87 protein-coding genes, 4 tRNA genes and 1 pseudogene are annotated in these 115,343 nt (G+C 71.5%); 32 read left to right on the forward strand and 60 right to left on the reverse strand.

Going from position 1 to position 115,343, the window contains the following annotated elements:
* A partial coding sequence (locus BLT82_RS12110; protein ID WP_143041492.1) for a helix-turn-helix domain-containing protein occupies positions 1-160 on the reverse strand: 160 nt, incomplete at its 3' end.
* 200 nt (positions 161-360) lie between these two features.
* Here BLT82_RS12110 and BLT82_RS12115 point away from each other — a divergent pair.
* Positions 361-816 carry a pyridoxamine 5'-phosphate oxidase family protein gene (locus tag BLT82_RS12115; RefSeq protein WP_093653938.1) on the forward strand — a complete coding sequence of 152 codons (456 nt, stop codon included), beginning with the start codon at positions 361-363 and terminating at the stop codon, positions 814-816.
* A gap of 248 nt (positions 817-1,064) precedes the next feature.
* On the opposite strand, the gene BLT82_RS12120 is transcribed toward BLT82_RS12115, so the two are convergent.
* The 5 genes from BLT82_RS12120 to leuS form a co-directional block, all read right to left on the reverse strand.
* Complete coding sequence (locus BLT82_RS12120; RefSeq protein WP_093653939.1) at positions 1,065-3,575, reverse strand: ComEC/Rec2 family competence protein; 2,511 nt, start codon at positions 3,573-3,575, stop codon at positions 1,065-1,067.
* Positions 3,572-4,228, reverse strand: a complete 657-nt coding sequence (locus BLT82_RS38675; protein WP_093653940.1) for a helix-hairpin-helix domain-containing protein — start codon at positions 4,226-4,228, stop codon at positions 3,572-3,574. The genes BLT82_RS12120 and BLT82_RS38675 overlap by 4 nt, the downstream gene beginning before the upstream one ends.
* 667 nt (positions 4,229-4,895) lie before the next feature.
* Positions 4,896-5,741 carry a DegV family protein gene (locus tag BLT82_RS12135; RefSeq protein WP_093653942.1) on the reverse strand — a complete coding sequence of 282 codons (846 nt, stop codon included), beginning with the start codon at positions 5,739-5,741 and terminating at the stop codon, positions 4,896-4,898.
* A 232-nt stretch (positions 5,742-5,973) separates the two neighbouring features.
* Complete coding sequence (locus tag BLT82_RS12140; protein ID WP_093653943.1) at positions 5,974-6,756, reverse strand: hypothetical protein; 783 nt, start codon at positions 6,754-6,756, stop codon at positions 5,974-5,976.
* 159 nt (positions 6,757-6,915) lie between these two features.
* Entirely contained in the window at positions 6,916-9,807 is a 2,892-nt protein-coding gene (gene leuS, locus BLT82_RS12145) for a leucine--tRNA ligase (protein WP_093653944.1), read from the reverse strand.
* A gap of 598 nt (positions 9,808-10,405) precedes the next feature.
* Here leuS and BLT82_RS12150 point away from each other — a divergent pair.
* Positions 10,406-11,893 (forward strand): ferric reductase-like transmembrane domain-containing protein, encoded by a 1,488-nt coding sequence (locus tag BLT82_RS12150; protein WP_093653945.1) that lies wholly within the window; start codon positions 10,406-10,408, stop codon positions 11,891-11,893.
* On the forward strand, positions 11,890-13,476 hold the full coding sequence (locus BLT82_RS12155) for an NADH-quinone oxidoreductase subunit NuoF family protein (protein ID WP_093653946.1): 1,587 nt from the start codon (positions 11,890-11,892) through the stop codon (positions 13,474-13,476). The genes BLT82_RS12150 and BLT82_RS12155 overlap by 4 nt, the downstream gene beginning before the upstream one ends.
* A 59-nt stretch (positions 13,477-13,535) precedes the next feature.
* On the opposite strand, the gene BLT82_RS12160 is transcribed toward BLT82_RS12155, so the two are convergent.
* From BLT82_RS12160 to BLT82_RS37125, 8 genes are all read right to left on the reverse strand, one after another.
* Positions 13,536-13,608 (reverse strand) — tRNA-Ala (locus tag BLT82_RS12160).
* Positions 13,609-14,175: 567 nt separating this feature from the next.
* Positions 14,176-14,409, reverse strand: a complete 234-nt coding sequence (locus tag BLT82_RS12165) for a hypothetical protein (protein WP_026277450.1) — start codon at positions 14,407-14,409, stop codon at positions 14,176-14,178.
* A 367-nt stretch (positions 14,410-14,776) separates the two neighbouring features.
* Positions 14,777-14,849: transfer RNA gene (locus BLT82_RS12170), tRNA-Ala, on the reverse strand.
* 286 nt (positions 14,850-15,135) lie between these two features.
* A complete protein-coding gene (locus tag BLT82_RS12175) occupies positions 15,136-15,795 on the reverse strand; it encodes a histidine phosphatase family protein (protein ID WP_093653947.1) in 660 nt (219 codons plus the stop codon).
* Entirely contained in the window at positions 15,792-16,232 is a 441-nt protein-coding gene (rsfS, locus tag BLT82_RS12180; RefSeq protein WP_093653948.1) for a ribosome silencing factor, read from the reverse strand. Before rsfS ends, BLT82_RS12175 begins: the two co-directional genes overlap by 4 nt.
* A gap of 179 nt (positions 16,233-16,411) precedes the next feature.
* Positions 16,412-18,157 (reverse strand): LCP family protein, encoded by a 1,746-nt coding sequence (locus BLT82_RS12185; RefSeq protein ID WP_093653949.1) that lies wholly within the window; start codon positions 18,155-18,157, stop codon positions 16,412-16,414.
* Positions 18,158-18,176: 19 nt separating this feature from the next.
* A complete protein-coding gene (gene nadD / locus BLT82_RS12190) occupies positions 18,177-18,797 on the reverse strand; it encodes a nicotinate-nucleotide adenylyltransferase (RefSeq protein WP_093653950.1) in 621 nt (206 codons plus the stop codon).
* Between the two features lie 38 nt (positions 18,798-18,835).
* A complete protein-coding gene (locus BLT82_RS37125; RefSeq protein ID WP_093653951.1) occupies positions 18,836-18,997 on the reverse strand; it encodes a hypothetical protein in 162 nt (53 codons plus the stop codon).
* Between the two features lie 287 nt (positions 18,998-19,284).
* Here BLT82_RS37125 and BLT82_RS12200 point away from each other — a divergent pair, with 287 nt between their 5' ends.
* The gene (locus BLT82_RS12200; RefSeq protein WP_093653952.1) at positions 19,285-20,388 is read left to right on the forward strand and encodes a M48 family metallopeptidase; all 1,104 of its coding nucleotides are present in this window, start codon (positions 19,285-19,287) and stop codon (positions 20,386-20,388) included.
* On the opposite strand, the gene BLT82_RS12205 is transcribed toward BLT82_RS12200, so the two are convergent.
* The 11 genes from BLT82_RS12205 to rplU all read right to left on the reverse strand — a co-directional run bounded on the left by BLT82_RS12205 (position 20,373) and on the right by rplU (position 34,347).
* Positions 20,373-21,470, reverse strand: coding sequence for an SCO2583 family membrane protein (locus BLT82_RS12205; RefSeq protein WP_093653953.1), 1,098 nt, complete (start codon positions 21,468-21,470; stop codon positions 20,373-20,375). The two genes, BLT82_RS12200 and BLT82_RS12205, sit on opposite strands and share 16 nt — an antisense overlap.
* A 77-nt stretch (positions 21,471-21,547) precedes the next feature.
* Entirely contained in the window at positions 21,548-22,153 is a 606-nt protein-coding gene (locus BLT82_RS12210) for an SCO2584 family spore wall biosynthesis protein (RefSeq protein ID WP_093653954.1), read from the reverse strand.
* A gap of 66 nt (positions 22,154-22,219) precedes the next feature.
* Complete coding sequence (locus tag BLT82_RS12215; RefSeq protein ID WP_093653955.1) at positions 22,220-23,503, reverse strand: glutamate-5-semialdehyde dehydrogenase; 1,284 nt, start codon at positions 23,501-23,503, stop codon at positions 22,220-22,222.
* A 193-nt stretch (positions 23,504-23,696) separates the two neighbouring features.
* Positions 23,697-24,263 carry a hypothetical protein gene (locus BLT82_RS12220; RefSeq protein ID WP_208867862.1) on the reverse strand — a complete coding sequence of 189 codons (567 nt, stop codon included), beginning with the start codon at positions 24,261-24,263 and terminating at the stop codon, positions 23,697-23,699.
* Between the two features lie 143 nt (positions 24,264-24,406).
* Positions 24,407-25,513, reverse strand: a complete 1,107-nt coding sequence (gene proB, locus BLT82_RS12225; RefSeq protein WP_093653957.1) for a glutamate 5-kinase — start codon at positions 25,511-25,513, stop codon at positions 24,407-24,409.
* A gap of 206 nt (positions 25,514-25,719) precedes the next feature.
* Positions 25,720-27,777, reverse strand: a complete 2,058-nt coding sequence (locus tag BLT82_RS12230) for a hypothetical protein (protein WP_404203919.1) — start codon at positions 27,775-27,777, stop codon at positions 25,720-25,722.
* A 221-nt stretch (positions 27,778-27,998) separates the two neighbouring features.
* Positions 27,999-29,498: a bifunctional cytidylyltransferase/SDR family oxidoreductase gene (locus BLT82_RS12235; protein ID WP_093653959.1), complete on the reverse strand. Its 1,500-nt coding sequence runs from the start codon at positions 29,496-29,498 to the stop codon at positions 27,999-28,001.
* A 193-nt stretch (positions 29,499-29,691) separates the two neighbouring features.
* The gene (locus BLT82_RS12240; RefSeq protein WP_093653960.1) at positions 29,692-31,770 is read right to left on the reverse strand and encodes a glycosyltransferase family 4 protein; all 2,079 of its coding nucleotides are present in this window, start codon (positions 31,768-31,770) and stop codon (positions 29,692-29,694) included.
* 416 nt (positions 31,771-32,186) lie between these two features.
* Positions 32,187-33,623, reverse strand: coding sequence for a GTPase ObgE (gene obgE, locus BLT82_RS12245; protein WP_093653961.1), 1,437 nt, complete (start codon positions 33,621-33,623; stop codon positions 32,187-32,189).
* 134 nt (positions 33,624-33,757) lie between these two features.
* Positions 33,758-34,012: a 50S ribosomal protein L27 gene (gene rpmA / locus BLT82_RS12250; protein WP_093653962.1), complete on the reverse strand. Its 255-nt coding sequence runs from the start codon at positions 34,010-34,012 to the stop codon at positions 33,758-33,760.
* A 14-nt stretch (positions 34,013-34,026) separates the two neighbouring features.
* Positions 34,027-34,347, reverse strand: coding sequence for a 50S ribosomal protein L21 (rplU, locus tag BLT82_RS12255; RefSeq protein ID WP_017944922.1), 321 nt, complete (start codon positions 34,345-34,347; stop codon positions 34,027-34,029).
* A gap of 405 nt (positions 34,348-34,752) precedes the next feature.
* On the opposite strand from rplU, the gene BLT82_RS12260 reads away from it, so the two are divergent.
* From BLT82_RS12260 to BLT82_RS12285, 6 genes are all read left to right on the forward strand, one after another.
* Positions 34,753-36,648, forward strand: a complete 1,896-nt coding sequence (locus BLT82_RS12260; protein ID WP_167745998.1) for a hypothetical protein — start codon at positions 34,753-34,755, stop codon at positions 36,646-36,648.
* 106 nt (positions 36,649-36,754) lie between these two features.
* Positions 36,755-37,351 carry an acyltransferase gene (locus BLT82_RS12265; RefSeq protein WP_093653963.1) on the forward strand — a complete coding sequence of 199 codons (597 nt, stop codon included), beginning with the start codon at positions 36,755-36,757 and terminating at the stop codon, positions 37,349-37,351.
* Between the two features lie 210 nt (positions 37,352-37,561).
* Positions 37,562-39,304, forward strand: coding sequence for a D-glucuronyl C5-epimerase family protein (locus BLT82_RS12270; protein ID WP_093653964.1), 1,743 nt, complete (start codon positions 37,562-37,564; stop codon positions 39,302-39,304).
* A 271-nt stretch (positions 39,305-39,575) separates the two neighbouring features.
* A complete protein-coding gene (wecB, locus tag BLT82_RS12275) occupies positions 39,576-40,679 on the forward strand; it encodes a non-hydrolyzing UDP-N-acetylglucosamine 2-epimerase (RefSeq protein WP_093653965.1) in 1,104 nt (367 codons plus the stop codon).
* Between the two features lie 145 nt (positions 40,680-40,824).
* Positions 40,825-42,243 (forward strand): glycosyltransferase, encoded by a 1,419-nt coding sequence (locus tag BLT82_RS12280; RefSeq protein WP_093653966.1) that lies wholly within the window; start codon positions 40,825-40,827, stop codon positions 42,241-42,243.
* The gene (locus BLT82_RS12285; RefSeq protein ID WP_093653967.1) at positions 42,240-44,375 is read left to right on the forward strand and encodes a glycosyltransferase family protein; all 2,136 of its coding nucleotides are present in this window, start codon (positions 42,240-42,242) and stop codon (positions 44,373-44,375) included. The genes BLT82_RS12280 and BLT82_RS12285 overlap by 4 nt, the downstream gene beginning before the upstream one ends.
* 108 nt (positions 44,376-44,483) lie before the next feature.
* Here the strand turns inward: BLT82_RS12285 and galE are convergent, their stop codons facing one another.
* From galE to BLT82_RS12385, 20 genes are all read right to left on the reverse strand, one after another.
* Positions 44,484-45,452, reverse strand: coding sequence for a UDP-glucose 4-epimerase GalE (gene galE / locus BLT82_RS12290; protein WP_093653968.1), 969 nt, complete (start codon positions 45,450-45,452; stop codon positions 44,484-44,486).
* Between the two features lie 81 nt (positions 45,453-45,533).
* Complete coding sequence (locus tag BLT82_RS12295) at positions 45,534-46,817, reverse strand: nucleotide sugar dehydrogenase (RefSeq protein ID WP_093653969.1); 1,284 nt, start codon at positions 46,815-46,817, stop codon at positions 45,534-45,536.
* Positions 46,814-48,445 carry a glycosyltransferase family 2 protein gene (locus BLT82_RS12300; protein ID WP_093653970.1) on the reverse strand — a complete coding sequence of 544 codons (1,632 nt, stop codon included), beginning with the start codon at positions 48,443-48,445 and terminating at the stop codon, positions 46,814-46,816. The genes BLT82_RS12295 and BLT82_RS12300 overlap by 4 nt, the downstream gene beginning before the upstream one ends.
* Entirely contained in the window at positions 48,442-49,455 is a 1,014-nt protein-coding gene (locus BLT82_RS12305; RefSeq protein WP_093653971.1) for a Gfo/Idh/MocA family protein, read from the reverse strand. The genes BLT82_RS12300 and BLT82_RS12305 overlap by 4 nt, the downstream gene beginning before the upstream one ends.
* Entirely contained in the window at positions 49,452-50,570 is a 1,119-nt protein-coding gene (locus tag BLT82_RS12310; protein WP_093653972.1) for a DegT/DnrJ/EryC1/StrS family aminotransferase, read from the reverse strand. Before BLT82_RS12310 ends, BLT82_RS12305 begins: the two co-directional genes overlap by 4 nt.
* Before the next feature lie 333 nt (positions 50,571-50,903).
* Positions 50,904-54,974, reverse strand: a complete 4,071-nt coding sequence (locus BLT82_RS12315) for an Rne/Rng family ribonuclease (RefSeq protein WP_093653973.1) — start codon at positions 54,972-54,974, stop codon at positions 50,904-50,906.
* 234 nt (positions 54,975-55,208) lie between these two features.
* On the reverse strand, positions 55,209-55,997 hold the full coding sequence (locus tag BLT82_RS12320) for a TIGR03936 family radical SAM-associated protein (RefSeq protein WP_093653974.1): 789 nt from the start codon (positions 55,995-55,997) through the stop codon (positions 55,209-55,211).
* Positions 55,998-56,124: 127 nt separating this feature from the next.
* Positions 56,125-57,216: a hypothetical protein gene (locus BLT82_RS12325; protein WP_093653975.1), complete on the reverse strand. Its 1,092-nt coding sequence runs from the start codon at positions 57,214-57,216 to the stop codon at positions 56,125-56,127.
* Positions 57,217-57,348: 132 nt separating this feature from the next.
* Positions 57,349-59,277, reverse strand: coding sequence for a TIGR03960 family B12-binding radical SAM protein (locus BLT82_RS12330; protein WP_093653976.1), 1,929 nt, complete (start codon positions 59,275-59,277; stop codon positions 57,349-57,351).
* 81 nt (positions 59,278-59,358) lie between these two features.
* Positions 59,359-61,059 carry a CYTH and CHAD domain-containing protein gene (locus tag BLT82_RS12335; RefSeq protein WP_093653977.1) on the reverse strand — a complete coding sequence of 567 codons (1,701 nt, stop codon included), beginning with the start codon at positions 61,057-61,059 and terminating at the stop codon, positions 59,359-59,361.
* Positions 61,060-61,178: 119 nt separating this feature from the next.
* The gene (rodA, locus tag BLT82_RS12340) at positions 61,179-62,378 is read right to left on the reverse strand and encodes a rod shape-determining protein RodA (protein WP_093653978.1); all 1,200 of its coding nucleotides are present in this window, start codon (positions 62,376-62,378) and stop codon (positions 61,179-61,181) included.
* A 3-nt stretch (positions 62,379-62,381) separates the two neighbouring features.
* On the reverse strand, positions 62,382-64,556 hold the full coding sequence (gene mrdA, locus BLT82_RS12345) for a penicillin-binding protein 2 (RefSeq protein WP_093653979.1): 2,175 nt from the start codon (positions 64,554-64,556) through the stop codon (positions 62,382-62,384).
* A gap of 19 nt (positions 64,557-64,575) precedes the next feature.
* Entirely contained in the window at positions 64,576-65,241 is a 666-nt protein-coding gene (gene mreD / locus BLT82_RS12350) for a rod shape-determining protein MreD (protein WP_093653980.1), read from the reverse strand.
* Between the two features lie 18 nt (positions 65,242-65,259).
* On the reverse strand, positions 65,260-66,288 hold the full coding sequence (gene mreC, locus BLT82_RS12355; RefSeq protein ID WP_093653981.1) for a rod shape-determining protein MreC: 1,029 nt from the start codon (positions 66,286-66,288) through the stop codon (positions 65,260-65,262).
* A gap of 141 nt (positions 66,289-66,429) precedes the next feature.
* A complete protein-coding gene (locus BLT82_RS12360; RefSeq protein WP_093653982.1) occupies positions 66,430-67,449 on the reverse strand; it encodes a rod shape-determining protein in 1,020 nt (339 codons plus the stop codon).
* Between the two features lie 315 nt (positions 67,450-67,764).
* Positions 67,765-68,175 (reverse strand): nucleoside-diphosphate kinase, encoded by a 411-nt coding sequence (gene ndk, locus BLT82_RS12365; RefSeq protein WP_093653983.1) that lies wholly within the window; start codon positions 68,173-68,175, stop codon positions 67,765-67,767.
* A gap of 107 nt (positions 68,176-68,282) precedes the next feature.
* Entirely contained in the window at positions 68,283-68,648 is a 366-nt protein-coding gene (locus tag BLT82_RS12370; RefSeq protein WP_093653984.1) for a DUF4233 domain-containing protein, read from the reverse strand.
* Between the two features lie 4 nt (positions 68,649-68,652).
* Positions 68,653-70,167, reverse strand: coding sequence for a bifunctional tetrahydrofolate synthase/dihydrofolate synthase (gene folC / locus BLT82_RS12375; protein ID WP_093653985.1), 1,515 nt, complete (start codon positions 70,165-70,167; stop codon positions 68,653-68,655).
* Between the two features lie 85 nt (positions 70,168-70,252).
* Positions 70,253-71,410, reverse strand: a complete 1,158-nt coding sequence (locus tag BLT82_RS12380; RefSeq protein WP_093654244.1) for a sensor histidine kinase — start codon at positions 71,408-71,410, stop codon at positions 70,253-70,255.
* Positions 71,411-71,513: 103 nt separating this feature from the next.
* A complete protein-coding gene (locus tag BLT82_RS12385) occupies positions 71,514-74,135 on the reverse strand; it encodes a valine--tRNA ligase (RefSeq protein ID WP_093653986.1) in 2,622 nt (873 codons plus the stop codon).
* Positions 74,136-74,272: 137 nt separating this feature from the next.
* On the opposite strand from BLT82_RS12385, the gene BLT82_RS12390 reads away from it, so the two are divergent.
* Positions 74,273-75,208 carry a flagellar basal body-associated FliL family protein gene (locus BLT82_RS12390; protein WP_093653987.1) on the forward strand — a complete coding sequence of 312 codons (936 nt, stop codon included), beginning with the start codon at positions 74,273-74,275 and terminating at the stop codon, positions 75,206-75,208.
* 79 nt (positions 75,209-75,287) lie between these two features.
* On the opposite strand, the gene clpX is transcribed toward BLT82_RS12390, so the two are convergent.
* The 5 genes from clpX to BLT82_RS12415 form a co-directional block, all read right to left on the reverse strand.
* Positions 75,288-76,565 carry an ATP-dependent Clp protease ATP-binding subunit ClpX gene (gene clpX / locus BLT82_RS12395; RefSeq protein WP_017944896.1) on the reverse strand — a complete coding sequence of 426 codons (1,278 nt, stop codon included), beginning with the start codon at positions 76,563-76,565 and terminating at the stop codon, positions 75,288-75,290.
* A gap of 143 nt (positions 76,566-76,708) precedes the next feature.
* A complete protein-coding gene (locus BLT82_RS12400) occupies positions 76,709-77,392 on the reverse strand; it encodes an ATP-dependent Clp protease proteolytic subunit (RefSeq protein WP_093653988.1) in 684 nt (227 codons plus the stop codon).
* Positions 77,393-77,478: 86 nt separating this feature from the next.
* Positions 77,479-78,084, reverse strand: a complete 606-nt coding sequence (locus tag BLT82_RS12405) for an ATP-dependent Clp protease proteolytic subunit (protein ID WP_093654246.1) — start codon at positions 78,082-78,084, stop codon at positions 77,479-77,481.
* A gap of 437 nt (positions 78,085-78,521) precedes the next feature.
* The gene (gene tig / locus BLT82_RS12410) at positions 78,522-79,904 is read right to left on the reverse strand and encodes a trigger factor (protein WP_093653989.1); all 1,383 of its coding nucleotides are present in this window, start codon (positions 79,902-79,904) and stop codon (positions 78,522-78,524) included.
* Between the two features lie 192 nt (positions 79,905-80,096).
* Positions 80,097-80,173: transfer RNA gene (locus BLT82_RS12415), tRNA-Pro, on the reverse strand.
* A gap of 189 nt (positions 80,174-80,362) precedes the next feature.
* Here BLT82_RS12415 and BLT82_RS12420 point away from each other — a divergent pair.
* Positions 80,363-80,433 (forward strand) — tRNA-Gly (locus BLT82_RS12420).
* A 218-nt stretch (positions 80,434-80,651) separates the two neighbouring features.
* Here the strand turns inward: BLT82_RS12420 and BLT82_RS12425 are convergent.
* The gene (locus BLT82_RS12425; protein ID WP_093653990.1) at positions 80,652-80,846 is read right to left on the reverse strand and encodes a hypothetical protein; all 195 of its coding nucleotides are present in this window, start codon (positions 80,844-80,846) and stop codon (positions 80,652-80,654) included.
* Between the two features lie 401 nt (positions 80,847-81,247).
* On the opposite strand from BLT82_RS12425, the gene BLT82_RS12430 reads away from it, so the two are divergent.
* A complete protein-coding gene (locus BLT82_RS12430; RefSeq protein WP_208867864.1) occupies positions 81,248-82,447 on the forward strand; it encodes an acyltransferase family protein in 1,200 nt (399 codons plus the stop codon).
* Here the strand turns inward: BLT82_RS12430 and BLT82_RS12435 are convergent.
* Positions 82,395-82,844, reverse strand: a complete 450-nt coding sequence (locus tag BLT82_RS12435) for an HD domain-containing protein (RefSeq protein ID WP_093653992.1) — start codon at positions 82,842-82,844, stop codon at positions 82,395-82,397. The genes BLT82_RS12430 and BLT82_RS12435 overlap by 53 nt on opposite strands.
* Before the next feature lie 35 nt (positions 82,845-82,879).
* Entirely contained in the window at positions 82,880-84,022 is a 1,143-nt protein-coding gene (locus BLT82_RS12440; protein ID WP_093653993.1) for a PP2C family protein-serine/threonine phosphatase, read from the reverse strand.
* Positions 84,023-84,128: 106 nt separating this feature from the next.
* Here BLT82_RS12440 and BLT82_RS12445 point away from each other — a divergent pair, with 106 nt between their 5' ends.
* The gene (locus BLT82_RS12445) at positions 84,129-85,358 is read left to right on the forward strand and encodes a GNAT family N-acetyltransferase (protein WP_093653994.1); all 1,230 of its coding nucleotides are present in this window, start codon (positions 84,129-84,131) and stop codon (positions 85,356-85,358) included.
* A 110-nt stretch (positions 85,359-85,468) separates the two neighbouring features.
* Here BLT82_RS12445 and BLT82_RS12450 read toward each other — a convergent pair whose 3' ends face one another.
* Both BLT82_RS12450 and BLT82_RS12455 read right to left on the reverse strand, forming a co-directional pair.
* Positions 85,469-86,287, reverse strand: a complete 819-nt coding sequence (locus BLT82_RS12450) for an Fpg/Nei family DNA glycosylase (protein WP_093653995.1) — start codon at positions 86,285-86,287, stop codon at positions 85,469-85,471.
* The gene (locus BLT82_RS12455) at positions 86,287-86,781 is read right to left on the reverse strand and encodes a ribose-5-phosphate isomerase (RefSeq protein WP_093653996.1); all 495 of its coding nucleotides are present in this window, start codon (positions 86,779-86,781) and stop codon (positions 86,287-86,289) included. The genes BLT82_RS12450 and BLT82_RS12455 overlap by 1 nt, the downstream gene beginning before the upstream one ends.
* A 204-nt stretch (positions 86,782-86,985) precedes the next feature.
* On the opposite strand from BLT82_RS12455, the gene BLT82_RS12460 reads away from it, so the two are divergent.
* A complete protein-coding gene (locus BLT82_RS12460; protein ID WP_093653997.1) occupies positions 86,986-88,485 on the forward strand; it encodes an amino acid permease in 1,500 nt (499 codons plus the stop codon).
* A gap of 395 nt (positions 88,486-88,880) precedes the next feature.
* Here the strand turns inward: BLT82_RS12460 and BLT82_RS12465 are convergent, their stop codons facing one another.
* Positions 88,881-89,477 carry a biotin transporter BioY gene (locus tag BLT82_RS12465; RefSeq protein ID WP_093653998.1) on the reverse strand — a complete coding sequence of 199 codons (597 nt, stop codon included), beginning with the start codon at positions 89,475-89,477 and terminating at the stop codon, positions 88,881-88,883.
* Between the two features lie 269 nt (positions 89,478-89,746).
* On the opposite strand from BLT82_RS12465, the gene BLT82_RS12470 reads away from it, so the two are divergent.
* The 3 genes from BLT82_RS12470 (at position 89,747) to BLT82_RS12480 (ending at position 93,723) form a co-directional block, all read left to right on the forward strand.
* A complete protein-coding gene (locus tag BLT82_RS12470; protein WP_093653999.1) occupies positions 89,747-91,141 on the forward strand; it encodes an amino acid permease in 1,395 nt (464 codons plus the stop codon).
* Between the two features lie 168 nt (positions 91,142-91,309).
* The gene (locus BLT82_RS12475) at positions 91,310-92,776 is read left to right on the forward strand and encodes an amino acid permease (RefSeq protein ID WP_093654000.1); all 1,467 of its coding nucleotides are present in this window, start codon (positions 91,310-91,312) and stop codon (positions 92,774-92,776) included.
* Positions 92,777-93,078: 302 nt separating this feature from the next.
* Positions 93,079-93,723 (forward strand): superoxide dismutase, encoded by a 645-nt coding sequence (locus BLT82_RS12480; RefSeq protein WP_093654001.1) that lies wholly within the window; start codon positions 93,079-93,081, stop codon positions 93,721-93,723.
* 149 nt (positions 93,724-93,872) lie between these two features.
* On the opposite strand, the gene BLT82_RS12485 is transcribed toward BLT82_RS12480, so the two are convergent.
* A complete protein-coding gene (locus tag BLT82_RS12485; protein ID WP_093654002.1) occupies positions 93,873-94,505 on the reverse strand; it encodes a mycothiol-dependent nitroreductase Rv2466c family protein in 633 nt (210 codons plus the stop codon).
* A gap of 137 nt (positions 94,506-94,642) precedes the next feature.
* On the opposite strand from BLT82_RS12485, the gene pepN (BLT82_RS12490) reads away from it, so the two are divergent.
* Together pepN (BLT82_RS12490) and BLT82_RS12495 are read left to right on the forward strand one after the other, a co-directional pair.
* Positions 94,643-97,234 (forward strand): aminopeptidase N, encoded by a 2,592-nt coding sequence (gene pepN, locus BLT82_RS12490; protein WP_208867866.1) that lies wholly within the window; start codon positions 94,643-94,645, stop codon positions 97,232-97,234.
* Positions 97,235-97,430: 196 nt separating this feature from the next.
* On the forward strand, positions 97,431-98,438 hold the full coding sequence (locus tag BLT82_RS12495) for a hypothetical protein (RefSeq protein WP_093654004.1): 1,008 nt from the start codon (positions 97,431-97,433) through the stop codon (positions 98,436-98,438).
* On the opposite strand, the gene BLT82_RS12500 is transcribed toward BLT82_RS12495, so the two are convergent.
* The gene (locus BLT82_RS12500; protein WP_093654005.1) at positions 98,435-99,700 is read right to left on the reverse strand and encodes a serine hydrolase domain-containing protein; all 1,266 of its coding nucleotides are present in this window, start codon (positions 99,698-99,700) and stop codon (positions 98,435-98,437) included. The two genes, BLT82_RS12495 and BLT82_RS12500, sit on opposite strands and share 4 nt — an antisense overlap.
* 97 nt (positions 99,701-99,797) lie before the next feature.
* Positions 99,798-100,265, reverse strand: a complete 468-nt coding sequence (locus BLT82_RS12505; protein WP_093654006.1) for an NUDIX hydrolase — start codon at positions 100,263-100,265, stop codon at positions 99,798-99,800.
* Positions 100,266-100,490: 225 nt separating this feature from the next.
* On the opposite strand from BLT82_RS12505, the gene BLT82_RS12510 reads away from it, so the two are divergent.
* The 12 genes and pseudogenes from BLT82_RS12510 (at position 100,491) to BLT82_RS12570 (ending at position 114,307) form a co-directional block, all read left to right on the forward strand.
* A complete protein-coding gene (locus BLT82_RS12510) occupies positions 100,491-101,033 on the forward strand; it encodes a CGNR zinc finger domain-containing protein (RefSeq protein WP_093654007.1) in 543 nt (180 codons plus the stop codon).
* Between the two features lie 283 nt (positions 101,034-101,316).
* Positions 101,317-104,646 carry a S8 family serine peptidase gene (locus BLT82_RS12515; RefSeq protein WP_208867867.1) on the forward strand — a complete coding sequence of 1,110 codons (3,330 nt, stop codon included), beginning with the start codon at positions 101,317-101,319 and terminating at the stop codon, positions 104,644-104,646.
* A 194-nt stretch (positions 104,647-104,840) separates the two neighbouring features.
* Positions 104,841-105,869, forward strand: a complete 1,029-nt coding sequence (locus BLT82_RS12520; RefSeq protein WP_093654009.1) for an aspartate-semialdehyde dehydrogenase — start codon at positions 104,841-104,843, stop codon at positions 105,867-105,869.
* 188 nt (positions 105,870-106,057) lie between these two features.
* Entirely contained in the window at positions 106,058-108,628 is a 2,571-nt protein-coding gene (pepN, locus tag BLT82_RS12525; protein ID WP_093654010.1) for an aminopeptidase N, read from the forward strand.
* Positions 108,629-108,830: 202 nt separating this feature from the next.
* A complete protein-coding gene (locus tag BLT82_RS12530; RefSeq protein WP_208867874.1) occupies positions 108,831-110,327 on the forward strand; it encodes an ATP-binding protein in 1,497 nt (498 codons plus the stop codon).
* Positions 110,324-110,731: a roadblock/LC7 domain-containing protein gene (locus tag BLT82_RS12535; RefSeq protein WP_093654012.1), complete on the forward strand. Its 408-nt coding sequence runs from the start codon at positions 110,324-110,326 to the stop codon at positions 110,729-110,731. The genes BLT82_RS12530 and BLT82_RS12535 overlap by 4 nt, the downstream gene beginning before the upstream one ends.
* Positions 110,728-111,090, forward strand: a complete 363-nt coding sequence (locus tag BLT82_RS12540) for a DUF742 domain-containing protein (RefSeq protein WP_093654013.1) — start codon at positions 110,728-110,730, stop codon at positions 111,088-111,090. The genes BLT82_RS12535 and BLT82_RS12540 overlap by 4 nt, the downstream gene beginning before the upstream one ends.
* Positions 111,071-111,700, forward strand: a complete 630-nt coding sequence (locus BLT82_RS12545) for a GTP-binding protein (RefSeq protein WP_093654014.1) — start codon at positions 111,071-111,073, stop codon at positions 111,698-111,700. Before BLT82_RS12540 ends, BLT82_RS12545 begins: the two co-directional genes overlap by 20 nt.
* Positions 111,701-112,041: 341 nt before the next feature.
* The gene (locus tag BLT82_RS12550; protein WP_093654015.1) at positions 112,042-112,857 is read left to right on the forward strand and encodes an alpha/beta fold hydrolase; all 816 of its coding nucleotides are present in this window, start codon (positions 112,042-112,044) and stop codon (positions 112,855-112,857) included.
* 157 nt (positions 112,858-113,014) lie between these two features.
* Positions 113,015-113,479 (forward strand): annotated as a pseudogene (locus tag BLT82_RS12555) (transposase); the annotation flags it as partial.
* 221 nt (positions 113,480-113,700) lie between these two features.
* Positions 113,701-113,946 (forward strand): DUF2283 domain-containing protein, encoded by a 246-nt coding sequence (locus BLT82_RS12565; RefSeq protein ID WP_093654248.1) that lies wholly within the window; start codon positions 113,701-113,703, stop codon positions 113,944-113,946.
* The gene (locus BLT82_RS12570; RefSeq protein WP_280142469.1) at positions 113,939-114,307 is read left to right on the forward strand and encodes a transposase; all 369 of its coding nucleotides are present in this window, start codon (positions 113,939-113,941) and stop codon (positions 114,305-114,307) included. Before BLT82_RS12565 ends, BLT82_RS12570 begins: the two co-directional genes overlap by 8 nt.
* 264 nt (positions 114,308-114,571) lie before the next feature.
* On the opposite strand, the gene BLT82_RS12575 is transcribed toward BLT82_RS12570, so the two are convergent.
* Entirely contained in the window at positions 114,572-115,246 is a 675-nt protein-coding gene (locus BLT82_RS12575) for a hypothetical protein (protein ID WP_244291938.1), read from the reverse strand.
* Between the last annotated feature and the right edge of the window lie 97 nt (positions 115,247-115,343).

Raw genomic sequence — 115,343 nt, forward strand, 5'->3', positions numbered from 1 at the left:
CCTTGCCGAACCTGCGGTAGCGGTCCGCCCACCGCTGGGCCGTGGTCGGCGAGACCTGGAAACGCTCGGCCGCCCGGCGCAGCGGCCAGCCGTCCTCGACCACGCAGCGGGCCAGACGCAGCCGTCCGGTCTCGGTCAGGGGTGCATTACGGTGGGGCACGAGGGCCTTTCTGGTCGCCGGTGCAGATGTCGCAATCCACACCAGGCCAGAAGGCCCTCACCCATTTCAAGATCCCTCAGCCGAGACCTGCATCACCCGTCCACAACCTCCCGGGACAGAACACCTAGGACGCCGGTCGGAGGCATATCGGTCCGCTGCCCGACGCGCGGCGACTCCCGCTCCGCATACCGTTCCGGGCCATGACGAACTTCGCGCCGGCCCGGAGCCGTACTCAGCGCAGGCAGGACGCCCTCGACCGGCTGGCCGGGGACCGCGACGCCTGGGTGGCCACGGCATCGGCGCACGGCGTTCCCACTCTCGTGCCCCTGTGGTTCCTGTGGGACCGGGGCACGCTGCTGATGTGCACCCGGCGCGACGCCGCGACCGCGCGCAATCTGACCCCGCGCGGCGAAGCCGTCGTCACCGTCGGCCATGCCACGGACGTGGTGCACATCGCCGGCTCGGCCGAGACGGTGGAAAGCGATGCGGTGGCACCCGCCTCCGCGGACGCGTTCTCCGCGAAGCTCGGCTGGGACCCACGCGGCAGCGCCCAGTGGGTCTTCCTCCGGATCACCCCGCGCACGGTCAAGGCATGGCGGGAGGAGAACGAGCAGCGTGACCGCCTGCTGATGCGGGACGGCCGCTGGCTGGACTGATCGGAAGCCACCGCCCGACCGGCGACCCCGGACGGACCGACCCCAGACCGAACCGACCGCAGATCGCAGCGAACCCGGCCCGGACCGACCGCAGACCGAACCGACCGCAGATCGCAGCGACCGCAGCCGGAACCGGGCGGAGGCCGGGCCGGGGCTTCCGGAAGGCTGACCGACCGACCCTGCGGTCGGGTTCCCGCCGCGCGATCGAAGCACCGGGCCCGCGGATCTCCCTGGCCGCGGCAAGGTGCTCACGGGGCCCTCGGCGTCCTGGTGCCCCGAGCCACGGCACGCAGGCTCGCGCCGGATCCCGTGACGGCGATCGCACCGTCCGTGTCGGTGCGCATCACCAGCGCGCCCTGGGATCGCAGGGCGGCGACCGTCCGGGGCGACGGATGCCCGTAGGGGTTGCCCCGGCCGCAGGAGATCAGCGCCAGCCTCGGCCGGGCCGCGGCGAGCAGAGCGGGGTGCTGGAAGGCCGACCCGTGGTGGGCCACCTTGAGGACGTCCACGCGCGGGAGGGAAGGGTGCGCCCGTATGAGCCCTCGCTGCGCCGGCGGTTCGAGATCCCCGAGAAGCAGCAGTGATACACCGGTGTCCGTGCGCACGAGCAGGGTGACACTCGCGTCGTTCGGCTCCCCCGGCTTCGCACCGAGTCCCGGAACGGGACCGGGAGCAGGCCACAGCACCTGCCAGCCGAGCCCTCCCGTGCGCCGTCGCTCCCCCTGCCCGGGTCGGATCAGCGGCACTCCCGCGGTCTTGGCGGTCCGGCGCACGAACTCGGCCTGGTCACGCGGTTCTTCGAGGGCCGTCGTCTGGATCGCGCCGACGGTTCTGCCCCGCAGGACGCCGGCCAGCCCCGCCACGTGGTCGGCGTGGAAGTGGGTCAGCAGGAGCAGCGGTACCCTCCTGACGCCCAGTTCGCGCAGGCACCGGTCGGTGAGTGCAGGCTCCGGCCCGGCGTCCACGACCACGGCCGCCCCCTCGCCCGCGGCCAGTACGGTGGCATCGCCCTGGCCCACGTCGCACACGGCGAACGACCAGCCCGGCGGCGGCCATCCGGTGATGATCCTGGTCAGCGGGGGCGGTCGCAGGACGACGAGTACGAGTAGCAGTGCGCATCCCACGGCGGGCCAGGGGCGCCGGCCCAGCCTGCGCACCATCAGCATCCCCACGGCTGTGACGGCGGTCAGCAGCAGGGCGCCCCGCACGCCGCCGGGCCACTCGGCCTGTGCCCCGGGCAGACCGGCCCCGGTGCGGGCGACTCGGGCGATCCACTCCACCGGCCAGCCGGCGCACCGCGCCAGCAGCTCGGCGGCCGGTATCGACACGGAGGCTGTGGCGAGCACCGCAAACCCGAGCACCGTGGCCGGCGCAACGGCCGGCTCGGCGAGGAGATTGCAGGGAATCGCCACGAGGCTGACCCGCTCGGCGAACACGACCACGACAGGCGCGCACACCGTCTGCGCCGCCGCGGCCGCGGCGAGGGCCTCCGCCAGACGTCCCGGCATCCCGCGCTGCCGCAGCGCCGCGCTCCAGCGCGGGGCGAGGGTGAGGAGCGCGCCCGTGGCCAGGACGGAGAGCAGGAAGCCGTAGGTGCGTGCCGACCAGGGATCCCAGAGCACCAGCAGCAGCACGGCCGCCGCCAGCGCCGGAAGCAGTGATCGGCGCCGGCCGGTGCCGATGGCGACCAGGGTGATCGCCCCGCACGCCGCGGCGCGCAGCACACTTGGTTCCGGCCGGCACACGACGACGAACGCCAGGGTGAGGGCACCGCCGAACAGCGCGGTCGCGCGCAGCGAGATGCCCAACCGTGGGGCCAGACCGCCTCGTTCCGCCCTGATTGCGCTGCCCGGAGGGCCGATGAGCAGGAACAGGACGATGCCGAGATTGCTTCCGCTCACCGCCAGCAGGTGCGTCAGATCGGTCGCCTTGAACGCCTCGTGCAGCTCGGTCCCGACCCGGGAGGTGTCGCCGACGACGAGTCCGGGAAGCAGCGCACGCGCGTCCGCCGGCAGTTCCTCGGTCGCCTGCCGCAGCCCCGCACGCAGGTCCCCCGCCACACGCTGCGCCGTGGACGGCGGCCCGGTGATCCGGGGCGGCCCCGTGCCTTGCGCCCTCAGCACGGCCGCGAACCTGCCCTCTCCCTCCGCCGGTGGCTCCGCCCGGGCCGCGAGCACGAGCCGGGTCGACGGCAGCAGCCTCAGCCACGCTCCGGCCGCCGCCTCGGGCCGGACGATCACCAGGACCGGGGCCCTGGTGTCCGTGGACTCCCCGTGCGGCGTGGTGACCCGGACGACCTGTGCCTCCAGCAGGACGGCGGTCGGTGCCGCCCGATCACCCCACATCCGCGGCCGTGTCGTGCGCGGATCGGCGGCGACGGTCAACTCGGCCGTGATCGGGCCGTACTGGCGCGCCGCCTCGGGAACCGGCCCCCGGTACAGGTCCGCGCCGCGCAGCGCGCCCGCGGCCGTACCGGCGGCGGTGCAGAGCAGCACCGCTGCGGCAGCGACCCTGTTGCCGGCGCCCCGCCAGGACCGCCGGCGGGCCACCCGGACGGTCAGGGACAACAGGAGCGCACCCGCCGTGGCGAGGCAGACCAGCACCGTCACGCCCGGCCAGGGCGGCCGTACCGTCAGGCCGAGGGCTGCGGCGCCCCAGGCGGCCAGCGCGGGCAGCACCAGACGCAGATCGGCCGGGCGCTCCTCTGGGGGTTCGGCCGCCTCCGGCCCTGCCTCAGGTGGATCCGCCGCCCGGGTCATGGCCGCACCAGCGGTTGCAGGTCCTCGAAACGGCGGTCGCCGATCCCCGTCACCTCGCGGAGTTCGTCGACCGAGCGGAAGCCGCCGTGCTCGGTGCGGTAGTCCACGATGTGCTGGGCGAGCACCGGGCCCACACCCGGCAGTGTGTCGAGTTGCTCCGCCGTGGCGGTGTTGAGGCTCAGTGGCCCAGCGCCCGGTGCGCCGCCGCCCGTGAGCCCCGGCGCGCCCGGCGCCGCCCCGCCCGGAGGCTGCGGGACTCCCACGGTCACCTGCTCGCCGTCCATGAGCACCCGCGCCCGGTTGAGGCCGGTGAGGTCGGTGCCTGCCTTCACCCCGCCCGCCGCCCGCAGTGCGTCGGCGACCCGGGACCCCGCCGGGAGCCGCAGGACGCCCGGCCGCCGGACCTTGCCGCTCACATCCACGACGATGCGCCCGGCTGGCTCCTGGGCGGGCGCAGGGCCCGGCGAGGGCGCGGGCCGGGTCACCTCCGGTGCCGGAGGGACCTCCCCGACGAGTTGCGGGGCACGTACCGGCTCCGGTCGCCCGGCCCGGAAGTGCTGCACGGCGAAGCCCACGCCCAGGACCAGGACCAGCGCGAGAGCAGCCAGCGTCTTGGGCTCCAGCCCGCAGCGCAGCCGCACCCACGCCGGCATCCGCTCCCCCAGGGCCAGCCGTGTCCGCTCACGCAGCGACAGCCCGTCACCGCTCGCCCGCCCCGGCCGTGAGGGGTGACGCGAACCGGGCGGCGGCACGGACCCGCGACGCCCCTGCCCGGCCGGAGCGGTGGACTCCTCCCCGTCGGGTCCGGTCTCCGGACGGCCCGGCGCCGCTGTCGGCCCGGAGGCCGGCTCCGGGCGCCCGGGCGGACCGGTCGCCTCCTGGGGCGCCTCCGACGTCCGGAAGAGGGCGTGGGCGCGCAACCGAGCGGCCGACGAGGGCGCTCCGACCGGCGCCGACGGCGTGGACGAGGCCGGCACCGGGCGGCTCCCTGTGCGCAGCCGCTGCCTGCGGTGGCGTACGCGGCTGTCCGAGGCAGGCGCACGGCCCGGGCCGCTGGTCGCAGAGCGTGATCGGTGAGTCATGCCACCCGACGGTAGGCATCTGAGCGCGTCCGTGCCGAGCGGCCCCAATTCCGGTGGACAACCGGATCGTTGTGGAAAACTCCGTCACTCGCCGGAGTGATCGGAGGGGCTCACCGAGCCCGGCCGGACGAGCGGCAGGACCGAGCGGCACCGGCGCCCGACAGGCCCCGGCTTCGAGTCAGGACCGGGCCGAACACACGGCGGTCCACGTGCGCCGCGACGCCCCGGCCCCGCGTCCTCACCTCGGTGAGATCACGGCCCCCAGCAGTCCGGGCCCCGTGTGCGCGCCGATCACCGCGCCCACCTCGCTGACATGCAGCTCTCCGAGGTTCGGTACCCGCTCCCGCAGCCGCTCCGCCAGTACGGACGCCCGCTCCGGTGCCGCGAGATGGTGCACCGCGATGTCCACCCGGCCCGTGCCGGCGCGCTCCGCTGCGATCTCCTCCAGCCGGGCGATCGCCTTGGAAGCCGTGCGCACCTTCTCCTTGAGCTCGATCCGGCCGCCCTCCAGCTGCAGCAGCGGCTTCACCGCGAGCGCGGACCCGAACAGGGCCTGGGCGGCGCCGATACGGCCGCCGCGGCGCAGATAGTCGAGGGTGTCGACGTAGAAGAACGCGGACGTGCCCGCGGCCCGCTTCTCCGCCGCCGCCACGGCCTCGTCGAGGGAGCCGCCGGCGTCCACCGCCTCGGCGGCGGCGAGGGCGCAGAACCCCAGCGCCATCGCGACCATTCCGGTGTCGACCACACGGACCGGGACGGGTGCTTCCCGGGCCGCCAGGACCGCCGCGTCGTAGGTGCCGGAGAACTCGGAGGAGAGATGCAGCGAAACGATTCCGGTCGCTCCGGCTTCCGCGGTGGCCCTGTAGGTGGCCGCGAAGGTCTCCGGGCTCGGCCGGGACGTGGTCACGGCTCGGCGCTTCTGCAGCGCCTGTGCGAGGGAGCGGGCGGAGATCTCGGTGCCCTCCTCGAGGGCCTGGTTGCCCAGCACGACGGTCAGTGGCACCGCGGTGATGCCATGCAACTCCATCGTCTGCGGCGGCAGGTAGGCCGTGGAATCGGTGACGATCGCGACATGGCGGGACATGAGCGGGAGGTTACCCGCAGGGGCCGCCGCTCGGCAGCCCGACCCCGCCCGACCACACGCTTCCGTTCCGCGGACAGCCTCCGTCCGGGGCAGGTCCGCTGTCCAGCGCCGAGCGTGTGACACCCGTCGAACCGCGTCCGCAGGGCGGCCGGTCCGCCCCGGCTGCCCGCGATGCCGCCCCAGGCCCCACCCCCGCGGGCGGCCGGAGCTACTTCCGCAACACGCCCTGGCCCTAGTTCGTGGTCTCCGGGCGGGCGGACTTCTCCCACGAGTACCTCATGCCGAGGCGCGGGTCCCGCGCCGGGATCGCCCGGGGCTCCTGGGAGCCCGTCTCCGGCTCCGGTTCACCCGGTGCCTGCTCCGGTCCCGCCGCGGTCGCCGACGGCTGCGGTGCCTGTGCCGAGGACGTCTGCGGCCCCTGTGCCGGTGCCTGCGAGGGCTCCGCGGCCGGATCGGGCCACACCGGCTCGCTGCGCGACCAGTCGCGCAGCGCTCCCGCCTCGACGTCGATCTGGGTGGTCAACGACTCCAGGTCGTCCTCGGCGAACGAGCGCGCCCGGTCCCGGGCCGCCCAGCGCAGGGACTCGGCGGAGTGGGTGATCCGCTCGACCCGCTCGCGCAACTGCGGCAGCAGTTCCGTGGTCCTGGCGCGATCCGGCTCGCGCTCCAGGCGCCGCAGTTCGTCGTCCAGCTCCCGCCCGTGCACGCTGAGGCGCTCGAAGAGGCCGATCGACTCCCGCAGCGACGCGTCCTCGGCCACGCCCGCCTGCAGGGCGTCCTGCGTGGCCCGCATCGACGTGCGCAGCCGGAGCCTCAGCTGGGCCAGCTCGCCGGCCACGCCGACCTGCCCGAAGCTCTTCGCCCGCAGCGTCGTGTCCTCCACGCTGCGCCGCGCCTGGCTGATCGTGCGGTCCACGCCTCGCTTGGCCGCACCGATCGCCTTGACGCTCACATACACCCCGAGCGCCACGAAGGCGACGAAGAGCAGCGCCAGGATCAGGATGACGGCTTCCATGGGCGCCCCTCCGAGTCGTATGCGGTGTGTCCTCCCACGGTAAACGGAACGGGCAGGCCGAGGGTTCCAGCGGAACCCCCAACCTGCCCGTAGGGGAAAGATCAGGGCCGGGGCCGGGGCCGGGGCCGGCCGCCGGCCCCGGCACTCGGACCGGGCCGGCTACGCCGGGACGATGTTCACCAGCTTCGGCGCCCGCACGATCACCTTGCGGATGCCCGCACCGCCCAGGGCCGCCACGACCGCCGGGTCGCCCACGGCCAGCGCCTCCAGTTCGGCGTCCGCGATTGCCGGCGAGACCTCCAGGCGGGCCTTGACCTTGCCCTTGATCTGCACGACGCACGTCACGGTCTCGTCCACGACGTAGGCGGGGTCCGCCACCGGGAAGTCCTGGTGCACGACCGAGCCGGAGTGGCCCAGCCGGCGCCACAGCTCCTCGCCGATGTGCGGGGCGAGCGGCGCGATCAGCAGCACCAGGCGCTCCGCCACCGAGCGGGCGACCGGGCCGCCCGTCTTGGTCAGGTGGTTGTTCAGCTCGGTGATCTTGGCGATGGCGGTGTTGAAGCGCATCGCCTCCATGTCCTGGCCCACGCCGTCGATGGCCTTGTGCAGGGCGCGCAGGGTCGCCTCGTCCGGCTCCCCGTCCACGACCGTGACCTCGCCGGTCGTCTCGTCGACGACGTTGCGCCACAGTCGCTGCAGCAGTCTGTACTGGCCGACGACGGCACGCGTGTCCCAGGGGCGGGAGACGTCCAGCGGGCCCATCGCCATCTCGTACAGGCGCAGGGTGTCGGCGCCGTACTCGGCGGCGATCTCGTCCGGGGTGACCGCGTTCTTCAGGGACTTGCCCATCTTGCCCAGCTCGCGCCTGACGGGCTCGTCGCCGTGGAAGAACCTGCCGTCGCGCTCCTCGGCCTCGGTGGCCGGCACCGGGAAGCCGCGGGCGTCGCGGTAGACGTACGCCTGGATCATGCCCTGGTTGAACAGCTTGTGGAACGGCTCGGCGGACGAGACGTGTCCCAGGTCGTACAGCACCTTGGACCAGAAGCGGGCGTACAGCAGGTGCAGCACGGCGTGCTCGGCGCCGCCCACGTACAGGTCCACACCGCCGTGCGGCTGTCCCTCGCGGGGGCCCATCCAGTACCGCTCGACCTCCGGGTCGACCAGCTTGTCGGCGTTGTGCGGGTCCAGGTAGCGCAGCTCGTACCAGCACGAACCGGCCCAGTTCGGCATGGTGTTGGTCTCACGGCGGTACCGCTTGACTCCGTCGCCCAGGTCCAGCTCGACGTCGACCCACTCCGCGTTGCGCGACAGCGGGGTCTCGGGCTGGGTGTCGGCGTCGTCCGGGTCGAAGGTGCGCGGCGAGTAGTCGTCGACCTCCGGCAGCTCCAGCGGCAGCATCGACTCGGGCAGCGCGTGGGCCACGCCGTCCTCGTCGTAGACGATCGGGAAGGGCTCGCCCCAGTAGCGCTGCCGGCTGAACAGCCAGTCACGCAGCCGGAAGTTGATGGTCGCCTCGCCGATACCCTTGGCCACCAGCCACTCGGTGATCTTCGACTTGGCCTCGGCCACTTCCAGGCCGTCCAGGGAGATCTCGTCGTTCGCGGAGTTGATCGCCGGGCCCTGTCCGGTGAACGCCTCGCCCTCCCAGCCCTCCGGGGGGCGCACGGTGCGGACGATCGGCAGGCCGAACGCCTCGGCGAACTCCCAGTCGCGCTCGTCCTGACCGGGGACGGCCATGATGGCGCCGGTGCCGTAGCCCATCAGCACGTAGTCGGCCACGAAGACCGGGATGCGCGTCCCGGTGACCGGGTTCACGGCGTACGCGCCGGTGAAGACACCGGTCTTGTCCTTGTGCTCGGTCTGGCGCTCGACGTCGCTCTTGGTCTGGGCCTGCTTGCGGTATTCGGCGACGGCCTCGGCGGGCGTGGCCGCGCCGCCGGTCCAGGCGTCCTTGCCCCGGGCCTCCTCCGGCCATTCGGCGGGCAGGACCGAGTCGATCAGGTCGTGCTCGGGCGCCAGCACCATGTAGGTGGCGCCGAACAGGGTGTCGGGACGGGTGGTGAAGACCGTGATGCGGGCGTCGTCGTCGCCGTCGACGGTGAAGTCGATGCGGGCGCCTTCGCTGCGGCCGATCCAGTTGCGCTGCTGCAGCTTGATGGCCTCGGGCCAGTCCAGCGCGTCCAGGTCGTCCAGCAGCCGGTCCGCGTAGGCGGTGATGCGCATGTTCCACTGGCGCAGGTTGGCCTTGAAGACCGGGAAGTTGCCGCGCTCGGAGCGGCCGTCGGCGGTGACTTCCTCGTTGGCCAGCACGGTGCCCAGCCCGGGACACCAGTTGACCGGCGCGTCCGAGGCGTACGCCAGGCGGTGGCCGCCCAGGACGTCGGCGCGCTCGACGGCGCTCAGCTCACTCCAGGGGCGCCCGGTCGGCGTGGCACGCTCCCCGCTCTCGAACTGGGCGACCAGGTCCTCGATCGGGCGGGCCTTCCCCGCGCTCTCGTCGTACCAGGAGTTGAAGATCTGCAGGAAGATCCACTGGGTCCACTTGTAGTAGTCGGGGTCGATCGTCGCGAACGACCGCCGCTTGTCGTGCCCCAGGCCCAGCCGGCGCAGCTGGATCTTCATGTTCTCGATGTTCGCCTCGGTGGACACGCGCGGGTGCGTGCCCGTCTGGACGGCGTACTGCTCGGCGGGCAGGCCGAACGCGTCGAAGCCCAGGGTGTGCAGCACGTTGTGGCCGGTCATCCGCTGGTACCGGGCGTAGACGTCCGTGGCGATGTAGCCCAGCGGGTGGCCGACGTGCAGTCCCGCACCCGACGGGTACGGGAACATGTCCATGATGAACTTCTTGGGCCGTGCCACGACGTCCGCGTCCCCGGCCAGATCACCGCTCGGGTTGGGTGCCTCGTACGTGCCGTCGGCGTCCCAGAAGTCCTGCCAGCGTGCCTCGATGTCGGCGGCCATGGCCGCCGTGTAGCGGTGGGGTGCGGCCGCCTCGGCGGAGGGGGCCCCACCCGTGCCGGAGGCCACAGGGGAGGAATTCGTCTCGCTCATGATCCTTAAAGCTCCATCGATCGTCTCTGCCCGCGATTGCCTGAAACGAAAAATCCCCTCGCACAGGAGGGGACGCCGCGCCGATTCCGACCGAGTGATCACCGGTCGGGACTGATCAGCGCGGCTCGCTAAGCAGAAGGCGTACGGCACGCATGGCGCCAGGGTACAGCAGGCCATCTTCCCGCCGCACAGAGTGTCCGTCCGGCGGGGACGGGCGGAAGCCCCGAGGACCGGCGGGAACGCCGCTCAGGGACCCGGTCCGGAACCGGACGCGAGGGCCCCGGATGTGTGGCCTGCCAGGCTTCCGCCGTCCCGCCGGAGCGCTTCCCGGAGGGCGGCGGAGTCCCGCGCGGTGAGTGAAGAGCATCGCCCACCGGAGTGAAGAACCGTTTCGGACGACCCGAGTTACTCGGCGTATCACCCCTATCCGGGGCAACCCCAGAGTCAGTTGTCGGTCAGGCTGACCACTAAACCTCGAAAACTCGTACCCACTGGTATGACGCCACTTAGAGTGCGACGACGGGACCGCTTTCCCGCACCATTCGGAGCCCCCATGAACCCTCGTCGCAAGATCCGTTCGTCGCCCGGTGAACCGGGCATGAGCCGGCAGGCACAGGGCGGACTGATTGTCGCCGCTCTCGTGCTCATACCCCTGCTCGCCATCGGTGGCAGTGATGCCTTCCGCGCAGCGCTGGACTTCACCACCGGCGTGCTGTCCCTGGTCTCCCTGACCGCATCCGTCGCCTGGGGACTCATCGCCACCGACCGCGTGTTCCTCTCCACGCGCCACCGTCTGCTCGCGCAGGCCATCCACAGAAGCACCGCCGTCGCCTCGCTCGGTTTCCTGCTGCTGCACATCACGGTCAAGGTGTCGCTCGGCCACGTCGAACTGCTCGGCGCCCTGGTGCCGTTCGGGCTCGGCATCACCGGCACGTCCGGCCTGATCGGCTTCGGCTCGCTCGCCGGTCTGCTGATGGTGGTCGCCGCCTCCACCGGCGCCGCGCGCAGCGCACTCGCCGGCAACGGCCGCTTCGCGGGCCGCTGGCGGGCGCTGCACATGCTGGCCTACCCGGCCTGGTGCTCCGCCCTCGTGCACGGCCTCTTCGCCGGCCGCCCCGCCGCCGGCTGGGTGATCGTCATGTACAGCCTGGCGCTGACCGGAGTCGCCGCCGCCGTGTCGCTGCGGCTGCTGCCGCGCCCGGTGAAGCGGCAGCTCGTCGAGCGCATCATGAACCTGGTCGGCGCCTCCGGCGATGTCCCGGGAGCCGCCGAGCAGAGCGTGCGCGACCTGGCCTCGGCGCCCCTCCCGGGCACGTCCGGCATTCCCTCGCAGCCCCAGGCGCGCTTCGAGCGCGAGTTCCCGCGCGGGGCAGGCGACCTCGGCGACCCGCTGGGCCGGCCGCTGGACTCGCCGCTCGGCTCCCCGCTGGGGCAGCCGCTCGGCGCCTCCCGCGGCGAGCCGCGCCGGCTCGCCGCGCCCTCGCCGCAGCTGTACGAGGCCACCCAGCAGCTCTACGACTCGGCACCGGCCCCCTCGTCCGAGCCGGCCGCGGCCACGGGATCGTTCCCCGGCGCCGGCCCGGCGACCGGCGGGCCGCTGTCCGGCGACGGCCCCGGAACGGGGATCTCCGCCGCCTACCGCGCCGTCTCCCGGGCGGGTGACGCCTCCCCGCGCACCGGCGTGCCCTCGGCGCCGCAGGGGCGCCCCGCGGACGTGCCGTTCGCCGAACGCATCCCCATGACCGAGGAGCTGCCCGTCGTCCAGGACGACCTTTCGCCGCGCTCCGCGAGCTGGCCGACGCCCTCCCCGCCGCCGCCGGCCCAGGCCCTCCCCCAACCGCCCGTGTCCTCCCCGTACGACACCGGCACGACCTCCCCGTACAGCGAGCCCTACGCGGCATCGCCGGGCGCCGGGTACGACCCCGTCTCCCCGTACGGCACCGCCGGCACCCCCGGCGGCTATGACGGCTCCCCGACCGCCGAGCCCTTCCAGGGCTCGTTCGACGAGGCCCAGCCGCCCCCCGGCCCGCTGTATCCGCCCACGGCCGGGGAACCTTGGAACGCACCTGCAGGAGAACGACCGTGAACGCCCCCCTCCCCGATGTCCCCGAAGTCCGCGTCGTCGGCCTGCCGCAGCTCACCCAGGGATTCGACCTGGTAGAGCGTCTCGACCTGTCGATGCACCTGAAGGTGCACGGCCCGCTCGAACCCATGAGCGGCGAGCGTCTGGCCCAGCTGGCCGAGAACATCTCGCTGCGCGGCCGCGGCGGCGCGGGCTTCCCGTTCGCCCAGAAGCTGCGGGCCGTGGCCAAGGCGGCCATCCGGCGGGGTGTGCGGCCCGTCGTGGTGATCAACGCCAGCGAGGACGAACCGGCGTGCCGCAAGGACACGGTGATGGTCAACCGGGCGCCCCACCTCATCCTGGACGGGGCACTGCTCGCCGCCGAGGCGCTGGGCGCACGCACCCTGATCGTCGCGGTGACCCGCAACTCAACGGAGATATCCATACGGGCGGCGCTGGCCGAGCGCGGCCTGTCCGACCGGCGGGGACAGCAGCTGCGCGCGCGGGTGCAGCGCAACCCCGAGCGCATGGTCTCCGGCGAGGCCTCGGCGATCATCCGGGCGATCAACGGCGGCCCCGCGCTGCCTCCCGGCCGCCGGGAGCGCGCCGCGGAGTCCGGTGTGGCGGGCGCGCCGACGCTGCTGTCCAACGCGGAGACGTTCGCCCAGCTCGCCGTGGCCGCCCGGATCGGGGCCCGACGGTACGGCCACACGGGCCTGGAGAACGAGCCGGGCACGGTGATGCTGACGGTCTCCGGCGCGGTCGCCCGCCCCATGGTGATCGAGGTGCCGACGGGTGTGCCGATGCGGTACGTGCTGCAGCTCGCGGGCGCCCCGCCGGTCCCCCAGGGCGTGCTGACCGGTGGCTACCACGGCAACTGGATCGACGCCGCCGCGACCCACGAGGCCGTGATCTCGCGGGAGTCGCTGGCCAATGTGGGCGGCGCGCTCGGCGCCGGCGCGATCCTCCCGATCGGCCAGGAGACCTGCCCGCTCGGTGAGGCGCAGCGCGTCGCGAACTGGCTCGCGGCCGAGACGGCCGGCCAGTGCGGTCCGTGCAAGCTCGGTCTGCCCGCGGCGGCCGGCGGCCTGTCGGACGTGATCAACGGCGGCGGGCCGGCCGCCCTGGAGGCGCTGCGGGAGGTCACCCAGGCGGTCAAGGGCCGGGGGGCGTGCAAGCACCCCGACGGCTCCGCGAGGTTCTTCTCATCGACCCTGTCTGCGTTCACGGACGACCTGGCCGCGCACGTCCTGCACGGCGGCTGCGGCCGGGAGACCGTCGGCGTGCTGCCGCTGCCCGGTCCCGGCGGCCAGGAGGCGGAGGAGTCCATTCCGAGCGGTGAGAAGCTCGCAGTGGACTGGACGCTGTGCCAGGGCCACGGCATCTGCGCGGAGATCGTGCCCGAGCTGATCCGGATGGGGGCCGACGGCTACCCCTCCGTGGCGGAGGCGGCGGTTCCGATGCATCTGCGGGGTCGCGCACAGCGCGGCGTGCGCCGCTGCCCGGCACTGGCGCTGCGCATCGAGCAGGCCCCCGCACCGCGGGGCAGCAAACCTGCCCTGCCGCCGGGCGGCGACCGCAAGGCGCTTGGCAGCGGCCAGGGTTGACATACGAAAGAGGGCCATCCGATCGGATGGCCCTCTTTGCGTGCTCTGACGAGCTGCTGTGGAGCTAAGGAGAATTGAACTCCTGACCTCTTGCATGCCATGCAAGCGCTCTACCAACTGAGCTATAGCCCCTTGCTGTCAGCCGCTTCACTTCCTCGGGTCTCCCCCGCGGCGACACAGAGAACATTACACGGTCCCCCCGGTGGTTCACCAAATCGTTTCCGGTCCGCACCGAGATGGGCGGAGCGTCCGCGTTCGTGACCGTGATCGCGATGGCCTCAGCTCCGTGCGCAGACTCGGCTCTGCCCGCTGGGCGCACGCGTCCTCGACGCCTGCACCTGTCGTTCGGGCCGGCGGGGCGGATCCGGCCAGGGGTGCTCAGGACGTCGGCGCCCGGCAAGGCGGAAGGGCCGTCGGTGGGCCGGGGCGGTGTCGGATCGGCCGCTGCGTCGGTTCGGCCGCTGCGGCCAAACTCACACCGGCGCTGTTCGCGCTGGTCGCGGGAGCGCCGACCGCCCGCCGGGCCGTGTGATGACGACCGCCCGCGAGCGGGCCGACGCGCCGTGGAAGGAGCCGCACGGGCCGGGCCGGACCGGCCCGAACTCGCCCCGCACTCGGGCGACATGGGTGCCCTCGGCTGTACGCGGCCGTCGCCGTGCCGGCCGGACCGCGGCGGTACGGGGCGAACGCCCGGCGGGGTCAGGCCGTGGCGAAGGAGTAGAAGCGCTTGAGCGTGCAGTGCTCGTCGAGCAGCCGTCCGTAGATCGGCTCCCCCTCGAGCTCACGGTAGGTCTCGATGGGGTCGCCTTTTATGATCAGCGCCCGCGCGCACTCCTCGCACCAGTACTGGTACTCGGGGTTGACCGGGTCCATGTCACGGACGATCGGCGTGCCGCTGCCGCACCAGTCGCACTTCCTCCGGTGTGCACCCATCATTCAGCTCCAGCTGTGGCCGCAGGCGGTGCACACGTACGAGATACCTCCGTTGTCGCCGAGGACTTGGGCAACGTGGGACGAACCGCAGGAGGGGCAGCTGAGGCGAGCACGGGAGTCCGCAGCGAGGAGTCGGTCGTCGTTCTCCTCGTTGCCGCCTCCGGGCATCGCCTCTCCCTCCCGTCCAGGCCGTCATCCCCCTTCAGCCGTCCCGATTCTGCCATGGCGGGGCGAGGGGGTCATCGGCGTCCGCGAACCGGTGCCGCCATCCTTCCGGAGATCACCGCCCCGGCGGGGCGAGGGCGCCCGGCGGGCTGTGAAACACGAAATCCCGCCCCCTGCGGGGACGGGATGTGGGTGGTGCTTGTGGAGCTAAGGAGAATTGAACTCCTGACCTCTTGCATGCCATGCAAGCGCTCTACCAACTGAGCTATAGCCCCTTGTGTTCTTCGCGCTCCGCGCTGCGAACAAGAAGAACCTTAGCCTGTGACCAGCCGGAAAGTGAAATCCGGCCGGTCCCGGGCCGCCCGGGCGCCTCCGGACGGGTCCGGGGGCGGGGCGCACACCGCCCGGGAACGGCCGCACGGCGATTCCGCGGCCCCTCGGAACGGGCCGGTGGGCACCGCCGCGGACGGTCCCGGAACGCCCTCGGATGCGGCCCGGAAGGGGTTCCCGGGGCTTCGCGGGGGCGAGCCGGCGCCACGCTGCCGCTGCCGTGCGGTGTGGTCAGTCGTCGTCGCCGAGGACCGGCTCGGGCAGGGTGCCCGCGTTGTGCTCCAGCAGCCGCCAGCCCCGGGCGCCCTCGCCGAGGACGGACCAGGAGCAGTTGGAGAGGCCGCCGAGGCCCTCCCAGTGGTGGGCCTCAAGGCCCAGCAGCCGGCCGATCGTCGTGCGGATGGTGCCGCCGTGGCTGACCACGACCAGCGTGCCGCCGTCGGGCAGCTTGTCGGCGTGGCGCAGCACGACCGGCGCGGCCCGGTCGGCGACCTCGGTCTCCAGTTCGCCCCCACCGCGGCGGACGGGCTCGCCGCGCTTCCAGGCGGCGTACTCCTCGCCGTGGCGCTCGACGATCTCCTCGTGGGTCAGGCCCTGCCAGACGCCCGCGTATGTCTCGCGCAGTGCGGAGTCGTGGACGACCTCGTGACCGGTGATCGAGGCGAGCTGCTCGGCCGTCGTCGACGCTCGCGTGAGGTCCGAACTGACGATCGCGTCCGGCTTCAGCGACGCCAGGAGCCGGGCGGACCGGCGTGCCTGGTCGACGCCGGTCCCGGTCAGCTCGATGTCCGTGGAACCCTGGAACCGGCGTTCGAGATTCCAGGCGGTCTGGCCGTGCCGCCACAGGACGATGCGGCGGCCTCGGCCCGTGCCGGTTTCGCTACGGCTCAGCTCAGCTCACCGTCCGATCCACTGCCGTCACCGGTGAGCCTGGCGTGCTCCTCGGCCTTGCCCCGGGTCTTCACGGCGTCCTCGGGAAGCGGAAGCTCGGGGCAGTCCTTCCAGAGACGCTCCAGGGCGTAGAAGACGCGCTCCTCGCTGTGCTGGACGTGGACCACGACGTCGACGTAGTCGAGCAGGATCCAGCGCGCGTCACGGTCGCCCTCGCGGCGCACCGGCTTGGCGCCGAGCTCCTTGAGCAGCTTCTCCTCGATCTCGTCCACGATCGACTTGACCTGGCGGTCGCTCGGGGCGGAGGCGAGCAGGAATGCGTCCGTGATCGACAGCACATCGCTGACGTCGTAGGCGATGATGTCGTGCGCGAGCTTGTCCGCGGCCGCCTGTGCGGCGACGTTGATGAGCTCGAGGGAACGGTCCGTAGCGGTCACAAGCAGGCTTTCGTCGGCGGGCGGGACCCTCCCAGGATCTCACGGACCGCCGACAACCCACGCGGCCGGCCGCAGCGGCAGCGTTCCGTACCCCCGCGCCCCGCCCGACCGCGGACGTGCGGGCCCGGATCACCCGGGCCCTCGGCGCCCTCCGCCACCCGGCCCCCGACGCCGTCGGGTCACTCGTAGTCCTGGCCGAGGACGACCAGCACGTCGGCGTTCGGGACGGCCTTGCCCTTCTCGACCGCGCTCTCGTCCAGGCCGAGGGTCTTGGCGACCTCGACGGCGTTCTGCTTCTGCGCCGTGTCGCCGTAGACGACCTGCGTGGACGCCTCGGGGTCCGCCTTGCCTGCGTCCACGAACGCGTAGCCGCCGTTCACCAGGACGATCCTGGTGCTCTCGGTCGCGTCGCCGTCGCCGCTGGCGTTGCGGACGCCCACCCGGACCGCCGCGCCCTGCTCCGGAGCGCTGACGCGGCCGCCGAGGATGTCCTTCACCACGCTGTCGCTCGCCTCCTGGCTGAGCCTGCCGTCGTCCTGGACGGGCAGCACCGCGGTCTTGTAGTCGCCGCCCTTGGCGTGCTCGGCGAGCTTCGCGAGGGACGCCCCGAGGTCCTTCTCCGGAAGCGACGGGTCAAGGATCTGGGCCAGGGTCTCGACGGTCACCGTGGCGGACCTGGCGTCGCTCGGCATCTTCCGCAGCACGCCGTACATGACCTGGCCGAACCGCTGCAGCTGCTTGGCCTCGGCCTCGCCGGGCGCGCGGTACGTCGCGTAGGCGACGGCCATGCGGCCGTTGAGCGTCTGGTTCTCGCCCTTCTTCACCAGGGGCGCTTCGCCCTTCTTCGCTCCCGGCACGACGGCGTCGGTCGTGATGTCGATGCCGCCGACCAGCTCGACGAGGTTCTCCAGGAACGGGGTGTCGAGCCGCCAGGTACCCGTGATCCGGGTGCCGAGGAGGGTGCCGATCGACTCGCGCGTGCCGGTGGTGCCGTCCTCGTCGACGGACTTGCCGAGGGTGGTGGCGACGCCCTCGTCGTCGGCGACGGAGAGCGAGTTCGGGAGCAGGACGGTGGTGCCCTGCCCGGCGGTGGCGTTGTCCACGAGGAGGGCGGTCGACGTGCCCTTCTTCTTGGTGTTGTGGAGGTGCAGCACGATCACGTCCCGCTTCTGCGGGCCGGACGCGGCGGTCTGAGCGCCTGAGGAGTCGGAGGTGCCCGGCAGCTTGCCCGCGTACCAGAGGTAGCCGACGCCACCGGCGAGGAAGAGGGCCAGGACGGCGACGAGTGCCACGGTCCGGTTGCGGCCGCGGCGTTTGGCCTCCTCCCGGCGTTCCGAGCGGCTCTCGGTGAACTTCAGCCAGTCGATGACGTCCTCTGAGTCCTCGTCCGGCTCTTCGACGAAGGAGAACTGCTCGGTGCGGTAGTCCCCGTCGTCGCCGGCCGCGGGACGGCGCTGCCCGGGCACTGCGGGAGCGACCCGGTCCGGCTCGGCCGGGGCCGGGCCGCGCCGCGCGTCGGGGTGCGGCGGGCCGGCGGGCTGCTGCTGGGGCGGGACGCTCCACTGACCGGTCGTGTCGACGGCGGCCTGCGGTCCCGTGTCGTACCCGTAGCCGTCGTAGCCGTGGCCGTCCCTGGGCTGCTGGTGCGGCTGCTGCTGCCGGCCGTAGGGGTCGTACGACTGCTGCTGGTGCTGCATGTGCTGCTGAGGCTGCGCGTAGGGGTCGTAGCCGTATCCCTGGGGCGCCTGCGGCGGCTGGTGCTGCGACCGGTGCCGGTCCTGGGACTGCCGGCCGTACGCGTCGTAACCGTGGGCCTGCGGGTCGTGCTGGGGCTGCTGGTAGACCGGCTGCCCGTACTCGTCGTAGCCGATGATCTGCGGTTGCTGCGGGTAGTACGGGTCGTACGGGTTCTGCTGGTCGTTCACCGGTGCCCCTCTCCGTGGCTCACTCGCCGCGGTACAACTGGCGCTTGTCGATGTAGCGCACCACACCGTCCGGCACCAGATACCAGACCGGATCGCCCTGCGCGACCCTCGCCCGGCAGTCGGTGGACGAGATCGCCAGCGCGGGCACCTCCACGAGGGAGACGCCGCCCTCGGGGAGCCCGTCGTCGGTCAGGTCGTGACCCGGCCGGGTGACGCCGATGAAGTGCGCGAGTGAGAACAGTTCCTCGGCGTCCCGCCAGGTGAGGATCTGGGACAGCGCGTCGGCCCCGGTGATGAAGAAGAGGTCCGAGTCGGTGTTGAGCGCCCGCAGGTCCCGCAGGGTGTCGATCGTGTACGTCGGTCCGCCGCGGTCGATGTCGATACGGCTGACGGAGAACTGCGGGTTGGAAGCCGTGGCGATGACCGTCATCAGATAGCGGTCCTCCGCCGGCGACACCGCCTTGTGGCTCTTCTGCCACGGCTGTCCGGTCGGCACGAACACCACCTCGTCGAGGTGGAACAGGGCCGCCACCTCGCTGGCGGCCACAAGGTGTCCATGGTGGATCGGGTCGAACGTCCCGCCCATGACGCCGAGGCGGCGTTTGCCGCGGCCGGTCGTAGGCACTTCCTGCTGTTCCATGCGTGCAGAGCCTACTGGCACGGCCGTTCGGATCCGTCTCAGCGGTCGCGGTTGAAGCGGGTGGTGATCCACAGCAGCAGGAGCAGCGCGCCGAGCGCGCCGAAACCGGTGAGGTAGGGGCTGAGGCTTTGGTGGCTGCCACCGTGCTCGGAGCCCTCGGCGAGAGTGACCAGGGTGGCGGCGGTGCTGGCGAGACTCATCTTCTGCAGGCCCTATCGATCGGAGTCGGAGCGGAGACTTCGGGCACATCGTATGCGTGCGCTCCGGGCACGCTCACGCCGACTCAGTCGTTGTCGGTTTCGTCGTCCCGGTCCACGGGCGCGCGCGGTGTCCACTGGGCAGGCGCGCCCCTGTGGAAACCGGGCGCGGCGGAGTCGTCCACAGCCCCCGCTGCATCGCAACCCCAGCGCCTAGTCTGGGGTCTGTCAGGGGGACGGGTCACGACTCGCGACGACGGCAGGACTACTGAAGAGCACAGGGGGCACCCATGACCGACAGCAGTTCCGAAAACGTGCCGGGCAGGCACCGCACACGCTTCCCGGGGATCTCCTCGCGGGCGTACGAGCACCCGGCGGACCGTTCGGCGCTGGTCGCCCTGCGCAAGCTCAGCGGGTTCGACACCGTGTTCAAGGCGCTGAGCGGACTGCTGCCGGAGCGCAGCCTGCGGCTGCTCTTCCTCTCCGACTCCGTGCGGGTGAGCGATGCCCAGTTCGCGCACCTCCACACGATGCTGCGCGACGCCTGCTACATCCTGGATCTGGAGAAGGTCCCGCAGATGTACGTCACGCAGGACCCGAAGCCCAATGCCATGTGCATCGGCCTGGACGAGCCGATCATCATGGTCACCACCGGTCTGGTGGAGCTGCTCGACGAGGAGGAGATGCGGGCGGTCGTGGGCCACGAGGTGGGGCACGCCCTGTCCGGCCACTCCGTCTACCGCACGATCCTGCTGTTCCTCACCAATCTCGCGGTGAAGGTGGCCTGGATCCCGCTGGGCAACGTGGCGATCATGGCGATCGTGACCGCGCTGCGGGAGTGGTTCCGCAAGTCCGAGCTGTCCGCGGACCGGGCCGGACTGCTCGTGGGGCAGGATCTGCAGGCCTCGATGCGCGGTCTGATGAAGATCGCGGGCGGCAACCACCTCCACGAGATGAACGTGGACGCCTTCCTGGAGCAGGCCGAGGAGTACGAGGCGGGGGGCGATCTGCGGGACTCCGTGCTGAAGATCCTCAACATGCTGCCGAGGACCCATCCGTTCACCACCGTGCGGGCCGCCGAGCTGAAGAAGTGGGCGGAGAGCCGCGACTACCAGCGGATCATGGACGGCCACTACCCGCGGCGGTCGGAGGACAAGGACACCTCGGTCACCGACTCGTTCCGCGAGTCCGCCTCGCACTACGCGGACTCGGTGCGCGGCAGCAAGGATCCCCTGATGAAGCTTGTGGGGGACATAGCCGGCGGCGCGGGCGACCTGGGCGGCCGGCTGCGCGACAGGTTCACCGGCGCCGCGGGCGGCGGGGGCCGGAGCGGAAGCAACGGGAGCGGCGCGAAGGACGACGGCCCGGGTGCGGCGGGTCAGTCCGAGCGCTGACCGGTGGCGAGGGTCCCGCAGACCGCGGCGGCGGCGCGGCCCGTCTCGTACGGGTCGGTGCCGGCCGGTCCCTCGCCGGTCGCCCGCCCGCCCGCCGGCAGGGGCTGCATCGTCGCGGCCGCGTCCGCCGAGCAGGACATGGGGCCCGCCTCCGCGTAGCTGAGCAGCAGTTCGGCCCGATGTGTGCGCAGGTCGTCGCGGTCGAAGCGGAAGTGGAGCTGGCGCCGCACGGTGAAGAGGGAGGCGCCGTCCCCGGCTCGCCCGTCCTTGCCGGCGGTCGCGTCCGCTCCCTGCCCGGCGGGGCGCACCGTGTAGGCGAAGGTGTGGTCCGAGGTCACCTCCAGCGCGTCGGGGCCGGCCTCGGCGAATGCCAGCGTGCCCTGGACGCGCACGTCCGGGGCGGCCAGCGCGATGCGGTCCGGGTCGAAGCGGACGAGCCAGCCGGTCGCCGCGTGGTGCCCGTCGTCCTCGGGAGCGCTCATCGACCGGTCGAACTGGTTCAGCTGGTCCGGGTCGACCAGCACCCGCACCGGCCGCACGGCGCCCTCGGTGAGCACCGCGGGGTCGAGGGAGGACGCCACCAGGTAGTCCTTGGCGATGGTGAGCGCGGTCATCACCTGGTCGTCCGAGAAGCTCTTGGTGTGCCGTACGGCCGGAAGGGTGATGCCGGCGGCTCCGGCACGGAAGCCGGCGGCGGGGCTGCGGGCGTAGAGACCGGCCGGGTCGCCACCGGGCACGGTCCCCTCGGGGGCGAGCGGGACGACGGTGCTCCGCAGCGCTTGGACGGGCCGTGGCTCGGGCGGCCGGTATGGATGGCGCACGCCCATGTAGAGGGCGGCGCCGAAGGCCATGGCGACCAGCAGCATCAGCACCAGGAAGTGCCTGGGCCCGTTGCGCAGACCCCGTCCGGGGCGGCTGCGGACGGCCCTGGCGTGGTCGCCCATCCGCTCCTGTGCGGAGAACTCCTGGAGGCGGGCAGCACGGACGAACGATTCGTCGAAGACGACGGACCGGTACTCGTCGTCGTTTCCGCCGGGGAGCCCCTCGGGTGTCCCCTCAGGTGGGTCTCCACGCCCTGCCATACCTTCAGAGTAGGTCCGGGGAAGCCGACGTAAACGCGCTGCTGCGTGCCAAGTTGCGGCGGGAGGGACCCGCGGCGTCAGGGCGTGCGGGGGACCGCGGAGACGGGAGGTGCGGAGTACTCGGCCGAGGCGGAGGGGGCCGTCATCCGGTCCGGGACGGCGCCCTTGGCGGGCGCGTCGACGCCTGTGGTGGTGGCGGGTGTGGGGACGCGGTCCTGGCGGTTGGCCGCCGCTCCCCGGTACACGGCCGTGAAGGCCAGCGCGACCATGCCGACGCCCATCACCACGGCGAGGACCCAGGCGACCGGCCGGTGCCAGCGCGCGGAGCCGCGGTAGGGACGCAACGCGCCGCCGTGCGGCCCGTAGGGATCCGCGTAACGGTCGAGGCCGTCGGGGTCGAGGCCGCCGCTGCCGCGCTCCGGGCCGTATTCGCCGCCGTAGCCGTCGTCGTAGAGCTCGTCGTCGGCGGGGCCGCCGCCCGAGCGGGCGCGGGCCGCCTCCGCCTCGGCGCGGGCTTGTGCGGCCGCGAGCAGCCGCTCCACCGCGCTCGGCTCATGGATCTCCGCGGCCCGGACGAAGTCCTCGTCGAACACCACGGAGGCGAAGTCCTGGTCCGCGCCTCCGCGGTCGTCGTCGGGCTCCCAGCCGTCCGGGAACGGCCTGCCCCCCACGTCGTCCGGCACGACTTCAGGGTAGACCTGGGCATGGGTTTTCGGCAGGGAGTGCGGGCAACTGACCGCACTCCTCCGTCACCGGGTGTGACCGTCGCCCGTCACGATGTACTTGGTCGAGGTCAGCTCGGGCAGCCCCATCGGGCCGCGGGCGTGCAGCTTCTGCGTGGAGATCCCGATCTCGGCGCCGAAACCGAACTGACCGCCGTCGGTGAAGCGCGTGGAGGCGTTCACGGCCACGGTCGTCGAATCCACCAATCGGGTGAACCGGCGGGCGGCGGCCTGCGAGGTGGTGACGATGGCCTCGGTGTGTCCGGAGGACCACAGGCGGATGTGCTCGACGGCCTTGTCGAGGGAGTCCACGACGGCGGCCGCGATGTCGTAGGACAGGTACTCGGTCTCCCAGTCCTCGGCCGTTGCGGGCACGACCGTGGCCTTGGAGCCCTCGGCGAGGGCCAGGGTGCGCTCGTCGGCGTGGACCGTGACCCCGGCCTCGGCGAGTGCGTCCAGGGCGCGGGGCAGGAAGGTCCCGGCGATGTCCCGGTGGACGAGGAGGGTCTCGGCGGCGTTGCAGACGCTGGGCCGCTGGGCCTTGGAGTTGATCAGGATGTCCACGGCCATGTCGAGGTCGGCCTCGGCGTCGACATAGACGTGGCAGTTGCCGGTGCCGGTCTCGATGACCGGGACGGTCGACTCCTCGACCACGGTCCGGATCAGGGAGGCCCCGCCGCGCGGGATGAGGACGTCCACGAGACCGCGGGCGCGCATCAGCTCCCGTACGGAGTCGCGGCTCTCACCGGGGACGAGCTGCACGGCGTCCGCGGGCAGCCCGGAGCCTCCGACGGCGTCCCGCAACACCCTGACCAGGGCGGTGTTGGAGGAGTACGCGGAGGAGGAGCCGCGGAGCAGCACGGCGTTGCCGGACTTCAGGCAGAGCGCCGCGGCATCCACCGTGACGTTCGGCCGGGCCTCGTAGATGATGCCGACGACGCCCAGGGGGACGCGGACCTGGCGCAGGTCGATCCCGTTGGGGAGAGTCGAGCCGCGGACGACCTCGCCGACCGGGTCGGGCAGCGCGGCGACGTGGCGGACGTCCGCGGCGATGGCCCGCACCCGCTCCGGGGTGAGGGTGAGCCGGTCGATGATCGCCTCGCTGGTGCCGGCCTCCCGGGCACGGGCGATGTCCTCGGCGTTGGCCTCGACGATCTCGCCGGTCCGGACCTCGAGGGCGTCGGCGATCGCCAGCAGGGCGTCGTCCTTTACCGCGCGGGGAAGTGGCGCGATGTCGGCGGCGGCCGCGCGGGCCCGGTAGGCGGCCCGGTTGACCGGCGTCAGGTTGTCGTACGGCGAGAGCGAGGTCATGCCCGCAGGGTAATGCGCATGCTGCGGGCATCCCTCACGTATTCCGCACTGCGAGACGTGACGGACCGGGCGCTGGTACGGGACGGACCGTCTCCCGCGGCGGAATCAGGCCGGTCACGGGTGCCCGTCAGGACCGCCGTCATCGAAGCCCGGGCCGGACCGCCGTCATCGGGGGTCCAGGGGCCGACCCACGTCAGAAAGGGTGAACGCCGACGGGTGTGGCCGGGGGTGGCCCGTACCCCTCGGCGATGCGCTGGTGGTAGGTCTCGCGGTCGATGACCTCGAGGCCGACGATCTCCCACGGCGGCAGCCTGGCACTGGAGCGGTGCTCGCCCCACAGACGAAGGGCGACCGCAGCGGCGTCGTGCAGGTCCCGGGCCTCTTCCCAGTAGCGGATCTCGGCGTGGTCGTCGGCGTACCGGCTGGTGAGCAGGAAGGGGTGGTCGTGGGCGAGTTGCTCCAGTCCGCGTCTGACCTCCTTCAGCGGCGCCTCGGCGCCCGAGACGCAGAGGGTGATGTGCCACAGCCGGGACACGGTCCGCTCGTCGCCGTGCGGCGCGGCGTCCTCGCCGGACTCGTGCTCCTTCCCGAGGGACTCGTCGGCCGGGGTGAGGTCGTCCCGGGCGCCGAGGTCCGCGGTCCGCTCGAAGTCGGGTCCCGCGTCCACACTGCTCAGGGCACGCTGCTCCCCCGCGGACCTGCGGGCGTGGGTGGTTGCCCGTGTCCCACGGGGCGCCGCCCCTGGGCGCGCTCGTCTCACCGGCGGCCTCCTGTTGATGCGTCGTGGTGCCGAACCCCGCCTTACCCCCCTGACAAAGTTGACCAGTCCGGGGCGGGACGTGGGGCGGTTTTGATGAAGGTCCCTGCCGCAGGGCCGGACTTTCAGCCGTTTCAGGGGTGACGTCAGGGGTTCAGGACGACGAGGTCGTCCCTGTGTACGACCTCTCGCTCGTAGGCGGGCCCGAGTTCCTTGGCGAGGTCCCGGGTCGAGCGGCCGAGGAGGAGCGGGAGTTCCTTGGAGTCGTAGTTCACCAGTCCCCGGGCGACGGCCCTGCCCTCGGCGTCGCGCAGCTCCACCGGGTCGCCGGCGGTGAACTCGCCGTCCACCGAGGCGATTCCGGCGGGCAGCAGCGACTTCCTGCGCTCGACGACGGCCTGTACGGCCCCGTCGTCGAGGGTGAGCGCCCCCCGCGGGGTGGAGGCGTGGGCGAGCCAGAGCAACCGGTCGGCGGACCGCCGCCCGGTGCGGCGGAAGTAGGTGCCGGTGTCGCGCCCCGCGAGGGCGTCGGCGGCGCGGGATGCGGAGGTCAGGACGACCGGGACGCCGGCCGCGGCCGCGATCCGCGCCGCCTCGACCTTGGTGACCATGCCTCCGGTGCCGACGCCGGCCTTGCCCGCCGAGCCGATCTCCACCCCCGCCAGATCGGCGGGCCCTCGGACCTCCTCGATCCGGGAGGTGCCGGGCTTGCCGGGGTCGCCGTCGTAGAGCCCGTCGACGTCGGAGAGCAGCACCAGGAGATCGGCGCGGACGAGGTGTGCGACGAGGGCCGCGAGCCGGTCGTTGTCGCCGAAGCGGATCTCGTCGGTGGCGACCGTGTCGTTCTCGTTGACCACCGGGACGGTGCCCATGGCGAGCAGCTGGTCCAGGGTGCGGTAGGCGTTGCGGTAGTGGGCGCGGCGGCTGGTGTCGTCGGTGGTGAGGAGCACTTGCCCGACGCGGACGCCGTAGCGGGCGAAGGAGGCGGTGTAGCGGGCGACGAGCAGGCCCTGGCCGACGCTCGCGGCGGCCTGCTGACGGGCCAGGTCCTTGGGGCGGCGGGCGAGCCCGAGGGGGGCGAGTCCGGCGGCGATGGCGCCGCTGGAGACGAGCACTATCTCCTTCTCGCCGCCGCTGCGGACCTTGGCCAGCACGTCCACGAGGGCGTCCACCCGGTCGGCGTCGAGTCCCCCGGAGGCCGTGGTGAGTGAGGACGAACCCACCTTGACGACGATCCTGCGTGCTTCCGTCACGTACTGCCTTGCCACTGTCACGTGGCGAATCTATGTCAGGCGCGGCTTTCGGCGCGCCTCCGTTTCGCCGGCTGGACAGCCGCACGGACAGGGCGGGGCCGGCTGGGCCGGGCCGTTCGCCGCCGGCGTCCCGCGACGCGGACCGGCCCGTGGGCGAACCCCTCGCGGGGCCGCTCACGGGCCGGTGGGCGGTGTGCTGCCCCGGGTCAGCGGGCGGCGGTGGCCGTCGCCTCCGCGCCGTTGGTCTCGGCGACGCCGTTGCCCTCGGCTTCGGGGCCCTGGCCGCCGGCGTCCGACTCGCGGTCGAGCTCCCCGATGGCCTGCTCGCCGATGCGCTGCTCCACCCCGGCGTTGCGGGCCTCGGCCTTGACCGCGAGGGCGCGCACCGCCGCGTCGAACTGCTCGATCGACGTGGGCTCGTCGGGCCCGAGGAGGTACTTCTTCAGCTCGGCACGGGCCCCGGCCAGGCTGTCGGCCGCCGGGTCGGCGACGGCGGCCAGCAACCGGTCCAGTTCCTCGGCGCTGTTGGACAGGATGACCGCCGCGCGGACCGCGGTGTTCTGGCGCCTGAACTCCTCGACGCCGAGCTCCGCGGAGTCGGTCACGGCGTACGGCTTGCCGCTGGCGATGAAGTCGGAGACGACGCTGGAGATGTCGGAGACCATGGCGTCGGACTCGTTGAAGCAGTCGTACAGCTTGGGCTCGGGGCCGGTGACGATCGTGTGCTCCCACCAGCCGAAGGAGCGCCAGTAGGTGGCGTTCCACTCGGCACGCAGGCTCTTGATCTCGGCGAGCCGCACGGGATCGGCGAGCGAGACGCGGGACTCCTCGGCCTCGTCGCCGCCCGCGCGGCCGGGCTTGGTGAGCTCGGCGAGCCGCGCTTCGATCCGGGTCAGCTCGGCGCGGGCGGCGGCCCGTCCGGCCTGTCCGGCGGCGGTCTGCTCGGCCCAGCGCGGGTCGAGGGCGCGCTCGGCCGCCGCCTTCCGCACCATCGCCGTGATCCGCTCGTGGACGGCGAGGGCCTTCTTGTTGCGGATGCCGGTGAAGGGGTGCGGCTTGTAGATCAGGCGCACCGGGCGCTCCGCCTCCAGCAGCCGCCGGACGATGTTCTCGCCGGCGAGCAGCAGGGACGTGTTGCCGGGGTTGTTGTCCCAGCCCTCCCAGGTGGGGGCGTAGAGGACGGTGGGGATGGGGTTCTTCGTCGCGCCGGTCCAGGACTCGATGGGGGCCAGCTGCGGGCGGCCCACCTCGACGATGTCGTCGTCGCGGACGCCGACGTCGGCGAGCGCGTACCGGTCGCGGCCGGCCCGGCCCGCGGTCCACACCTCGTCGTACACCTTGGAGAAGGGGTTGACGCTGGCGAGCTTGTCGCTGTCGCCGTGACCGATGAAGACGTGCTTCATCGTGGGGACGCGCAGCATGTGGATGTTCTTGCCGACGTTGGCCGGGTACAGCGTGACGCGGACCGAGTCGAACTTCATCGCCATCAGGTGCTGGCCGCCCGGGATGCACAGCACGGGAACGGAGGTCTCGTTGAGCTTCGCGACGAGACCCCGCTCGCGCATGATGACGATCGGCCGGCCCTCGAGCTGCTCCATGGTCTCGAGCCACATGTTGACCTGGTACGCGGAGTCCTCGGAGCCTGAGAAGTACAGCGCGACCGTGGGCTGGTACTCGCCGAGCCACTTCTGGACGGCCTTGAGCACGGCCGGCCCGGAGGGCACCCGGCGGCTGCGGCGAAGATAGGGCACGAGTGCCGCGGTGTAGAGGAGCCCGAGGGTGATGGTCAGCGCGGTGCCGACGTATCCGGCGACGTCGAGGCCGGTGGCGGCCGCGACGATCACGCCCGCCGTCGCGGGGATGTCGAGGTGCAGCATCTTCTCGCCGGAGCGGCGCACCAGGGCCCGCGGCGGGGCGTCCGGGATGCGCACGGCGTTGAGGTCGACGTTGCGGGTGGCGACCGGCATGGTCCGGCGCAGCCGGATCAGGGTGGTCAGCGCGCCGTGCGGAGCCTGGAGGCCGTAGAAGAGCAGGAAGCAGGCGACCGTCGCGTAGAACAGCGGTTCCTCGGCGAGGCCCGCGCGGGCGAGCAGCAGGATCAGCAGCAGCTCACGGAGCAGGAAGCGGATCGGCAGACCGGCCCGGACCTTGCTGAGGCGGTTGACCAGATAGCTGCCGCGCTGGTGCAGATACCAGTCGGCGGCGTAGCTCACGGCTGCGGCCGCCGCGAACATCCAGATGTTCGGGATCAGCGCGGCGATCATCACGCACGGATAGCTCAGCGCCATGAGGACCGCGGCGGCCAGCTCTGACCGGCTGCCCACACGTACCAGGCGAATGGCGGTCGAAATCACGTAGAACCTGCTCCAAAGGTGCCGGTTGATTCACATTGGAGGAATTTGTGAAGGCGGGCCCTCACTAACTCGGGCCTCTGTATCGCGGAAGCGATCTCAGAGGCCCGAATAAGATCTTTGATGGAGAAGTATTACACATCCTCCTGGCGGTCCAGGACGGACGCCAGGGCCTGCTCGAAGCCGGAGGCTTCGCTGGCCTCGCGGGTCGGGTCCTGCTGCCGTACGTCGATGACATGGCCGGTCAGCTCGGAAAGCAGCACGTCCAGCGAGGTCCGGGCCACGGCCTCGGAGGACAGCAGCGAGCCGGCCGGCTCCTGGCCGAACGCCTTGGTGCGCATCGGCGTGGCCGTGCGCTCGGGATTGACGCAATTCACCCGGATTCCGTCGCCCGCCCATTCGTCGGAGAGGGCCTGGGTGAGATTCACCATAGCCGCCTTGGTCGACGAGTAAAGGCTGTATTCGGCACGGCCCCGGGTGTAGCTGGAAGAGGTGTAGAGGAGCAGCTGCCCCTTGGTCTCCGCCAAATACTTGTACGAGGCACGGGCAATCTGAACCGGCGCCAGGTAATTGACGTTCAGCGCTTCCTGAATGGTCGCGTTGTCCGTCTCGGCGAGCTTGCCGATGCGCAGCACGCCGGCGGTGTTGATGACGTAGTCGACGCGTCCCGTCTCGGCGTACGCCTTGGAGAGGGCGTCGTCCACGTGCTCCGGGTTCTCCACATGGGTGCCGGTGGTGGAGCGGCCGAGTGCGTAGACCTTCGCCCCGTACTCCTCGGCGAGGGCGGCGATATCCGCGCCGATGCCGTACGAGCCGCCGAAGACGACCAGGGTCTTGCCGGCCAGCAGCTCACGGTAGGCGACCTCGTCGGCCTGGCGCGGAGCGGCCGTGGAGGCGAGCTGGAACAGCTTGTCGGCGATGAAGACGTCGACCGGCTGCGTCACCTTCATGTTGTACTCGTCACCGGCGACGACATAGATCGGCACATCGGGGAGGTACTTGAGCACGACGCTGCAGTCGTCGGTCGCCTGGAAGTTCGGGTCGCCCGCGGCGATCTCGTACGCCCGGCGGATCGTGGAGAGCTTGAACGCCTGCGGGGTCTGGCCGCGGCGCAGCCGCGAGCGGTCCGGGACGTCGGTGATGAACTCGCCGTCCTCGCCGTGCGTGCGGGTCACGATGATGGTGTCGGCTGAGGGGATGGCGACGTCCACGGCCTGGTAGCGCTCCAGGGCGCTCACACAGTCCGCGATCACTCGCTGTGACAGAAGCGGACGCACCGCGTCATGGAAGAGGACGTTGGCGTCCTCGCCCTCGGCGAGACCCTCGCTGAGTGCCTCGATCGCCCGCTCGGTGGTCTCGTTCCGGGTCGCGCCGCCCTCGATGACACGGCGGACCTTGGTCAGCCCGGCCTTGGCGATGATCTTCTCGACATCGGGCACGAAACCCGGTGCCATCAGCACGATCACGTCGTCGATCGCCTCGGCCTGCTCGAAGATCGTCAGCGTGTGCTCGATGACGGCCTTGCCGGCGATCTTCAGCAGTTGCTTGGGGATCGCGAGCCCCACGCGCTGACCGGTACCACCGGCGAGCACGACTGCTGTGGTGCGGGGCTTGGCTTCCTGCGGCACGGACACAGACGAACCTCTACCTTGCGATGACTGGGGGACGGTGTGATGGTCGCACTCTGCGTGACCGTCCCGCAAGGCGGTCCTCAAGGACTCCACACCGCCCGGAAACCCCCCGTTCACCCCGTGGCCAGGGGGGTTTGCGGGGGACGAACCGGGAGAAGAGGTGACTGATACCACAGGCCAACGCTGTGGCGGAGCGTTACTTCATCGTTTTGTCGACGACATTGAGCACCAGTTCGTTGCCCGCACTGAAGAAGATCTTCACCGTGGCCTGCGCCCGGGGCCGGGACCGCAGCCTGTCCAGGGCATCGCGCACCCGTGCCAGCGGGCGCTTTCCGAGCAGGTCGACGGAGGGGTACGGGAAGACGCTCCCCTTCTCCACCACGTCGTCGAGCACGCGGCCGATCCGCACCGGTGCGGCTCCGGGCGCGGGGAGCAGCCAGAGGTCCCAGACGTCGTGGGACGAGGCCTGCGCGGCGACCGGCGCGGCGAGCGGGATCGTGCAGCGGAACCCGTCGGCCCCGACGCGGGTACCGGGAAACTCCAGTTCACCGGCGTCGGCTCCGCGGCGACGGAGCAGAAGCACCGGGTCCCCCAGCGGAGGCGCCTCCCCGAGCAGGCGCCCGGACACCGTGATCCGGCGGGCGCCGACGGTGATCTCGCCGGACTCGGCGTGGGCCGGGCGCACCCAGGAGCGCAGGGCGAGTCCGCCCTGCCGGACGTAGGGGATCAGAGCGCGCACGGGCTCCCCGGACCGGACCCGTGCGGCGGCCCGCATCGCTCCGCGCTGGTCGACGGCCCGGGTGACGAGCCGGCGGCGGGCGGAGGCAGCGCCCTGGGCCGGCCCTCCGCCACCGGCCGCCGGCGGGTCGACGTGGCACGTCCAGATGCCCTCGGCGAGGCCGGCCCCGGCGGGGATCTCGGCACGGCCGGCGGCGTCGAAGGCGAAGACCCGGTCCGGCACGGAGTCGTCGGGATGGACGCAGACGAGGTCCGGCCGCCCGGTGCGCTCACCGAGCAGCGTCACCGTCACGGCGCCGTTCTCCTCGGCGACGCAGTCCACGATCGGGCGGGCGTCGGCCGTCCGGTCGTGCCCGGAAGCGGCGGGGGCGGCCGCCTCGGAGTGTGCACGGGTCCCCGCGCCGAGGTCCGCGAACAGCTCCTCGTACTGCTTCGCGACCGGGCCCGGGTCGAAGCGGCGGGCGTGCGACCTGGCCGCGGCGCCCATCCGCCGGCGAAGGGGCTCGTCGTCGATGAGACGGAGGAGAGCGGCGGCGACGGCCTTGCGGTCGCCGACGGGGACGAGCAGACCGTCGACGCCGTCCGCGACGATCTCACGCGGGCCGTAGTCGCAGTCGGTGCTGACGACGGGCAGCCCGCACCGCATCGCCTCCACGAGCGTCATGCCGAAGGACTCGTGGCGCGACGTGGAGACGGCGATGGCGCCCTTCACCCACTCCGGCTCGATGGGTGAGCGAGGCCCCATCAGATGGACGCTGTTGTAGAGGCCGAGCTCGTCGATACGCCTGCGGAGACGTTCCTTCTGCTTGCCCCAGCCGCAGATCCGCAGGGTCCACTCGGGACGCACGGCCACGACCTCGGCGAAGGCCTCGATCAGGACGTCGTACTGCTTCTCCGCGGCCAGCCGGCCGGCCGCCACGACGGTGGTCCCGCCGAGGTCGGAGACCGGCACCATGGGCTCGGGGACGCTGTTCGGTATGGCCAGCACCCGCGTGTCCGGCAGCGGCATGTGCTCGCGCCAGGCGGCGGCGTCGCCCTCGGAGACGGTCACGAACGCGTCGAGCGCGGCGAGGTGCCGGCGCATCTCGGCACGCAGCTCCGGCTTGTGGTGATTGTGCGTCATGTGCTCCTGCCCGATGAGCACGGCACGGGCGGGCGCGAACTGGGCGACGTACGCGACGAGTCCGGGCCGGGTGCCGATGACCACGTCCGCGTCGGAGACGGCGTAGTGCTCGCGCACGCGCCGGTCGGTGAGCCTGCTGTACTCCTTGAACCGCGCCTCATGGCCCGGAATGCACTCGGCGGGCTCCAGGGCGAGTGGATGCTTCGTCTCGTTGCCGGGGGACGAGGGGCGAGTGTCGATCAGTGGGACGACGGTGATGCGCGGGTCGATCGCGAAGAGCGGCTCGTCCCGGTGCCTGAAGACGGAGACGATCTCCACCTCATGGCGTCCTGCGAGCTCCTCCGCGAGGTTGAGCGTGGTGCGGATGGTGCCGCCGATGCCGTAGATGGTGTGGATGAGGAAGGAGACCTTCATCAACGCTCCGTTTCGACCGTGCTGGGGCATCTTGCTGCCCCACCCCCGCGAACAAGACGGTGATATCGGGGAGGAGGTTGCGCCACCGCACGGATCTGAACGGAGGGGACATGTCCCTCGTGAACGGGCATGTCGGCACGGGCGCGCCGGGGAAGCCGCCGACCGGAGAGACGGCCGCGCACGCCGTGCGGAGGCCGCCGGAAGGGCGGACAGGGCGGCGGGCGGGGAAGGTGCGCGGGCTCGCCGGCACGCGTGAGCGGGAGGCGGACGCAGCGGGCCCCCGGAGGGCTGACCGGCGTGCGGTACGCGGACGCCTGCCGCGCCCGGCAACGGGCCGGGGCCGGGGGCTGCTGCCCCCGGCCCCGGCCGGCTCCGCTTCCCGTACGATCGGAACGCCTCCGATCAGAACGGTTCGATCAGAACGGCTCGAAGTCGTCGTACTCGCGCGCGGCGTCGTCCCGCTCCGCCTGGCGGTCCTTGCGGCGCTGGGCCGCGGGGCGCGGGGCCTCGAAGCGGTGGTCCTCACCGCGGCGGCCGAGCATTTCCGCGCCCGCCATCATCGTCGGCTCCCAGTCGAAGACGACGGCGTCGTCCTCGGGGCCGATCGCTACGCCGTCACCGGCACGTGCGCCGGCCTTCATCAGGCCCTCCTCGACACCGAGACGGCCCAGCCGGTCCGCGAGATAGCCCACGGCCTCGTCGTTGTTGAAGTCGGTCTGGCGGACCCAGCGTTCGGGCTTGTCGCCGCGCACGCGGAAGAGGCCGTCCTCCTCCTGCGTGATGGTGAAGCCCGTATCGTCGACCGCCTTCGGGCGGATGACGATGCGGGTCGCCTCCTCCTTGGGCTTGGCCGCGCGCGCCTTCGCGACGATGTCGGCCAGGGCGAAGGACAGCTCCTTCAGCCCGGTGCGGGCGACCGCGGACACCTCGAGGACGCGGTAGCCGCGCTCCTCGAGGTCGGGCCGGATCATGTCCGCGAGGTCCTTGCCGTCGGGGATGTCGACCTTGTTGAGGACGACGATCCGCGGGCGGTCGCCCAGACCGCCGTAGTGCCGCAGTTCCTCCTCGATGGCATCGAGGTCGGAGACCGGGTCGCGCTCGGACTCCAGCGTCGCCGTGTCCAGCACGTGCACCAGCACCGAGCAGCGCTCGACGTGGCGCAGGAACTCCAGGCCCAGGCCGCGGCCCTGGCTGGCGCCGGGGATCAGGCCCGGCACGTCCGCGATGGTGTACACGGTCGAACCGGCGGTGACGACGCCGAGGTTCGGCACGAGCGTGGTGAAGGGGTAGTCCGCGATCTTCGGCTTGGCGGCGGACAGGACCGAGATCAGCGAGGACTTGCCGGCGCTCGGGTAGCCGACGAGCGCCACGTCCGCGACCGTCTTGAGCTCCAGGACGATGTCACCGGACCGGCCGGGCTCGCCGAGCAGTGCGAAGCCGGGCGCCTTGCGGCGGGCCGAGGCCAGCGCCGCGTTGCCGAGACCGCCGCGACCGCCTTCGGCTGCCACGTACGTCGTGCCGTGGCCGACCAGGTCGGCCAGCACGTTGCCCCGCTTGTCGAGGACGACGGTGCCGTCCGGCACGGCCAGCACGAGGTCCTGGCCGTCCTTGCCGGAGCGGTTGCCCCCCTCGCCGGGCTTGCCGTTGGTCGCCTTGCGGTGCGGCGAGTGGTGGTACTCGAGCAGCGTCGTGACGGACTGGTCGACGGTGAGGATCACGTCACCGCCCCGCCCGCCGTTGCCGCCGTCGGGCCCGCCGAGCGGCTTGAACTTCTCACGGTGGACGGAGGCGCAGCCGTGGCCTCCGTTACCCGCGGCGATGTGCAGCTCGACGCGGTCCACGAAGGTGGTCATGGTCCTGTGCCTCCAGTACGAAAGTGGCGAAGTGCAGCGCACGGGGATCCGTGCGGATATGTCTGTCTCTCAACAAGCGAAAGGCGGACCCGCTTCCCGCCCGGGGAAGTGGTCCGCCCTCGCAAGGATTCCGGTCAGGCGACCGGAACGACGTTCACGACCTTGCGGCCGCGGAAGGTGCCGAACTCCACGGCACCGGCCTGCAGCGCGAACAGCGTGTCGTCGCCGCCGCGGCCGACGCCCGCGCCCGGGTGGAAGTGCGTGCCACGCTGACGGACCAGGATCTCACCGGCGTTGACGACCTGACCGCCGAAGCGCTTCACGCCGAGCCGCTGAGCGTTGGAGTCGCGACCGTTCCGAGTGGACGATGCGCCCTTCTTGTGTGCCATCTCTCCTCAGTCCCTTACTTCGCAGCCGTGGGGATCGCCGTGACCTTGATCGCCGTGTACTGCTGGCGGTGGCCCTGACGACGGCGGTAGCCGGTCTTGTTCTTGTAGCGCAGGATGTCGATCTTGGCGCCCTTGTGGTGGTCCACGACCTCGGCCTGGACCTTGATCCCGGCCAGCACCCACGGGTCGCTGGTCACGGCGTCGCCGTCGACAACGAGCAGGGTCGAGAGCTCGACCGTGTCGCCTACCTTGGCAGTGGAAATCTTGTCAACCTCAACGATGTCGCCGACAGCAACCTTGTGCTGGCGACCACCGCTGCGCACGATGGCGTACACGCGGATCTCTCTCTCGCTCGTTACGGAAACCCCTGATGCCAGCCGCCCGCACGGGCCGGGCCCGGACTGTCCGCTGGGGATGGACGGCCTCTCCGGATCACGGACCCGGAGGGAGGTGCTCAGAAGCTGGCGTACGGAAACACGCCGACGGTCAAGGTTACGGGCAGTGCCGCAGGGGGTCAAACCAGCCCCCGAGGGTCCGCGGGACCTCGCGGAACCGGCCGCACGACCCGTCGGACCGCCGTATCGCAGGGCCTCAACGCGCTCTCCGCGGCACCGCCTCCGATGCCGCCTCGATGCTCCCACGGGGACACCCGCCGCGCCCGCGTCCATCGCCCGCCCCGGCGATCCCGGGCCCCGCACCTCCTGGCCGCCCGGGCCCGCGGGGTTGTTGAATGTGCGTTCGTGCTCCTGCGCTCCTTCCTCACCATGCCCCGGCTGCTCCGGCACGGCCCCGCCATAGGCGCCGACCTCCCGCCCGACGAGGCGGTGCTGCTCGACCAGCGGCCCTCGCCGCTGCGCGACGCCGTGTCCGCCGCGACCGCGGGGGACCACGGGCCGGCCCGCGAACTGCTGGCGGCGACGCGGCTCGGCGCCGAGTGGGAGCGGCGCAGCCACTACGTCGGCGAGCTCGCCGACGCCGCCGTGCACGGCCCCGGCTGGCTGGACGCCTGGCTCGCCGAGGCGCCGGAGGACCCGGACGCGACGCTCGTCAGGGCCGACCTCTGCATCCGCAGGGCCTGGTCGCTCCGAACCGGGGCGCGGGCCGGGCAGGTGTCGCCGGACCGGTTCCGGGCGTTCTTCGCGCTGCTGCAGGACGCGGTCCCGGTGCTGGGCGCGGCCGCCGAGCTCAACCCCGACGACCCGGTCCCGTGGCGGATCGCCCTCACCCATGCCATGGGCATCCAGGCGCCGCGCGAAGTCTTCGACGCGTACTGGGAAGAGGCCACCGCCCGGGCCCCGCACCACTACGGCTGCCACGCCGCGGCACTGCAGTACCTGTGCGCGAAGTGGCACGGCTCGCACGAGGAGATGTTCGACTTCGCCGAGCACGCCGCCGCCCGCGCCCTGCCCGGCTCCAAGCTCCACGCCCTGCCGCTGGCCGCCGCGGTCGAGTACGACGTCGTCGCCGACGCCGGCGGCTCGGGGCCGGTCGGCCGCTCCCGGATCACCGCCGCCGTGGACCGGGCGCTCGGGCTCTCCTCCTTCTACGAGCCCGGCGATCCGGAGGCGGCGGGCTTCCGCAACGAGCTGGCGCTGATGCTGATCCTGGCCAAGCGCTTCGACGAGGCGCTCGACGTGTTCCGGGCGATCGGCGCACAGGCCCGGTCGCACCCCTGGGCGTACTTCGGGGATCCGCGGCGGGAGTTCCTGGAGTTCCGCACCGGGGTGCGGATGCAGATCGCGAGCTCCACACCGTTCTTCTCCCGACCGCCGGCGTCGGCGACCGGGAGCCGGGAGCGGCTCCCCGGAGGTACCGCCGTCCATCTGCTGGCGATAGCCGCCGCCCCGCCCGCGCGGGTCGCGACGGCCGCGCTGATGTGCGGAGTACCGCTGCGGATCGCCCCGGCGGGCGGCTCGGCGAGCTATGTGGCGCTGGCCCCCGACGAGCCGTCCGGGCGGCGGGCCGCCCTGATCGGCGGGGAGGACCGGCTGACCGGCGCCGCTGACACCTTCACCACCGGCGAGAAGTGGCCGACGCTCGTGCTGCGGCGGACCGGGGGCCTCGCCGGGTTCACGCTGATGCACAAGGGCAAGGAGGCCGCGTCCCACGCCTGGGACCCGTCCGCCCCCGTCGCCGACCACGCGTCCGCGTCGGCCACGGCCGGCGCGCTCGCCCGCGTGTACGGGCTGCCCGACCCCCGCCCGCTCACCGGGCTGCTGCGTTCCTCGGCCGCCCCGGCGCGCCATCAGGCGGACCTCGTCGCCGCCCTCGGCCTGCCCCCGCTCCCGGCCGGCTTCGGCCGGCACGCCGACCCGCTCGCGGGTGTGCCCGGGACCCGGCTGCTGGAGCGCCGCGGCCTCCTCTCCGGGATGCGCGACACCCTGGCGAACGACCCGGAACGCCTGCTGGTCCGCTCCCCCGGCGCCGGCCCTTCCCCCCGCCCGAAGCGGTGGTGGCTGCTGCGCCTGCTGGCCCTGGCCCTCTTCGCCCCGGCCGCGGCCTGGGCATGGTGGTCCCCCGGCGTCGGACTGCTGCGCTCCGTCCTGCTTTCCCTTCTGGCGCTGGTCTTCGGGGCGCAGGTCGTGGCGGCCCTGAGGGAACGCGGCAGACGGGCCGACGGCGGACGGTCCGGGTAGCCCGAACCGCCCCGCCCGGGGCCGGCCGCCCGGCGCCCGGCCCCTGCACCCTGGTGAAGCCCGGCCCGTATGCTCGGCCCGAAGCCAGACACCGGAAGGCAGAGACGTGAAATACAGGGTCCAGCCCAGCGCCCAGGTCGACGAGACCGCCGAGATCGGCGCAGGCAGCAGCGTGTGGGATCTCGCGCAGATCCGCGAGGGCGCCCGCCTGGGCGAGGGCTGTGTGATCGGCCGGGGTGCCTACGTCGGCACGGGCGTGCACATGGGCGACAACTGCAAGCTGCAGAACTACGCGCTGGTGTACGAGCCTGCCGAGCTCGGTGACGGCGTCTTCATCGGTCCCGCCGTGGTGCTCACCAACGACCACAACCCGCGTTCCGTCGACCCCGAGGGCAAGCAGAAGCGCGGCGGCGACTGGGAGGCCGTGGGTGTGAAGATCGCCGACGGGGCCTCGATCGGCGCGCGCTCCGTGTGTGTCGCCCCCGTCAGCATCGGCCGCTGGTCGATGGTCGCCGCCGGCGCCGTGGTGACGAAGGACGTACCGGACTTCGCCCTGGTCGTGGGAGTGCCCGCGCGGCGGATCGGCTGGGTCGGCCGGGCCGGTGTGCGGCTGACCGAGCGCGAGGGCGAGCCGGGCGTGTGGGAGTGCCCGGAGACCGGTGCCCTGTACGAGGAGAAGGACGGCGTGCTCACCGAGCGCTGAACGGCGCCGCTCCCGGGGGCGGTCCCGGCCACGGGGCGCCCGCGGGCGGGGCCCGCGACGAGGCGCTCGTCAACCGCGTGACCGGCCGGGAGGCCGGCTCGGCCATCCGATCGAGTCGGCCTCCCGGCTTTCGCGTGTCTGTCGCGGCTTCTGCCCGGAACATCCCCATAGGATCCGCAGCCATCGCCGATCTTCCCCGGGGGTTCAGGCATGGCCGAGAGCGGCAGCACCGCACGGGACCGTTCCGCACCGGAAGGTTCCACACTGGACCGCAGAGGGTTCATCCGACTCGCGGGCGGCACCGCGCTCGCCACCGCGCTCACCGGTGCCGGCCCCGGGACGGGTGCGGCGCACGCCGCCACGGGCGCGCCGGTCACGACCCAGCCGCTCCCCCGGGCCTCGCTGCCGCCGCTCCCGCCCCTGCCCGACCAGCTCTCGGGAGGAAAGGTGACTCCCCCCGCGCCCTCCGTCCGCGTGCCCCGTGCGGACGGCAAGCCCGCCCCGGCGGCCGTGCGCGCCGCGATTCCGGACACGCTCCCCTTCACCTTCCACGGCAGCGGCTACACCGCGGTCGACCTCCCGGAGCGGCTGCGGCCCTGGCGCGACCGGCCGACGCCCTGGTCCGGTGTCACCCCGGACACCACGCACACCTATCTCGACCGCGACGGGGTCATCATGTACCGCCCGCACAGGTCGGCCCCGGGGTACAACCAGCCCGTCACCCAGATCCAGTTCGGCCTCGGCTGCGCCGCCGCGTACCGCACCGTCAAGGACCCGGCCCGCAGGGCGCTGTACCTCAAACGCGCCAGGGCCCAGGCGAAGCGGCTGATCGACACCCGGGTGGAGGCGCGGGGCGCGTGGTACTTCCCGTACCCGTTCGACTTCACGCACGGCACCCACAGCGGCATCTCCTACCGGGCGCCCTGGTACTCGGGGATGGCTCAGGGCGAGGCGATCAGCCTGTTCGTGCAGCTGTCCCTGCTCGACGGCGTCACGCCGGAGGAGCGGACGCTCTACCGGACGGCCGCCGACGGGGCGTTCGCGTCGCTGCTGCGCGGGGACGACGGCGACCCGTGGGTGGTAAACAGGGACGACGCCGGCTATCTGTGGATCCAGGAGTACCCGGTCGACGCTCCCGGCACCTCCGACCGCACGTACAACGGCATGATCTTCGCCATGTTCGGGCTGTGGGACTACGCCCGGCTGACGGGGAACTCGCTCGCCGCCCGGCTGTACGACGGGGCGTGCACCACGGTCGACCACTACTTCCCCACCCTGCGCAACCGGCGCTGGGCCTCGTACTACTGCCTGACGCACCGGATCCCGACGCCCTCGTACCACCAGCACCACATCAATCTGTACCGCCAGCTGCACTGGCAGACCGGCAGCCCTCGCTTCGCCCACATGAGCGACCTGCTCACGGACGACCATCCCTCGGGCTTCCTGCCGGAGGGCTCGCCCGTCGTCCTCGCGGCCGGGAAGCACACGCTGTACCGGTACGACACCGACGCGGACGGGGACTTCGTCGCGGCGAAGGGTGACGCCGAGCTCGCACGCAGGACCGTCAGCCTGCCCCGCACTACGCGGGCCACCGCGAACCGCCGCCGCCGGATCATGGGCCGCGGCGTGGCCTACCGCATCGACTCGGGCCCCCACAAGGGCTGGTGGGTCGGCGAGGCCCACCCGAAGTCCTATCTGCTCGGCGAGTACCTCCCCACCGACTACCGGCCCGGCCGGACGCTGTCCTTCCCCGCGGGCAGCAAGGTGACCTGCCACCGCTACGGACGGGACCGCGGGGTCACCGCCACCCGCACCGTGACGTTCGGCAAACCGTCCGGAGCCCCCTTCGACCGGCGGTCGGTCGTCAACGGACGGCCGATGTGCCGGATCGCCGCCGGGGCCCTGAAGGGTTACTGGGTGTTCGCGGGCGACGTCGTCACGGACGGGCGCTGAGCACCGCCCCGCCGGGTCACCCGGGACCGTCCGCCTGCACGGACGGTCCCGGGTGACCCGTTTTCGGCCGAAGTACGCACCCGGTTCACGAAATCGTTATGCGGTCGCGCCGATGATCGCCGGGGGCGTTCTGACCTTTGCATGCACACGCCCCCCGCCCGGTGCGGCCCCACGGCCCTGGGCCTGGTCAGTACGTGGATTGCCTACCATTGCGAGCAGTGTGAGACCGTGACACGCCTGCCCACGCCCTGACCAAGAAGAAGAGTGCTCAGTGAAAGTCATCAGCATCGTCGGAGCCCGTCCTCAACTGGTGAAGCTCGCCCCCATCGCGGCGGCGTTCGCGGAGACCGAGCACGAGCACTTCATCGTGCACACCGGGCAGCACTACGACGCCGACCTCTCCGACGTCTTCTTCGACGGCCTCGGCATCCCGGACCCGGACGTGCACCTCGGCGTGGGCTCCGGCAGCCACGGTGTGCAGACGGGCTCCGTGCTCTCCGCCCTGGACCCGGTCCTCGAGCGCGAGAAGCCTGACTGGGTGCTCGTGTACGGCGACACCAACAGCACGATCGCGGGCGCGCTGTCGGCCGTGAAGATGCACCTCCCGGTGGCGCACCTCGAGGCGGGCCTGCGCTCCTTCAACCGGCGGATGCCGGAGGAGCACAACCGCGTCCTCACCGACCACTGCGCCGACCTGCTGCTGGCCCCGACCGAGGAGGCCATGCGCCACCTCGCGGGCGAGGGTCTCGCCGACCGGGCGCGGCTCGCCGGTGACGTCATGGTCGACATCTGCCTGAAGATCCGGGACGCCGTGCGGGCCGGGGAGCACGCCGCGCCGGCGCTGCCCGAGGGCATCGACCCGTCGCAGCCGTTCCTGCTCGCGACGCTGCACCGCCCGGACAACACGGACGACCCCGAACGCCTCTCCGCGATCCTGGACTCGCTGGCGAAGCTGCCGGTCCCGGTGGCGCTGCTGGCCCACCCGCGTCTGGTCGCGCGGGCCGAGGCGCACGGCATCAACCTGGCCCAGGGCAGTGTGCACGTCGGCCGGCCGCTGCCGTACGCCGGTCTGGTCGCCGCCGTGCTGGCCTCCACCGGTGTGATCACGGACTCCGGCGGCCTGCAGAAGGAGGCGTTCCTGCTGGAGCGCATCTGCACCACGGTTCGCCCCGAGACCGAGTGGGTGGAAACCGTCGAGGCCGGTTGGAACGTCCTTGTTCCCGACCCGCACACCCTCTCCCCCGAGGAGTGGGCCGCGACGGTGACCCGCGCCGTGCCGACCGCCGACCCCGGCACCCCGTACGGCGACGGCCGGGCCGCCAAGAACGTTGTCCGGATCATGGAAGAGTGGAAGGGGGGCAGCCGGCACGCGTGACGGAGAAGGGGCCCCGCGCCGCACGCCCGCGACGGGCGACGCGGCGTCCAGGTGGCCCGAATCCGTACATGTCACCGTGCTAGCGTCACCGACTATGTCAGCGTCTCCCGGGTCCGGGCTGCCCGCCGAAGGCAAGCGGCCTCATGTGATCTACCTCGCCATCGGGTTCCCGCCGGCCGCCAAGAGCTCGGCGTACCGCATGCGCGAGACCGCGAACCAGTTCATCAACGTGGGCTGGGACGTGACCGTCGTCAACGTCGCCCAGGAGTCCTGGGAGCGGGACTCCGGCGTCGACCTCACCCTGCTGGACCAGGTCGACCCCAGAGTGAAGATCGTCGAGCTGCCGCTGGCGCGCGAGGATCTCGAGACGGACATCCGCCTCTACGACGAGGCGCGTGCGCTCAACCCCAACGGCTGGGTCGCCAAGCTGCGCCGCCGCCAGATGAAGCCCTTCCCGGAGCCCAACTTCGGCGAGTGGCGCACCGACCTGGAGCAGGCGGTCCTGCGCATCCACGAGGAGCACCCGGCCGACCTGCTGCTCGCCAGCTGTGTGCCGTACGTGAACCTCGCCGCGGCCTGGAAGCTGTGGGAGGAGAAGCGGGTCCCGTACGCGGTGGACTTCCGCGACGGGTGGTCCATCGACGTCATCGAGGGCGTCGAGGCCTTCGGGCCCGACTCCGAGGAGGGCCGCTGGGAGCGGAAGATCCTCGACGAGGCCCTCTCCCTGTGGGTGGTCAACGACCCCATCGCCGACCACTACCGCAGGCGGTACCCGGACTTCGCCGACCGCGTCCACGTCGTGCGCAACGGCTACGACGCCGACAGCTCCCCGGGCCGCGCCCACGCACCGGACCCCGAGTCCGGGCTGGTCTTCGGCTACCTGGGCACGGTCAACTTCACCCCCCAGCACCTGGAGACGGTGCTGAACGCCTGGAAGGCGGCGCGGGAGAAGGAGCCGCTGCTGGCCAACGCGCGCTTCGAGGTGCGCGGCCACATCGGCAACGGCGCCGGCCGTGAGGCGAACCGGCACACGGAGATCCTCAAGCAGGCCGAGGCCGACGGCGTCCACTTCGGCGGCCCCGCCGCCAAGGCCGAGGTCGCGTCGATCTACGCCGGCTGGGACGCCATGGTGCTGATCCTGATCGGCGGCCGCTACGTCACCTCCGGCAAGGTGTACGAGTACATGGCGACCGGTCTGCCCATCGTGTCGGCGCACGTCGTCGAGCACGACGCGTCCAACGTGCTGAGCGGGCACCCGCTGTGGACGGGCGCCGTCGGCATCGACGAGGAGGGGCTGACCGAGTCCTTCGTCCGGGCCGCCCACATGGCGGTCGAGACCAGCGACGAGGTGCACGCCGAGGCCATGGCCCACGCGGACCAGTTCACCCGCGAGGCGCTGATGACCGTGGCCGTGAAGAACCTCGTCGAGGAGTTCACGGCGAAGTACGCCGCACAGGGCGCGCGGGGCGTCGACCCCGGCGGCACCCCGGCCGCCGCGCCGGAGACCGGGGACGTGGCGCCCGTCGCCGAGAAGTCGATCGTCGCCGGAGGACCCACCCCGTGACCGAAGTCCTGTTCGTCGCCGCTGCCAAGCCGCAGTTCGGCGTGCTCGCCGACTCGGTGCGCAAGTTCAACGCCCTCGGCGCGCGGGTGCACCTCGCGGCCACGTTCCACCTGGAGTCCTCTGCCGAGGAGGTCGCCACGCTGGAGCTGGCCGGGCTGCACCAGCTGCCCCGGAGCGTCGCGCACCGCAGCCAGGCGCTGCGCCGCAAGGCGCGCACGTCCCCGCTGGGCATGCGCGTGTGGATGCAGTCCAAGCCCGACTCGTGGCTGCGCGACCGGGCCCGCCGGGCCGACGTGATCGTCGCGCTCGACCCCGGGGCCGTGTACACCGTGTGGCGGCTGGCCCAGTACAACCGCAGCGCCGCCGCGATGTTCGGTCTCGCACCGGGTCTGAAGGCCGTCGAGGGCCTCACGTCGCAGGGCGGCAGTGTGCAGCGCCGCTCGGTCATCCCACCGCTGGACGCCGTGGCCCGCGATGTCCGCCGCTCCGTTGACGGGCTGCCGGCCGCGGTGATGCGCACCGCGACCGCGCGTCCCGTGATGCGCTCCACCGTCGGTGCCCGGCTGTGGCGCACCGCCGTCACCGCCCCCGGTGTGCCGACCCGGGTGCGTGCCGCGACCTCCCGCTACGTCGCGGAGGGCATGCAGTGGGCGGGCCGCACGAGCGGTGCCGCCATAGCGCTCGCCGACGCCGCGTCGAAGATCCCGGACCTCGGGCTCAAGGCGCAGCTCCTCGACGAGGGCGTGATGAAGGAGATCACGAAGGGCCTCAGCCCGCGCCATCTCGACAGAGCGGTGGCAGCTCAACTCGCCTTCGCCGACAGCGAGTTCGCCGCCGGCCGGATCGAGAAGGCGGCCGGAGCGCTGGACCGTGCGCTGTTCCTGGACTTCCACCGGGTGCTGCACATCGACCAGCTGTCCTCGCCGCTGGCGAAGGACGCCGAGGGCTTCGTCGCCCCGCTGTACCGCTCCAGGGCGATGCAGGCGCTGAGCCGCCCGCAGGGCCGGAAGACGCCGTACAAGAAGGCCCCCACGGACCGTCCGCTGCGGCTGCTGGTCACGACCAGCGCCAACGACAACTTCCTGCACCACATCCTGGACCACTTCGGCGACCACCCCGGTGTCGAGCTGCGCTTCCTGGACCTGGCCGCGTCGAAGCACCTCAAGCGGATCGCCTGGGCGGGCCGGCGGATGCTGGAGGACCGGCTGTCCGGCGGCACCAGCGACTACCAGGAAGAGGTCGAGCGGCTGTTCCGCCCGTACCTCGACTGGGCCGACACGGTCTTCCTGGACTGGTCGGTGGGCCCCGCCGGGATGCTCACGACCATCGACCCGGGTGACACCCGGATCGTGGTCCGGCTGCACAGCTACGAGGCGTTCACGCGCTGGCCGCACATGACGGACTTCTCGCGCATCGACGATCTCGTCTTCGTCGCCCCGCACGTGAAGGACCTGGCCGTGTCGCTGGTCCCGCAGCTGCGCGGTGACCAGGCTCCCCGTTTCCACATCGTCGACAACGCGATGGACCTGTCCGGCTTCGCCCGGCCGAAGCCCGCCGAGGCCCGGTTCAACCTGGGTCTGATCGGGATAAGCCAGGTCGCCAAAGACCCGAAGTGGGCCGTGGACGTCCTGGAGCGGGTGCGCCGCCACGACGAGCGCTACCGGCTGATCCTGGTCGGCGGCGACATGGACCCGAAGACGAGCCGGGCGACGCGCGAGTACCGCCGCGAGTTCGAGAAGGAGCTGGCTCCGCTGGAGGAGTCGGGCGCCGTGGTCCGCCTGGGCCCGACGGACGACGTGCCGTCGAAGCTCCAGGAGATCGGCACCATCATCAGCTCCTCGGTCCGCGAGGGCTGCCACGTGGGTCTGATGGAGGGCGCGGCGAGCGCCGCCGTCCCGGTCGCCCGCGACTGGCCGTTCTACGCTGGCAAGCCGAACAGCGCCCGCACTCTCTACCCCGAGGGCTGGGTCGTCGGCTCCCCCGAGGAGGCGGCGAAGCGGATCCTGGAGGCCACGGCCACCGAGGACGCCTGGCGGAACGCGGGCAAGCTGGCGGCCGAGCACGCGCTGTCCGTGTGGGACTGGCCCGTGGTGCAGAAGCACTTCGAGAAGCTGTTCCTCGAGGACCGGTAGAGCGGTACGGAACGGGCAAAGGAAAGAGCCCCGGGACATCGTCCCGGGGCTCTTTCCTTTGCCCTCGTCCGGCTCTCCCGGGACGTCCGCCCCGGCGGGGCGGCCGGGCTAAGGGTGACGCAACTGCCAGCCCGCCCACGCGGACTCGACCATCTCCCGCACCTCGTGGCGCGCGCTCCAGCCCAGCTCCTCGCGGATGCGGTCGGCGGAGGCCACGACCCGGGCCGGGTCACCCGGCCGGCGGTCGGTGATCTCGGGCTTGACGCCCTCGTGGCCGGTGACGTCCTGGATGATCCCGACCATGTCGGCGACCGAGACGCCCTCGCCGCGGCCGATGTTGAGGATCAGCCGGGCGTCGGGGTCGGCGGCCAGCCGCCGGGCCGCGGCGACATGGGCGGAGGCGATGTCCTCGACGTGGATGTAGTCGCGGATGCAGGTGCCGTCCGGCGTCGGGTAGTCGTCGCCGAAGATCCGCGGCGCCTGGCCCGCGGTGAGCCGTTCGAAGACCATCGGCACGAGGTTGAAGACGCCGTCGTCGCCGAGCTCGGGCGTGGCCGCGCCGGCGACGTTGAAGTAGCGCAGCGAGGCGGTGGCGACGGGGTGGACCTTGCCGACGGCCGTGACCAGCCACTCACCGGCGAGCTTGGTCTCGCCGTACGGGTTGATGGGCGCGCACGGCGTCTCCTCGGTGACGAGGTCGACGTCCGGCATGCCGTACACGGCCGCGGAGGACGAGAACAGGAAGCGGCTCACTCCTGCGGCGACGGCTGCGTCGAGGAGGACCCGCAGACCCTCCACGTTCTCCCGGTAGTAGTGGAGCGGCTTCTCCACGGACTCGGCCACCTGCTTCTTGCCCGCGATGTGCACGACGCCGGTGACGGCGTGGTCGCGCAGGACGCGGTCCACGGTGTCGCGGTCGAGGACCGTGCCGGTCTCCAGCGGCACCCCGGCGGGCAGCCGTTCGGCGCGTCCCGTGCTCAGGTCGTCGAGGACCACGACGCGCTCGCCGCCCTCGGTCATCGCCTTCACCACGTGCGATCCGATGAAGCCGGCGCCACCGGTGATCAACCAGGTCATGGGGAACCTTCCTGCAAGCGGGCCCTGCCCCACGGGTGCGCGGGGCAGGGCCAGGTGTTCGCGTACGGAGCGATCCGCCCGTCAGCCGCCGATGACGACGCGGCGGACGCCCTCCCAGCGGGCCGGGTCGGTGGTGCGGCGGCCGTCGACGAGGACGGTGACGTCCGGCAGGTCGGAGGCGGCCAGCTCGCGGTACTCGGCGTGGTCTGCCTGGAGGACCGCGGCGGTGACCTTCTCGCCCTGGTGCGGGTTGAGGCCGTGCGCGGCGAGCTCCTCGGCGGTGTACATCGGGTCGGAGACGAACGGCACCGCGCCGCGGGCCTTGAGGGCCTCGACGGTCCCGAAGACGCCGGAGAAGGCGGTCTCCTTGACGCCACCGCGGTAGGCGGCGCCCAGCACGAGCACGTTGACGTCCTTCAGGTCGCCGTAGGCGGCGGCCAGCAGGTCGACGGCGTACTCCGGCATGGCGGCGTTGGCCTCGCGGGCCGAGCGCACGACGGTCGCCTCCGGGTCGTTCCACAGGTACATCCGCGGGTAGATCGGGATGCAGTGGCCGCCGACGGCGATACCGGGCTGGTGGATGTGGCTGTAGGGCTGCGAGTTGCAGGCTTCGATGACCTTCTTGACGTCGATGCCGTTCTTGTCGGCGAACCGGGCGAACTGGTTGGCCAGACCGATGTTGACGTCGCGGTAGGTGGTCTCGGCGAGCTTCGCGAGCTCGGAGGCCTCGGCGGTGCCCAGGTCCCACACGCCGTTCGGCTGCGGGAGGTCCTCACGCTCGTCGAAGTCCAGGACCTGCTCGTAGAACTCCACGCCGCGCGCGGTGGAGGCCTCGTCGATGCCGCCGACGAGCTTGGGGTAGCGGCGCAGGTCGGCGAAGACGCGGCCGGTGAGCACCCGCTCCGGGGAGAAGACCAGGTGGAAGTCCTGGCCCGCGGTGAGGCCGGAGCCCTGCTCCAGCATCGGCGCCCAGCGGGTGCGGGTGGTGCCGACCGGAAGGGTGGTCTCGTACGAGACGAGGGTGCCGGGCTTGAGGCCCTTGGCGATGTCCCGGGTGGCCGCGTCCATCCAGCCGAAGTCCGGAGTGCCCTCCGCGTCCACGAACAGCGGGACGACGACCACGACCGCCTCGGACTGCGCGACGGCCGTCGCGGTGTCGGTGGTGGCGGACAGCAGGCCGGCGTCGACGGCCTGCTTCAGCTTGACGTCGAGGTCGTGCTCACCGGGGAAGGGCTCGGTGCCGGCGTTGACCAGCTCGACGACCTTCTCGTTGACGTCGGCGCCGATGACCTTGTGGCCCTTGGCGGCGAACTGCACGGCGAGCGGAAGCCCGATCTTGCCGAGCGCGACTACACAGATATTCATCGGGTCAGTTTCCTCTTCACACGGGACATCAGGTGACGCAGCCGGCTGCGCTCGCCGGACGACGAGGACTCCCAGAGCGGAGCCGTGGTGATGACGAGCCGCCCCTTGGCGTTCGCGTTGGCGGAGACACGGTACGGGACCTTCTCGCGCCAGCGCCGTGCCAGTGGCAGCGGCCGGTCCAGGGTCCTCACCGGGACCTCGTACGTCGAGCCTGCCACGTCCAGATAGGCGCGGACGCCGAGCTTGGCCCTGACGGGCTTGACCGGGATACGGGCGGTGAGCACCGTCCCCGTGCCGTCGTCGGTGGTGGTGCGGCTCAGGTCCCCCGCGGGTGCGGGGAGTTCGGTGCCGACGGGCAGCCTGCGGGCGCCCGGCTTGTCGGCGCTCTTCGGCATCGCCTTGTTGGCGAGCCGGATCACGGCACGGTCCGTCTCGCCCGTGACGGGGACGCGGACGGAGAGGGACACGGACAGTTCCTGGCCCTGCTGCTCCCAGCGCGCCGACACCAGCCCGGTGCCGTCGGCGAGCTGCCTGGGCACGGACTCGCCGATGACCTCGTACAGCCGGTCGGGCAGGCCCAGTTCCGGGTCGCGGAACCCGGGATAGCGGACGAACGCCCGGCCGTCCTCCAGCAGCAGCGGAGGCGCCCCCTGGGCCGCCTCCTCCTCGATGGCGCGGATCAGTTCGGTGACGGCGCCGCGCTGGGCCAGTGCGATCCGGACCCGCCGCTTGACGTCCATCGAGTCGCGGAGCGATTCGGTGAAGTACTCGTCGGCGAGGCCCGCGATGCCGGCGCAGACCTGGATCTGCGTCTCCCGGTCGAGGGCCGGGAAGTCGTCCTGGACCAGCTTGGCGAGCTCCCATGTGAAATGGCGCTTGAACACCGCGTCACGCTGGGGACCGGCCTCGATGAGCCCGGCCGTGAACTTCATGATCTCGGCCGTGCAGCGCAGCCTCGCCAGGTGGTCGGCGCGGTACGTGATGTTGCTCGCGTCCCCGCGCTTGACCGCGTAGTAGTACGTGTAGTCCGCGAGGACGGAGATCTTCCGCGCCCGGACGCACGCCTCGATCGTGAACGGCTGGTCGCTGCCGACCGGCAGGTCCTCGGGGAAGCGCAGCTTGTGCCGCTCGACCAGATCGCGCCGGAACAGCTTGGTGTTGGCCAGCGTGAACGGAAGCGCCGAGTCGTACAGGCTGACGTCCGGGTCGCTCTTCTTGTAGAGCGCCTGGTGGACGTAGCGGCCGTTGGTCCCGACCATCTTGCCGACGACGACGTCGGAATCGTGCTTGTCGGCACAGGCCACCATGCGCTTCAGCGCGTCCGTGCCGAGGTAGTCGTCGGAGCCGATGAAGTACACGTAACGGCCGGTGGCCACCTCCAGGGCCCGGTTGCTGGGCGCAGCCGGGCCGCCGGAGTTGGCCTGGTGGATCACCTTCACGGTGCCGGGGTACCGCTCCGCGAAGCGGTCGAGTTCCCGGCCGCTGTCGTCCGTCGAGCCGTCGTCGACGGCCACGACCTCCAGCCGGTCCACTCCGATGCTCTGGTTCACCAGCGACTCGAGGCACTCGGTGAGGTACGGCATCGTGTTGTAGACGGCCACGACGACGGTGACATCAGGGGTGGTCAACTGGCCACGCCCTCCGGGTTCAGCTGCACGGTGGCACCGCTCTTTGCGGAGTCGATGACGGCGGCGGCGACCTCGACGGTCCGCAGGCCCTGGCGCAGCGTGCAGATGTCCTGGGACTTGCCGAGCACCGCGTCCCGGAAGAGCTCGTGCTCGACGAGGAGCGGCTCGCGCTTCGGGATCGCGTAGCGGATCATGTCGCCCTCGGAGACACCGCGGAAGGCCTGCAGCGCCTCCCACTCGGTCGCCACGGCCGCGTTCGAGTAGAACGTCAGGTCGGCGGTGAGGGTGTCGGCGATGAAGCAGCCGCGCTCGCCGGTGACCGAGGTGAAGCGCTCCTTGAGCGGGCTCAGCCAGTTGACGAGGTGGCTCACCATCGTGCCGTCGGAGAGCTTGCCGACGGCCGAGACCATGTCCTCGTGCGGGCGGCCCGACTTGGAGACGGTGTGCGCCGCGATCGACGTGTACTGCTGGCCGGTGACCCAGGCCGTCAGGTCGATGTCGTGGGTGGCGAGGTCCTTGACCACGCCGACGTCGGCGATGCGGTGCGGGAAGGGGCCCTGGCGGCGGGTGACGACCTGGAAGACGTCACCGAGCTCGCCGGCCTCCAGCCGGGTGCGCAGGCTGCGCAGCGCCGGGTTGCAGCGCTCGATGTGGCCCACGCCGGCGACCAGGCCGCGCGACTCGAAGGCCTCGACCAGCCGGCGGGCACCCTCGACGGTGTCCGCGACCGGCTTCTCGATCAGCGCGCCGACACCGGCCTCGGCCAGCTTCAGGCCGACTTCCTCGTGCAGCGCGGTCGGGCAGGCCACGACGGCGTAGTCGATGCCGAGCGCGATCAGCTCGTCGACGGTGGACAGCACGGGAGCGCCCTGCGCCCAGCCGTTCTTGTCCCCCATGGGGTCGACGACGGCGACCAGGTCGATGCCGTCGAGCCCGGCCAGCACACGGGCGTGGTGGCGTCCCATGGAGCCCAGGCCGATCAGGCCGGCCCGCAGTGCAGCGGCAGTCACAGGTTCTCTCCCAGCGCGTTCACGGCGGTGACAATGCGCTCCAGGTCGCCCTCGGTGAGCGACGGGTGGACGGGCAGCGAGACGACCTCGGCGGCCGCCCGCTCGGTCTCGGGCAGGTCCCAGTTGCGGCCGGCCTTCTGGTCCGGCTCCCAGTACGGCTTCAGCCGGTGGATCGGCGTCGGGTAGTAGACGGCGTTGCCGATGCCCGCCTCGGTGAGCTTCGCCATGGCGGCGTCGCGGTCACCGCTGACCCGGATCGTGTACTGGTGGTAGATGTGGCGCGCGCCCTCGGCGACGACCGGCGTCACCACGCCCTGCGCGGTGATGTGCTGTGAGAGGTACGCGGCGTTGGCGATGCGCTGCTCGGTCCAGCCGGGCAGCTTGGCGAGCTGGACGCGGCCCACGGCGGCGGAGACGTCGGTCATGCGCATGTTGGCGCCGACGATCTCGTTCGCGTAGCGCTGCTCCATGCCCTGGTTGCGCAGCAGGCGCAGGGTGCGGGCGACCTCGGCGTCGGCCGTGGAGATCATGCCGCCCTCGAGGCTGTGCATGTTCTTGGTCGGGTAGAAGCTGAACGTGCCGCCGGAGCCGAAGGCGCCGACCGGGGTGCCGTTCAGAGCGGCGGCGTGCGCCTGGCAGGCGTCCTCGACGACCGCCAGCTTGTGCTTGTCCGCGACGGCCATGATCCGGTCCATCGCGGCCGGGTGGCCGTACAGGTGCACCGGCATGATCGCGGCGGTGCGCGGGGTGATCGCGGCCTCGACCGCGGCCGGGGCGAGGCAGTACGTGTCCGGGTCGATGTCGGCGAAGACGACGTCGGCGCCGACGAGGCGGACGGCGTTGGCCGAGGCGGCGAACGAGAACGAGGGGACGATCACCTCGTCACCCGGGCCGATACCGAGAGCCATCAGAAGGAGGTGCAGCGCGGAGGTGCCGGAGTTGACGGCGACGCAGTGGCGGCCGTCCACGAGCTCCGAGAAGCCCTCCTCGAACGCGGCCACCTCGGGGCCCTGGACCACCCGGCCGCTGCGCAGTACGCGTACGGCTGCTTCGATCTCTTCTTCACCGATGACCGGGCGGGCAGCGGGGATGGGCTGCGCGTTGCTGCTCGGCATTGGACGTCCTCCTTGAACACCGCGAGAGCTCTTTGTGGCAGAGGTCCGGGGTCTGCGGGGCGTCTTCGGGCCGCGCGAACCCCTCCGGCGTGATGGCCGACGCCCTACCGAGGAATGCTGGGACCGGTCTGTCCCTTAACCGGGCCGGTCACCGACCGTAGTCTCCGGGTGGGTCCTCGGCACGGCAGCGACCGCCGTCACATTATCAGGGATTTCCCAGGCAATTTCTGGGCCGTTAACAGGCCCAGGCATCAATTGCGAAACAAATGGCGTGTCCCGCCCCTGAGTCCGCAGGGGCGGGACACGAACGTTCAACCACCGGTCATGGATTGTTCAGCTTTCCGCCGATGCCGTCACGGTGGGCAGGCTCTGCTGCTCCGCCGCGGCGGTCTTCTTGGCGGCCGACTTGGTCGCCTTCTTGGCGGTCGTCTTCTTCGCCGCGGTGGTCTTCTTGGCCGCCGTCTTCTTCGTGGCGGCCTTCTTCGCCGTGGCCTTCTTCGCGGTCTTGCGGGCCGCCTTCTTGGCCGGGACCTCGGCGGACTCCTCAGCGGGTGCCGAAGTGGCCTCGGCCACGGGCTCCGGCGTGGCGGCGACCACGACGACCGCGGCCTCCTCCGCGCCGGACGGCGAGCCCGCCGGGGCGCTGACCTTGCGCGTCGCCCGGCGACGGGCCCGCGGCGGAGCCGCGACGGCGGCCTCCTCGGCCGGCTCCTCCGGAGCCTCGGCAGCAGGCGCCTGGACCGGGGCCGGGGCCTCGGCGGCCTCGGTCACGATCTCGGCGGCGGCGCTCCCCTTCGGCGAACCGGCCGGAGCCGACGCCTTGCGGGTGGCCCGGCGGCGGGTACGGCCTGCGGGGGCGGGCTCCTCCACCGCGGCAGGCACGGCCTCGGGCTCGGCGACCGGGGCGGCCTCCTCGGCCGGGACCCGCTCGGGCTGCTTCACCTCGATCTCGACCGGCTCGGCCTGCTTCGGCGCACCGGCCGGAGCCGACGCCTTGCGGGACGCCCGGCGACGGCCGCGACGGGACGCGGCGGCCTCGGCCTCGGCGGCGCTGCTGTACAGCTCCTCGTCGGGGGCGAAGGCGGGCTCGGGCAGGGCCGACGGAGCCGCGGCCTCGGCCGCGACCTCGGCCTCGGTCTCCTCGTCCTCGCTCGGCGGGGCCTCGGCGCCCGGCGCCTCCACGACCACCTCGTGCTCGTGGACGTGCTCGGCGCCGCCACGGCCGCGCTTCTTGCGCTTGCCGCCACCACCGCCACCGGCGGCCGACGGCTGCTCCATGTGCACGATCACACCGCGGCCGTTGCAGTGCACGCAGGTCTCGGAGAACGACTCCAGCAGCCCCTGGCCCACCCGCTTGCGGGTCATCTGCACCAGCCCCAGCGAGGTGACCTCGGCCACCTGGTGCTTCGTGCGGTCCCGGCCCAGGCACTCGAGCAGGCGCCGCAGCACCAGGTCCCGGTTGGACTCCAGGACCATGTCGATGAAGTCGATGACGACGATGCCGCCGAGGTCCCGCAGCCGCAGCTGGCGGACGATCTCCTCGGCCGCCTCCAGGTTGTTCCTGGTGACGGTCTCCTCGAGGTTGCCGCCCTGGCCGGTGAACTTGCCGGTGTTGACGTCGACCACGACCATCGCCTCGGTCTTGTCGATCACCAGCGAACCGCCGGAGGGCAGCCAGACCTTCCGGTCCAGCGCCTTCATCAGCTGCTCGTCGATCCGGTGCACCGCGAAGACGTCGGTCTCGCTGGTCCAGCGCTGCAGCCGTTCCGCCAGGTCGGGCGCCACGTGCGACACATAGCCGTGGATGGTCTCCCACGCCTCGTCCCCGCTCACGATGACCTTGGAGAAGTCCTCGTTGAAGATGTCGCGGACGACACGGACGGTCATGTCCGGCTCGCCGTAGAGAAGGGTCGGGGCGTTGCCGCTCTTCGCCTTCTTCCGGATCTCCTCCCACTGGGCCTGCAGCCGCTCGACGTCGCGGCGCAGCTCGTCCTCGCTGGCGCCCTCGGCGGCGGTGCGCACGATGACGCCCGCGTCCTCGGGAACGATCTTCTTGAGGATGGTCTTCAGCCGGGCCCGCTCGGTGTCGGGGAGCTTGCGGCTGATGCCCGTCATCGAGCCCTCGGGCACGTACACCAGGTACCGGCCGGGGAGGGAGACCTGGCTGGTGAGCCGGGCGCCCTTGTGACCGATCGGGTCCTTGGTGACCTGTACCAGGACCGACTGGCCGGACTTCAGCGCGGTCTCGATGCGGCGCGGGCCGTTGGCGAGCCCGAGCGCCTCGAAGTTCACCTCGCCCGCGTACAGGACCGCGTTGCGGCCCTTGCCGATGTCGACGAAGGCGGCCTCCATCGACGGCAGGACGTTCTGCACCTTGCCCAGGTAGACGTTGCCGACGTACGACGTCGACTGCTCCTTGTTGACGTAGTGCTCGACCAGCACGTTGTCCTCGAGGACGCCGATCTGGGTGCGGTCCCCGTGCTGCCGGACGACCATCACGCGCTCGACGGCCTCGCGGCGCGCCAGGAACTCCGCCTCGGTGATGATCGGCACGCGGCGGCGGCCCTGCTCGCGGCCCTCACGGCGGCGCTGCTTCTTCGCCTCCAGCCGGGTGGAGCCCTTGATCGACTGCACCTCGTCCGACGGCTCCGCCTTGGGGCGCGGCTCGCGGATCTTCACGACCGTGCGCTCGGGCTCGTCGACACTGGGCTCGCCGTCGCCGGCCTCCCCGCTGCGACGGCGGCGGCGACGGCGGCGACGGCTGCTGCTGGTGCCCGCGGCGGACGGGGTGGCGGCGTCCTGCTCGTCCTCGTCGTCCTCGGGCTCCGGCTCCTCGCCGGCCTCGGCCTCCGGCTCCTCGTCGGTGCCGGACTCCGCGGCGTCGGCCGACTCGCCACGGCGGCGACGGCGGCCGCCGCGACGGCGACGGCGCGAGGGACGGCCCTCGTAGTCGTCGGACTCCTCGGACTCCTCGGACTCCTCGGAGTCATCGGGCTCCTCGGCCGCCGGCTCCTCGGCCTCGACCTCGGCCTCGTCGGCCGGCTCGGTCTCCATGGTCTCGACGGCGAGGGGGGACTCGCCGCGACGGCGACGGCGGCGGCGCGGGGCGGCCTCGGCGGCCGGGGCCTCCGCGGTCTCCTCCTCGTCCTCGTCGGAGGCGGCGGCCTCGGCGGCGGCCGCGGCGGCGGCGGTCTCCGGGGTCTGGAACACCGGCTCGGTGAAGACCGGGGCCTGGAACACCGGGACGGCGGGCCTGGCGGAGCGGCGCCCGCGGGCGGCCGGCTCGGCCTTCACGGGCCCTTCCTTCGCCCGCTCGTCCTTCGCGGCCTCGTCCTTCGCGGCCTCGTCCTTCACGGGCTCGGCCGCGGACTGCGCGGCAGTGGCCCGGCGGCGGGTACGGCCCCGCGAAGCCGCCTTCCCGGCGGCCTCGACCTCGGCCTCGTCGGCGGCGATGCGCGCGACGGTGTCGGCGGGCAGGCTCTCGCCCGCCACGGACTCGTCCTCCTCGGCGGTGGCTTCCGGCGCGGCGGCCGGAGCGGTCGCCCGGCGCGTGGCACGACGGCGCGTACGGCCGCGCGGCGCCTCCTCCGCGGTGTCCTCGGCGGCCGGCGTCTCGGCGGCGGCCTCGGTCGGCTCCGGCTCCCCGGTGGCCGCGGCAGCGGATTCCGGCGCGTTCGCCCGGCGCGTGGCACGACGGCGCGTACGGCCGCGCGGCGCCTCTTCCGCCGTGTCCTCGGCGGCCGGCGTCTCGGTGGTCTCGGCGGCGGCCTCGGCCTCGGCGTGCTGCGGCGCACCCGCGGGGGCGGTGGCCCTGCGGCGGGTACGGCGCGCGGGCGCCTCGGCGGGCCCGGTCTCCGCGGCGGTCTCGCTCACGGCACCTTCCTCGATGTCTTCGTCGGCGGCGACGGCCTCGGCCGTAAGCGCCGGAGCAGGCGAGGTCGCGGGCGCCTCGGCGGAGGCGGGCTCGGCGACGACCTCGGCGGGGGCCGGGGAACCGGCGGGCGCGGTGGCCTTGCGGGTCGCCCGGCGGCGGGTGCGCGGCGCGGGCGCCTCGGCGGCGGCTTCGGCGGCCGGAGCGGCGCTCTCGGCGGCAACGTCGGGCGCCCCGGCCGGGGCGGCAGCGGCGGCCTCGGGGGCCGGGGCTGCGGCGGTGGCCTTGCGGGTCGCCCGGCGGCGGGTGCGCGGCGCGGGCGCCTCGGCGACGGCCCCGTCCTCCTCGGACGGTATGGCGGCCGAGAGGGACGCCGTCACGTCGGCGACGGTCTCCACCTGCACGGAACCGGCCGGCGGGCCCGCCGGCCGCGAAGCGGCACGGCGACGGCGCGGGGGCAGCGTGTCGCTGGGGGTGGAGCTGTCGTTCTCTTCGGTGTTCCCGGTCGTACCGGGGTCCTTCGGTTCGAGCATGCGGGCGGTTCTCCCGTCACGCTCCCGGGCGCCGAGCCTCGATCCGGTCCGGTGGCGCGTCCCGCGTGATGAGTGCGGGGCCTCCGTCCGGGGCGCGGGCGCCTCACGGGAGCTGATGTCTGGCTCGCCGGTTCCGTACGCGATGTACGCACGGCCTGGCGAAAGTCTCCTGGTCATTGCGCTGCCCGACCCAGGTGGCTCCCGAGTACGAGGGCTGCGCTACAACGACTGCCCCTACGCGGAACCGGTACCTGCGGGCACCGTCGCGGCGGCTCCGGCGACCCCTGAGCGATCGGCTGGGGCGGCCGTGACTGCCTCGCGGTCGGGCGCGAGCGGGTCGGTCACCGTGCCGGAATCCTCGTCGAAGAGCCCCTGCGCCAGCCTGGTCACCGCTGCGGGGACCGGCGGCGCCAGGTCGGCCACAGCTCGGAGACCGGACAGGACGTCGTCGGGTCGCACGGCAGGTGTCACGTGCCGAACAACCAGCCGCAGTATCGCACAGGGCCCGTCCGCGGGCCTATCAGGCTGTGGACAACTCGCCTGCAGGTCGGCCACCGCACCCCGGGCGTCGAAGGTCCGCATCCCGTTCTTCGTCTTGCGCCGGACCTCGACGGCGTCCGCCGCGACGAACGCGGCGACCGCCCTCTCGGCCTCCTCGACGGAGACGCCGTCGAGCCGCAGCTCCCACACGGACGCCGTCAGCCGGTCGGCCAGCCCGGTGGTACGGGCCTCGACGGCGTCGACGATGTCGAGGCCGGCGGGCAGCGACTCGTCGAGGAGCTCACGCAGCTTCGCCGGGTCACGGTGGTCGGTCAGCGCGATCTCGAGGTACTCGGCTTCGGACCCCGTGCCCGTCGGGGCGGCGTTGGCGTACGACACCTTCGGGTGCGGGGTGAAGCCCGCCGAGTACGCCATCGGCACCTCGGCACGGCGCAGTGCGCGCTCGAAGGCGCGCTGGAAGTCGCGATGGCTGGTGAACCGGAGGCGGCCGCGCTTGGTGTAGCGCAGTCGGATGCGCTGCACCGCGGGTGCGGGCGGCGGGCCTTCGGGCTGTCGCTTGCCCAGTGGTTCTTCTCCTCGGTGCGGGGCGGACGCCTTCCTGCGCCGCCCTTTGTGGCCTTCGGACCCCCTGGAGGGCGGCCCGCCCGGCTCACCCCCGCTTGTGCAGGGAGATCTCGGGCCCGGGCGCCACGCCGGGGACAGTCGGTATGTGTTGCGTACCACCCAGGTTACGCGCCCGAACGGGTGCCGGTTCCACGGCCCGGGTCTCACGGGAGCCGCCCACCAGTGCCCGCCAGGCATCTCGGCGTGCCCGGCGTACCGTCTCCCGGGCCGAGGCGAGCGCCCCGCGGGCGGCCCGTCCGGCCTCCGCGGCGGCACGGCGCGCCGGGGCCCACACCCGGTCGCGGGCGAGGTGGCCGACCGGGGTGCAGACGTTCCGGTAGAACCAGGCCGCCGGCCGCCCGAGCAGGTTCCGGGCCAGCCACTTCAGTGCCCGCCCCACCGCGCGCGACAGGCGGCCGGCGGCGCGCCACGCCATCCCGACGGCATCGGCGATCTCCCGGCCCACGACGGCGAGGAGTCGGCCCACGGGAGCGAGGATCCAGCGGTACAGGAAGACGACGGGCGCGACCAGGAACACCCGCGCGAGCCACACGAGGGCCGTCCACACCCCACGTGCCGCCGGGGCGAGCGCGCTCGCGTACAGCCAGGCCAGACCGTGGCCCACCGGCGTGAGCACCCATCGGTACAGCGCGATCCACGGCCAGACGAGCACCGCCCACAGGAGCAGCCCCACGCCACGGCCCAGCGGGGTCAGCAGCCGGGCGTACAGCCAGGCCAGACCGTGGCCCACCGGCGTCAGGAGGGTCCGGTACAGCCAGCCCAGCGGCACGGCCACACCGTAGATCGCGACCGGCACCACCACGTACCGCCACAGCGCGAGCCACGGCCAGTAGAAGAGGGCCCTGCACAGCCACCACGCACCGGCCGCGACCGCTCCGGCGAGCCAGGCGATCCCGCGGCCGACGGGCGCCAGCAGCGTCTCGTACGCCCAGACGAGTGCCCGGCCCAACGGACGGAGCAGCACACGGTCGAGGGCCCTGCCGCAGACGACGAGGACGTCCCACAGCATCCGTACCGGCACGACGAAGACCAGCACGACGATCCGCACGGGGATCCTGATCGCCACCGCCGGGCAGCCCTCCGGCTCGGCGTGCTGCTCGCGCTTCTCCAGCTCCATGGTCGAGGAGACGCCGCAGGCCGGCCGGAGGTTCTCGCCGGGCCGGGATTGTCGCCGCGCCCACCGGGCGCCGGGGGGAACGGGGCCGGCCCCGCCGCACGAGCGACGGGGCCGGTGAGCGAAGGGGCTCGGCTACTTGTCGACGACCGTCAGCGGCAGCAGCTTCTTGCCGGTCGGGCCGATCTGGATGTCGAGGTCGAGCTGGGGGCACACGCCGCAGTCGAAGCACGGGGTCCAGCGGCAGTCCTCGACCTCCGTCTCGTCGAGCGCGTCCTGCCAGTCCTCCCAGAGCCAGTCCTTGTCGAGACCGGAGTCCAGGTGGTCCCAGGGCAGGACCTCCTCGTAGGTGCGCTCGCGCGTCGTGTACCAGTCGACGTCCACGCCGAACTCCGGCAGCGTCTTCCCCGCGCACTCCATCCAGCGGTCGTAGGAGAAGTGCTCGCGCCAGCCGTCGAAGCGGCCGCCGTCCTCGTAGACGGCGCGAATGACCGCGCCGACGCGGCGGTCGCCGCGGGAGAGGAGGCCTTCGACGATGCCGGGCTTGCCGTCGTGGTAGCGGAAGCCGATGGAGCGGCCGTACTTCTTGTCGCCGCGGATCTTGTCGCGGAGCTTCTCCAGACGGGCGTCGGTCTCCTCCGCGGACAGCTGCGGCGCCCACTGGAAGGGCGTGTGCGGCTTGGGCACGAAGCCGCCGATGGACACCGTGCACCGGATGTCGTTGGAGCCGGAGACCTCACGGCCCTTGGCGATGACGTTGACCGCCATGTCGCCGATCTGCAGTACGTCCTCGTCCGTCTCGGTGGGCAGGCCGCACATGAAGTACAGCTTCACCTGACGCCAGCCGTTGCCGTAGGCGGTGGCGACGGTGCGGATCAGGTCCTCCTCCGACACCATCTTGTTGATGACCTTGCGCATGCGCTCGGAGCCGCCCTCGGGGGCGAAGGTCAGGCCGGAGCGACGGCCGTTGCGCGTCAGCTCGTTGGCCAGGTCGACGTTGAAGGCGTCGACGCGGGTCGAGGGGAGGGACAGACCGATCTTGTCCTCTTCGTACCGGTCCGCGAGGCCCTTGGCGATGTCGCCGATCTCGCTGTGGTCGGCGGAGGAGAGCGACAGCAGACCGACCTCCTCGAAGCCGGTCGCCTTGAGGCCCTTGTCGACCATCTCGCCGATGCCGGTGATGCTCCGCTCCCGGACGGGGCGCGTGATCATGCCGGCCTGGCAGAAGCGGCAGCCGCGGGTGCAACCGCGGAAGATCTCCACGGACATCCGCTCGTGGACGGTCTCGGCGAGGGGGACGAGCGGCTGCTTGGGGTAGGGCCACTCGTCGAGGTCCATGACGGTGTGCTTCGACACGCGCCACGGCACACCGGACTTGTTGGGCACGACGCGGCCGATCCGGCCGTCGGGGAGGTACTCGACGTCGTAGAAGCCCGGGACGTAGACCCCGCCGGTCCTGGCCAGGCGGAACAGCAGTTCCTCACGGCCGCCGGGGCGTCCCTCGGCCTTCCAGTCGCGGATGATGTCGGTGATCTGCAGGACGGCCTGCTCACCGTCGCCGATCACCGCGCAGTCGATGAAGTCCGCGATCGGCTCGGGGTTGAAGGCGGCGTGGCCGCCGGCGAGCACGATCGGGTCGTCGATCGTGCGGTCCTTGGCCTCCAGCGGGATGCCGGAGAGTTCGAGGGCCGTGAGCATGTTGGTGTAGCCGAGCTCGGTGGAGAAGCTCAGACCGAAGACGTCGAAGGCCTTGACCGGGCGGTGGCTGTCGACGGTGAACTGCGGGACGTCGTGCTCCCGCATCAGCTCCTCGAGGTCCGGCCAGACGCTGTAGGTGCGCTCGGCGAGGACGCCCTCGCGCTCGTTCAGTACCTCGTAGAGGATCATGACGCCCTGGTTGGGCAGTCCGACCTCGTAGGCGTCCGGGTACATCAGCGCCCAGCGCACGTCACAGCTCTCCCACGGCTTGACCGTGGAGTTCAGCTCACCACCGACGTACTGGATGGGCTTCTGCACGTGCGGGAGCAGAGCCTCGAGCTGCGGGAAGACCGACTCGGCAGACATCAGGAACCTTCGTGGACGGGCAGGGGGCGACTCTCAAGCGTAACCCGATCGGAAGGGGGTCTCGGCCCGTCCGGGGCACGGTCAGCCCTCGAGCGCCGCGCGGAGCCCGGGCCGGGACGCCTCCGCCCAGGCTTCCGGCAGTTCACGCTCCCGGTCGGCCGCGGTCGCCTCCTCGCGTCCGAACAGCAGTCCCCAGGTGAACGCGGACTCGCCGGCCGCGTGCGCCTGGACGGCGAGGTCGCGGAGGGTCTCGCGGGCGACGACGCTGTCCTGGTGGTCGCCGAGGACGGTCTGGACGGCCTTCATGCGCTTGGCGAACCTCTTGGCGGGTTTGCCGAGCGCGGGGGTGACGGCCTCGCCCGAGTAGCGGGCGCGTTTGGCGGCCTTGCGGGCGTCGTGCATGGCGAGGTCGCGGTCGTGGCCGGCGGGGAGACCGAGGGCGTGCTCGATGCGGGCGGCGAGCCGGTCGTAGTCCCTGAGCACGGCCTTGGGCAGCGCGACCTCCGGCTTCGCCTTGGCGGCGGGGAGCAGCGGTGGTTCGTCGAGGAGCGTGTCGAGGGTGTCGAGGAGGCTGAGGTAGCGCTCGGTGTCGAGCACGGCGATGGAGCGCCGGCGGGCGTCGGCGCGGTGGGAGGTCGCCCAGATCCGGAGCCTGCTGCGGACGGGACCGAGCAGCAGCCGGTGGGGCAGCTCGTCGAGGTGGCCGCGCAACCGCTCGGCCATCACTTCCTGGTCGCGGGCGGTGCCCAGTTCACCGGCGAGCCATTTCAGCTCCTCGCCGACCGGATCGGTGACCGACCGGTCGACGATCTTCCGGAAGGACTTGAAGGCGCTGCGCATGCGGCGGGTGGCCACGCGCATCTGGTGCACGGAGTCGGGGAGGTCGCGGCGTACGGCCGGGTCGAGGGCGACGATGGCGTCGCGTTGTTCGCGCAGATAGGCGAGGACGTGTTCGCCGGCCTGCCCGGACCCCAGCCGCGCTCCCCGATGGCGGACGCTCTTGGCGGCCTCGGGGGCCTTGGGGGCGCGTTCGCCGCCGGCCGGGGCGAAGGCGTCGGCGTGCCGTGAGGACCCCTGTTCCTCGGCGTGTGCGGCGGCCGTGTCCCCGGGTCCGGCCGCGGCGGTGGACTTCCGCCGCGCGGCGGCCGAGGCGGCTCCGGCGCCGGTGGCGGTGGCCGGGCCGGGTTCGGTTTCGGCGAGGGCCCTGGCCAGCTTGGACGGTGAGGACGCGGGCTTGATGCCGGCCTTGCGGAGGCGCTTCCCGACGGGCCCGAGGAGTGCGGGGTCGGCGCCGTCGGCCAGCTCGACCTCGATCTCGGTCCATCCGGCCGTGCCGTTGCCGGGAGCCAGGCGTTCCGCGTGGACGGTGTCGAGGGAGAGCTCGGCGAGGAGCCGGCCCTGGCCGTCGACGAGGTGGCGTACGTCCCTGGAGGACCGCAGGCGGACGACGGGGACGAGGGGGGTGCCCCGGGTGCGGGAGCGCACGAGCCCGGCGAGGACGCGCGGCACGGTGTCGGCGAGGGGGGCGTGGATCTCCTCGCGGATGCCGGTGGCGACGGGGAATTTCAGATGCCAGCCCTCGTCCTCACCGCCGGTGCGGCGGCGCAGCGTGATCTTGTCGGCGGCGAGGCGCAGACCGGGGGTGTCGTAGTAGACCGCGTCGAGCTCGGTGACGCCCTTCTCGACGACGTCGGCGATCCCGGCCGCACCGGTGAGGTCCGGGATCTCGGTGTCGGGTGTGGCTTCGTACTTCCGCTCGATCTCTCGCTTCGTCTCCGCCATGAACTGAATCTATCCGCCCTGTATTCATCTAGTCGCCCGGGCGATTCATCTCGTCGCCCGGGCGGCCGTGCGCCGTACGTACGACCGCCACGGCGGACGGAGGGAGCGGACGGATCGGATCAGGCGGACATCGGGCGTTGGAGCTTGATGGACTGCAGCAGTCCCACGGCCACCCACACCGCGAACATCGACGAGCCGCCGTAGGAGACGAACGGCAGCGGCAGTCCGGCCACCGGCATGATGCCGAGGGTCATACCGATGTTCTCGAAGGACTGGAACGCGAACCACGCGATGATCCCGGCGGCGACGATCGTGCCGTACAGCTCGGTGGTGTCCCGGGCGATGCGGCAGGCGCGCCACAGGACGACGCCGAGCAGGACGATGATGAGGCCCGCCCCGACGAAGCCGAGTTCCTCGCCGGCGACGGTGAAGACGAAGTCGGTCTGCTGCTCGGGCACGAACTGGCCGGTGGTCTGGGAGCCCTTGAAGAGACCGGTGCCGAGCAGTCCGCCGGAGCCGATGGCGATCCGCGCCTGGTTGGTGTTGTAGCCGACGCCGGCGGGGTCGAGTTCGGGGTTGGCGAACGCGGCGAAGCGGTTGATCTGGTACTCGTCCAGCAGACCGAGCGCGGTGACCAGCACGGCGCCGCCGATGCCCGCGCCGATCAGTCCGAAGATCCAGCGGTTGGACGCCCCGGAGGCGAGCAGGACGCCCAGGACGATCACCACCATCACCATGACCGAGCCGAGGTCCGGCATCAGCATGACGACGATCATGGGCAGGACCGCCAGGCCCAGCGACTTCGCGACGGTGCGGTGGTCCGGATGGAGCTGGTCGCCGGCGTCGACCTGGGTCGCCAGCAGTATCGCCATGCCCAGGATGATCGTGATCTTCACGAACTCGGATGGCTGGAGGGAGAATCCCCCGCCGAGCACGATCCAGGCATGGGCGCCGTTGATGGTCGCGCCGAGCGGGGTGAGCACCAGCGCGACCAGCACCAGGGAGATGCCGTACAGCACGGGCACGGCGCCGCGCAGGGTGCGGTGCCCGAGCCAGATGGTGCCGACCATCAGGGCGAGCCCGATACCGGTGTTGAGCAGGTGGCGCAGGAAGAAGTAGTACGGGTCGCCGTGGTTGAGCTCGGTGCGGTTGCGCGTGGCGGACCAGACGAGCAGCGAACCGAGCAGCGACAGCGCGAGTGCCGAGGCGAGCATCGGCCAGTCGAGCCGGCGGACCATCGAGTCGCGGGCGAGGAGCCTGGCGAGGCCGCCGCGGTCCGGCGCGTAGCGCGAGACCGAGAAGCCATGGGGTGCGGCCATGCCTCAGTCCCTCCGTCCGGTGGCCGGGGGCGGGCCGGCGAGGGCGGAGTCCTCTTCCGGCTCCGGCTTGACCGGCACGTACGGCGCGATCTTCGGCGCGTCGATGGAACCGTCGGGCTGGATCTTCGGCAGCGCCTTCTGCGGCTGCGGCAGCAGGGCCTTCTTGAGGTCCTGGTTGCCCTCCATGTCCAGTCCGTAGAGCGCGTTGTAGATGTTGCGCACGGCGGGACCGGAGGCGCCGGAGCCGGTACCACCCTGGGAGATGGTCATGACGATCGAGTAGTCCTTGGTGTACGTGGCGAACCAGGACGTCGTCTGCTTGCCGTGGACCTCGGCCGTGCCGGTCTTGGCGTGCATCGGGATCTTGTCCTGCGGCCAGCCGCCGAAACGCCAGGCCGCGGTGCCGCGGGTGGCGACTCCCGCGAGGGCCTCGTTCATCAGCTTGCGCGTCTTGGTGTCCATCGGCAGCTTGCCGTGGGATTTGGGCTTGATCTCGCGGACGCTCTTGCCGTCGGCGGCGACGACGGCCTTGCCGACGGTCGGGTTCCACATGGTGCCGCCGTTGGAGATCGCCGCGTAGATGGTCGCCATCTGGATCGGGGTGACGAGGGTGTCGCCCTGCCCGATGGAGTAGTTGACGGAGTCACCGGCGCGCATCAGGTTGCCTTCCAGGCAGTTCTCGTACGAGAGCTGCTGGATGTAGTCGCCGCCCTTCTTCCCCACCTTGCACCAGTAGTCCTTGTTGGCCTCCCAGAACTTCTGCTTCCAGCGGCGGTCGGGGACGCGGCCGGTGACCTCGTTGGGCAGGTCGATGCCGGTCTCGGCGCCGAGGCCGAACTGGTGGGCGGTCTTGTAGAACCAGTCCGCCGGGGTCTTCTTCGGCTTGAGGCCGCCGTCCTTCTTCCACTGCTGGTGGGAGAGGGCGTAGTAGACGGTGTCGCAGGAGACCTCGAGTGCCTGGCCGAGGGTGATGCTGCCGTGGCCCTGGGACTCGAAGTTCTTGAAGACCTGGTTGCCGATGGAGTACGAGCTGGGGCAGGGGTAGCGGCCGTTGAAGTCGTAGCCGGCGTTGACCGCGGCCGTGGTCGGGATGACCTTGAAGATCGAGCCGGGTGCGGCCTGGCCCTGGATCGCCCGGTTCAGCAGCGGGAAGTTGGACTTCTTGCCGGTGAGCCGCGCGTAGTCCTTGGCGGAGATGCCGCCGACCCAGGCGTTCGGGTCGTAGGTGGGCAGCGAGGCCATCGCGACGACACGCCCGGTCTTGGCCTCCATGACGACGACGGCGCCCGAGTCGGCCTTGTAGTTGGTGCCGGTGTTGTCGTCGTGGACCTTGCGGGCTTCCTTCATCGCGTTGTTGAGCTCCCACTCGGCGACCGCCTGGACGCGGGCGTCGATGGAGGTGACGACGTTGGCGCCGGGCTCGGCCTTGTCGGCCTGGGCCAGTCCGATGACCCGGCCGAGGTTGTCGACCTCGTAGCGGGTGACGCCGGCCTTGCCGCGCAGGTCCTTGTCGTACGTGCGCTCGAGTCCGGAGCGACCGACCTGGTCGGAGCGCAGGAACGGCGAGTCGGTGTCCTTGGCCTTCTCGATCTCCTCGTCGGTGACGGGCGAGAGGTAACCGAGGACCTGCGCGGTGTTGGCCTTGCCGGGTGCGACGTAGCGGCGCACGGCCATCGGCTCCGCGGTGATGCCGGGGAAGTCCTCGGCGCGTTCGCGGATCTGCAGGGCCTGCTGGGTGGTGGCCTCGTCGGTGACGGGGATGGGCTGGTACGGGGAGCCGTTCCAGCAGGGCTGGGGGGTCTTGGCGTCGCAGAGCCGGACCTTGTCCATGACGTCCTTCGGCTTCATGCCGAGGACGCCCGCGAGCCGGGTGAGCACCCCCTCGCCGTCGTCCTTCATCTTCATCAGGTCGGTGCGGGACGCGGAGACGACGAGGCGGGTCTCGTTGTCGGCGAGCGGCACGCCCCTGGCGTCCAGGATCGAGCCGCGGACGGCGGGCTGGACGACCTGCTGGACGTGGTTGCTCTTGGCCTCGTTCGTGTACTCGTCGCCGTTGCGGATCTGGAGGTACCAGAGGCGCCCGCCGAGCGTGGCGAACAGGGAGAAGACGAGGACCTGGATGACGATGAGCCGGATCTGGACGCGGGGGGTCCGTCCGGTCTCGGGAATGTTGCTCACGCTGCCGATGCCCCCTCGATCACAGTCGCTTGACTCCCCTGATGCGGCCGGAGCGCGAGGCCCGCGTCCTGGCCGCCTTGATCCGCAGCCCGCCGCGTTGGCGGCCGATGCGCAGTCCGGTGCCCGAGGACGCCCAGCCGCTGGAGACGTCGGTCGCGCCGGCCTGGGACTCCACGAGCGGATCGTTCTCCGCGCGTCTGGCGAGAGCCATGATCAGCGGCACGGTGAACGGCGCGAGGAGCAGGTCGTACAGGGCCGCCGTGAACAGCAGCGAACCGAGGCCGACATGGCGTGCGGCGGTGTCGCCGACGAGCGCGCCGACGCCCGCGTACAGCAGGGTCGAGACGACGGCCGCCGCCACGACCACGACCATCGGGCCGGTGGCGGAGGTCAGCCGGCCGTTCTCGGGCCGGGCGAGTCCGACGAGGTAGCCGATGACGCACAGCACGAGGGCGTAGCGCCCGGCCGCGTGGTCGGCGGGCGGGGCGAGGTCGGCGAGCAGTCCCGCGCCGAAGCCGATGAGGGCGCCGCTGGTGTGGCCGTAGACGAGCGCGAGGGCGACGACGGTGAGCAGCAGCAGATCGGGCACGGCTCCGGGCAGCTGGAGCCGTGCGAGGACGGTGACCTGGACGACGAGCGCGACCACGATCAGCGTCGTGGAGAGGAGCATCCGGTTGAAGCGCATGGTGTTCAGCTCCTCCTGCTACTCGTCGTTGCGGCCGGTGACGGCCTCGGTGCTGTCGGCCTGCGGGGTTTCCCCACCCGGTTCCCGTTCCTCTTCCCGTTCCTCCGAGCCCTGGCTCCGCGCCTGGGTGTCCCCGTCCGCCGAGGGGGTGACCGTCACGGTCACCGTCGGCGTGGGCGTCGGCTTGGGCTTGGGGGGCAGGACCATGTCGCGCGGGTCGGTGCGGGGCGCCTGGACGACGACCCCGACGATGTCGAGCTTGGTGAACGCGGCGTACGGCCGCACGAAGATGTTGCGGGTCAGGGCGCCGCCGGAGGGATCGACGCGGACGACCTCGCCCACCGGCACACCGGGCACGAACGGCTTGTCCGCCTGCGAGCCGAAGGTGACCAGCCGGTCGCCCTTGCGCACCTTCGCCTTGCCGTTGAGGAGCTGCACGGACAGCGGCCGGTCGCCCTGGCCGGTGGCGAAGCCCAGCTCGTCGGTCCGCTCCATGCGGGTGCCGACCGTGAAGTCCGGGTCGTTGGCGAGGAGTACGGTCGCGGTGTTCGGGCCGACGGTGGTCACCCGGCCGACGAGGCCGTCACCGTTGAGGACGGTCATGTCGCGCTGGATGCCGTCGGCGGAGCCGGCGTCGATGGTGACCGTCCAGGAGAAGCCCTGGGCGGCTCCTATGGCGATGACCTCGGCGCCCTTGATGCCGTACTGGCCGTTGGCCGCCTTCTTCAGCATGCTGTCGAGCTGGCGGACCCGGCTGCGGTTGCGGTCGTCGCTGCCGAGCCGCGCCTTGAGGGCGGCGTTCTCGCGCTCGAGGACGGAGATGCGGTCGTGCCGCTCGCCCGAGTCGCGGATCGCTCCTATGGCGTTGCCGACGGGATCGACGGCGGAGGCCACGCCGTTCTCGACCGGTCCGAACACGGCTGCCGCGGCCTGCCGGGCGCCGTCGACCGGTGACTCCTCGCCGCCCCGGATGTCCACCGTGATCAGTGCGAACGCGATGGCGATCAGCAGGACCAGGAGCAGCCGGCTCTCTTTCGTGTCCCTCACGTGCGGCGGCCGTGCCTTCCTCGTCGGAATGTGAATGCCGAGCTCTGTGGTGCGTGTTGTGCTTGCTGTGCCGTGTGTTGTTGTACGAACGACCGGCCGAACGGGACCAAGGGACCCGAACGGCCGATCGTGGCCCCCGCGCTAGCGGCGGGGCTGGGCGTCCAGCACCTGCTGGAGCGCCTCGAACTCCTCGACGCACTTGCCCGAGCCGAGCGCCACCGAGTCCAGCGGGTCCTCGGCGATGTGGATGGGCATGCCCGTCTCGCTGCGCAGCCGCTCGTCGAGACCGCGCAGCAGCGCGCCGCCGCCGGTGAGGACGATGCCGCGGTCCATGACGTCGCCGGACAGCTCCGGCGGGCACTTGTCGAGGGTGGTCTTCACCGCGTCGACGATGGCGTTGACCGGCTCCTCGATGGCCTTGCGGACCTCGGCCGCGGAGATGACGACGGTCTTGGGCAGACCGGAGACCAGGTCGCGCCCGCGGATCTCGGTGTGCTCGTCCTTGTCCAGGTCGAACGCCGAACCGATGGTGATCTTGATGTTCTCCGCGGTCCGCTCACCGAGGAGGAGGCTGTACTCCTTCTTGATGTGCTGGATGATCGCGTTGTCCAGCTCGTCCCCGGCCACCCGGATGGACTGTGCCGTGACGATTCCTCCGAGGGAGATCACGGCCACCTCGGTGGTGCCGCCGCCGATGTCCACCACCATGTTGCCGGTCGCCTCGTGGACCGGGAGGCCCGCTCCGATCGCGGCCGCCATCGGCTCCTCGATGATGTGCACCTGCCGCGCACCGGCCTGGGTGGAGGCCTCGATGACCGCGCGGCGCTCGACGCCCGTGATACCGGAGGGCACACACACCACGATGCGGGGACGGGCCGCCCACCGACGCTTGTGGATCTTGAGGATGAAGTAGCGGAGCATCCGCTCGGTGATCTCGAAGTCGGCGATGACGCCGTCCTTCAGCGGGCGGACCGCGACGATGTTGCCCGGGGTGCGGCCGATCATCTTCTTGGCCTCGGCACCCACCGCGAGGATGCCGCCGGTGTTGGTGTTGATGGCGACCACGGACGGCTCGTTGAGGACGATCCCCCGACCCCTTACGTACACCAGCGTGTTGGCGGTCCCGAGGTCGACAGCCATGTCACGGCCGATGAACGACATAGAGTTCCCCTTGTGTCCCATGAGGATGCGTCGGGCCTTCCCAAATCGAGCTTTGATGGCTTTTTAGGTAGGCGAGGAGGGTGATGCGCGGGTGCTGTGGCGTGAAGGCTTCCATCGTAGTGCCGCCTGCGCCGACTCCGCGCGCTGGGCCCCGCCTCAATAAGGGTGACGACGAGTCGCAGCGATGCGTTCCCTGTATCGCTCCGCGTATGCCGAAGGGCGACCGAAATTCCTTCGGTCGCCCCAGGGTCCGAGCGCTGTACGGCTGACTGCCGGTCAGGATGACGGGGCAGTGGACCGGCGGAGGAAAGCCCCTCAGCGCCCGGGGAAGAAGATCTTCAGCTCGCGGGCGGCGGACTCCTCGGAGTCCGAGGCGTGGATCAGGTTCTCCCGGACGATCGTGCCGTAGTCGCCGCGGATGGAACCGGGGGCGGCCGCGATCGGGTCGGTCGGGCCGGCCAGGGCGCGCACGCCCTCGATGACCCGCTCCCCCTCGACGACCAGGGCGACGACGGGCCCGGAGGACATGAAGGCGACCAACGGCTCGTAGAACGGCTTGCCCTTGTGCTCGCCGTAGTGCTGCTCCAGGGTGTCCTGGTCCAGCTCGCGCAGCTCCAGCGCGGTGATCTGCCAGCCCGCCTTGCGCTCGATACGGCCGATGACCTCGCCGATCAGGCCGCGGCGTACGGCGTCGGGCTTGAGCAGAACGAGCGTGCGCTGGCTCACGTGGGGGCTCCTTCGAGTGCGGGTACCGGGATTTCCTGGATGAGGGAGTCCGGAGGATGTGCGGTATTGCTGGCCCTCAGAGGCTACAGGGCCCCCGAAGGCAACCGTCACACAGCGTCAGGCTCTGCGGGACCGGCCGCGGCCTGGTGTTCCGCCCAGCGGGCCTTCGCCTCGTCGACCTTGCGGCCGTAGTGCACCGAGGCCCACCACAGGCCCGCGAAGACGGCACCCAGGGCGAACATCATCGGGACCACGAACCCGCTCGCGATCAGGCCGATCTGCAGCGCCCAGCCGAGCTGCACCCCGCCGGGGCGGGTGACCATCCCGCACAGCACCAGCGACAGCAGCATCGCGACACCGCTCACCGTCCAGACGGTGGCCATGGACAGATCCGGGTCCTTCATCGCCACCAGGCCGGCGAAGCCGATCACGAAGAACTCACCGATCAGCGTGGACGCGCAGAGCGTACGCATGGACTCAGTCCCTTCCCAGCAGCAGCCGGGCCTCGCCGACCGTGATCACGGAGCCGGTCACCAGGACGCCCGCGCCCGAGTACTCCGCCTCCTCCTCGGCGAGCGTGATCGCCGCTTCCAGCGCGTCGTCGAGCCGCGGCTCCACGACCACGCGATCGTCGCCGAACACCTCCACGGCGATCGCCGCGAGCTCGTCCGCGTCCATGGCCCGGTGGCTGGAGTTCTGCGTGACGACGATCTCGGTGAAGATCGGTTCGAATGCCTCCAGAACCGCCTTCACGTCCTTGTCGGCGCTCGCGCCCACGACACCGACCAGGCGCGAGAAGCCGAACGACTCGGTGATTCCCTCGGCGGCCGCCCGTGCTCCCGCCGGATTGTGCGCGGCGTCCAGGACGACGGTCGGGCTGCGGCGCACGACCTCCAGCCGGCCCGGCGACACCACGGAGGCGAACGCGGACCGGACCGTCTCCTGGTCCAGCGTCCGCGCGTGCTCCGCCCCGATGCCGAAGAAGGCCTCGACCGCCGCCAGCGCCACCGCCGCGTTGTGCGCCTGGTGGGCGCCGTGCAACGGCAGGAAGATCTCCTCGTACTCGCCGCCGAGACCGCGCAGCGTCAGCAGCTGCCCGCCGACGGCGACCTCCCGCGAGGCGACACCGAACTCCATGCCCTCACGGGCCACCGTCGCGTCCACCTCGACGGCCCGCTTCAGCATCACCTGGGCGGCGTCCACGGGCTGCTGCGCCAGGATCACCGTCGCGCCCTGCTTGATGATCCCGGCCTTCTCACCAGCGATCTCGCCGGGCGTGGCGCCGAGGCGGTCGGTGTGGTCGAGGTCTATGGGGGTGACGACCGCGACGGAACCGTCGATGACGTTCGTCGCGTCCCAGCTGCCGCCCATGCCCACCTCGACGACGGCCACGTCCACCGGTGCGTCGGCGAAGGCGGCGTACGCCATCCCGGTGAGCACCTCGAAGAAGGAGAGGCGGTACTCCTGGGCGCTGTCGACCATGTCCACGTACGGCTTGACGTCCCGGTACGTCGCGACGAAGCGCTCGGGGTCGATCGGGGCGCCGTCCAGGCTGATGCGCTCGGTGACCGACTGGACGTGGGGCGAGGTGTACCGCCCGGTGCGCAGCTCGAAGGCGGCGAGCAGCGCCTCGATCATGCGGGCCGTGGACGTCTTGCCGTTGGTGCCCGTGATGTGGATCGACGGGTACGCGCGCTGGGGCTCGCCCAGCACGTCCATCAGCGCGGTGATCCGGCTGACCGACGGCTCCAGCTTCGTCTCCCCCCAGCGGCCGGCGAGCTCCTGCTCGACCTCGCGGAGCGCCTCGTCCACCTCCGGGTCGGCGGGCCGCCTCGGCACCTGGTCGCCCTGCGGCGGCCCGGCCTGGGTGCGCAGCGTGCGGCTCCCGGCCTCGATCACCGCCAGATCGGGGTCGCGGTCTGTCTCGGCGTCGACGATCGCGTCGAACTCGTCGCCGGTGTCGTCGGAGGGCTCTGGCTGCTGGTCGCTCACGCCTGACAGTCTACGGAGCGCTGCGGACACCCGGACCGAGGCCCGGCCCATACGGCGGCCCGGCCCTCCGGACACCCGCCCGGCGCTACAGCCCCGCCGGCAGCAGCGCCCGCACGCAGTACGAGCCGTCCCGCGCGCCGGCCGTCAGCGTGCCGCCCATGCTCTCCACCCGCTCCCGCATCGACAGCGTCCCCGTCCCGCTGGACACCGGCTTCCGGAGGGCCGGGCCCTCTTCCGCCAGCGGATTGCGCACCTCGATCCGCAGCCGTGGCCCCTCCACGCCGATCCGCACGCTCACCTTCTCCCCCGGGGCGTGCTTGGCGGCGTTCGTCAGACACTCCTGCACCACCCGGTACACGGCCGTCTGCCGCAGCGGCGAGACCCTGCGCGCCTGGTCGTCGATCGACAGTTCCACCGGACTGCCCATCCGCTCCCCCTCCTCGGCCAGCGCCGGCAGTCCTTCGAAGCCCGGTGTGGCGGTCCGCTCGTCGGCGCGGCGGACGATGATCTCGTTCAGCATGCGATGGGCGCGCCGGGCGGTCTCCGCGAGCTCCTCGAAGTCGTCGCCCTGCTCCTCGCGCCGGGCCCGCACCGCCAGCACCTCGGCGCGCACGGCCAGCACCGTCAGCTCCCGGCCCACCAGGTCGTGCACGTCCCGGGCCACCGAGGTGCGCTCCTGCTGCACGGCCTGCAGCGCCGCCGCCTCGGCACGCCGGACGTCCAGTTCCCTGAGCAGGTCCTGCCGGTGCGCGGCGATGCCCACACCGGACGCGAGCACGCCGATCGGCACGACCAGGCTCAGGAAGTCACTCAGCGAATCGCCCTTGTGGGTCGGCCACAGCGGCGTGCTGAACAGCGCGTACGCCATTGCGATGTAGCCGAGCGTGGCCGCGACGGCCGCCGTGCGCCCCCGGAACCGGCCGAGGGAGTACAGCGCGAACTGCACCAGCGTCAGGTCTTGCAGCCAGCCCAGGAAGACCAGCGCCACCAGGTACGGCACCCACGGCAGCCGGCGGCGCAGCAGCAGGGTCGCGGCCCCCGCCCCCAGCACGAGCGTCGCGCTCACCCGGCCGAGCGAGTTGTCCGCCTCCGCGAGCCCCGGCACGTCGAGCAGCATCAGCCCGAAGCAGCTGAGCGCCGTCAGGGCGTCGACGGTGCGGGAGGACACCGGTCGCCGGTCCGCGTACCGCCGGCTCGTCTCGGCGGCGCGGCGCAGCGCGGGGACGGCGGACATGTGCGGCATGTCCTCCATCATCCAAGCTCCGCGACGGTGCGCACCCCAACGCCGAGGCCCCCGGAGTCCGGCGGACTCCGGGGGCCTGGTGCGTTCCGGCCGGTGGCGCGGTTCAGCCCTGCGGCAGGTTCGCCAGCTGGGCCGCGATGCGCTCCATGTCCTCCTCGGCCTTGGCGAGCCGGCCGCGGATCTTGTCCACGACGTTGTCGGGCGCCTTGGCGAGGAACGCCTCGTTGCCGAGCTTCGCGGTGGCCTGGGCCTTCTCCTTCTCGGCGGCCGCGAGGTCCTTCGCCAGACGCTTGCGCTCCGCGTCCACGTCGATCGTGCCGGAGAGGTCCAGCGCGACCTCGGCGCCCGCGACCGGGAGGGTGGCCGTGGCGTGGAAGGAGTCGCCCTCCGGCTGCAGCCGGAGCAGCTGCCGGATCGCGCCCTCGTGCGGTGCGAGGGCCGTGCCGTCGAGGGTCAGCCGGGCCGGGACCTTCTGTCCGGGCTGGAGACCCTGGTCGGAGCGGAACCGGCGGACCTCGGTCACGACGCGCTGGACGAGCTCGATCTCGCGCTCGGCCGCCTCGTCGCGGAAGCCGCTGTCGGTCGGCCAGTCGGCGATCACGACCGACTCACCGCCCGTGAGGGTCGTCCACAGCGTCTCGGTGACGAAGGGGACCACCGGGTGCAGCAGGCGCAGCGTGACGTCGAGGACCTCGCCCAGAACGCGGGCGGAGACCTTCGCGGGCTCGCCGCCGCCCATGAACGTGGTCTTGGACAGCTCGACGTACCAGTCGAAGACCTCGTCCCACGCGAAGTGGAACAGCGTGTCGGAGAGCTTCGCGAACTGGTAGTCCTCGTAGTACGCGTCGACCTCGGCGACCACCGTGTTCAGCCGCGACAGGATCCAGCGGTCCGCCGCCGACATCTGCTCGGGCGACGGCATCGGGCCCCCGACCGTGGCGCCGTTCATCAGCGCGAAGCGGGTCGCGTTCCAGATCTTATTGGCGAAGTTGCGCGAGCCCTGGACCCATTCCTCGCCGATCGGGACGTCCACACCGGGGTTGGCGCCGCGCGCGAGCGTGAAGCGCAGCGCGTCGGAGCCGTACTTGTCCATCCAGTCCAGCGGGTTGACCGCGTTGCCGAAGGACTTCGACATCTTCTTGCCGAACTGGTCGCGGACCATGCCGTGCAGCGCGATGGTGTGGAACGGCGGGGTGCCGTCCATCGCGTACAGGCCGAACATCATCATCCGGGCGACCCAGAAGAAGAGGATGTCGTAGCCGGTGACCAGGACGGAGTTCGGGTAGAACTTCGCGAGGCTCTCGGTCTGCGCCGGCCAGCCCATCGTGGAGAACGGCCACAGGCCGGAGGAGAACCAGGTGTCGAGGACGTCGGTGTCCTGGTGCCAGCCCTCGCCGGACGGCGGCTCCTCGTCGGGGCCGACGCAGACGACCTCGCCCTCCGGCCCGTACCAGACCGGGATGCGGTGGCCCCACCAGAGCTGGCGCGAGATGCACCAGTCGTGCAGGTTGTCGACCCAGTCGAAGTACCGCTTCTCCATCTCCTGCGGGTGGATCTTGACCTTGCCGTCCCGGACCGCGTCACCGGCGGCCTTCGCCAGCGGCCCGACCTTGACCCACCACTGCATGGACAGCCGCGGCTCGATGGTGGTCTTGCAGCGCGAGCAGTGGCCCACGGAGTGGACGTACGGCCGCTTCTCGGCGACGATCCGGCCCTCCGCGCGCAGCGCGGCGACGATGGCGGAACGGGCCTCCAGGCGGTCCAGGCCCTGGAAGGGGCCGTGCGCGGTGATGACCGCGCGCTCGTCCATCACGGCGAGGTTCGGCAGGCCGTGGCGCCGGCCGATCTCGAAGTCGTTCGGGTCGTGGGCGGGCGTCACCTTGACGGCGCCGGTGCCGAACTCCGGGTCGACGTGCTCGTCGGCGACGACGGGGATGCGGCGGCCGGTGAGCGGCAGCTCGATCTCGCGGCCGACGAGGTGCCGGTAGCGCTCGTCCTCGGGGTGGACCGCGACGGCCGTGTCACCGAGCATCGTCTCGGCGCGGGTCGTCGCGACGACGATCGCGTCCTCGCCCTCGCCGTACCGGATCGAGACGAGCTCGCCGTCGTCGTCCTGGTACTCGACCTCGATGTCGGAGATGGCGGTCAGGCAGCGCGGGCACCAGTTGATGATGCGCTCGGCGCGGTAGATCAGCTCGTCGTCGTAGAGCTTCTTGAAGATGGTCTGGACGGCCTGGGACAGCCCCTCGTCCATGGTGAAGCGCTCACGCGACCAGGCGACACCGTCGCCCAGGCGCCGCATCTGCCCGGAGATCTGGCCGCCGGACTCGCCCTTCCACTGCCAGACGCGCTCGACGAAGGCCTCACGGCCCAGGTCGTGGCGGGACTTGCCCTCCTTCGCCAGCTCGCGCTCGACGACGTTCTGGGTGGCGATGCCGGCGTGGTCCATGCCGGGCTGCCACAGCGTCTCGAAGCCCTGCATCCGCTTGCGGCGGGTGAGTGCGTCGATCAGCGTGTGCTCGAAGGCGTGGCCCAGGTGGAGGCTGCCCGTGACGTTCGGCGGGGGGATGACGACCGTGTACGGGGGCTTCTCGCTCTTCGCGTCGGCCTCGAAGTAACCGCGCTCTACCCAGCGCTCGTACAGCTTCCCCTCTACCTCGGCCGGCGCGTACTGGGTCGGCAGTTCGGGGGTGCTTGCTGGCTGCTGCTGAGTGTTCTCGGTCACGGGCCACAGTTTAGAGGTGTCACGGTCCCGTTCTGAAACGGGAATGTTCGGTAACGGTGTGGGTCCCGGTGTCACGGGGGCGGTGGGTTTCCGCCAGGATGTTCGGAACGCATAAGCATCTGGAGGGGAACCCAGAAATGAGCTACAACCAGCCGGGCCCGTACGGCGGTCAGCCCCAGCAGCCCGGCCCGTACGGCCAGCCGGGTCCTCACGGCCAGCAGCCGCAGGCGCCCCAGCCCGGTTACGGCTACCCGCAGCAGCCTCCGCAGGGTGTCCCCCCGCAGCAGCCCGGCTACGGCTACCCCCAGGCCCAGCAGCCCGGCCCGTACGGCCAGCAGCCCCCGTACGGCGCGGGCCCCGGCGCCTACCCGCCCCCGCCGCCGTCCCAGCCGGGCGGCAAGAAGAACGGCCTGGTCATCGGCGGCGTGGTCGTGGCGCTCGCGGTGATCGCGGGCGGTGTGTGGTGGTTCACGTCGGGCGGGGGGAGCTCGGTCGCGGACGACGGCCCGCACAAGCTGACGACGCCGGAGACCGTGCTCACCGAGTACAAGAAGATGGCGGGCGGCAGCGGCGGCCCGTCCGACGACGACTTCCTCAAGGACGTCGAGAAGAGCGGCATCAAGAACGGCAAGCAGGTCGAGGCCAATTGGGAAGTCAAGGACGCGAACAACCCTCTGGCCGGCAAGCTGCTCACGTTCGGTGGCGCCTACGGTGAGATCGAGGACCCGGAAGCGGTCGTCGACTCGATCTTCGCCACCATCGAGGCGAAGTCCAAGGAGGACAAGGACGCCGAGGTGGAACTGCTGGGCAGCCCGAAGGAGTACAAGCCCGCAGAGCTCGACGGCGCGATTATGAAGTGCCAGCAGATCAAGTCGAAGCCGAACGCCTCCGACGCCCCTGCCGCGGGCCCCAAGGAGTTGACGATGACGATCTGCGCCTGGGGTGACCGCAGCACGGTCGCCTTCGTGATGCCGATGGACATGGCGTCCATGCTCGCGGGCAAGGGCACCTCGCCCGAGGACGCGGCCGGCATCGCCGCCAAGCTGCGCAAGGAGATCCGCGTCAAGGCCTGACCCCGTCGGGGCCCAACGCACAAGGGCGCCTGCCCGGTTCGTCCGAACCGGGCAGGCGCCCTTCGCGTGTGCGTGCCGCCTACGCGCTCTTCTCGTGGCGGCCGTCGTTCTTCACGATCCGCGGCACCAGCGTCGGGTTGACGTTGTTGTGGACGACGTCCGCGGTGATGACGACGCGGGCGACGTCCTTGCGGGACGGCACCTCGTACATCACCGACATCAGGACCTCCTCCATGATGGCGCGCAGACCGCGCGCGCCCGTCCCGCGGAGGATGGCCTGGTCGGCGATGGCCTCGAGGGCCGGGCGGTCGAAGTCCAGCTCGACGCCGTCGAGTTCGAAGAGTCGCTGGTACTGCTTCACCAGCGCGTTGCGCGGCTCGACCAGGATCTTCAGCAGGGCCTCGCGGTCCAGGTTGTGGACCGAGGTGATGACCGGGAGGCGGCCGATGAACTCGGGAATCATCCCGAACTTCACCAGGTCCTCCGGCATGACCTCCTGGAACTGGTCGCTGGCGTCGATCTCGCGCTTGGAGCGGATCGTGGCACCGAAACCGATGCCCTTCGCGCCGGCGCGGGACTCGATGATCTTCTCCAGGCCGGCGAAGGCACCGCCCACGATGAACAGCACGTTCGTCGTGTCGATCTGGATGAACTCCTGGTGCGGGTGCTTCCGGCCGCCCTGCGGCGGGACGGAGGCGGTCGTGCCCTCCAGGATCTTCAGCAGCGCCTGCTGGACGCCCTCGCCCGACACGTCCCGGGTGATCGACGGGTTTTCGCTCTTGCGGGCGACCTTGTCGATCTCGTCGATGTAGATGATCCCGGTCTCGGCCTTCTTGACGTCGTAGTCGGCCGCCTGGATGAGCTTCAGCAGGATGTTCTCGACGTCCTCGCCGACGTAGCCGGCCTCCGTCAGCGCCGTCGCGTCGGCGATGGCGAACGGGACGTTGAGCATCCGGGCCAGGGTCTGGGCGAGCAGCGTCTTGCCCGATCCCGTGGGGCCCAGCAGCAGGATGTTGGACTTGGCGAGTTCGATCGCGTCGTCCCGGCCCTGGCCGTTCTCGCCGGCCTGGACGCGCTTGTAGTGGTTGTACACCGCGACCGAGAGGGCTTTCTTCGCGGGCTCCTGCCCGACGACGTACCCCTCGAGGAACTCGTAGATCTCGCGCGGCTTGGGGAGTTCCTCCCACCGCACCTCGGAGGTCTCGGCGAGCTCCTCCTCGATGATCTCGTTGCAGAGGTCGATGCACTCGTCGCAGATGTACACCCCGGGGCCTGCGATGAGCTTCTTCACCTGCTTCTGGCTCTTTCCGCAGAACGAGCACTTGAGCAGGTCGCCGCCATCACCGATGCGTGCCACGAGGTGCTTCCCCTTCGCCTGGGAGCGCTTGGTTCAGCTGCTCCTGGTGCCTCATATCCGACGGTACCTTGCCGGGCCCCTGGTTCGGGCCCCCCTTGGCGCGGTTCACATTGACGTGTACCGCGCCAAGGGCAGGTCGAGCGTCAGGCGGCCGCTGCGGCCGTGCTCTTGCGGGTCGACACGATCTGGTCGACCAGGCCGTACGCGAGCGCGTCCTCGGCCGTGAGGATCTTGTCGCGCTCGATGTCCTCGCGAACCTTCTCGATCGGCGTGGAGGAGTGCTTGGCCAGCATCTCCTCGAGCTGCTCGCGCATGCGCAGGATCTCGTTGGCCGCGATCTCCAGGTCCGAGAGCTGCTCCCGGCCCGTCTGCGAGGACGGCTGGTGGATCAGCACACGGGCGTGCGGCAGGGCCATCCGCTTGCCGGGGGTACCGGCGGCGAGCAGCACGGCCGCGGCGGACGCCGCCTGGCCCATGCAGACCGTCTGGATGTCCGGCTTCACGAACTGCATCGTGTCGTAGATGGCCGTCAGCGCGGTGAAGGAGCCACCGGGGCTGTTGATGTAGATGGAGATGTCACGGTCCGGGTCCATCGACTCCAGGCACAGCAGCTGCGCCATGACGTCGTTGGCGGACGCGTCGTCGATCTGGACTCCGAGGAAGATCACGCGCTCCTCGAAGAGCTTCGCGTACGGGTCGTACTCGCGCACGCCCTGGGAGGTGCGCTCGACGAAGCGGGGAACGACGTAGCGGTTGTCCACCTGCGGGCCTGTGTAGAGGCCGCTCGCGGAGGCTGCGGGGAACTGGTTCATGGTCGTGTTCACCATCCTGGTGGCGTTCGGTGGGCTGGGGTATCGGGGGGCGGGCGGGGCGCAGGCCCGGTGCCGGAGGCGTCGGCCCCCGGCGGCCGGGTTCAGGCGCCGGTGCCGCCGCCGCCCGGAACGCCCGAAGCGGCGGAGATGATCTCGTCGATGAGCCCGTAGTCCTTGGCCTCCTCGGCCGTGAACCAGCGGTCGCGGTCGCCGTCGCGGATGATCGTCTCGACGGTCTGGCCGGAGTGGCGGGCGGTGATCTCGGCCATGCGCTGCTTGGTGCGCAGCAGGTACTCGGCCTGGATCTTGATGTCCGAGGCCGTACCTCCGATGCCGGCCGAGCCCTGGTGCATCAGGATGTCGGTGTGCGGCAGCGCGAAGCGCTTGCCGGTGGCGCCGCCGGTGAGCAGGAACTGGCCCATGGAGGCGGCCATGCCCATGCCGATGGTGACGACGTCGTTCGGGATGTACTGCATGGTGTCGTAGATCGCCATGCCGGCCGTCACCGAGCCACCGGGGCTGTTGATGTAGAGGTAGATGTCCTTCTCGGGATCGGCGGCCAGGAGAAGGAGCTGGGCCGTGATCTTGTTGGCGATGTCGTCGTCCACCTGCTGACCCAGGAAGATGATGCGCTCGCCGAGCAGCCGGCTGTAGACCTGGTCGCCGAGGCCTCCACCGATGGACGGCTCACCGGCGGCGTTAGGCATCAGAATCGTCACGTAATCCACCTGCTCGTCTCTGACGGCTGCGGCCGTCTCAGCGTCTTGGAACCTGGGGGCGGGGGGATCCCCGCGGGCGGGTAGTCCCCTGCCCTCGTATTCATGGACCCTAACGCGCTGGTGGGCGGGCGCCATCCCGGTTCCCGAACTGTTCGCTGGGAGCGCAAGCTAGGGGGGCGCGCGCCGGTATGAATACGCCCTGTGGATGTGCGGCCGGCACGGTCCGCACGAGGGCCGGTGCGGCCCTCAGGGGTCTACGGCGACTCGGAGCCCCTCTCCGGCCCCGGCAGGCCCTCCCCGGCCCGGCGGGGGGACGACGACGGGCCCGGGGCGCGCATCGGCGCCTCCGGGCCCGTCGTACGGGTCGGTGCAGGCGGTGGCGGCGCGGTTCGGCGCCGACCCTCGCCCGGGCGGGAGTCCGGGGCTCAGGCCTCGGACTTCTCCTCGTCACCGGTGGCCGCGGCGGCGACCTCGGTGGCCTCCTCGACCTCGTCCTCGTCGTCGCTCATGTCGACGACCTCACCGTTGGTGTCCTTGACCGTGGAGGCCTCGACGACCGTGGCGAGCGCCTTGCCGCGGGCGACCTCGCCGACGAGCATCGGCACCTGGCCGCCCTCGACGACCGCCTGGGCGAACTGGTCGGGGGACATGCCGGAGGAGGCGGCGCGGCGCATGAGGTGCTCGGTGAGCTCCTCCTGGCTGACGTTGAGCTTCTCCCGGGAGACCAGCTCGTCGAGCACGAACTGGGTCTTGATGCCCTTGACCGCCTGCTCCTTGGTCTCGGCGTCGAACTCTTCCTCGGTCTTGCCCTGGATCTCCAGGTACTTGGCGAGGTCGAGGCCCATCTGGCCGAGCTGGTGGTGCTCCAGGTTGTGCTTGCGAGTGCGGATCTCGTCCTCGAGGAGCTTCTCGGGGACCGGGACCTCGACGAGCTCGAGGAGCTTCTCGAGCACGCGCTCCTGGGCCTGGGTGGCCTGGTCGTACTGCTTCATGTTCTCGAGGCGCTTGCGGCTGTCGGCCTTCAGCTCCTCGAGGGTGTCGAACTCGCTGGCCATCTGGGCGAACTCGTCGTCCAGCTCGGGGAGCTCGCGCGCGGCGACCTGGGTCACCTTGACGGTGATCTCCGCGTCCTTGCCCTCGGCGGAGCCGCCCTTCAGCTGAGAGGTGAAGGTGGCCTCGCCGCCGGCCTCCAGGCCGGTCACGGCCTCGTCGATGCCGTCGAGGAGCTCTCCGGAGCCGATCGTGTACTGCACGCCGTCGGCGACGCCGTCCGCGAGGACCTCACCGTCGACCTTGGCCTCCAGGTCGAGCGTCACGACATCGCCGTCGGCGGCGGCGCGCTCGACCGGGGAGGTGGAGGCGAAGCGGGTGCGGAGCTGCTCGACGGACTTCTCGATGTCCTCGTCCGACACCTCGACGGCGTCGACCTCGACCTCGATGCCGGAGTAGTCCGGGATCTCGATGACCGGGCGGACGTCGACCTCGGCGGTGAAGTTCAGCGTCTCGCCGTCCTTCAGCTCGGTGATGTCGACCTCGGGCTGGCCAAGCGGGTTGATCTCCGCCTCGTTGACCGCCTCGGTGTAGAACTTCGGGAGCGCGTCGTTGACGGCCTCCTCCAGCACCGCGCCGCGGCCGAACCGCTGGTCGATGACGCGCGCCGGGACCTTGCCCTTGCGGAAGCCCTTGACCGTGACCTGCTGGTTGATCTTCTTGTACGCCGCGTCGAGGCTGTCCTTGAGCTCCTCGAAGGGCACCTCGACAGTGAGCCGAACCCGGGTCGGGTTCAGGGTCTCCACGGCGCTCTTCACGGTTCGGTCTCCTTGGTGGCTGAATACTGGGGTTCTGCTGGGCTCACCACGGAGTGTTGTCCGGCGGCGGCGCAGCGGATCGGGCCCGGCGCTTCGGACACTCGGTCAGACACACGGGCACACAGATTGCATAGTAACCGCAAGCGGGATCAGCCCCACAATGCGATCTTGACCCAGGCGTGATCGCGACGTTGGTCGGGGTGGCGGGATTTGAACCCACGGCCTTCCGCTCCCAAAGCGGACGCGCTACCAAGCTGCGCCACACCCCGTCGGTGCGACACGTAGGGTACATGCCCCCAGGCTGTGGTCAGGCCCCTTTTCCCCGCGGTTCCCCGGTCGCAGACGGCGCCCGGGGCGGCGGCGGGGGCGCGGCCGGGGCAATGGGTGTGCGGCGGACGTCCGGGACCCGCTACGATGCTCTTCGTGCCGCGGCCACCACGACCTGCGGCGCGGTGCTTGCGGGCGTAGCTCAATGGTAGAGCCCTAGTCTTCCAAACTAGCTACGCGGGTTCGATTCCCGTCGCCCGCTCTCCACGGCTCAGGGCCAGGTCGGAGGTCGAATCCTCCACCTGGCCCTGATGCGTTTCCCAGGCTCCCGTCCGTCCGCGCACTCGTTCCGCCACGGCCCCCGGCGCGGCGCGCTCCGGGCGGGGTCCGCTACGGCCCTGGCCCTGGCCATACCGCTGTGGCCAGGGCCAGGACCGGGCCATAGCGGTATGGTCGGCGAAAGAAAGTGAACGAAACGGTTCAGAATCTAATCGCGTTGATCGAATCCGCGAGCGAGTCCAGGAAGTTGTTGATCGACGGCGCCATGCCGGTCGAGGCGAGGAAGAAGCCGAAGAGCGCCGCGACTATCGCGGGACCGGCCTTGATCGAGCCACCGCGGATCATCACCACGAGGATGATCGCCAACAGCAGCACCACAGACAGTGAAATGGCCACAACTGATCACACCCTCGGTCGGTCCGCCTTGCCCGCCGGGGGGCGTGCGGCCCGGCACACCCCCGTCCCCACCATCGTGCCACCAACAGCCGGGGGACGGTGACCGCCTGACGGACCGTCGGTGGATGGATCAGCTCACATCGCGATGCGCCGACGGATGGGTCGGCGGCGCATCACCGCTTACTGCTACCCGCCGATGCGAATTACACACATCCGGGTCACAAGAAATTCAGAAAATGTCGGTGAGGAAATTCACCGATGCCTTGAGCTTCGACGTTTCGCCCCGTTTAAGCGGTATTAATTGGGGCATATCGGACGTTTGGCGGTCGTGTCGGTGACGAATGCAGGAGATCTTCCGGTGGGTTTTACGAATTCCATTGCATCCGGTTAGGGTGCCTCGAATGTTCCACGCTCCGAATGGATTGCAGAGGGACCGCGTCCCCGACGCCTCCCGTGAGCCGGAGCCCCTCCCAGGGAGGACAGCGACGGCCGAACCGACTCCGCCCGCGCCGCCGGCACCGGTGTCGCAGGAGGCACAGGCGCCGCCGGTCAAGAGACGCGACGCCTACTTCGACAACGCCAAGTACCTCGCCATCGTGCTGGTCGCGGTCGCGCACGCGTGGGAGCCGGTGATGGACGGCAGCCGCGCCACCAGGGCGGCGTACATGTTCGTCTACACCTTCCACATGCCGGCCTTCATCATCATCTCCGGCTACTTCTCACGGAGTTTCCAGGCCCGCCCCGACCAGCTGAAGCGGCTGGTCAGCGGTGTTGTGGTGCCGTTCTTCGTGTTCGAGATCGCCTACACGCTCTTCAAGCGGTGGGCCGACGACGATCCCGACTACCCCTTCAGCCTGACCGATCCGCTGTACCTCACGTGGTTCCTGATCGCCCTGTTCGTGTGGCGGCTGTCGACGCCGCTGTGGCGGTCGATCAGGTATCCGCTGGCGGTGTCCCTGGTCATCGCGTCGCTCGGCTCGCTGACGCCGGGGATCGGCCAGGACCTCGACCTCCAGCGCATCCTGCAGTTCCTGCCGTTCTTCGTGCTGGGCCTGTCGATGCGGCCGGAGCACTTCCAGATGCTCCGGCGCCGGGAGGTGCGGCTGCTGGCGCTGCCGGTGGCCGCGGGCGCGGCACTGTTCACCTACTGGGTGGCGCCGGACGTGCGGATGGGCTGGTTCTACCGCTCCACCAGCGCCGAGGAACTGGACGCGCCCTGGTGGACGGGCCCGCTGATGACCTTCGGCCTCTTCGGCTGCGCGCTGCTGCTCACGGCGGCCTTCCTCGCCTGGGTACCGCGCCGCAGGATGTGGTTCACCGTGCTGGGGGCGGGCACCATCTGCGGCTACCTGCTGCACGGCTTCCTGGTGAAGTCCCTGGACTACCTGGGGCTGGTGGCCCAGTACCCGTGGCTGGCGGAGCCCGCAGGGGAGATCGCCGTAACGATCGCCGCGGCCGCGGCCGTCACCCTGTTCTGCACGCCGCCGGTGCGGCGCGCACTGAGGTTCGCGACCGAGCCGGAGTTGTCGTGGGCGTTCCGACGGGACGTCACGCAGTTGCCAGGCCGAGCAGGCGCCGCATCGCCGCGTACTTCGCGCTGAGCCGGGTCCGGGTCGGTTCGTCCAGTACCGCGAGCCGCCCCGGGTCCGCGTTGTGGGCGAGGTCGGCCTCCTTGACGAGACGGGCGCCCGGTGTGGCGAGGATACGCCGGGCGTACGACTCGGGGTCCTCCCCCGGGCGCTTGGTCATGGCGTCCACCAAGTCCTTGACCTGCTCCGGGAGTTCGGCCGCGGCCAGCCACTCCCGCGACAGCACGCCGTCCTCGATCGCGTCGTGCAGCCAGGCGGCGGCGATCTGTTCGTCGGTGCCGCCCCGCTCCCTCACTCCGTCGGCCACGGCCCGGATGTGCTCGGCGTAGGGCCGTCCCGCCTTGTCCGTCTGGTGCGCATGGGCTTCCCGGGCGATCGCCTCGACCTGGTCGAGCGTGAGGTTCGGCATGGGTACGACTCTAGGCCCCGGATCCCGTGCGAAGGTCACGGCTCCCTGCGGATCAGCAGCAGCGCCCGGTCGTCGTTGACGTCCTTCGCCACGGCCTCGATGAGGTGCCAGGCGGCCCCCTCGAAGCCCGTCGCCACATAGCGGTCGGCCTCGCCGGTGAGCCGGTCCATGCCCTCGGCGATGTCCCGGTCGTTCGCCTCGACGAGGCCGTCGGTGAAGAGCATCAGCACGTCTCCGGGACGGAGCGTGCCCTTGACCGGGTCGAACTGGGCGCCCTCGTACACGCCGAGCAACGGGCCCTCCGCGGCCTTCTCCTCCCAGCGGCCGGTGCCCGCGCTGAGCTGCAGGCCCGGCAGATGGCCGGCGGACAGCAGTTCGTAGTCGCCGGAGTCCAGGTCGAGCACCAGGTGGACGGAGGTGGCGAAGCCCTCGTCCCAGTCCTGGCGCAGGAGGTAGCCGTTGGCGGCGGGAAGGAAGCCGTGCGGCGGGAGGGACCCGAGGAGGCCGCCGAAGGCTCCGGACAGCAGCAGGGCGCGGGAGGCCGCGTCCATGCCCTTGCCGGAGACGTCGGTGAGGACGACTTCGAGGGTGCGGCCGCCGTTGGTGCGGGCCGCGACGACGAAGTCCCCGGAGAACGACTGGCCACCGGCGGGGCGGAGCGCCATCTCGCGGTGCCATCCCTGCGGGAGCCTCGGCAGGGCGCTCTGCACGCGGATCCGTTCGCGCAGGTCGAAGAGCATCGTGCCGCCGCGCCGCCAGGGCACCCCGACCCGGGCGCGGAACTGGGCGATCAGCAGCCCGAAGAAGCCGCAGGCCGCCACCACCAGCACGGTTCCCGGGGTGACCCGGGCCGGGCCCTCCGTGTAGGGGCCGAGCACCAGGGACTCCACGATCAGCGCCAGGGCCGCGGCCGCGTACAGCCCGAGCAGGCTCGCGGGTCGCAGCAGCAGTCCGCCCGCGACGATCGGCAGGACGAGGGCGGCCGGCGTGCACCACACCGGCATGAGGATCGTGCCCCAGGCGATCGCCGGGACGGTCAGCAGCAGTCCGGCCAGCGCGATCCAGTCGGAGCCGTCGCCGCGGAAGTAGTCGACCCCGGATTTGCGCAGCGTCGTGCGGGCCCGGTGCGTCGCTTTGCGCAGCCGGGCCGCGTACGAGTCCGCTGCGCCACGTGCCATCGTCGGCGACCCTATCCACACCCTCGTCCCGCGTGGAGGGGGACCCCATGACATTGCGTTCGAAATCGGGTCGCGACGGGACGCGGTGCCCTGGTAGGCATGGCGCATGACGACTGAACTGCGGGTACTCCGTCGCGAGGAGTGGGACCAGTGGTACGGGAAGCTGGAGCTCGCCTTCGGCGGCGTCCCGGAGTCCCCCGCGGAGCGCAAGCTCTGGAACGAACTCACGGAGTGCGAGCGTTCGATCGGGGTGTGGGACGGCGGGGAGTGCGTCGGCACGGCCGGGGCCTTCTCCTTCCGGGTGTCGGTGCCGGGCGGCTCTCTCGTGCCGGCGGCCGGGGTCACGATGGTGAGCGTCGCCGCCACCCACCGGCGGCGGGGAGTCCTCACGTCGATGATGCGGCGCCAACTGGACGACGTCCGTGAACTGGGCGAGCCGCTCGCCCTGCTGACGGCCTCGGAGCCGGAGATCTACGGCCGGTTCGGATACGGCATCGCGACGCACCAGCTGAGCCTGGACATCGACACGGTCCGGGCGCGGATCACCGCGCCCCCCGGGACGGACGACGTGCGGCTGCGGTTCGCGCCGGTCGCGGAGTCCGCCGAGGCGTGCGAGGCGGTGTACCGGAGCAGGATCGGCTCGCGGCCGGGAATGCTCGCGCACACACCGGGCTGGGAGCGGCTCCCGCTGCTCGACCCGCCCGCCGATCGCGAGGGCGCCTCGGCGATGCAGTGCGTGCTCGCCGAGCGGGACGGCGACGTGGTGGGCTACGTCCGCTTCCACAACAAGCCTGAGTGGGACGCCTCGGGGCCGAACGGCTCGCTGCTGCTGCGGGACGTCGAGGCGCTGGACCCGGCGGCGTACGCGGCGCTGTGGCGCTTCCTCTTCGGCATCGACCTGACGTCGCGGATCCGGGTCCGCAACCGGCCGGTGGACGATCCGCTGCTGCACCTCGTCACGGACGTCCGGCGCTGTGGTGTCCGGGTGCGGGACTCGCTGCACGCGCGGCTGGTCGACGTGGGCGCGGCGCTGGCGGCGAGGACGTACCGGACGCCGGTGGACGTGGTGTTGGAGGTGGAGGACGCGTTCTGCCCCTGGAACGAGGGCCGTTGGCGCCTCTCGGGGGACACCAAGGGCGCGTCGTGCGAGCGCACGGCCGGTCCCGCCGATCTGGCGGTGAGCGTGAGGGACTTGGGCGCCGCCTACCTTGGCGGGGTGACGCTGTCGTCCCTGGCGGGGGCGGGCCGGGTGCACGAGCTGCGCGGTGGCGCGCTGGCGGAGGCGTCGACGGCCTTCGCCTCGGACCCGGCGCCCTGGCTGCCGCACGGCTTCTGAGACGCGCGGCGGCCGGGCGGGGGCGCGACCTGAGGTGCCGCTCCAATTCCGCACCGTTGGCGCCGGCCCCGGCCGCCGCGGTCAGCGGAGAGCCGGTGGCCGGGCGTGCGCTACGCGGGCTGGCAGCCCGGGCACCAGAAGAGGTTGCGGGCGGCGAGACCGGCGGTGCGGATCTCGCCGCCACAGATGTGGCAGGGCAACTGCGCCCTGCGGTAGACGTACACCTCGCCGCCGTGGTCGTCGACCCGCGGCGGCCGGCCCATCGCCTCCGGGGTGTGCTCGGACCGGACGGTGTCGATGCGGTTGTTCCGTACGCCCTCGCGCATGAGGGCGGCCAAGTCGGCCCAGAGCGCGCGCCACTCCCGCTCGGTGAGGTCCCTGCCCGCGCGGTACGGATCGATGCCGTGACGGAACAGGACCTCCGCGCGGTAGACGTTGCCGACGCCCGCGACGACCTTCTGGTCCATCAGCAGGGCGGCGATCGTCGTACGGGATCGGGAGATCCTGGCCCAGGCGCGGTCGGGGTCGTCGTCCGGCCGGAGCGGATCGGGGCCGAGCCGCGCGTGTATCGCGGCCTTCTCGCCGTCGGTGATCAGGGCGCAGGCAGTGGGGCCGCGCAGATCGACGTGGGCGTCGGGGTTCGCGAGCCGCAGCCGCACGGTGTCGGTGGGCGGCGGTGCGGGCCCGTCGCCGAAGTCCACCTTGCCGAACAGGCCGAGGTGGATGTGGATCCACTCGCCGCCGTCGGAGCCACCGAAGCCGAGGAAGAGGTGCTTGCCGTGGGCCTCGGTGCGCTCGAGCACCGTGCCGTCGAGCAGCGCCGCGGAGTCGGCGAACTTGCCCTGCGGGCTGGTGACCCGCACGGACCGGCCGCCGAACCGTTCCCGGTAGTCGGCGGCCAGCCGGTGGATGGTGTGCCCTTCGGGCATCAGGCGGTGGGCTCCTGCGGGTGGTGGGCCGGGATCGGGGGCAGCTCGCCGGTGGTCTCGTACCGCTCGAGCATCTCGATGCGGCGGGTGTGGCGCTCCTCGCCCGAGTACGGGGTCTTGAGGAAGACCTCGACGAAGGTCGTGGCCTCGTCGGTGGTGTGCATGCGGGCACCGACGGCGACGACGTTGGCGTTGTTGTGCTCCCGGCCGAGGGCGGCGGTCTGCACGCTCCAGGCCAGCGCGGCGCGGACGCCCTTGACCTTGTTGGCGGCGATCTGCTCCCCGTTGCCGGAGCCGCCGATCACGATGCCGAGGCTGTCGGGGTCCGCTGCGGTCCGCTCCGCGGCGCGCAGGCAGAACGGCGGGTAGTCGTCCTGGGCGTCGTAGATGTGGGGGCCGCAGTCGACGGGCTCGTGGCCGTGGGCCGTGAGCCACTCGACGAGGTGGTTCTTGAGTTCGAAGCCGGCATGGTCGGAGCCGAGGTACACGCGCATGGTCCGAGTGTGGCACGCGCGAGGCCGGGCAGACGTCAGCGGGGTCCGGCGACGGACCCTCTCGGATGACCGCACGACCGCGGAGAGTGACCGGGCGACGTGCCCATCATCACGATCCGGAGTCAGGTCTTTCTTACCGACGGGTCAACGGTTTGAATGCTCGGGCTCGTCACCCGAGCGAACCGCACATGTAAGGAATCGTCCATGAACCCCCAGCCGACCCTTACGAAGGCAGGCGCGAGTGCCGGTGAACCCGGCATTTCCCAGCCTTCCGACGGTCTCAAGGCCGGACTGAAGAATCGCCATCTGTCCATGATCGCCATCGGTGGCGTGATCGGCGCAGGCCTGTTCGTCGGGTCCTCCGGCGGCATCGCCGCCGCCGGCCCCGCCATCCTCGTGTCGTACCTGCTCGTCGGCATGCTGGTCGTGTTCGTGATGCGCATGCTCGGCGAGATGGCCGCGGCGAGCCCGAACTCGGGTTCCTTCTCGGCGTACGCCGACCGTGGGCTCGGCCGCTGGGCCGGCTTCTCCATCGGGTGGCTCTACTGGTTCTTCTGGGTCGTCGTGCTCGCGGTCGAGGCCACCGCGGGTGCGGTGATCCTGGAGGGCTGGATACCGGCCGTCCCGCAGTGGGCCTGGGCGCTGATCGTGATGGTCGTGCTCACCGCCACCAACCTCGCCTCGGTCGCCTCGTACGGCGAGTTCGAGTTCTGGTTCGCCGGGATCAAGGTCGTCGCCATCGGCGCCTTCGTCGTCATCGGTCTGCTGGCCGTCTTCGGTGTGCTTCCGGGCTCGGACAACCCGGGCGCGGGCTTCGCGCACCTGACCGACGCCGGCGGCTTCCTGCCCAACGGCGCGGGCGCCATCCTCACCGGTGTGCTGATGGTCGTCTTCTCCTTCATGGGCAGCGAGATCGTCACGCTGGCCGCCGGCGAGTCCGAGGACCCGCGCCGCGCGGTCACCAAGGCCACCAACAGCGTGATCTGGCGGATCGCGGTCTTCTACCTGGGCTCGATCTTCGTCGTGCTGACGCTGCTGCCGTGGAACGACAAGTCGATCGTCGAGAAGGGGTCGTACGTCGCGGCCCTGGACTCCATCGGCATCCCGCACGCCGGCCAGATCATGAACGTGATCGTGCTGACGGCCGTGCTGTCCTGCCTGAACTCGGGTCTGTACACCGCCTCCCGCATGGCGTTCTCGCTCGGTGAGCGCGGCGACGCGCCGAAGTCCTTCGCCAAGGTCAACGGCAAGGGCGTGCCGACCACCGCCATCCTGGCCTCGGTCGTCTTCGGCTTCGGCGCCGTCTGGGCCAACTACGCCTACAAGGACACGGTCTTCCTGTTCCTGCTGAACTCCTCGGGTGCGGTCGCGCTCTTCGTCTGGCTCGTCATCTGCTTCACGCAGCTGCGGATGCGCGGGATCCTGATGCGCGAGGCCCCGGAGAAGGTCACGGTGAAGATGTGGCTCTTCCCGTACCTGACCTGGGCGACCGCCGCGATGATCGTCTTCGTCCTGGGCTACATGCTCTTCGACGACGCGAACCGCGAGGTCGTGCTCCTGTCGCTGCTGGTGGCGGCGGTCGTGGTGGCCATCGGTCTCGTGCTCCAGCGGGTGCGGCCGAAGCCGGCCGCGGACGCGGTCCCGGCCCAGCGGACCGAGGACGCCGTCCCGGCTGCCCCGGTGACCGAGGACGCCAGGGGCTGACGCCTTCCGCTGCCGGGCCCGTGACGTCCCGGCGGCGGGGAACGGCACCGAACGGAACGAGGGGCGTCCCGCACCTGGGTGCGGGGCGCCCCTCGTGCGTGCGCCGACGCCGCCGGACGCCCCGGCGTCCGTGAACCCCGAGGGCCCCTCCGCCCCGTGCACTGCCGTCGTCCCCTGGCACCGCTCCGGTCCCTCGCCGTGTACCGGGCACAGGGCCGAGCAGGGGACCGCGCGGTTCCCGTCGGCGCGTAAGGCGCCGCGGCCGGCCGCTTCCCCGCCCCGGCCGCGCGCACCACGAGGCGTACCGGGGCGAGACGCGGAAGAGGTCCGCCGGTCGTCACGACCGGCGGACCTCTTCGGGAACAGTGCGGCTCCCCGCGGGAGCCGCCGAGTGCTCAGCCCCGGCTGCCGAGGAGCTTCCAGGCGGCGGGCAGCGCGCCCATCGCGAGCGCGGCCTTGAGCGCGTCGCCGATCAGGAACGGGGTCAGTCCGGCCGCCACGGCCTGGGACAGCGTCATCCCGGTGGCGAGCGCCAGGTACGGCACGCCGATCGCGTAGATGATCGCAGAGCCGAGGACCATCGCGCCCGCGGTGCGCGGGACGGAGCGGTCCGCCCCGCGCCGGGCGAGGGCGCCGACGACGGTGGCGGCGACGAGCATGCCGAGGATGTAGCCGAGCGACGGCATGGCCCAGCCGGAGGACGCCTCGGCGAACCACGGCATGCCCGCCATCCCGGCGAGGGCGTACAGCGCGAGGGAGAGGAAGCCGCGGCGGGCGCCGAGCGCGGTACCGACGAGCAGCGCCGCGAAGGTCTGGCCGGTGACCGGGACCGGGGAGCCCGGAACGGTGACGGAGATCTGCGCGGCGACGCCGGTGAGCGCGGCGCCACCGACGACCAGGGCCGCGTCGACCGCGGACTTGGCGCGCGAGGCGGGCAGCAGATCGGCGAGGACCAGCCCCTGGCGGGGGGCGGAAGCGGCAGCAGTGCTCATCGGGACTCCGGGTGCGAGGGCGGTGATGACGTCGATGTGGACATGGCGACGTTAGCCCAGGAGTGAACGACCGATCACCGTCAGCCGATGACAAAGGCCCGAGCGGCCGCATGGTGGAGTTCACACAAAGCAGCCGGGACAAGCACCAGGGGCGCGTGATGCTCGTCACTGAGGTGACGGCCGAGAGGTGCCGTTTTGGAGAAGGAGGCAGTGCTCGGAGAGACTGTAGGTTCCCGCCAAATCCCCGCACTGCCGAGAGTCCCGAGCACATGCACGACGCACCGCCCAGCCCTCTGGCCACCGAGGCCGAACCCCTCTCCCACGGGCTGAAGCAGCGCCATCTGACGATGCTCGGTCTCGGCGGGGTGATCGGGGCGGGGCTGTTCGTCGGTTCCGGTGCGGGCATCGCGCTCGCCGGCCCCGGCATCGTGGTCTCGTACCTCCTCGCGGGGGCGCTGGCGATGCTGGTCATGCGGATGCTGGGGGAGATGTCGTCGGCGATGCCCGCGTCCGGCGCCTTCTCCGTGCACGCCGAGCGGGCCCTCGGCCGCTGGGCCGGTTTCACCGCCGGCTGGCTCTACTGGTTCCTGCTGGTGGTCGTGCTCGCCGTGGAGGCGACCGGTGCGGCGACGATCGCCAACGGCTGGGTGCCGGGCGTCCCGCAGTGGACCTGGGTGCTGATCTTCATGTTGGTCTTCACGGTGGCCAATCTGGCGGCCGTGAAGAACTTCGGCGAGTTCGAGTTCTGGTTCGCCGCGCTCAAGGTCGGCGCGATCGTGCTGTTCCTGGTCCTCGGCACCCTGGCGGTCCTCGGGCTGCTGCCGGACACGCAGCCGGTGGGTCTGGCGAACCTCACCGGGCAGGGCGGCTTCCTGCCCAACGGGTGGGAGGGCGTCGTCGCCGGCGTCCTCGCCGTGGTCTTCGCCTTCGGCGGGCTGGAGGTCGTGACGATCGCGGCGGCCGAGTCGGACGATCCGGCCCGCGCGGTCGGGCGCGCGGTGCGCAGCGCGGTGTGGCGCATCCTCCTCTTCTACGTCGGCTCGATGCTGGTCATCGTGACCGTGCTGCCGTGGACGGCGATGGAGCCGGGCCGGAGCCCGTACGTCGCGGTCCTGGACGCGATCGGTGTGCCGGGGGCCGGACAGATCATGAACATCGTGGTGTTCGTGGCTCTGCTGTCCGCCCTCAACGCCAATCTCTACGGCTCCTCGCGGATGGTGTTCTCGCTGGCCGAGCGCGGCGAGGCGCCCACGGGGCTGCTCAGGGTCTCCGGTGGCGGGGTGCCGCGCCGGGCCGTGCTCGCCTCCGTCGCGTTCGGTTTCGTGTCCGTCCTGCTCAACCTGAAGTGGCCGGACACCGTCTTCCTCTACATGCTCAACGCGGTCGGCGCGGTGCTGCTGTTCGTGTGGGGCCTGATCGCCGTGTCGGAGCTGCGGCTGCGCCGCAGGATCGAGCGCGAGGCGCCGGAGACGCTGACGCTGCGGATGTGGGGCTTCCCGTGGCTGACCTGGGTGGCGCTCGCCGGGATCGCGGCCGTGCTCGTGCTGATGCTCGGCGACGAGGGCGCCCGGCCCCAGGTGCTGTGGTCGGCCGCGGCGACGGCACTGGTGCTCTTGGTGGCGTGGCTCCGGGAGTTGCGCGACATGCGGGCGAGTCGCACCTAGTGCCGCGTCAGGCAAGGTTTGCCCGACGGGGCGAATGCTGCCTGATGCGGCACCGGTTCTTCACATTGTGTGAGCATCTTGTCCGTATAGCGGTCATCGATGCTCGGTGAGCGGTACGCCCCCCAGACTGTGGGCCACTCCCGTATCCGCTCATGAACAGGCACTCCCATGTCTCGGACCTCGGCGCCCGCGCCCGTCGGCACCCAAGCCGACTCGTCGCTCGCCCACGGCCTCAAGCAGCGCCATCTGTCGATGATCGCCCTCGGCGGTGTGATCGGCGCCGGCCTCTTCGTCGGCTCCGGTGCCGGTATCGCCGCCGCCGGCCCGTCCATCGTCATCGCCTATGCCGTGTCCGGCCTGCTCGTCATGCTCGTGATGCGCATGCTCGGCGAGATGTCGGCGGCGAATCCGGCCTCCGGTTCCTTCTCGGTGCACGCCGAGCGGGCGCTCGGTCCCTGGGCGGGCTTCACCGCCGGCTGGTCGTTCTGGGTGCTGCTGTCCGTCGCCGTCGGCCTCGAGGGCATCGGCGCCGCGAAGATCGTCAGCGGCTGGCTGCCCGGCACCCCGGAATGGGCCTGGGTCGCGCTGTTCATGCTCGTCTTCTGCGGCACCAACCTGGCGGCCGTGAAGAACTTCGGCGAGTTCGAGTTCTGGTTCGCCGCGCTCAAGGTCGGGGCGATCACGCTGTTCCTGATCCTCGGCGGCCTGGCCATCCTCGGCGTGCTGCCGGGGACGGAGGCACCCGGCACGGCGAACCTCACGGGTGACGGAGGGTTCCTGCCGCACGGGACGGAGGGACTGGTCATCGGCCTGCTCGCGTCGGTCTTCGCGTACGGCGGTCTGGAGACCGTCACCATCGCGGCGGCCGAGTCCGAGCACCCGGTCCAGGGTGTCGCCAAGGCCGTGCGCACCGCGATGTGGCGCATCGCGCTCTTCTACATCGGCTCCATGGCGGTCATCGTCACGCTGGTGCCGTGGGACGACCCGGACGTCGCCAACCCCGACAAGGGCCCGTACGTCACCGCGCTGAACCACCTGGACATCCCGGGCGCCGGTCTCGTGATGCAGATCGTCGTGCTGGTGGCGCTGCTGTCGGCGATGAACGCCAACATCTACGGAGCCTCCCGCATGGCCTACTCCCTGGTCGCGCGCGGCCAGGGCCCCAAGGCGATCGGCAGGGTCTCCGGCGGCGTGCCGCGGATCGCCGTGCTGGTCTCCTCCGTCTTCGGCTTCCTGTGCGTGCTGCTCAGCTACTGGCGTCCGGACGACGTCTTCCCGTGGCTGCTGAACATGATCGGCGCGGTCATCCTGGTCGTCTGGCTGTTCATCGCCGTCTCCCAGCTGGTGCTGCGGCGCCGCACGGAGCGCGAGGCGCCGGAGAAGCTCGTGGTGCGGATGTGGCTGTTCCCGGTGCTGACCTGGATCTCCATCGCGGGCATGCTCGCGATCTTCGTCCTGATGCTGCGCCAGCCCGACACCCGCGACCAGCTGATGGCCACCGGCCTGATGACGCTGGTGCTGGCCGCCTCGGGCGCCGTGCTGCAGCGCAGGCGCAAGGCGGGGCTCGCGAACGAGGGAGCCGCCGCCGGCACCGTGCGGGACTCGGCGCCGGCGAAGGCGGCCGCCAAGGACTGAGCGGGCGCCGTGGGCGACACGAGGACCCCCGGGCCGTATCGGCCCGGGGGTCCTCCCGTGTGCGGAGCCGACCACATCCGGAGCTGCCCGGCCGCAGGCCCCGGAAGCCCGTCGGCGCCCCTCCGCCACCGGCCGGTTCCCCCCGATGCCGGCCCCGTCGTCCTGGACCTCCGCGACCTCCGCGACCCCCGCGACCTCCGCGACGCACGGCCCCGGGACGAGGGGCTGATCAAGTCCCGGACCCTCCTGCTGCTAGCCTGCAATTGCGAAGAGTTTGCAATAAGCAGTCGGAGGGCTCGGACATGGCCATTTACACGCTTCCTGAACTTCCGTACGACTACGCGGCGCTGGAGCCGGTGATCAACCCGCAGATCATCGAGCTGCACCACGACAAGCACCACGCCGCCTACGTCAAGGGCGCGAACGACACCCTCGAGCAGCTCGCCGAGGCGCGCGACAAGGAAGCCTGGAGCTCGATCAACGGCCTGGAGAAGAACCTCGCGTTCCATCTCTCCGGCCACATCCTGCACAGCATCTACTGGCACAACATGACCGCGCCCAAGGAGGGCGGCGGCGGTGAGCCGCTGGCCGCGGACGGGGTCGGCGAGCTGGCCGACGCGATCACCGAATCCTTCGGCTCCTTCGCCAAGTTCAAGACGCAGCTGTCGAAGGCCGCCGCGACCACCCAGGGCTCGGGCTGGGGCGTGCTGGCCTACGAGCCGGTCAGCGGCCGGCTGATCGTCGAGCAGGTCTACGACCACCAGGGCAACGTCGGCCAGGGCTCGGTGCCGATCCTGGTCTTCGACGCCTGGGAGCACGCCTTCTACCTGCAGTACAAGAACCAGAAGGTGGACTTCATCGACGCCATGTGGGGCGTCGTCAACTGGCAGGACGTGGCGAAGCGCCACGCCGAGGCCAAGGACCGGACCCCGCTCATCACCCCGTGACACGGTCCCCGTCACGGGACCGCAGGCCGTCCTGCTCGTGATCGTCTTCTCAACCTTCACCGGCAGGCGGAAAGAAGAAGGACCCCCTCGAGGACATGACTCGCGGGGGTCCTTCCGTTCCCGGGTCCGGGGCCGGCCCGGAGGACGTCTCAGGAGAAGTCGGGGCCCTTCGTCCGGGTGCGCTTGATCTCGTAGAAGCCCGGGATCGACGCCACCATCAGGGTGCCGTCCCAGAGCCTCGCCGCTTCTTCGCCCTTGGGCGCCGGGGTGACGACCGGGCCGAAGAAGGCGATCTGCTCGCCGTCCGCGCCGGGCACCGCGATGACGGGCGTGCCGACGTCCTGTCCGACCTTGGAGATGCCCTCGTTGTGGGAGGCGCGCAGCTCGGCGTCGTAGGCGTCCGACTCGGCGTAGTCCGCGAGCTCGGCCGGCAGGCCCACCGCGTCCAGTGCCTCCAGGACCACCTCGGGCGTGATGCCGCGGCCCTCGTTGTGGATCCGGGTGCCGAGCGCTGTGTACAGCGGGCCGATGACCTCGTCACCGTACTTCTGCTGGGCGGCGATCACGACGCGCACGGGCCCCCAGGCGTTCTTCATCGCCTCGCGGTACTGCTCGGGGAGCTCGTCCAGCCTGTCCTCGTTGAGCACCGCCAGGCTCATGACGTGCCAGCGCACGTCCACCGGCCGCACCTTCTCCACCTCGAGCATCCAGCGCGAGGTCATCCAGGCCCAGGGGCACAGCGGGTCGAACCAGAAGTCTGCGGGGGTCCTGTTGTCGGACATGTCACTCCTCGTGCTCGTGATGGGGGCGCGCTCCGGGGGAGCCAACACCGGCGCTCGCCGACCGCATTCCCCGATGCCCGCGGTCACGAGCGCGTGCGAGGATCGGTCCTGTCCGAACGAGACACGAAGGAGTGGACGTGCCCGGAGAGAATCTGTCCCGCGACGAGGCCCGCGCACGGGCCGAGCTGCTGTCGGTCGACGGGTACGAGGTCTTCCTCGACCTGCGGTCCGCGACCGCGGAGAGCGAGGAGGCCCAGCCGCGGACGTTCCGTTCGGTCACCACGATCAGGTTCCGCCGCACCGGCGAGGGCGACAGCACCTTCGCCGATCTCGTCGCCCCCTCGGTGAACGCGGTCACGCTCAACGGCCGCGCACTCGACCCGGCGGAGGTCTTCGACGGCGCGCGGATCGCCCTGAGCGGCCTCCAGGCGGAGAACGTGCTGGTGGTGGACGCGCAGTGTGCGTACAGCCGGACCGGCGAAGGCATGCACCGGTTCGTCGACCCGGAGGACGGCGAGGTCTATCTGTACACGCAGTACGAGCCCGCCGACGCCCGGCGGGTCTTCGCCGACTTCGAGCAGCCGGACCTGAAGGCCCCATTCCGCTTCGAGGTGGCGGCACCCGAGGGCTGGACGGTCTGGAGCAACGGCGCGGTGGAGTCGCGCGAGGGCGGGACCTGGCGCTTCGCGGAGACCAAGCCGATCTCCACGTACATCACGGCGGTCGTGGCCGGCCCGTACCACTACGAGACCGACCTCTACACGCGGACGTTCGACGACGGGACGACGCTGGAGATCCCGCTCGGCGCCATGTGCCGCAAGGGGCTGGCCAAGCACTTCGACGCGGACGACATCTTCCTCGTCACCAAGCAGGGCCTCGACTTCTTCCACGACCACTTCGACTACCCGTACCCGTTCGGGAAGTACGACCAGGCGTTCGTGCCCGAGTACAACATCGGTGCCATGGAGAACCCGGGCTGTGTGACCTTCCGGGAGGAGTTCGTCTTCCGGGGCAAGGTGACGCAGGCGTCGTTCGAGCGCCGGGCGAACGTCATCCTGCACGAGATGGCGCACATGTGGTTCGGCGACCTGGTCACCATGCAGTGGTGGGACGACCTGTGGCTGAAGGAGTCCTTCGCCGACTTCATGGGGGCGTTCTCGCTGGTCGAGGCGACCCGTTTCCGCAACGGCTGGGTGACGTTCGCCAACAACCGCAAGGCGTGGGCGTACCGGGCCGACCAGCTGCCGTCCACGCATCCGATCACGGCCGACATCCACGACCTGGAGGACGCCAAGCTCAACTTCGACGGGATCACCTACGCCAAGGGCGCGTCGGTCCTCAAGCAGCTCGTCGCGTACGTGGGTCCGGACGCGTTCCTGGAGGGCGCGCGGCGCTACTTCAAGCGGCACGCCTACGGCAACACCCGTCTCGACGACCTGCTGTCGGTGCTGGAGGAGACCTCCGGCCGGGACATGAAGGCGTGGTCGCGCTCCTGGCTGGAGACCTCGGGAGTCAACACGCTGACGCCCCAGCTCACCTGTGACGCGGGCGACCGGATCACCGAACTGGCGGTCGTGCAGGACGGCGAGACCGGGTCCGCCGCCTCGACTCCGGCCCGGCCGCACCGGGTGGCCGTCGGCCTGTACCGGCACGAGGGCACCGAGCTGGTGCGCTACGCGCGGGCCGAGGTGGACGTCACCGGTGCGCGGACGGTCGTGGAGGAGCTGGCCGGCCAGGAGCGCCCGGCGCTGGTGCTCGTCAACGACGACGACCTCACCTACTGCAAGGTCCGCTTCGACGAGGGCTCGCTGGAGACGCTGCGCGGGCACCTCGGCTCGGTCACGGACCCGCTGGCGCGGGCCGTGTGCTGGTCGGCGCTGTGGAACCTGACGCGGGACGCCCTGATGCCGGCGCGCGACTTCGCCGGAATCGTCCTGGACTTCGCCGGCCGGGAGTCGGACATCGGCGTGCTGCAGATGGTGCACGCCTGGGCGCGCACCGCCCTCGTCCACTACGCGGCGCCCGAGTGGCGCGAGGAGGGCGGCCGGCGGCTGTCGGAGGGCGCGCTGCGCGAGCTGCGGCTCGCGGAGCCGGGCAGCCAGCACCAGCTGACGTGGGCGCGGTTCTTCGCGTCCGTGGCCGCCACGGACGCGGACCTCCAGCTGCTCCAGGGACTGCTGGAGGGCACTGCCAAGATCGACGGGCTGGACGTGGACCAGGAGCTGCGCTGGGCGTTCCTGGAGCCGCTGGCCTCGCGCGGGGTGGCCGACGAGTCGGCGATCGACGCGGAGCTGGCTCGGGACGACACCGCGTCCGGCAAGCGCCACCAGGTGCGCTGTCTGGCCGCGCGGCCCTCCGCCGCCGTCAAGGACCAGGCGTGGGCGCAGGTCGTGGAGTCCGACGCGCTGTCCAACGCCCTGGTGGAGGCGACTATTTCGGGCTTCACGCAGGCGTCGCAGCGGGAACTGCTCGGGCCGTACGCCGAGAAGTACTTCGCGGCGATCGAACGGGTGTGGGCCGGCCGGTCGATCCAGATCGGCATGGACGTGGTCCGCGGCCTCTTCCCCGCCCTCCAGGACGACGAGGCCACGCTGCGGGCGACGGACGCGTGGCTCGACTCCCACGCGGACGCGCCCCCGGCGCTGCGCCGGCTGGTGCTCGAGTCCCGGGACGACCTCGCCCGCGCCCTGCGCGCCCAGTCCTGCGACGCGGCGGCCTCCGGCGGCTGACGCCGCCTCCCACCGGCCGCCGTTCCCCCGCCGGGCTCCGGAGCCCGGCGGGGGACCGACCGCCCCGAGCGGCGGAACTGATCGGCAGAACTGATCGGCAATCGAACGCCCGTACTTTAGGACGGGGATGTCCAGAATTGTCGACGGCTGCGTAACAGCGGTTAGGAGTCCCCGGCCGCGCGGGAATTGGCGGGGCATGAACCACAACACGCCTCTCTCCCCCCGCCCGTTGAGCGACCTCTCCGATGTACGGCGGCGCGTGCTGTCGGCCGCGCAACTGCGCGCACGGGGTGTGACCGCCGAGCGCACCGCCGAGCGGTGCGGCCCCGGCGGTCCCTGGCAGCAGCTCCTGCCCGGTGTGTTCCTGCTGCATCCCGGGACCCCCACCAGTGAGGAGCGGCTGCACGCCGCGGTGACGTACGCCGGCCGTTCCGAGGAAGGCGAGGTCATGGTGACGGGGCTGGCGGCGCTCGCGCTGCACCGGTTCGCCTCCGTGCCGTCCCTGATGGCGCTGGAGCGGATCGACGTGCTCGTGCCGCGGGCCCGCAGGCTGCGCTCGGCCGGCTGCGCCCGGCTGATCCGCACTCACGCGATGCCGAGGCCCGACGTGGTGACGGGGCTGCCCGTGGCCCCCGTGGCGCGCGCGCTGGCCGACGCCGTCGCGCGGCTGACCGATCCGGGGGCGGTGCGCCGGCTGCTGACCGAGGCCGTGCGCGCCGGACACTGCGAACCGGCCGCCGTGGTGGCCGAGCTGACCCGAGCCCGGCTGCTGTCCCGCCCCCACGTCGTGGACGCCGTCGACTCCCTCCTCGCCGAAGGCCGTGCGGTCGCCGAGGGGCGCCTGTACGACCTCGTGCGCATGTACGGGCTTCCCGAGCCGGTGTGGAACGTGGATCTGCGCCTGCCCGGCGGGCCGCAGCTGGGCGGTGTCGACGCCTACTGGCCCGAGGAGGCCGTCGCCGTGGAGCTCGACACCCGCGCCCCGCGCCCCGCGGTCGTCGGGGACGGGCCGGACGCGGACCCGGAGTGGTCCGCGTCCAGCCGCCGGCGCGAGCACCTGGAGCGGCTCGGGATCACCGTCGTGCGCATCGCGCCGAGGAAGCTGCGGGACGTCCCCGTACAGCAGGCGATGGTGCTCCGTACGGCCCTGATGGCCTCCTCGGACCGGGAGCCGACGCCCTATGTCGTCGTACTCCCCCGCTAAGGGGTGTCCGCGCGGCGCTGCCCCGCGTGCCCGGCCCGGTCCGGCCCGGCGAAGTCCCGCCCGGGGACGTCGTGGGTGCGGCCGGGCGCGGCCCGGCCGCAGAACTCCGCCTCGACGACGGCCGTGCTGTCGCCCGCCCAGTCGCTGTTGAAGTTGAGCGCGAGGGCACGGCCGCCGTCCCGGGTGCCGACCGCCTCGGAGCTGGAGCCGTGGATTCCGCCGCTGTGGCCCCAGACCTCCTCGCCGCAGGACAGCCTCTGCGACATCAGCCCCAGTCCGTAGCGGTGGTTCGGCGCCTCCGCGCCGACGGGCACGGTCGTCGTCATCTTCTTCAGCTGGCCCTTCGGCAGCAGCCTGCCACCCAGCAGGGCGCGGTAGAAGCGGTTCAGATCGCCCGTCGTGGAGATCATCTCGCCGGCCGACCAGGCCGCCGACGGGTTGAGCTCGGTGACGTCGTGGATCGCGGTGCCGGGCTCAGGTCCCACGAGGACCGAGTACGCCCGCCCGCTCGGACGCGGCATCGCCGCCCGCGTGCCGGGTACCGAGGTGGCGCGCAGACCCAGCGGACGCAGCACCCGGCGCTCGACTTCCCGGCCGTAGGGGCGTCCGGTCGCCTTCTCGACGACGAGCCCGGCGAGCACGTAGTTGGTGTTGGAGTAGTGCCAGCCGCCGCCGGGTGCGAAGTACGGCGCGTGCCCCATGGCGATCCGGACGAGGTCGCGGGGCGCCCAGGTGTCGTAGCGGTGCTCGAAGAAGCCGCCGAAGACCTTGCCCGCGAACTCCTTCTCGTCGGTGTACTCGTGGATGCCGCTGGTGTGGTTGAGGAGCCGGCGCAGGGTGACGGTCCGGCCGTCGTGGCCGTTCCCCCGGACCAGCCCGGGCAGCCAGCGCTCGACGGTGTCGTCGAGGCTCAGTCTTCCCTCCGCCTCCAGCTGGAGGATCACCGTGGCGACGAAGGTCTTGGTGATGGAGCCGACGCGGAAGCCGTCCGCGGGGCCGCGCTCCCTGCCGGTGGTGCGGTCCGCCACGCCCGCCTCGCCGTCCCAGGCCGAGTACCGGTCCGTCGCCTGCGCGAGCGCCCCGGGCGAGCCGGCCTCCACGGCCTGCTCGAGCGCCCGCTGGGTGGCCCCGTGCCGGTCCGGTGTGCGCTGCTCGGCCACCGACGCCGCCGCCGGGGTCACGAGAGCGGCGGCGGTGAGCGCGGCCACCGTCGTCGCCGCGGCCAGGGCCGTGCGGATCCTCGGGGCAGGACGTACCGTCATGCGAATCTCCTGTCTGCGTGCCGTCGCGAACGGACTCGGCGGACAGGACTCCGGCCGAACGGGCGGAGTTGAACGGTGCACCGGGGTTGAGCCGATTTCAGCCTGTTCCGTGGACGCCGCCGTCGACCCGGCCGAGCGCGGGCCGCGCACGCCGCAGCTCCAGGCCGATGTCGACCAGCGCGACCCGTTCGAGTGCCGCGACGGAGTCGAGGGCGTGCCAGGCGGCGAGGTCGGTGGAGCCGTCGGTCTCGGGGCGCGGCTCACCGGCGGTGATCCTGACCTCGTAGACGATGCGCAGGCTCTGGAAGTCCTCGCCGGAACCGAACCTGCCGGACCTGCGCGTGGTCAGGGAGTCGATCCCCAGCAGCGCGGTCACCTCGGCGGTGCAGCCCGTCTCCTCCGCCACTTCGCGCACGACCGTCCCGACCGGGTCCTCGCCGTGGTCCATTCCCCCGCCGGGCAGGGTCCAGCGCCTGGTCCCGTCACGCGCCACCCACCGGGCGAGCAGGATCCGACCGTCCTGTACGCACACGGCGTACGCAGCGACCCTCAACTTCCGCTTCATGCGCAGAGGTTAGGCGGTGCGGGGCGCACCCGACCGGCCGTCGCGTCCACTCGCCCGTCCGGCCTCGCCGATTGGCCGGGAATGCGTGCCGCCGTCCGCCGCAGAAGCCTGGCGGCCGGGCGACGATCCCATTTCTAACCCTCCTGGCAAAAATGGACGGTTAGATGTATCATGTGAACCGTTCACATACCCTTGAAGGGTTAGCCGACCCGGGGAGTGCCCGCCATGACCGCCTCCGACCCGCGCCCGCTCACCGGCGAGCCCCTGGCGCTGGACCTGCTGAACACCCGCTGGATCCAGGACGGCGAGGAGCGGGACCTGCTCGGCTCCGTGGACGGGCTGCGTACCTGGCTGGCCGGCCGCGGACTCGACGGCCGGTTCGCCGCCGACGACGCGACCCTGGGGCGGACCCGCGCCGCCCGTGACGCACTGGCCGCCGCCGTGGACCACCCCGGCGACCCCTCGGCGAGCGCGGCGGCGGACGCGATCCTGGAGCACGGGCGCATCCGGGCCACGCTCACCGCCACGGGACCGGGTGAACGGGCCGAGTTCGCCGACCCGGCCTGGGGACCCGGCTGGACGGCCGTGCGCGACTACCTGGACCTGCTGCGCACCGCACCCGACCGGATCCGCGCCTGCGCCCATGACGCGTGCATCCTGCACTTCTTCGACACGTCGCGGAACGGCACCCGGCGCTGGTGCTCGATGGCGACCTGCGGCAACCGCGCGAAGGCTTCCCGGCACTACGCGCGGACGCGGGAGAACTGACCGCCGGGCGGCCGGGGACCGGCCGCCCCCGCCCGTGAACACCGCCCGGCACCACATCCGCCGACCACTGTCGAAAATCGTCCATTATTGAACGGCCTGGCAGGCCGTTTCGATGGACTCCAACCCCTTTGTTCCTCACGGCACATGTTCCGCCACTGGCGGATGTCCGCCATGACCACATCCCGCCTCTGCCAACTCTCCACAAACCCCTGTCACTTGCGAAAGGCTGAGCGGTCATCCGGTACCGATTTCCGGACCCCTCTTTCACAAAACAGGGATGCTCATGACAACCCTCGAGTCCCAGGGCTCCATACCCGGGCCAAGACGCGTGGCCCGGATCGCCGCCGCCGCAGGCCTCGTGGCCGCGCTGGTGGCCACCGGCGCCGCCCCCGCCTTCGCCGCCACCTCGGTGGACGACCCGGCCGACGGCCCGGTCAAGACCGCCGAGACGCCCGCCGACAAGCTCGGCCAGGCGGACGCCCAACTCCTCGCCGAAGCCGAGGCGAAGGGCCAGAAGACCGTCACCGTGATGGTCGCGACGGTTCCCGGCCGGACCGAGCAGGTCGCCGGGCAGCTGGACGCCGTTCCCGGCGCCGTCGTCGGCCAGAAGGACGACAAGCTCGGCTACGTCCGGGCCACACTCCCGACCGCCAGGGCGAAGAGCGCCCTCGGCAAGGCCGGTGAACTCGCCACGGTCCAGGGCATGGACCTCCAGCGCGAGATCAAGCTGGACGATCCGAGGCCGGACGCGGGCGCCAGGGGTACCGCTTCCGCCGCCTCCAAGTCGGCCACCTACCCGGCACCGGGCAAGAAGACCCCGGCGAAGAACCCGTACAACCCGTCCCACGAGACGGGTGCCGTGGAGTTCGTCGAGGACCACCCGCGCGCCGACGGCCGTGGCGTGACGATCGGCATCCTCGACTCCGGGGTCGACCTGGGCCACCCGGCCCTGCAGAAGACCACCACCGGCGAGCGCAAGATCGTCGACTGGGTGACCGCGACCGACCCGGCCAAGGACGGCGACGGCACCTGGCGGCGGATGGACACCGCGGTGACCGGGCCCGTGTTCACCGTGGGCGACCGCAGCTGGAAGGCACCGGCCGGCGAACACCGGTTCAGCGTCTTCGAGGAGCGGGCCACCCTCGGCGGCGACATGGCCGGAGACCTGAACCGCGACGGCGACACCACCGACAAGTGGGGCGTCCTGTACGACGCCGCCGCCGGTACCGTCCGCGTCGACCTGAACGACGACGCCGACTTCACCAACGACGTCGCGATGAAGCCGTACAAGAGCGGCCACCAGGTCGGGTACTTCGGTACCGACAACCCCGCCACCGAGATCGCCGAGCGCATCCCGTTCGTGGTGGAGGTCCGCAAGAACGTCGAGTTCGAGGCCGGGAAGTTCTCCGACTACGTCAACATCGGCGTCATCGAGGGCTCGCACGGCACCCACGTGGCCGGCATCACCGCCGCCAACGGCCTCTTCGGCGGCCGCATGAACGGCGCCGCGCCCGGTGCCAAGCTGGTCTCGTCGCGAGCCTGCACCTGGAGCGGCGGCTGCACCAACATCGCGCTGCTGGAAGGCATGCGGGACCTCGTCGTCAACCGTGGCGTGGACATCGTCAACATGTCCATCGGCGGACTGCCGGCGCTGAACTACGACGACAGCGACCGCGGCGACGACGCCGACAACGCGCGCGCCCTGCTCTACAACCGCCTGATCGACACCTACGGCGTCCAGCTGGTCATCTCGGCCGGCAACGAGGGCCCCGGTGTGAACACGATCGGCGACCCGGGCCTGGCGAACAAGGTCCTCTCGGTCGGCGCGGCGATCTCCCGCAGCACCTGGGCCGCCAACTACGGCTCGCAGGTCGAGAAGCCGTACAACATGTTCAACTTCTCCTCCCGCGGCCCGACGGAGAACGGCGGCTTCACGCCGACGATCTCCGCGCCCGGCTCGGCGATCAACACGATCCCGACCTGGCAGGCGGGCGCCCCGGTGCCCGAGGCCGGCTACAACCTGCCCGCGGGCTACGGCATGCTGAACGGCACCTCGATGTCCTCGCCGCAGGCCGCGGGCGCGAGCGCGCTGCTCATCTCCGCCGCCAAGCAGCGTCACATCAAGCTCTCCCCCCTGACCCTGCGGACCGCGCTGACCAGCACCGCCCAGCGCATCCCGGGGGTGAAGGCGCACGAGCAGGGCGCCGGTCTGATCGACGTCAACGAGGCGTGGGAGTCCATCCGGGACGGCGCCACCGCCCACTCGTACTCGGTGAAGGCACCGGTCGACACCGCGCTCGACCACCTGCTGAAGCCGGAGGCGGGCTTCGGTGCCGGCATCTACGACCGCGAGGGCGGGCTGAAGCCCGGCCAGCGCAAGACGTACGACGTCACCATCACGCGCACGAGCGGCCCGAACCGGCCGATCGAGCACGAGCTGGACCTCCGTAACAACGACGGCACGTTCCGTATCCTCGGCGACGACGAGGTGGACCTGCCGCTGAACAAGCCGGTCACCGTGAAGGTGCAGGCCAAGGCCGCTTCCACCGGCGTGCACAGCGCCATCCTGGAGGCGGACGACGAGCGCACCGAGGGTGTGGACAAGCAGATCCTCGCCACCGTGGTCGCCTCGAACGAGCTGGTGAAGCCGGGCTACACGTACTCCGCCAGGGGTTCCGTGCAGCGCAACAGCTTCAAGTCCTACTTCGTCACGGTGCCGCAGGGCGCCAGGACGCTGGAGGTCGCGCTCGGCGGTCTCGCCGCGGGCAGCCAGACCCGGTTCATCTCGGTCCACCCCTACGGAGTGGCCTTCGAGGACACCGCGTCGACGGTCTGCTACCCGAACTACAACAACCCGGCCAACACCTGCCGCCCGGACGTGCGCTCCTACGCGAACCCGCAGCCGGGCGTCTGGGAGATCGAGGTCGAGTCGCGCCGTACGTCCCCGGTGCTGGACAACCCGTTCAAGCTGGACGTCACGCTGCTCGGTGCCTCCTTCGACCCGGCGGTGAAGACCCTCCCGGAGGCGAAGGTCGGCACGCCGGCGACGGTCGACTGGAAGGTCACCAACGACGCGGCCGCGCTGGAGGGCAAGCTGAAGGGCGGCTCGCTCGGCTCCGCGAAGACGGCGACGCCGACCATCGCGCAGGACGAGCGGCAGGTGTCCACGGTCACGATCGGCGCGGGCGTCGAGCGGCTGGACGTGGTCATCGGGAACACCTCCGACAAGGGCGCCGACCTGGACCTCGCGGTCCTCAAGGACGGCAGGCTCGTCGGCCAGTCGGCGGACGGCGACTCCGAGGAGTCGGTGTCCCTGGCCAACCCGGCCGCCGGCACGTACACGATCCTCGTCGACGGCTACGCGGTGGCGCCCGGCGGCACCACGTACGACTACAAGGACGTGTACTTCTCCTCGGCGCTCGGCACCGTCAAGGTCGACGAGACGAAGACCGTCTCGCTGGCCAACGGCGCGAGCGCGCAGGTCTCCGCCGAGGTGCTGGTGGGCGGCTCCGCTCCGGAGGGCCGCCGGTTCTTCGGCGAGGTCCAGCTGCTGAACGCGCGCGGCACCGCCGCGGGCACCGGCAGCGTGGTGATCGAGAAGGTCGTCCCGTAACGGTACGACCTGGTCACGAGGGCGGGCGTCCGGCGGGACGCCCGCCCTCCGTGCGTACGGGCCCCCTCCGGGTGTGAGGAAGGCCATGCGTCCCGCCCCTCGGACAATGGATTGGACAAAACGGCCGTGGACAGACGCATCATGGAAGACACCCAGGCCATGCAGGCTGCACAAGCGTTGACGGAGGAGTCCCCGTGAAGGTCGGAATCGTCGGAGCCACCGGGCAGGTCGGCACGGTCATGCGCAAGATCCTCGCCGAGCGGAAGTTCCCGGCCGACGAGCTGCGGCTGTTCGCGTCCGCCAGGTCCGCGGGGTCGACGATCGAGTGGCAGGGCCGCGAGATCACCGTCGAGGACGCCGCCACCGCCGACTACTCCGGCCTGGACATCGTGCTCTTCTCGGCCGGCGGAGCGACCTCGCGGGCGCTCGCCGAGAAGGTCGCCTCCCAGGGTGCCGTCGTGATCGACAACTCCTCCGCCTGGCGCCGGGACCCCGAGGTGCCGCTGGTCGTCTCCGAGGTGAACCCGCACGCGGTCAAGGACCGCCCGAAGGGCATCATCGCCAACCCGAACTGCACGACCATGGCCGCGATGCCCGTGCTGAAGCCGCTGCACCGCGAGGCCGGGCTCACCGCGCTCGTGGCCACCACCTACCAGGCGGTCTCCGGCTCGGGCCTGGCCGGTGTCGCCGAGCTCGACGGCCAGGTGAAGGCGGTCGCCGAGCGGGCCACCGAGCTGACCCACGACGGCGAGGCCGTCGTCTACCCGGAGCCTGGTGTCTACAAGCGCCCCATCGCCTTCAACGTGCTCCCGCTGGCCGGTTCGATCGTCGACGACGGCTCCCACGAGACCGACGAGGAGCAGAAGCTCCGCCACGAGTCCCGCAAGATCCTGGAGATCCCGGAGCTGAAGGTCTCCGGCACCTGCGTCCGCGTACCCGTCTTCTCCGGGCACTCGCTGCAGGTCAACGCGCGCTTCGAGCGTCCGCTGAGCGTGGAGCGGGCCCACGAGGTACTGACGGGCGCGGAGGGCGTTGAGCTCTCCGAGATCCCGACCCCGCTGCAGGCCGCCGGCAAGGACGTCTCGTACGTGGGCCGCATCAGGGTCGACGAGACCGTCGAGAACGGTCTCGCCCTGTTCCTGTCGAACGACAACCTGCGCAAGGGTGCCGCGCTCAACGCGGTCCAGATCGCCGAGCTGGTGGCGGACGAGCTCAAGGGCTGATCCGGCCGCCGCACCACGGGGCGGGGTCACGTGCCGAGCGCACGGGGCCCCGCCCCGTCGTCGCTCGGGGCACCGGAACCGGCCATCGCCGGGTGGTCCGCCCGGGGGACGGGCGGGCCGCCGGGGGCCCGTGGAAGGATGGGCCGAAACGTCACATACCGAGGACGCAGAAGCGAGGAGATGACCGGGTGCCTGGCACAAACCTGACCCGCGAAGAGGCACAGGCGCGGGCGCGCCTGCTCACCGTTGACTCGTACGAGATCGACCTCGATCTCACCCGGGCGCAGGAGGGCGGCACCTACCGGTCCGTGACCACCGTGCGCTTCGACTCCGCGGAGCACGGCGCGGAGACCTTCATCGACCTGGTGGCGCCCGCGGTGCACGAGGTCGTGCTGAACGGGCACCCGCAGGACGTGGCCGCGGTCTTCAGGGACTCGCGGATCGCCCTGCGGCATCTGCACGAGGGCCCGAACGAGCTGACGGTCGTCGCGGACTGCGCGTACACCAACACGGGCGAGGGCCTGCACCGGTTCGTCGACCCGGTGGACCAGCAGACCTACCTCTACACCCAGTTCGAGGTCCCGGACGCCCGCCGGGTGTTCGCGAACTTCGAGCAGCCCGACCTGAAGGCCACCTTCCGGTTCACCGTGAAGGCACCGGAGGGCTGGACCGTGGTCTCCAACTCGCCGACGCCGGAGCCCAAGGACAACGTCTGGCACTTCGAGCCGACACCGCGGATCTCCACGTACATCACCGCGCTGATCGTCGGCCCGTACCACTCCGTCCACAGCTCCTACGAGAAGGACGGGCAGAGCGTGCCGCTGGGCATCTACTGCCGCCCGTCGCTCGCCGAGTTCCTGGACGCGGACGCGATCTTCGAGGTCACCCGGCAGGGCTTCGACTGGTTCCAGGAGAAGTTCGACTACGCCTACCCGTTCGCGAAGTACGACCAGCTCTTCGTGCCGGAGTTCAACGCGGGCGCGATGGAGAACGCGGGCGCGGTGACCATCCGCGACCAGTACGTGTTCCGCTCGAAGGTGACGGACGCGGCGTACGAGACGCGCGCCGAGACCATCCTGCACGAGCTGGCGCACATGTGGTTCGGCGACCTCGTCACCATGGAGTGGTGGAACGACCTGTGGCTGAACGAGTCGTTCGCCACCTACACGTCGATCGCCTGCCAGGCGTACGCGCCCGGCTCGAAGTGGCCGCAGGCGTGGACGACGTTCGCCAACTCGATGAAGACCTGGGCGTACCGGCAGGACCAGCTGCCGTCCACGCACCCGATCATGGCCGAGATCAGCGACCTGGACGACGTGCTCGTCAACTTCGACGGCATCACGTACGCCAAGGGCGCCTCGGTGCTGAAGCAGCTCGTGGCCTACGTCGGCATGGACGAGTTCTTCCGCGGCGTGCAGACGTACTTCAAGCGGCACGCCTTCGGGAACACCCGGCTGACGGATCTGCTGAGCGCGCTGGAGGAGACCAGCGGCCGGGATCTGAAGACCTGGTCCGGGGCCTGGCTGGAGACCGCCGGCATCAACGTCCTGCGGCCGGTGATCGACACCGACGCGGCCGGCACGATCACCTCGTTCGCGGTCAAGCAGGAGGCGCCGGCGCTGCCGCCGGGCGCGAAGGGCGAGCCCGTGCTGCGCCCGCACCGCATCGCGATCGGCTTCTACGGCCTGGACGAGGGCGGCAAGCTCGTGCGCACGGACCGCGTCGAGCTGGACGTCGACGGCGAGTTCACCGCCGTGCCGGAGCTGGTGGGCAAGCACCGCCCGGCGGTCGTGCTGCTCAACGACGACGACCTGACGTACGCCAAGGTCCGGCTGGACGAGGAGTCGCTCAGGACCGTCACCGAGCACCTGGGCGACTTCGCCGACTCGCTGCCCCGGGCGCTGTGCTGGGCCTCCGCCTGGGACATGACCCGCGACGGCGAGCTGCCGGCCCGCGACTACCTGTCCCTGGTGCTGTCGGGCATCGGCAAGGAGTCGGACATCGGCGTGGTGCAGTCGCTGCAGCGGCAGGTGAAGCTCGCCCTGGACCTGTACGCGGCGCCGGAGTGGCGCGAGACGGGTCTGACGCAGTGGACGGACGCGACGCTTGCGCACCTGCGCTCGTCGGATCCGGGCGGCGACCACCAGCTCGCGTGGGCGCGGGCGTTCGCGGCGACCGCGCGCACCCCGCAGCAGCTGGACCTGCTGCAGGCCCTGCTGGAGGGCCGGGACTCGATCGAGGGCCTGGCCGTGGACACGGAGCTGCGCTGGGCGTTCGTGGAGCGGCTGGCGGCCACCGGGGTCTACGACGAGGACGAGATCGCTGCCGAGCTGGCGCGGGACCGCACGGCCGCCGGGGAGCGGCACGCCGCGACGGCCCGGGCGGCGCGTCCCACGCCGGAGGCCAAGGCCGAGGCCTGGGAGTCGGTCGTCGAGTCCGGCAAGCTGCCGAACGCGGTGCAGGAGGCCGTGATCGGCGGGTTCGTGCAGACCGACCAGCGCGAGCTGCTGGCTCCGTACACGGAGAAGTACTTCGCGGCGGTCAAGGGCGTCTGGGAGTCCCGCTCCCACGAGGTCGCCCAGCAGATCGCCGTGGGGCTCTACCCGACGCTCCAGGTGTCGGCGGAGACGCTCGACGCGACTGACGCATGGCTGGATTCAGCCGCTCCGAACGCGGCGCTGCGCCGGCTCGTCCTCGAGTCCCGCGCCGGTGTGGAGCGGGCCCTGAAGGCCCGCGCGGCGGACGCGGCAGCGTCCTGACCTGCGGGGCCGCGCGCCCCGTACGTCGCACGGCAGGGCGCCTCGGAACCTTTGGGTCCGGGGCGCCCTCGCACATGTCCGACAAGCCCCGTCAATGGCGTGTCCGAAGTGTGACCCGGCGTCAACAGCCGTGCTCTCAAACGACTATGCTCCCTCACCGTCGTCATATGATCGTTTCCGTTCAGATGATTTAAGGGTGCTGATGATCCGTGAGGAATCGTCGCCCGGAAGTGGAAGCCCGCGATCCGCGGCCGCTTTCGGGTGGCTGCTGCCCGCCGCTCTGACAGCCGTCGCCACCGCGATCACGGTGCTGCTGGTCCCCACTCCGGCTCGTGTCCCCGTCGCGGTCGTCGGTGCCGTCGCCGCGGTCGCGGTCGCCGCCATCGGCGCCGTGGCCGCCCGCCGCGGCAGGGTGATCGACTCGCTGCGCCGTGCCGTCGCCGAACGCGACTCCGTACTGGCCCACCAGGCCTCCCAGACGGCGCACCTCGCCGGCACCCTGCTGCCGGACGTCGTGGAACGGCTGCGCAAGGGCGAGTTCCCGGAGGACGTGCTCGCCTCGCTCAACGCCCCGGAGGCCCACCACGCCGTCGTCCGCACCGTCGTCGACGCCGTCGTGGCCGAGGAGGACCTGCGCGAGTCCGCCCAGCGCGCGTTCGTGAACATCGCCCGCCGGGTGCAGGCCATCGTCCACCAGCAGGCGCAGGAGCTGCGGGAGATGGAGGACCGGCACGGCAAGTCCCCGGACGTCTTCGGCGACCTGCTCCGCCTCGACCACGGCACGGCGCTGATCGGCCGGCTCGCCGACTCGATCGCCGTGCTCGGCGGCACGAGGCCCGGCCGCCAGTGGAGCCGGGCCGTACCCCTGTACAGCGTGATGCGCGGCGCCATGTCGCGGATCATCGACTACCAGCGCGTCGAGCTGCACTCCGTCTCGGAGGTGGCCGTCACCGGCCCCGCCGTCGAGCCGCTGATCCACGCGCTGGCCGAACTCCTCGACAACGCGACCCGCTACTCCCCGCCGCAGACCAAGGTGCATCTGACGGCCGTGGACGTCCAGTCGGGCATCGCCGTCGAGATCGAGGACGGCGGCGTCAGCATGAGCGAGGAGGCCCGCAAGCGGGCGGAGCGGATGCTGCGCCAGGCCCAGCAGGGCATCGACCTCAACGACCTCGGTGAGACTCCCCGCCTCGGCCTCGCCGTGGTCGGCCGGCTGGCGCAGGTGTACGGCTTCCAGGTCTCGCTGCGGCCGTCCGCGTACGGCGGCGTCCGCGCCGTCCTCGTCGTTCCGCAGGACCTGATCACCACGACCGCGACCGCGACCGGTCTCGCCCACGGCATCGGAGCCGCGTCCGTGCCCCGTACCACGCTCCCGCCCGAGGCGGTGCAGGCCGCTCCGGCGCCCCAGACGACCGTCCCGCCCCGGACTCCCGCCCCGACGCGCCGGCCCACCGGCCCGGTGGCCTCCGAGCCGGACCCGGTGGTGGTCGAGCGGACCCCGAACGGCCTCCCCCAGCGGCGCCGCAAGGCACCGGCCGTCGCGCCCGCCGCACCCACCACGCCGGCGTCGTCCACGCCGAACGCGGCTCCGGAGCAGGAGCCCACTCCGCAGGTGCAGCCAGGAATGTGGCTGGCCGCCTTCCAGAGCGGCCTGTCCGGAGAGTCCACCGACGCTAGCCAAGGGAACAAGCAGCCATGATTCAGCAGCAGGCCAATATGGACTGGATGCTCAAGGACCTCGCGGAAGGCGTGCCGCAGACCAGACATGTGGTCGTGCTCTCCGCCGACGGTCTGCGCATGGCCCAGTACGGCACGGACACCGACACGGCCGACCGGCTCGCCGCCGCGTGCGCCGGGCTCCAGTCCCTCGCCGCCGCGGTCGGCTCGGAACTCCCCCACAGCGACGGCCGGATGAGGCTGGTCGTGATCGAGATGGACGGCGGCTTCTTCTACCTCATGGCCGCGGGCGCGGGAGCCTTCCTCGCCGTACTCGCCGACGAGGGCGTGGACGCCGGCCTCATGGGCCAGCGGATGCGCGACCTGGTACTGCGGATCGGCGACCACCTCAGCAGCCCGCCTCGGCAGGACGGTGTGGCCAGGTGAGCCACCCGGGCGGCGGGGACTGGGAGGAGGCCAGTCCCGAGCGGCTCTACGTCATCACGGGCGGCCGCAGCAGCACGTCCGCCCCCGTCGAACTCGACCTGGTCACGCTGATCGTGGCCAGGTCCCGGCCGAAGCCCGGTATGCAGCCGGAGCACGCGGCGATCATCGAGCTGTGCCAGTCGCCCCTGTCGGTCGCGGAGGTCTCCGCGTACACGGGGCTCCCGGTGAGTGTCGTCACCGTCCTGCTCGGCGACCTCCTCGCCGACAACCGGGTGGTCGCCCGCGCGCCCGTCCCACCCGCCCGACTCCCCGACCGCGCTTTGATAGAGGCAGTGATCGATGGACTTCAAAAGCTCTGAGCAGCCGGCGCGGACGACCGGGCCGCGGAGCGAGGACGCGCTGCCCGAGACGGCCGCGGCCGCCGTCAAGGTGGTGATCGTGGGCGGTTTCGGAGTCGGCAAGACGACGCTGGTCGGATCCGTCAGCGAGATCCGCCCGCTGACCACCGAGGAGACGATGACCCAGGCCGGCGTCGGCATAGACGACACCTCGGGCATCGACGGCAAGACCTCCACCACCGTGGCGATGGACTTCGGACGCATCAGCATCAACGAGGAGTTGGTGCTGTACCTCTTCGGCACACCGGGGCAGGAGCGCTTCTGGTTCCTGTGGCGCGGGCTGTTCGAGGGCGCGCTGGGTGCGGTGGTACTGGTCGACACCCGGCGGCTGGAGGTCAGCTTCGACGTCATCGGACGGCTGGAGGAGCGGTCGGTGCCGTTCGTCGTGGCCGTCAACTCCTTCCCGGACGCGCCGGAGTATCCGATGGAGGAGCTGCGCGGGGCGCTCGACCTTCCGGAGTCGGTACCGATCGTGCCGTGCGACGCGCGGCAGCGGTCGTCGAGCCGGAACGTGCTGGTGACGCTGATGCGATATCTGCAGGGTCTGGCCATGGCGCAGGAGGCGTCCTGAGCGACTGAGTGGCGCGGACCGGCGGGCACCCGAACGGGCAGCCGGCGGGAGTGGTGACCCGGCGGGCCGGGTCACCACTCCCGTGCGTCCCGTCATGGCGCCGCAGTTCGGCCGTGCCGCGGTCGCGCGGCGTTCGAAGGATCCGCAGCTTCCTGACGTCTCACCCGTCCCACTCGGCCATGGGCCGCAACCTGTCGGCACGCCCGGAGACGACCCGGGGCTGCGGCGCCCCGCCCCGGGCCGATCCGGACTCGCGCCCCGGCGATGAGTTCTCCCGCCGGCGGGAGTCATAGCTGTGTCACCGCGACCGCGGACGACGGCTTCAGGGAGGACGACCGGCGATGACCACCACCACCCACACCCTCGACGTCCCCGGCGGGCGGCTGCACTACGAGATCCGCGGCTCGGGGCCGCTGGTCATGGTCATGGGTGCGCCCATGGACGCCGGGGAGTTCGCACCCCTCGCCGATGCCCTCGCGGGCGACCACACCGTGGTCACCCACGACCCGCGCGGCATCTCGCGGAGCCGTCTCGACGACCCGGCGCAGGATTCGACCCCCGAACTGCGGGCGGACGACGTCGCCGCCGTCCTCGACGCGCTCGGAGCGGAGTCCGCGGACGTCTTCGGCAGCAGCGGCGGCGCGGTCACGGGGCTGGCACTGGCCACCCGGCACCCGCACCGGGTGCGCACGCTCGTGGCGCACGAACCGCCCCTGCTGGAACTCCTTCCCGACTCCGCCGAGCAGCGCGCCGCGACCGACGACCTCATCGAGACCTTCCACCGGGACGGCGTGGGCGCGGCCTGGATGAAGTTCATGGCCAACGCGGGCTTCGACCTCGGCGGCGACGAGGCCCCCGGACCGCCGCAGGGCGAGCCCTCCGAGCAGGACATGGCCAACAGCGTCCGCTTCTTCGCCCACGAACTGCGCCACACGGCCCTCTACCGCCCCGACCTCGACGCGCTCAAGTCCGGGCCCGTCCGGGTCGTCGTGGGCATCGGCGCCGATTCGGGCGGCCTCGTCACGTACCGGACGTCCACGGCCCTGGCCGAGCGCCTCGGCACCGCACCGGTCGGGTTTCCGGGCGACCACGGCGGATTCCTGGGGCTGCCCGGGGAGTTCGCGGACGTCCTGCGGAAGGTGCTCGCGGGCGGATGAGCGGGCCCGCCGCCACGGGGAGGGCGGCCTGGAAGGGAACAACCGCGCCCCGCCGGGACGGCGTTCGACGCTGCTGGCGAATCCAGGGCGCGGCGTGACGTCGGCCTTCAGGACCTGGTTGGAGTCGTGAAGGCCGATGCGCGTCGGGGGTGGGTGCGTGTCGATGCAGCCGGTGGGGCCGGGGAAGATTCCGGCAGAGACGGTTCGGGTGGCGCGAGCGGCGCTTCCGAAGGGGAGTCCCGCGATCACAGTCCGGGATGAGCTGGGGCCGCTGTTCGGCGACGAGGAGTTCGCAGACCTGTTTCCAGTACATGGCAGGCCGGCGTGGTTGAGGGCCTGACCGACCGGCAGGCCGCGGAGGCGGTAGGAGCGAGGATCGGCTTCAAGTACGCCGTCGGGCCGGACCTGGAGGACCCTGGCTTCGATCACTCGGTGCTGCCGGAGTTCAGGGACCGGTTAGTCCAGGCGGATGCCGGGCGGCGGATCCCGGACGGCGTCCTGGTAGCCGCCCGGGACGAAGGGCTGCGGGTTCAGGCACTACTCGGTTCCGGTTTCGGAGTTCGGCCGTACCAAGAGCCGGGCCAGGCGGGAAGAGATGGCACTGCGGGTCGGCCGGGACGGGCCTCCTCCCACGCGAGGATCCGAGCCGTAGCAGAGCAGGCCAATGCCACCCTGAAGAGTTGGCGGCTCCTGCACAAACTCCGTTGCAGCACCACCCGCATCACCGACATCGTCAAGGCCGTCCTGGCCTTGCACCTCGCCAGCAGCAGCCTGAGTCGCTGCGGCCGGAGGCATGGACAAGGACAGCACCACCATCAACGACTGCAAGGGAGACCGCTCACCGTGACAGACGTCAGAGTCACCTACGACAAGACCGTCAACGCAGCGTACGTATACTTCACCGAACCGCAGGCCCGCGTGACGTCCGCGCGCACGTATCCCTGCGATCCAGTGGACGTCGACGGCATGATCAACCTCGACTTCGACGAGCAGGGCCGCCTCATCGGCATCGAGGTGCTGGCGGCCAGTTCAAAACTGCCCGAGTACCTGGTCCAGTCCGCGGAGCGAATTGACACCGAAGGTGCATGACCAGCCGAGCACCACGCTCGCGGCGAACAGGTTGGAAAAGGCTCACTGTCGGACCTGTCCCGTCGTGCGTGACTGCGTGCCGAACCTCAGGGCAAGAGGCCGGGCCATCACCCTGCGGCCACAGCAGGCACACCGCGAACTTCAGCAGGCCCGCGCCCTCCAGCAGACCGACGAGTGGAAAGAGCGCCACAAGGTCCGGGCTGGGATGGAAGGAACCGTTTCAGAAGGTGTGCACAGCTGTGACCTGTGCAGATCCCGCTACCGAGGGTTGGCGAAGACCAGCCTTCAGCACCAACTCACGGGCGCCGCGCTCAACCTCGCCCGTATCAACGCTCACATCATTCGAACGCGGTTCCCCTGAATCCGAGCCCACTCCGCGTCTGTGACCACACGGCGCACCCCCCTCGCAGCCTCACGGTCTTGTGGCCACGCTCGCCACGAGACCGGGCTGATTTTGCCAACAGCGCCGAAGATGCCGGCGGGGCGCGGGTGCGGGCTTCGACCACATGTAGCCCGCCTGCGTGACGAAGGGGCGGCCGTGGGGCGGCGACGACGTCGGCGCCCGTGATCAGGGGCCGGCACCCGGAAGGTGCCGACCCCCGTTCTCAGGGCGGCGCCCGACGCGTCAGCGCTGCTTGACGAACGCCCGGCCCGACTTCGTACCCGCCGAGCAGGACTTCTTCTCCGCCGCGGTCATCTTGCGGCTCTTGACGACCACCGCGTTGCTCTTGCCGTCCGTGCCGTTCTTGGCCGGGCCGGTGATGGTGTCGCCCCAGAACCAGTAGTAGTGGCCCCACTTGGGGTTGTCGTAGTGGGTCTGCCAGGTGCCGGAGACCTGCTGCATCACCTGGGCCCGGGAGATCCAGCCGACCTCTCCCGGCTGCACCGTCATGTTCAGCGAACTGCTCTCCGTGTGCGTGCTGGTCCAGGTGTGGTTGTAGGTGGCCGTCACGCTCAGGTCCACTATGCCCGCGATCTTCCCACCGGCCGTGACCGAGACGCCCACCGAGTCCGTGGAGCCGACCGAGTCGGTCCACGTCATCGACTGGGTGGCCGCCGACGTACTGCAGTTGTAGAGCGAGTCGGAGACCTGGCGGAACTCTCCGAGGTACGCCTCGCCGAGCGTCGGGTCGTTGAAGCTGCACTTGCCCACGCCCGACTCGCAGTCGGCCGTGAGGAGTTCGCGGGTGGGCCCGTCGTCCGCGGCCGCCGTGGAGGTGGCCGCCACGAGGACTCCGGAGGTTGCCGCCGCAACGGCGAGTGCCCGGACGCCCCGGCTCAGGGCGTGACTCATCGTCATGCTGGTGCCTTTCACACTCTGTGGGGAGTCGGCGAACTGCGCTGCCACGCCCGGCATTTCGGGCGCCCTGACCGAGCAGCAGTCACCGCCTGTGAAT

The sequence above is a fragment of the Streptomyces wuyuanensis genome, from assembly GCF_900103455.1.
Taxonomy (GTDB): domain Bacteria; phylum Actinomycetota; class Actinomycetes; order Streptomycetales; family Streptomycetaceae; genus Streptomyces; species Streptomyces wuyuanensis.

Bases quoted from the DNA above. Each gene is read 5' to 3' on its own strand.
- BLT82_RS12200 (WP_093653952.1), top strand. From the start codon at position 19,285: ATGACCGACAGCAGTTCCGAAAACGTGCCGGGCAGGCACCGCACACGC.
- rpmA (WP_093653962.1), bottom strand. From the start codon at position 34,012: ATGGCACACAAGAAGGGCGCATCGTCCACTCGGAACGGTCGCGACTCC.
- BLT82_RS12480 (WP_093654001.1), top strand. From the start codon at position 93,079: ATGGCCATTTACACGCTTCCTGAACTTCCGTACGACTACGCGGCGCTG.
- BLT82_RS12165 (WP_026277450.1), bottom strand. From the start codon at position 14,409: ATGGGTGCACACCGGAGGAAGTGCGACTGGTGCGGCAGCGGCACGCCG.
- BLT82_RS12230 (WP_404203919.1), bottom strand. From the start codon at position 27,777: ATGATCGCCGCGCTGATCCCGAACATCTGGATGTTCGCGGCGGCCGCA.
- BLT82_RS12295 (WP_093653969.1), bottom strand. From the start codon at position 46,817: ATGAATATCTGTGTAGTCGCGCTCGGCAAGATCGGGCTTCCGCTCGCC.
- BLT82_RS12390 (WP_093653987.1), top strand. From the start codon at position 74,273: ATGAGCTACAACCAGCCGGGCCCGTACGGCGGTCAGCCCCAGCAGCCC.
- BLT82_RS12400 (WP_093653988.1), bottom strand. From the start codon at position 77,392: ATGGTGAACACGACCATGAACCAGTTCCCCGCAGCCTCCGCGAGCGGC.
- BLT82_RS12325 (WP_093653975.1), bottom strand. From the start codon at position 57,216: ATGGAGCTGGAGAAGCGCGAGCAGCACGCCGAGCCGGAGGGCTGCCCG.
- BLT82_RS12455 (WP_093653996.1), bottom strand. From the start codon at position 86,781: ATGCGCGTGTACCTCGGCTCCGACCATGCCGGCTTCGAACTCAAGAAC.
- BLT82_RS12465 (WP_093653998.1), bottom strand. From the start codon at position 89,477: ATGAGCACTGCTGCCGCTTCCGCCCCCCGCCAGGGGCTGGTCCTCGCC.
- obgE (WP_093653961.1), bottom strand. From the start codon at position 33,623: ATGACCACCTTCGTGGACCGCGTCGAGCTGCACATCGCCGCGGGTAAC.
- BLT82_RS12205 (WP_093653953.1), bottom strand. From the start codon at position 21,470: ATGGCAGGGCGTGGAGACCCACCTGAGGGGACACCCGAGGGGCTCCCC.
- BLT82_RS12150 (WP_093653945.1), top strand. From the start codon at position 10,406: ATGAGCCGGCAGGCACAGGGCGGACTGATTGTCGCCGCTCTCGTGCTC.
- BLT82_RS12380 (WP_093654244.1), bottom strand. From the start codon at position 71,410: ATGCCGCACATGTCCGCCGTCCCCGCGCTGCGCCGCGCCGCCGAGACG.
- BLT82_RS12335 (WP_093653977.1), bottom strand. From the start codon at position 61,059: ATGGCGGAGACGAAGCGAGAGATCGAGCGGAAGTACGAAGCCACACCC.
- rodA (WP_093653978.1), bottom strand. From the start codon at position 62,378: ATGGCCGCACCCCATGGCTTCTCGGTCTCGCGCTACGCGCCGGACCGC.
- BLT82_RS12515 (WP_208867867.1), top strand. From the start codon at position 101,317: ATGACAACCCTCGAGTCCCAGGGCTCCATACCCGGGCCAAGACGCGTG.
- BLT82_RS12445 (WP_093653994.1), top strand. From the start codon at position 84,129: ATGACGACTGAACTGCGGGTACTCCGTCGCGAGGAGTGGGACCAGTGG.
- BLT82_RS12545 (WP_093654014.1), top strand. From the start codon at position 111,071: ATGGACTTCAAAAGCTCTGAGCAGCCGGCGCGGACGACCGGGCCGCGG.
- BLT82_RS12240 (WP_093653960.1), bottom strand. From the start codon at position 31,770: ATGAAGGTCTCCTTCCTCATCCACACCATCTACGGCATCGGCGGCACC.
- BLT82_RS12470 (WP_093653999.1), top strand. From the start codon at position 89,747: ATGCACGACGCACCGCCCAGCCCTCTGGCCACCGAGGCCGAACCCCTC.
- BLT82_RS12120 (WP_093653939.1), bottom strand. From the start codon at position 3,575: ATGACCCGGGCGGCGGATCCACCTGAGGCAGGGCCGGAGGCGGCCGAA.
- BLT82_RS12475 (WP_093654000.1), top strand. From the start codon at position 91,310: ATGTCTCGGACCTCGGCGCCCGCGCCCGTCGGCACCCAAGCCGACTCG.
- BLT82_RS12405 (WP_093654246.1), bottom strand. From the start codon at position 78,084: ATGCCTAACGCCGCCGGTGAGCCGTCCATCGGTGGAGGCCTCGGCGAC.
- BLT82_RS12215 (WP_093653955.1), bottom strand. From the start codon at position 23,503: ATGACCTCGCTCTCGCCGTACGACAACCTGACGCCGGTCAACCGGGCC.
- BLT82_RS12430 (WP_208867864.1), top strand. From the start codon at position 81,248: ATGTTCCACGCTCCGAATGGATTGCAGAGGGACCGCGTCCCCGACGCC.
- BLT82_RS12310 (WP_093653972.1), bottom strand. From the start codon at position 50,570: ATGCCGAGCAGCAACGCGCAGCCCATCCCCGCTGCCCGCCCGGTCATC.
- nadD (WP_093653950.1), bottom strand. From the start codon at position 18,797: ATGGAACAGCAGGAAGTGCCTACGACCGGCCGCGGCAAACGCCGCCTC.
- BLT82_RS12370 (WP_093653984.1), bottom strand. From the start codon at position 68,648: ATGCGTACGCTCTGCGCGTCCACGCTGATCGGTGAGTTCTTCGTGATC.
- BLT82_RS12270 (WP_093653964.1), top strand. From the start codon at position 37,562: ATGGCCGAGAGCGGCAGCACCGCACGGGACCGTTCCGCACCGGAAGGT.
- BLT82_RS12460 (WP_093653997.1), top strand. From the start codon at position 86,986: ATGAACCCCCAGCCGACCCTTACGAAGGCAGGCGCGAGTGCCGGTGAA.
- leuS (WP_093653944.1), bottom strand. From the start codon at position 9,807: ATGAGCGAGACGAATTCCTCCCCTGTGGCCTCCGGCACGGGTGGGGCC.
- BLT82_RS12315 (WP_093653973.1), bottom strand. From the start codon at position 54,974: ATGCTCGAACCGAAGGACCCCGGTACGACCGGGAACACCGAAGAGAAC.
- BLT82_RS12530 (WP_208867874.1), top strand. From the start codon at position 108,831: ATGATCCGTGAGGAATCGTCGCCCGGAAGTGGAAGCCCGCGATCCGCG.
- BLT82_RS12435 (WP_093653992.1), bottom strand. From the start codon at position 82,844: ATGCCGAACCTCACGCTCGACCAGGTCGAGGCGATCGCCCGGGAAGCC.
- BLT82_RS12495 (WP_093654004.1), top strand. From the start codon at position 97,431: ATGAACCACAACACGCCTCTCTCCCCCCGCCCGTTGAGCGACCTCTCC.
- BLT82_RS12440 (WP_093653993.1), bottom strand. From the start codon at position 84,022: ATGGCACGTGGCGCAGCGGACTCGTACGCGGCCCGGCTGCGCAAAGCG.
- BLT82_RS12575 (WP_244291938.1), bottom strand. From the start codon at position 115,246: ATGACGATGAGTCACGCCCTGAGCCGGGGCGTCCGGGCACTCGCCGTT.
- BLT82_RS38675 (WP_093653940.1), bottom strand. From the start codon at position 4,228: ATGCCGGCGTGGGTGCGGCTGCGCTGCGGGCTGGAGCCCAAGACGCTG.
- BLT82_RS12135 (WP_093653942.1), bottom strand. From the start codon at position 5,741: ATGTCCCGCCATGTCGCGATCGTCACCGATTCCACGGCCTACCTGCCG.
- BLT82_RS37125 (WP_093653951.1), bottom strand. From the start codon at position 18,997: ATGAGTCTCGCCAGCACCGCCGCCACCCTGGTCACTCTCGCCGAGGGC.
- BLT82_RS12450 (WP_093653995.1), bottom strand. From the start codon at position 86,287: ATGCCCGAAGGGCACACCATCCACCGGCTGGCCGCCGACTACCGGGAA.
- BLT82_RS12140 (WP_093653943.1), bottom strand. From the start codon at position 6,756: ATGGAAGCCGTCATCCTGATCCTGGCGCTGCTCTTCGTCGCCTTCGTG.
- galE (WP_093653968.1), bottom strand. From the start codon at position 45,452: ATGACCTGGTTGATCACCGGTGGCGCCGGCTTCATCGGATCGCACGTG.
- BLT82_RS12360 (WP_093653982.1), bottom strand. From the start codon at position 67,449: ATGTCGTTCATCGGCCGTGACATGGCTGTCGACCTCGGGACCGCCAAC.
- BLT82_RS12485 (WP_093654002.1), bottom strand. From the start codon at position 94,505: ATGTCCGACAACAGGACCCCCGCAGACTTCTGGTTCGACCCGCTGTGC.
- BLT82_RS12115 (WP_093653938.1), top strand. From the start codon at position 361: ATGACGAACTTCGCGCCGGCCCGGAGCCGTACTCAGCGCAGGCAGGAC.
- BLT82_RS12500 (WP_093654005.1), bottom strand. From the start codon at position 99,700: ATGACGGTACGTCCTGCCCCGAGGATCCGCACGGCCCTGGCCGCGGCG.
- BLT82_RS12510 (WP_093654007.1), top strand. From the start codon at position 100,491: ATGACCGCCTCCGACCCGCGCCCGCTCACCGGCGAGCCCCTGGCGCTG.
- BLT82_RS12505 (WP_093654006.1), bottom strand. From the start codon at position 100,265: ATGAAGCGGAAGTTGAGGGTCGCTGCGTACGCCGTGTGCGTACAGGAC.
- BLT82_RS12330 (WP_093653976.1), bottom strand. From the start codon at position 59,277: ATGTCTGCCGAGTCGGTCTTCCCGCAGCTCGAGGCTCTGCTCCCGCAC.
- BLT82_RS12550 (WP_093654015.1), top strand. From the start codon at position 112,042: ATGACCACCACCACCCACACCCTCGACGTCCCCGGCGGGCGGCTGCAC.
- mreD (WP_093653980.1), bottom strand. From the start codon at position 65,241: ATGCGCTTCAACCGGATGCTCCTCTCCACGACGCTGATCGTGGTCGCG.
- BLT82_RS12535 (WP_093654012.1), top strand. From the start codon at position 110,324: ATGATTCAGCAGCAGGCCAATATGGACTGGATGCTCAAGGACCTCGCG.